At 58.6% G+C, this 111,503-nt stretch carries 110 protein-coding genes and 13 pseudogenes (1 of these 123 running past the window's edge); 77 read left to right on the top strand and 46 right to left on the bottom strand.

The annotated features are described in order from the left end of the window. From FBZ99_RS23125 to FBZ99_RS23060, 14 genes are all read left to right on the top strand, one after another. On the top strand, positions 1 to 196 hold the 3' end of the coding sequence (locus tag FBZ99_RS23125; RefSeq protein WP_145635041.1) for a LacI family DNA-binding transcriptional regulator. Its footprint begins 809 nt before the window's first position; 196 of the gene's 1,005 nt are visible here — the last part of the coding sequence; its start codon lies off the left edge, out of view; it ends in the stop codon at positions 194 to 196. A 59-nt stretch (positions 197 to 255) separates the two neighbouring features. Beyond that, the gene (locus FBZ99_RS23120; protein WP_145323587.1) at positions 256 to 1,608 is read left to right on the top strand and encodes an ABC transporter substrate-binding protein; all 1,353 of its coding nucleotides are present in this window, start codon (positions 256 to 258) and stop codon (positions 1,606 to 1,608) included. A 63-nt stretch (positions 1,609 to 1,671) separates the two neighbouring features. Continuing rightward, on the top strand, positions 1,672 to 2,616 hold the full coding sequence (locus tag FBZ99_RS23115) for a carbohydrate ABC transporter permease (RefSeq protein ID WP_145635039.1): 945 nt from the start codon (positions 1,672 to 1,674) through the stop codon (positions 2,614 to 2,616). Further along, positions 2,606 to 3,454: a carbohydrate ABC transporter permease gene (locus tag FBZ99_RS23110; protein WP_145635038.1), complete on the top strand. Its 849-nt coding sequence runs from the start codon at positions 2,606 to 2,608 to the stop codon at positions 3,452 to 3,454. Before FBZ99_RS23115 ends, FBZ99_RS23110 begins: the two co-directional genes overlap by 11 nt. 27 nt (positions 3,455 to 3,481) lie before the next feature. Further along, complete coding sequence (locus FBZ99_RS23105; RefSeq protein WP_113354642.1) at positions 3,482 to 4,678, top strand: glycoside hydrolase family 172 protein; 1,197 nt, start codon at positions 3,482 to 3,484, stop codon at positions 4,676 to 4,678. 118 nt (positions 4,679 to 4,796) lie between these two features. Beyond that, positions 4,797 to 5,063, top strand: coding sequence for a type II toxin-antitoxin system Phd/YefM family antitoxin (locus FBZ99_RS23100; protein ID WP_113354643.1), 267 nt, complete (start codon positions 4,797 to 4,799; stop codon positions 5,061 to 5,063). Further along, positions 5,060 to 5,329 (top strand): hypothetical protein, encoded by a 270-nt coding sequence (locus FBZ99_RS33595; RefSeq protein WP_246661178.1) that lies wholly within the window; start codon positions 5,060 to 5,062, stop codon positions 5,327 to 5,329. Before FBZ99_RS23100 ends, FBZ99_RS33595 begins: the two co-directional genes overlap by 4 nt. 434 nt (positions 5,330 to 5,763) lie before the next feature. Further along, positions 5,764 to 6,972 (top strand): glycosyltransferase family 4 protein, encoded by a 1,209-nt coding sequence (locus FBZ99_RS23090; RefSeq protein ID WP_145635035.1) that lies wholly within the window; start codon positions 5,764 to 5,766, stop codon positions 6,970 to 6,972. A gap of 15 nt (positions 6,973 to 6,987) precedes the next feature. Beyond that, positions 6,988 to 7,977: an NAD-dependent epimerase/dehydratase family protein gene (locus FBZ99_RS23085; protein WP_145635033.1), complete on the top strand. Its 990-nt coding sequence runs from the start codon at positions 6,988 to 6,990 to the stop codon at positions 7,975 to 7,977. A 207-nt stretch (positions 7,978 to 8,184) separates the two neighbouring features. Next, a complete protein-coding gene (locus FBZ99_RS23080; protein WP_113354646.1) occupies positions 8,185 to 9,138 on the top strand; it encodes an N-acetylglucosamine kinase in 954 nt (317 codons plus the stop codon). After that, positions 9,135 to 10,001: an amino acid ABC transporter permease gene (locus FBZ99_RS23075; protein ID WP_145635031.1), complete on the top strand. Its 867-nt coding sequence runs from the start codon at positions 9,135 to 9,137 to the stop codon at positions 9,999 to 10,001. Before FBZ99_RS23080 ends, FBZ99_RS23075 begins: the two co-directional genes overlap by 4 nt. Further along, positions 9,998 to 10,786, top strand: coding sequence for an amino acid ABC transporter ATP-binding protein (locus tag FBZ99_RS23070; protein ID WP_145635029.1), 789 nt, complete (start codon positions 9,998 to 10,000; stop codon positions 10,784 to 10,786). The genes FBZ99_RS23075 and FBZ99_RS23070 overlap by 4 nt, the downstream gene beginning before the upstream one ends. Before the next feature lie 62 nt (positions 10,787 to 10,848). Beyond that, entirely contained in the window at positions 10,849 to 11,739 is an 891-nt protein-coding gene (locus FBZ99_RS23065; RefSeq protein WP_113390920.1) for an ABC transporter substrate-binding protein, read from the top strand. A 68-nt stretch (positions 11,740 to 11,807) separates the two neighbouring features. Beyond that, the gene (locus FBZ99_RS23060; RefSeq protein WP_145635027.1) at positions 11,808 to 12,815 is read left to right on the top strand and encodes an SIS domain-containing protein; all 1,008 of its coding nucleotides are present in this window, start codon (positions 11,808 to 11,810) and stop codon (positions 12,813 to 12,815) included. 5 nt (positions 12,816 to 12,820) lie between these two features. Here the strand turns inward: FBZ99_RS23060 and FBZ99_RS23055 are convergent, their stop codons facing one another. The 6 genes from FBZ99_RS23055 to FBZ99_RS23030 all read right to left on the bottom strand — a co-directional run bounded on the left by FBZ99_RS23055 (position 12,821) and on the right by FBZ99_RS23030 (position 18,598). Then, positions 12,821 to 13,909, bottom strand: a complete 1,089-nt coding sequence (locus tag FBZ99_RS23055; RefSeq protein WP_145635025.1) for an ROK family protein — start codon at positions 13,907 to 13,909, stop codon at positions 12,821 to 12,823. 246 nt (positions 13,910 to 14,155) lie between these two features. After that, positions 14,156 to 14,923 carry an SDR family NAD(P)-dependent oxidoreductase gene (locus tag FBZ99_RS23050; protein WP_113354650.1) on the bottom strand — a complete coding sequence of 256 codons (768 nt, stop codon included), beginning with the start codon at positions 14,921 to 14,923 and terminating at the stop codon, positions 14,156 to 14,158. A gap of 149 nt (positions 14,924 to 15,072) precedes the next feature. Then, positions 15,073 to 15,834, bottom strand: coding sequence for an ABC transporter ATP-binding protein (locus tag FBZ99_RS23045; protein ID WP_145635021.1), 762 nt, complete (start codon positions 15,832 to 15,834; stop codon positions 15,073 to 15,075). Then, a complete protein-coding gene (locus tag FBZ99_RS23040) occupies positions 15,831 to 16,871 on the bottom strand; it encodes a FecCD family ABC transporter permease (RefSeq protein ID WP_113390891.1) in 1,041 nt (346 codons plus the stop codon). Before FBZ99_RS23040 ends, FBZ99_RS23045 begins: the two co-directional genes overlap by 4 nt. Next, on the bottom strand, positions 16,868 to 17,899 hold the full coding sequence (locus tag FBZ99_RS23035) for an ABC transporter substrate-binding protein (protein WP_442966503.1): 1,032 nt from the start codon (positions 17,897 to 17,899) through the stop codon (positions 16,868 to 16,870). Before FBZ99_RS23035 ends, FBZ99_RS23040 begins: the two co-directional genes overlap by 4 nt. A gap of 165 nt (positions 17,900 to 18,064) precedes the next feature. Beyond that, positions 18,065 to 18,598, bottom strand: coding sequence for a GNAT family N-acetyltransferase (locus FBZ99_RS23030; RefSeq protein WP_113390893.1), 534 nt, complete (start codon positions 18,596 to 18,598; stop codon positions 18,065 to 18,067). A 203-nt stretch (positions 18,599 to 18,801) separates the two neighbouring features. Here FBZ99_RS23030 and FBZ99_RS23025 point away from each other — a divergent pair, with 203 nt between their 5' ends. From FBZ99_RS23025 to FBZ99_RS23015, 3 genes are all read left to right on the top strand, one after another. Continuing rightward, positions 18,802 to 19,275 carry a VOC family protein gene (locus tag FBZ99_RS23025; RefSeq protein WP_145635017.1) on the top strand — a complete coding sequence of 158 codons (474 nt, stop codon included), beginning with the start codon at positions 18,802 to 18,804 and terminating at the stop codon, positions 19,273 to 19,275. Positions 19,276 to 19,797: 522 nt separating this feature from the next. Next, entirely contained in the window at positions 19,798 to 20,919 is a 1,122-nt protein-coding gene (locus tag FBZ99_RS23020; protein ID WP_233788749.1) for an efflux RND transporter periplasmic adaptor subunit, read from the top strand. Positions 20,920 to 20,928: 9 nt separating this feature from the next. Next, positions 20,929 to 24,009: an efflux RND transporter permease subunit gene (locus FBZ99_RS23015; protein ID WP_145635015.1), complete on the top strand. Its 3,081-nt coding sequence runs from the start codon at positions 20,929 to 20,931 to the stop codon at positions 24,007 to 24,009. Between the two features lie 71 nt (positions 24,010 to 24,080). Here the strand turns inward: FBZ99_RS23015 and FBZ99_RS23010 are convergent, their stop codons facing one another. Together FBZ99_RS23010 and FBZ99_RS23005 are read right to left on the bottom strand one after the other, a co-directional pair. Then, entirely contained in the window at positions 24,081 to 24,665 is a 585-nt protein-coding gene (locus FBZ99_RS23010) for a tyrosine phosphatase family protein (RefSeq protein WP_145635013.1), read from the bottom strand. 125 nt (positions 24,666 to 24,790) lie between these two features. Beyond that, positions 24,791 to 25,558 (bottom strand): metallophosphoesterase family protein, encoded by a 768-nt coding sequence (locus tag FBZ99_RS23005; protein WP_145635010.1) that lies wholly within the window; start codon positions 25,556 to 25,558, stop codon positions 24,791 to 24,793. A 129-nt stretch (positions 25,559 to 25,687) separates the two neighbouring features. On the opposite strand from FBZ99_RS23005, the gene FBZ99_RS23000 reads away from it, so the two are divergent. The 14 genes from FBZ99_RS23000 to FBZ99_RS22935 all read left to right on the top strand — a co-directional run bounded on the left by FBZ99_RS23000 (position 25,688) and on the right by FBZ99_RS22935 (position 38,850). After that, complete coding sequence (locus FBZ99_RS23000; RefSeq protein ID WP_145635007.1) at positions 25,688 to 26,389, top strand: ArsR/SmtB family transcription factor; 702 nt, start codon at positions 25,688 to 25,690, stop codon at positions 26,387 to 26,389. A gap of 86 nt (positions 26,390 to 26,475) precedes the next feature. Next, the gene (locus FBZ99_RS22995; protein ID WP_113420118.1) at positions 26,476 to 27,171 is read left to right on the top strand and encodes a GntR family transcriptional regulator; all 696 of its coding nucleotides are present in this window, start codon (positions 26,476 to 26,478) and stop codon (positions 27,169 to 27,171) included. 21 nt (positions 27,172 to 27,192) lie between these two features. After that, positions 27,193 to 28,104: an agmatinase gene (locus FBZ99_RS22990; RefSeq protein ID WP_145635004.1), complete on the top strand. Its 912-nt coding sequence runs from the start codon at positions 27,193 to 27,195 to the stop codon at positions 28,102 to 28,104. A 350-nt stretch (positions 28,105 to 28,454) separates the two neighbouring features. Then, entirely contained in the window at positions 28,455 to 29,057 is a 603-nt protein-coding gene (locus FBZ99_RS22985; protein ID WP_145635001.1) for an amino acid synthesis family protein, read from the top strand. Between the two features lie 25 nt (positions 29,058 to 29,082). Further along, positions 29,083 to 29,919: an alpha/beta fold hydrolase gene (locus tag FBZ99_RS22980; RefSeq protein ID WP_210248389.1), complete on the top strand. Its 837-nt coding sequence runs from the start codon at positions 29,083 to 29,085 to the stop codon at positions 29,917 to 29,919. Then, positions 29,916 to 30,851, top strand: a complete 936-nt coding sequence (locus FBZ99_RS22975) for a flavin reductase family protein (RefSeq protein ID WP_145634998.1) — start codon at positions 29,916 to 29,918, stop codon at positions 30,849 to 30,851. The genes FBZ99_RS22980 and FBZ99_RS22975 overlap by 4 nt, the downstream gene beginning before the upstream one ends. Continuing rightward, positions 30,848 to 31,888, top strand: coding sequence for an LLM class flavin-dependent oxidoreductase (locus FBZ99_RS22970; protein WP_145634995.1), 1,041 nt, complete (start codon positions 30,848 to 30,850; stop codon positions 31,886 to 31,888). The genes FBZ99_RS22975 and FBZ99_RS22970 overlap by 4 nt, the downstream gene beginning before the upstream one ends. A 5-nt stretch (positions 31,889 to 31,893) precedes the next feature. After that, on the top strand, positions 31,894 to 33,357 hold the full coding sequence (locus FBZ99_RS22965) for an aldehyde dehydrogenase (protein WP_145634992.1): 1,464 nt from the start codon (positions 31,894 to 31,896) through the stop codon (positions 33,355 to 33,357). A 5-nt stretch (positions 33,358 to 33,362) separates the two neighbouring features. Then, positions 33,363 to 33,677: an NIPSNAP family protein gene (locus FBZ99_RS22960; protein WP_113396227.1), complete on the top strand. Its 315-nt coding sequence runs from the start codon at positions 33,363 to 33,365 to the stop codon at positions 33,675 to 33,677. A gap of 53 nt (positions 33,678 to 33,730) precedes the next feature. After that, entirely contained in the window at positions 33,731 to 34,741 is a 1,011-nt protein-coding gene (locus FBZ99_RS22955) for an ABC transporter substrate-binding protein (RefSeq protein ID WP_113396226.1), read from the top strand. A gap of 114 nt (positions 34,742 to 34,855) precedes the next feature. Next, complete coding sequence (locus tag FBZ99_RS22950) at positions 34,856 to 35,728, top strand: ABC transporter permease (protein WP_113420113.1); 873 nt, start codon at positions 34,856 to 34,858, stop codon at positions 35,726 to 35,728. A 1-nt stretch (position 35,729) separates the two neighbouring features. Then, complete coding sequence (locus FBZ99_RS22945) at positions 35,730 to 36,530, top strand: ABC transporter permease (protein ID WP_113354667.1); 801 nt, start codon at positions 35,730 to 35,732, stop codon at positions 36,528 to 36,530. Then, the gene (locus tag FBZ99_RS22940) at positions 36,527 to 37,606 is read left to right on the top strand and encodes an ABC transporter ATP-binding protein (RefSeq protein ID WP_113354668.1); all 1,080 of its coding nucleotides are present in this window, start codon (positions 36,527 to 36,529) and stop codon (positions 37,604 to 37,606) included. Before FBZ99_RS22945 ends, FBZ99_RS22940 begins: the two co-directional genes overlap by 4 nt. 230 nt (positions 37,607 to 37,836) lie before the next feature. After that, the gene (locus tag FBZ99_RS22935) at positions 37,837 to 38,850 is read left to right on the top strand and encodes an aldo/keto reductase (protein ID WP_113420111.1); all 1,014 of its coding nucleotides are present in this window, start codon (positions 37,837 to 37,839) and stop codon (positions 38,848 to 38,850) included. Positions 38,851 to 39,048: 198 nt separating this feature from the next. Here the strand turns inward: FBZ99_RS22935 and FBZ99_RS22930 are convergent, their stop codons facing one another. Both FBZ99_RS22930 and FBZ99_RS22925 read right to left on the bottom strand, forming a co-directional pair. Then, entirely contained in the window at positions 39,049 to 40,032 is a 984-nt protein-coding gene (locus FBZ99_RS22930) for an NAD(P)H-quinone oxidoreductase (protein WP_145634988.1), read from the bottom strand. Positions 40,033 to 40,042: 10 nt separating this feature from the next. After that, positions 40,043 to 40,579 carry a hypothetical protein gene (locus tag FBZ99_RS22925; protein WP_145634985.1) on the bottom strand — a complete coding sequence of 179 codons (537 nt, stop codon included), beginning with the start codon at positions 40,577 to 40,579 and terminating at the stop codon, positions 40,043 to 40,045. 125 nt (positions 40,580 to 40,704) lie between these two features. Here FBZ99_RS22925 and FBZ99_RS22920 point away from each other — a divergent pair, with 125 nt between their 5' ends. Continuing rightward, entirely contained in the window at positions 40,705 to 41,622 is a 918-nt protein-coding gene (locus FBZ99_RS22920) for a LysR family transcriptional regulator (RefSeq protein WP_113420109.1), read from the top strand. A gap of 154 nt (positions 41,623 to 41,776) precedes the next feature. Here FBZ99_RS22920 and FBZ99_RS22915 read toward each other — a convergent pair whose 3' ends face one another. Genes FBZ99_RS22915 through FBZ99_RS22905 form a run of 3 tightly spaced genes read right to left on the bottom strand, consistent with a single transcriptional unit; the run spans position 41,777 to position 44,136 of the window. Beyond that, a complete protein-coding gene (locus FBZ99_RS22915; RefSeq protein WP_113420108.1) occupies positions 41,777 to 42,307 on the bottom strand; it encodes a hypothetical protein in 531 nt (176 codons plus the stop codon). Next, positions 42,304 to 43,332, bottom strand: coding sequence for an SAM-dependent methyltransferase (locus FBZ99_RS22910; protein WP_145634982.1), 1,029 nt, complete (start codon positions 43,330 to 43,332; stop codon positions 42,304 to 42,306). Before FBZ99_RS22910 ends, FBZ99_RS22915 begins: the two co-directional genes overlap by 4 nt. A gap of 3 nt (positions 43,333 to 43,335) precedes the next feature. Beyond that, positions 43,336 to 44,136, bottom strand: a complete 801-nt coding sequence (locus FBZ99_RS22905; RefSeq protein ID WP_113396217.1) for a DUF1295 domain-containing protein — start codon at positions 44,134 to 44,136, stop codon at positions 43,336 to 43,338. A 169-nt stretch (positions 44,137 to 44,305) separates the two neighbouring features. Between FBZ99_RS22905 and FBZ99_RS22900 the strand changes: the two genes are divergently transcribed. The 5 genes from FBZ99_RS22900 to FBZ99_RS22880 are packed head-to-tail and all read left to right on the top strand — an operon-like array spanning position 44,306 to position 48,577. Then, positions 44,306 to 45,676, top strand: a complete 1,371-nt coding sequence (locus FBZ99_RS22900) for an NAD(P)/FAD-dependent oxidoreductase (RefSeq protein ID WP_145634979.1) — start codon at positions 44,306 to 44,308, stop codon at positions 45,674 to 45,676. Continuing rightward, a complete protein-coding gene (locus FBZ99_RS22895; RefSeq protein ID WP_145634976.1) occupies positions 45,673 to 46,506 on the top strand; it encodes a DUF1365 domain-containing protein in 834 nt (277 codons plus the stop codon). Before FBZ99_RS22900 ends, FBZ99_RS22895 begins: the two co-directional genes overlap by 4 nt. Beyond that, the gene (locus FBZ99_RS22890; protein ID WP_145634973.1) at positions 46,493 to 47,725 is read left to right on the top strand and encodes an SAM-dependent methyltransferase; all 1,233 of its coding nucleotides are present in this window, start codon (positions 46,493 to 46,495) and stop codon (positions 47,723 to 47,725) included. Before FBZ99_RS22895 ends, FBZ99_RS22890 begins: the two co-directional genes overlap by 14 nt. A 28-nt stretch (positions 47,726 to 47,753) precedes the next feature. Further along, positions 47,754 to 48,125, top strand: coding sequence for a DUF2147 domain-containing protein (locus FBZ99_RS22885; protein ID WP_145634970.1), 372 nt, complete (start codon positions 47,754 to 47,756; stop codon positions 48,123 to 48,125). A 32-nt stretch (positions 48,126 to 48,157) separates the two neighbouring features. After that, entirely contained in the window at positions 48,158 to 48,577 is a 420-nt protein-coding gene (locus FBZ99_RS22880) for a DUF2177 family protein (RefSeq protein WP_186450343.1), read from the top strand. A 39-nt stretch (positions 48,578 to 48,616) separates the two neighbouring features. On the opposite strand, the gene FBZ99_RS22875 is transcribed toward FBZ99_RS22880, so the two are convergent. Beyond that, positions 48,617 to 49,117, bottom strand: a complete 501-nt coding sequence (locus FBZ99_RS22875; RefSeq protein WP_233790129.1) for a TspO/MBR family protein — start codon at positions 49,115 to 49,117, stop codon at positions 48,617 to 48,619. 210 nt (positions 49,118 to 49,327) lie between these two features. On the opposite strand from FBZ99_RS22875, the gene FBZ99_RS22870 reads away from it, so the two are divergent. The 4 genes from FBZ99_RS22870 to FBZ99_RS22855 all read left to right on the top strand — a co-directional run bounded on the left by FBZ99_RS22870 (position 49,328) and on the right by FBZ99_RS22855 (position 52,456). Beyond that, on the top strand, positions 49,328 to 49,906 hold the full coding sequence (locus FBZ99_RS22870; RefSeq protein WP_233790131.1) for a sigma-70 family RNA polymerase sigma factor: 579 nt from the start codon (positions 49,328 to 49,330) through the stop codon (positions 49,904 to 49,906). Further along, positions 49,903 to 50,553 carry a ChrR family anti-sigma-E factor gene (locus FBZ99_RS22865; RefSeq protein WP_145634965.1) on the top strand — a complete coding sequence of 217 codons (651 nt, stop codon included), beginning with the start codon at positions 49,903 to 49,905 and terminating at the stop codon, positions 50,551 to 50,553. The genes FBZ99_RS22870 and FBZ99_RS22865 overlap by 4 nt, the downstream gene beginning before the upstream one ends. Positions 50,554 to 50,891: 338 nt before the next feature. Further along, complete coding sequence (locus FBZ99_RS22860) at positions 50,892 to 52,001, top strand: PAS domain-containing protein (protein WP_371865535.1); 1,110 nt, start codon at positions 50,892 to 50,894, stop codon at positions 51,999 to 52,001. 14 nt (positions 52,002 to 52,015) lie between these two features. Beyond that, entirely contained in the window at positions 52,016 to 52,456 is a 441-nt protein-coding gene (locus FBZ99_RS22855) for a response regulator (protein WP_145634962.1), read from the top strand. Between the two features lie 360 nt (positions 52,457 to 52,816). Here FBZ99_RS22855 and FBZ99_RS33590 read toward each other — a convergent pair whose 3' ends face one another. From FBZ99_RS33590 to FBZ99_RS22830, 7 genes are all read right to left on the bottom strand, one after another. Beyond that, complete coding sequence (locus tag FBZ99_RS33590) at positions 52,817 to 53,032, bottom strand: transposase (RefSeq protein WP_246661177.1); 216 nt, start codon at positions 53,030 to 53,032, stop codon at positions 52,817 to 52,819. A gap of 145 nt (positions 53,033 to 53,177) precedes the next feature. Continuing rightward, positions 53,178 to 53,360, bottom strand: a complete 183-nt coding sequence (locus FBZ99_RS33585) for a hypothetical protein (protein WP_210386789.1) — start codon at positions 53,358 to 53,360, stop codon at positions 53,178 to 53,180. Then, positions 53,312 to 53,530 carry a transposase gene (locus tag FBZ99_RS33580; RefSeq protein ID WP_233788756.1) on the bottom strand — a complete coding sequence of 73 codons (219 nt, stop codon included), beginning with the start codon at positions 53,528 to 53,530 and terminating at the stop codon, positions 53,312 to 53,314. The genes FBZ99_RS33585 and FBZ99_RS33580 overlap by 49 nt, the downstream gene beginning before the upstream one ends. A gap of 372 nt (positions 53,531 to 53,902) precedes the next feature. Continuing rightward, positions 53,903 to 54,361 (bottom strand): MarR family winged helix-turn-helix transcriptional regulator, encoded by a 459-nt coding sequence (locus FBZ99_RS22845; protein ID WP_145634959.1) that lies wholly within the window; start codon positions 54,359 to 54,361, stop codon positions 53,903 to 53,905. 79 nt (positions 54,362 to 54,440) lie between these two features. Then, on the bottom strand, positions 54,441 to 55,157 hold the full coding sequence (locus tag FBZ99_RS22840) for an SDR family oxidoreductase (protein WP_145323509.1): 717 nt from the start codon (positions 55,155 to 55,157) through the stop codon (positions 54,441 to 54,443). A gap of 63 nt (positions 55,158 to 55,220) precedes the next feature. Next, positions 55,221 to 55,595 carry a hypothetical protein gene (locus FBZ99_RS22835; protein WP_113396208.1) on the bottom strand — a complete coding sequence of 125 codons (375 nt, stop codon included), beginning with the start codon at positions 55,593 to 55,595 and terminating at the stop codon, positions 55,221 to 55,223. Between the two features lie 21 nt (positions 55,596 to 55,616). Beyond that, positions 55,617 to 56,501 (bottom strand): NmrA family NAD(P)-binding protein, encoded by an 885-nt coding sequence (locus FBZ99_RS22830; RefSeq protein WP_145634956.1) that lies wholly within the window; start codon positions 56,499 to 56,501, stop codon positions 55,617 to 55,619. A gap of 110 nt (positions 56,502 to 56,611) precedes the next feature. Between FBZ99_RS22830 and FBZ99_RS33575 the strand changes: the two are divergent. Continuing rightward, a pseudogene (locus FBZ99_RS33575) lies at positions 56,612 to 57,137 on the top strand (hypothetical protein); the annotation flags it as partial. Here the strand turns inward: FBZ99_RS33575 and FBZ99_RS22820 are convergent. Both FBZ99_RS22820 and FBZ99_RS22815 read right to left on the bottom strand, forming a co-directional pair. Then, positions 57,121 to 57,294 (bottom strand): annotated as a pseudogene (locus FBZ99_RS22820) (ABC transporter substrate-binding protein); the annotation flags it as partial. The pseudogenes FBZ99_RS33575 and FBZ99_RS22820 overlap by 17 nt on opposite strands. Before the next feature lie 247 nt (positions 57,295 to 57,541). Beyond that, a pseudogene (locus FBZ99_RS22815) lies at positions 57,542 to 58,256 on the bottom strand (methyl-accepting chemotaxis protein); the annotation flags it as partial. 90 nt (positions 58,257 to 58,346) lie between these two features. Here FBZ99_RS22815 and dnaE2 point away from each other — a divergent pair. Together dnaE2 and FBZ99_RS22805 are read left to right on the top strand one after the other, a co-directional pair. Beyond that, positions 58,347 to 58,681, top strand: a pseudogene (gene dnaE2 / locus FBZ99_RS22810) (error-prone DNA polymerase); the annotation flags it as partial. 177 nt (positions 58,682 to 58,858) lie between these two features. Beyond that, entirely contained in the window at positions 58,859 to 59,122 is a 264-nt protein-coding gene (locus tag FBZ99_RS22805; protein ID WP_145634953.1) for a hypothetical protein, read from the top strand. A gap of 298 nt (positions 59,123 to 59,420) precedes the next feature. Here FBZ99_RS22805 and FBZ99_RS22800 read toward each other — a convergent pair whose 3' ends face one another. The 5 genes and pseudogenes from FBZ99_RS22800 to FBZ99_RS22780 all read right to left on the bottom strand — a co-directional run bounded on the left by FBZ99_RS22800 (position 59,421) and on the right by FBZ99_RS22780 (position 65,296). Next, positions 59,421 to 61,415 carry a glycosyltransferase gene (locus FBZ99_RS22800; protein WP_145635262.1) on the bottom strand — a complete coding sequence of 665 codons (1,995 nt, stop codon included), beginning with the start codon at positions 61,413 to 61,415 and terminating at the stop codon, positions 59,421 to 59,423. After that, a pseudogene (locus tag FBZ99_RS22795) lies at positions 61,397 to 62,629 on the bottom strand (HlyD family secretion protein). The gene FBZ99_RS22800 and the pseudogene FBZ99_RS22795 overlap by 19 nt, the downstream one beginning before the upstream one ends. A 542-nt stretch (positions 62,630 to 63,171) precedes the next feature. Next, entirely contained in the window at positions 63,172 to 63,585 is a 414-nt protein-coding gene (locus FBZ99_RS22790) for a type II toxin-antitoxin system VapC family toxin (protein ID WP_173002614.1), read from the bottom strand. Further along, positions 63,585 to 63,827 carry a type II toxin-antitoxin system VapB family antitoxin gene (locus FBZ99_RS22785; protein ID WP_145634950.1) on the bottom strand — a complete coding sequence of 81 codons (243 nt, stop codon included), beginning with the start codon at positions 63,825 to 63,827 and terminating at the stop codon, positions 63,585 to 63,587. Before FBZ99_RS22785 ends, FBZ99_RS22790 begins: the two co-directional genes overlap by 1 nt. 513 nt (positions 63,828 to 64,340) lie before the next feature. Next, positions 64,341 to 65,296, bottom strand: a pseudogene (locus FBZ99_RS22780) (3'-5' exonuclease). A gap of 424 nt (positions 65,297 to 65,720) precedes the next feature. On the opposite strand from FBZ99_RS22780, the gene FBZ99_RS22775 reads away from it, so the two are divergent. Next, the gene (locus FBZ99_RS22775) at positions 65,721 to 66,041 is read left to right on the top strand and encodes an MFS transporter (protein WP_145634947.1); all 321 of its coding nucleotides are present in this window, start codon (positions 65,721 to 65,723) and stop codon (positions 66,039 to 66,041) included. A 157-nt stretch (positions 66,042 to 66,198) separates the two neighbouring features. On the opposite strand, the gene FBZ99_RS22770 is transcribed toward FBZ99_RS22775, so the two are convergent. Next, complete coding sequence (locus FBZ99_RS22770) at positions 66,199 to 66,942, bottom strand: FadR/GntR family transcriptional regulator (RefSeq protein WP_145634945.1); 744 nt, start codon at positions 66,940 to 66,942, stop codon at positions 66,199 to 66,201. 317 nt (positions 66,943 to 67,259) lie between these two features. Here FBZ99_RS22770 and FBZ99_RS22765 point away from each other — a divergent pair, with 317 nt between their 5' ends. The 5 genes from FBZ99_RS22765 (at position 67,260) to FBZ99_RS22745 (ending at position 72,406) form a co-directional block, all read left to right on the top strand. Next, positions 67,260 to 68,366: a sugar ABC transporter substrate-binding protein gene (locus FBZ99_RS22765; protein ID WP_145634941.1), complete on the top strand. Its 1,107-nt coding sequence runs from the start codon at positions 67,260 to 67,262 to the stop codon at positions 68,364 to 68,366. Continuing rightward, positions 68,366 to 69,541 carry an ABC transporter permease gene (locus tag FBZ99_RS22760; protein ID WP_246661176.1) on the top strand — a complete coding sequence of 392 codons (1,176 nt, stop codon included), beginning with the start codon at positions 68,366 to 68,368 and terminating at the stop codon, positions 69,539 to 69,541. Before FBZ99_RS22765 ends, FBZ99_RS22760 begins: the two co-directional genes overlap by 1 nt. A 10-nt stretch (positions 69,542 to 69,551) precedes the next feature. Then, positions 69,552 to 71,093 (top strand): sugar ABC transporter ATP-binding protein, encoded by a 1,542-nt coding sequence (locus tag FBZ99_RS22755; RefSeq protein ID WP_145634938.1) that lies wholly within the window; start codon positions 69,552 to 69,554, stop codon positions 71,091 to 71,093. Continuing rightward, the gene (gene attM, locus FBZ99_RS22750; RefSeq protein ID WP_145634935.1) at positions 71,090 to 71,878 is read left to right on the top strand and encodes an AttM family quorum-quenching N-acyl homoserine lactonase; all 789 of its coding nucleotides are present in this window, start codon (positions 71,090 to 71,092) and stop codon (positions 71,876 to 71,878) included. The genes FBZ99_RS22755 and attM overlap by 4 nt, the downstream gene beginning before the upstream one ends. A gap of 150 nt (positions 71,879 to 72,028) precedes the next feature. Further along, positions 72,029 to 72,406, top strand: coding sequence for a YybH family protein (locus FBZ99_RS22745; RefSeq protein WP_113395196.1), 378 nt, complete (start codon positions 72,029 to 72,031; stop codon positions 72,404 to 72,406). Between the two features lie 295 nt (positions 72,407 to 72,701). Here FBZ99_RS22745 and FBZ99_RS22740 read toward each other — a convergent pair whose 3' ends face one another. Continuing rightward, on the bottom strand, positions 72,702 to 73,508 hold the full coding sequence (locus FBZ99_RS22740) for an AraC family transcriptional regulator (protein ID WP_145634932.1): 807 nt from the start codon (positions 73,506 to 73,508) through the stop codon (positions 72,702 to 72,704). Between the two features lie 98 nt (positions 73,509 to 73,606). Between FBZ99_RS22740 and FBZ99_RS22735 the strand changes: the two genes are divergently transcribed. Continuing rightward, positions 73,607 to 74,518: a DMT family transporter gene (locus FBZ99_RS22735; protein WP_145324648.1), complete on the top strand. Its 912-nt coding sequence runs from the start codon at positions 73,607 to 73,609 to the stop codon at positions 74,516 to 74,518. A 352-nt stretch (positions 74,519 to 74,870) separates the two neighbouring features. On the opposite strand, the gene FBZ99_RS22730 is transcribed toward FBZ99_RS22735, so the two are convergent. Then, complete coding sequence (locus FBZ99_RS22730) at positions 74,871 to 75,731, bottom strand: LysR family transcriptional regulator (RefSeq protein WP_145324650.1); 861 nt, start codon at positions 75,729 to 75,731, stop codon at positions 74,871 to 74,873. Positions 75,732 to 75,869: 138 nt separating this feature from the next. On the opposite strand from FBZ99_RS22730, the gene FBZ99_RS22725 reads away from it, so the two are divergent. The 5 genes from FBZ99_RS22725 (at position 75,870) to FBZ99_RS22705 (ending at position 80,056) form a co-directional block, all read left to right on the top strand. Beyond that, positions 75,870 to 76,622, top strand: coding sequence for an alpha/beta fold hydrolase (locus FBZ99_RS22725; RefSeq protein ID WP_145634929.1), 753 nt, complete (start codon positions 75,870 to 75,872; stop codon positions 76,620 to 76,622). A gap of 182 nt (positions 76,623 to 76,804) precedes the next feature. Further along, positions 76,805 to 77,707, top strand: coding sequence for an NAD(P)-dependent oxidoreductase (locus FBZ99_RS22720; protein WP_145634926.1), 903 nt, complete (start codon positions 76,805 to 76,807; stop codon positions 77,705 to 77,707). Further along, positions 77,704 to 78,528 carry an oxidoreductase gene (locus FBZ99_RS22715; protein WP_145634923.1) on the top strand — a complete coding sequence of 275 codons (825 nt, stop codon included), beginning with the start codon at positions 77,704 to 77,706 and terminating at the stop codon, positions 78,526 to 78,528. Before FBZ99_RS22720 ends, FBZ99_RS22715 begins: the two co-directional genes overlap by 4 nt. A gap of 50 nt (positions 78,529 to 78,578) precedes the next feature. Beyond that, on the top strand, positions 78,579 to 79,427 hold the full coding sequence (locus FBZ99_RS22710) for an alpha/beta fold hydrolase (RefSeq protein ID WP_145324658.1): 849 nt from the start codon (positions 78,579 to 78,581) through the stop codon (positions 79,425 to 79,427). A 98-nt stretch (positions 79,428 to 79,525) separates the two neighbouring features. Continuing rightward, positions 79,526 to 80,056, top strand: a complete 531-nt coding sequence (locus FBZ99_RS22705) for a VOC family protein (RefSeq protein WP_145324660.1) — start codon at positions 79,526 to 79,528, stop codon at positions 80,054 to 80,056. Positions 80,057 to 80,378: 322 nt separating this feature from the next. On the opposite strand, the gene FBZ99_RS22695 is transcribed toward FBZ99_RS22705, so the two are convergent. Beyond that, complete coding sequence (locus FBZ99_RS22695; protein WP_145635258.1) at positions 80,379 to 81,410, bottom strand: LacI family DNA-binding transcriptional regulator; 1,032 nt, start codon at positions 81,408 to 81,410, stop codon at positions 80,379 to 80,381. A gap of 164 nt (positions 81,411 to 81,574) precedes the next feature. Between FBZ99_RS22695 and FBZ99_RS33570 the strand changes: the two are divergent. The 4 genes and pseudogenes from FBZ99_RS33570 to FBZ99_RS22680 form a co-directional block, all read left to right on the top strand. After that, positions 81,575 to 81,817: pseudogene (locus FBZ99_RS33570) on the top strand (dihydrodipicolinate synthase family protein); the annotation flags it as partial. A gap of 9 nt (positions 81,818 to 81,826) precedes the next feature. Continuing rightward, a complete protein-coding gene (locus FBZ99_RS22690) occupies positions 81,827 to 82,321 on the top strand; it encodes a sulfite exporter TauE/SafE family protein (RefSeq protein ID WP_233790204.1) in 495 nt (164 codons plus the stop codon). 542 nt (positions 82,322 to 82,863) lie between these two features. Beyond that, positions 82,864 to 83,118 (top strand): type II toxin-antitoxin system Phd/YefM family antitoxin, encoded by a 255-nt coding sequence (locus tag FBZ99_RS22685; protein ID WP_113352359.1) that lies wholly within the window; start codon positions 82,864 to 82,866, stop codon positions 83,116 to 83,118. Beyond that, positions 83,115 to 83,537 carry a type II toxin-antitoxin system VapC family toxin gene (locus FBZ99_RS22680; protein WP_113352360.1) on the top strand — a complete coding sequence of 141 codons (423 nt, stop codon included), beginning with the start codon at positions 83,115 to 83,117 and terminating at the stop codon, positions 83,535 to 83,537. The genes FBZ99_RS22685 and FBZ99_RS22680 overlap by 4 nt, the downstream gene beginning before the upstream one ends. Before the next feature lie 578 nt (positions 83,538 to 84,115). Here the strand turns inward: FBZ99_RS22680 and FBZ99_RS22675 are convergent. The 4 genes from FBZ99_RS22675 to FBZ99_RS22660 all read right to left on the bottom strand — a co-directional run bounded on the left by FBZ99_RS22675 (position 84,116) and on the right by FBZ99_RS22660 (position 86,840). Next, a complete protein-coding gene (locus tag FBZ99_RS22675; RefSeq protein WP_145634916.1) occupies positions 84,116 to 84,820 on the bottom strand; it encodes a DUF899 family protein in 705 nt (234 codons plus the stop codon). Positions 84,821 to 84,988: 168 nt separating this feature from the next. Further along, on the bottom strand, positions 84,989 to 85,264 hold the full coding sequence (locus FBZ99_RS22670; RefSeq protein WP_331275830.1) for an alpha/beta fold hydrolase: 276 nt from the start codon (positions 85,262 to 85,264) through the stop codon (positions 84,989 to 84,991). Positions 85,265 to 85,533: 269 nt separating this feature from the next. Continuing rightward, positions 85,534 to 86,064: a cupin domain-containing protein gene (locus tag FBZ99_RS22665; protein ID WP_113421001.1), complete on the bottom strand. Its 531-nt coding sequence runs from the start codon at positions 86,062 to 86,064 to the stop codon at positions 85,534 to 85,536. 47 nt (positions 86,065 to 86,111) lie between these two features. Then, entirely contained in the window at positions 86,112 to 86,840 is a 729-nt protein-coding gene (locus FBZ99_RS22660; RefSeq protein WP_145634910.1) for an NAD-dependent epimerase/dehydratase family protein, read from the bottom strand. Between the two features lie 69 nt (positions 86,841 to 86,909). Here FBZ99_RS22660 and pdxR point away from each other — a divergent pair, with 69 nt between their 5' ends. Then, on the top strand, positions 86,910 to 88,355 hold the full coding sequence (gene pdxR, locus FBZ99_RS22655; RefSeq protein WP_145634907.1) for a MocR-like pyridoxine biosynthesis transcription factor PdxR: 1,446 nt from the start codon (positions 86,910 to 86,912) through the stop codon (positions 88,353 to 88,355). 447 nt (positions 88,356 to 88,802) lie between these two features. Further along, the gene (locus FBZ99_RS22650; protein WP_145634904.1) at positions 88,803 to 91,016 is read left to right on the top strand and encodes a PAS domain S-box protein; all 2,214 of its coding nucleotides are present in this window, start codon (positions 88,803 to 88,805) and stop codon (positions 91,014 to 91,016) included. A gap of 510 nt (positions 91,017 to 91,526) precedes the next feature. Here FBZ99_RS22650 and FBZ99_RS22645 read toward each other — a convergent pair. Next, on the bottom strand, positions 91,527 to 92,510 hold the full coding sequence (locus tag FBZ99_RS22645) for a PAS domain S-box protein (protein ID WP_246661175.1): 984 nt from the start codon (positions 92,508 to 92,510) through the stop codon (positions 91,527 to 91,529). Between the two features lie 819 nt (positions 92,511 to 93,329). On the opposite strand from FBZ99_RS22645, the gene FBZ99_RS22640 reads away from it, so the two are divergent. Then, on the top strand, positions 93,330 to 93,686 hold the full coding sequence (locus tag FBZ99_RS22640; RefSeq protein ID WP_145634897.1) for a response regulator: 357 nt from the start codon (positions 93,330 to 93,332) through the stop codon (positions 93,684 to 93,686). A 601-nt stretch (positions 93,687 to 94,287) separates the two neighbouring features. On the opposite strand, the pseudogene FBZ99_RS22635 reads toward FBZ99_RS22640, so the two are convergent. Continuing rightward, a pseudogene (locus tag FBZ99_RS22635) lies at positions 94,288 to 95,261 on the bottom strand (3'-5' exonuclease). A gap of 111 nt (positions 95,262 to 95,372) precedes the next feature. Beyond that, positions 95,373 to 95,588 (bottom strand): hypothetical protein, encoded by a 216-nt coding sequence (locus FBZ99_RS22630; protein WP_113353600.1) that lies wholly within the window; start codon positions 95,586 to 95,588, stop codon positions 95,373 to 95,375. A gap of 452 nt (positions 95,589 to 96,040) precedes the next feature. Between FBZ99_RS22630 and FBZ99_RS33565 the strand changes: the two genes are divergently transcribed. Together FBZ99_RS33565 and FBZ99_RS22620 are read left to right on the top strand one after the other, a co-directional pair. Continuing rightward, positions 96,041 to 96,313, top strand: coding sequence for a hypothetical protein (locus FBZ99_RS33565; RefSeq protein WP_246661174.1), 273 nt, complete (start codon positions 96,041 to 96,043; stop codon positions 96,311 to 96,313). A 348-nt stretch (positions 96,314 to 96,661) separates the two neighbouring features. Beyond that, positions 96,662 to 97,303, top strand: coding sequence for a response regulator (locus FBZ99_RS22620; RefSeq protein WP_145634894.1), 642 nt, complete (start codon positions 96,662 to 96,664; stop codon positions 97,301 to 97,303). Positions 97,304 to 97,900: 597 nt separating this feature from the next. Here FBZ99_RS22620 and FBZ99_RS33925 read toward each other — a convergent pair. The 3 genes from FBZ99_RS33925 to FBZ99_RS22605 form a co-directional block, all read right to left on the bottom strand. Continuing rightward, positions 97,901 to 98,221, bottom strand: coding sequence for a VOC family protein (locus tag FBZ99_RS33925; protein ID WP_145634891.1), 321 nt, complete (start codon positions 98,219 to 98,221; stop codon positions 97,901 to 97,903). 78 nt (positions 98,222 to 98,299) lie between these two features. Continuing rightward, complete coding sequence (gene arr, locus FBZ99_RS22610; protein ID WP_113353603.1) at positions 98,300 to 98,716, bottom strand: NAD(+)--rifampin ADP-ribosyltransferase; 417 nt, start codon at positions 98,714 to 98,716, stop codon at positions 98,300 to 98,302. Positions 98,717 to 98,765: 49 nt separating this feature from the next. Continuing rightward, positions 98,766 to 99,386, bottom strand: a complete 621-nt coding sequence (locus FBZ99_RS22605; protein ID WP_246661173.1) for a CGNR zinc finger domain-containing protein — start codon at positions 99,384 to 99,386, stop codon at positions 98,766 to 98,768. Positions 99,387 to 99,474: 88 nt separating this feature from the next. On the opposite strand from FBZ99_RS22605, the gene FBZ99_RS22600 reads away from it, so the two are divergent. The 5 genes from FBZ99_RS22600 (at position 99,475) to xth (ending at position 102,801) form a co-directional block, all read left to right on the top strand. Continuing rightward, positions 99,475 to 100,419: a DMT family transporter gene (locus tag FBZ99_RS22600; protein WP_145634886.1), complete on the top strand. Its 945-nt coding sequence runs from the start codon at positions 99,475 to 99,477 to the stop codon at positions 100,417 to 100,419. A 28-nt stretch (positions 100,420 to 100,447) separates the two neighbouring features. Then, positions 100,448 to 100,927 (top strand): GNAT family N-acetyltransferase, encoded by a 480-nt coding sequence (locus FBZ99_RS22595; protein WP_145634884.1) that lies wholly within the window; start codon positions 100,448 to 100,450, stop codon positions 100,925 to 100,927. Between the two features lie 294 nt (positions 100,928 to 101,221). Then, positions 101,222 to 101,626, top strand: a complete 405-nt coding sequence (locus FBZ99_RS22590) for a GFA family protein (RefSeq protein WP_113353606.1) — start codon at positions 101,222 to 101,224, stop codon at positions 101,624 to 101,626. A gap of 194 nt (positions 101,627 to 101,820) precedes the next feature. Next, positions 101,821 to 101,997 (top strand): DUF3606 domain-containing protein, encoded by a 177-nt coding sequence (locus FBZ99_RS22585; RefSeq protein ID WP_113353607.1) that lies wholly within the window; start codon positions 101,821 to 101,823, stop codon positions 101,995 to 101,997. Between the two features lie 3 nt (positions 101,998 to 102,000). Then, complete coding sequence (gene xth / locus FBZ99_RS22580) at positions 102,001 to 102,801, top strand: exodeoxyribonuclease III (protein WP_145634881.1); 801 nt, start codon at positions 102,001 to 102,003, stop codon at positions 102,799 to 102,801. A gap of 85 nt (positions 102,802 to 102,886) precedes the next feature. Here the strand turns inward: xth and FBZ99_RS33550 are convergent. Next, positions 102,887 to 103,100, bottom strand: a pseudogene (locus FBZ99_RS33550) (hypothetical protein); the annotation flags it as partial. A gap of 71 nt (positions 103,101 to 103,171) precedes the next feature. On the opposite strand from FBZ99_RS33550, the pseudogene FBZ99_RS22570 reads away from it, so the two are divergent. Both FBZ99_RS22570 and FBZ99_RS22565 read left to right on the top strand, forming a co-directional pair. Further along, positions 103,172 to 103,912: pseudogene (locus FBZ99_RS22570) on the top strand (carbohydrate ABC transporter permease); the annotation flags it as partial. 321 nt (positions 103,913 to 104,233) lie between these two features. Continuing rightward, positions 104,234 to 105,080: pseudogene (locus tag FBZ99_RS22565) on the top strand (ATP-binding cassette domain-containing protein). A 279-nt stretch (positions 105,081 to 105,359) separates the two neighbouring features. Here the strand turns inward: FBZ99_RS22565 and FBZ99_RS22560 are convergent. Continuing rightward, positions 105,360 to 106,109, bottom strand: a complete 750-nt coding sequence (locus tag FBZ99_RS22560; RefSeq protein ID WP_113352262.1) for a FadR/GntR family transcriptional regulator — start codon at positions 106,107 to 106,109, stop codon at positions 105,360 to 105,362. A gap of 357 nt (positions 106,110 to 106,466) precedes the next feature. On the opposite strand from FBZ99_RS22560, the gene FBZ99_RS22555 reads away from it, so the two are divergent. Together FBZ99_RS22555 and FBZ99_RS22550 are read left to right on the top strand one after the other, a co-directional pair. After that, positions 106,467 to 107,618, top strand: coding sequence for a mandelate racemase/muconate lactonizing enzyme family protein (locus FBZ99_RS22555; RefSeq protein ID WP_113390721.1), 1,152 nt, complete (start codon positions 106,467 to 106,469; stop codon positions 107,616 to 107,618). A 24-nt stretch (positions 107,619 to 107,642) separates the two neighbouring features. Further along, positions 107,643 to 108,947: an MFS transporter gene (locus tag FBZ99_RS22550; protein ID WP_145634878.1), complete on the top strand. Its 1,305-nt coding sequence runs from the start codon at positions 107,643 to 107,645 to the stop codon at positions 108,945 to 108,947. Positions 108,948 to 109,247: 300 nt separating this feature from the next. Here FBZ99_RS22550 and FBZ99_RS22545 read toward each other — a convergent pair whose 3' ends face one another. Continuing rightward, entirely contained in the window at positions 109,248 to 109,448 is a 201-nt protein-coding gene (locus FBZ99_RS22545; protein ID WP_145322874.1) for a hypothetical protein, read from the bottom strand. A gap of 441 nt (positions 109,449 to 109,889) precedes the next feature. Between FBZ99_RS22545 and FBZ99_RS33805 the strand changes: the two genes are divergently transcribed. The 3 genes and pseudogenes from FBZ99_RS33805 (at position 109,890) to FBZ99_RS22530 (ending at position 111,239) form a co-directional block, all read left to right on the top strand. Beyond that, the gene (locus FBZ99_RS33805) at positions 109,890 to 110,048 is read left to right on the top strand and encodes a LysR substrate-binding domain-containing protein (RefSeq protein WP_113396164.1); all 159 of its coding nucleotides are present in this window, start codon (positions 109,890 to 109,892) and stop codon (positions 110,046 to 110,048) included. A gap of 73 nt (positions 110,049 to 110,121) precedes the next feature. Beyond that, positions 110,122 to 110,523 (top strand): annotated as a pseudogene (locus FBZ99_RS33540) (IS6 family transposase); the annotation flags it as partial. A 380-nt stretch (positions 110,524 to 110,903) separates the two neighbouring features. Beyond that, positions 110,904 to 111,239, top strand: coding sequence for a hypothetical protein (locus tag FBZ99_RS22530; protein WP_145634875.1), 336 nt, complete (start codon positions 110,904 to 110,906; stop codon positions 111,237 to 111,239). A gap of 80 nt (positions 111,240 to 111,319) precedes the next feature. Here FBZ99_RS22530 and FBZ99_RS33355 read toward each other — a convergent pair. After that, positions 111,320 to 111,503 (bottom strand): annotated as a pseudogene (locus FBZ99_RS33355) (hypothetical protein); the annotation flags it as partial.

Here is a 111,503-nt window from a genome sequence, read left to right as displayed (position 1 = left end):
TATCGGCGTCGCCGTCTTCGGCGACCAGCCGCAGCTCGAATATGTCAGGCCGCGGATCACAAGGGTCGGCAACACGCCGTCGCTGCTTGCCCACCGCGCGACCGAGATGCTGCTGAAGCGGCTTTCGGGAGCTTATGCCGGGCCCGCGCGTTCGGACGTGATCCCCTGCAATCTACACGCCTACGATACCGCATGAATTGAGGCTCCGTCACCCGGGAGGAGAGTGGTGACGGTAACGCAAAATGGGAGGAAGTCATGACTGGTAAGGATAAGTTCATCGCCCCCGCCACCCGTCGCGGCGTGCTCAAGAGCGGCGCGATCCTCGCCGCCGGCGCGGCTGCCGGGTTGAGCGGTTTTCCCTACATTTCGCGCATGGCCGTCCGTGCGCAAGGCGCGCCGTTGAAGTTCTGGCAGTTCTACGCGCCGGGCGGCCCGGTCCAGAGCCAGATCGACTGGTTCGAGAAAGCGGTTGCGGCCTGGAACGACAGCCATCCGCAAAAGGTTGAACTCGAATATGTGCCGAACGCGGAATACATCAATGGACCGAAGCTCGCGACCGCATTCGCCTCTGGCGAGGGGCCGGACATCTTCCTGATCTCGCCGGGCGATTTCCTGCGTTATTACAATGGTGGCGTCCTGCAGGACCTGACGCCCCATATCGATGCCAAGGAGGATTTTCCCGAAAGCGTGATCGCCAACCGCATGGTCGATGGCAAGATCTACGGTATTCCGATGGAAGTCGAGCCGATGGCGATGTACTATTCGGTCAAGGCTTTCGAAGAGGCGAAGCTCAACGAAAACGACGTTCCGAAGACCTGGGACGATCTGCTTGAGCTTGCCAAGAAGCTGACGACGCCGAAGCGTTTCGGCGTGCTCTTCGAGACCCAGCCGGGCTACTATCAGAACTTTACCTGGTATCCCTTCCTCTGGCAGGGAGGCGGCGAATTCCAGGGCAAGGACGGCAAGAGCGCCTTCGATTCTCCCGCCACCGTGCAGGCTCTGAAGTTCTGGCAGGATGCCGTCAACTCGGGGGCGGCTCCGCGCCAGGTGATGGGCAGCGGCGCCAATGACACCGTCGCCAACCTCGCCTCGGGCTATTGCGCCATCCAGAATGTCGGCATCTGGGGCATCTCGCAATTGCAGAGCAACGCCAAGGATTTCAAATATGGCGTCTTCCGCCTGCCGACACCGCCAAACGGCAAATATGTGACCGTCGGCGGCGGCTGGGCCTTCGTCGCCAACGCCAAGAGCAAGAATCCGGATGCGGCGGCACAGTTCTGTGCCTGGGCGCTGGCCTCCAAGGATAAAGGCTCCGTTCAGCGCGTCGCCGATTGGTGCACCAAGGGCAAGTCGGACATGCCACCGCGCGAAAGCGCTCTTGCCGCCGGCGGTGATGCCTTCAAGACCGGCATGATCGGCAAATTCGCCTCCGATGTCTATCCGGGCGCGCGTGCCGAACCGCGCGTGCCGCCGGAGGTCTACAAGATCATTTCCGATGCGATCCAGCAGACGCAGCTCGGCGGCGCCGATCCTCAAGCGACGGCAACCTCGGCCTCGCAGCAGCTCGACGCGTTCCTTGGTTCCTATAGCGGCGCGCCGATCCTTTAAAAAGAAACGTCGGCCGCCGCGGCAATCCGCTCAGGCGGCCGTCTCTCCTTATGGGACGAGATCATGACGACAATTGCAGATGCGACGACAAGCCATGCGAATGGCAGGCGCAAAGGCCTTTCCGCCCGGCATCGCGAGTGGATCGCGGGCTACCTCTTCGTATTGCCCGACGCCCTCGGCCTCTTTCTGTTTCTCGGCGTGCCGATGCTTCTGTCGCTCGCCCTGAGCGTCTATGAAGTCAACGGCTTCGGTGGCTACAATTTCGTCGGCGCCAAGAACTACATCCGCATGTGGCACGACCCCCTGTTTTGGAAGGGAGCGAGGGTGACGGCGCTTTATGCCGTCATGCTCGTGCCCTCGCTTTACGTGACCGGTCTGGGGCTGGCGCTTCTCGTGCAGCAGACCAACCGTTTCAATGCCGTCATGCGGTCGATGTTCTTCGCGCCAAACATGGTGAGCCTCGTGGTCGTCGCCCTTGTCTGGCAATTCATGGTGATCGACAAGATCGGCGTCGTTGGTCAGACCATGGCGAACCTCGGTCTTCCCGCTATTTCATTTCTCGGCGATCCGAATTTCGCATTGATCACCGTCGTGCTTGTCAGCGTCTGGTTCCTGATGGGCTTCTATATGCTGATCTTCCTAGGTGGCCTGCAGGACATACCGAAGGAGTATTACGAGGCGGCGATGATTGATGGCGCCGGTCCGGTCAAGCGTTTCCGATATATCACGCTGCCGCTCTTGAAGCCGACGAGTTTCTTCGTTCTCATGGTGTCGATGGTTGCCGCCGTTGCCGGTGCCCAGGCCTTCGACATCATCTACGTCATGACCAAGGGCGGCCCGGCCAATTCGACGGCGGTGCTGATCGTCTACATCTATCAGCAAGCCTTTTCTTTCGGCGCCTTCGGCTATGCGGCCGCGATGTCCTCGATCTTGGTCATCGCGCTCATGGCCGTGACAGCCATTTTCTTCGCTGCCACGCGCGGAGGACGTTTCGATCATGCCTTCTGATGCCTCCAACGCCTATCTCGCGCGATCGCAGGTAACGCTGGTGCGCTGCCTATGGATGCTGATCGCTGCCATCCTGGCGCTGATGACGCTGTTTCCGCTGCTCTGGATGGTCTCGATCGCCTTCAAGCCGGCAGCCGAATCCTTCTCCTCATCGCTGATACCGGAAGCGCCGACGCTCGACAATTTCATCTATGTGCTGACGGGCGTGCCCTTCATTCGCTACATGCTCAACAGCTTCCTTGTGTCGGCGACGGTGACGATGGTCGCGCTGTTCTTCCACACCATGGCTGGCTATGCGCTCGCGCGCCTGCGCTTTCCAGGCCGTGAGATCATATTCCTGGCAATCTTCTCGACCTTTCTCGTCTCGCTGCCGGTGGTGATCGTACCGCTCTTCATCATCGTCAAGGCGATGGGCATGATCAATTCCTACGCGGGGCTCATCATTCCCGCGATCTTCAACGCCTTCGGCATCTTCCTGCTGCGGCAGTACTATCTTTCATTGCCGCGCGAGATCGAGGAGGCGGCGGTGATCGACGGCGCGGGTTACTGGCGGATCTATTGGAGCGTAATCCTGCCATTGAGCCGGCCGATCATGTCGGCGCTCGCTATCCTGTTCTTCCTCGCCAACTGGAATTCCTTCCTCTGGCCGTTGACGATCACCTCCAATCCGAACCTCTGGATGGTGCAGGTCGGCATCGCCAACTTCAAGAGCCAGTATTCGGCTTCCTGGAACTACATGATGGCGGCCTCCACCATCGTCGCCATCCCCACTCTCGTCCTCTTCGTGATTTTCCAGCGGCAGATCATGGACTCGCTGAAGACCAGCGGCCTGAAATAGCCGTTTTCCTCAAGACAGGAGACATCTATGAGCAATCTCGGCCTTTCACCCTTGCGTGGGCTGGCTAAACTGCGCGAAGCAAGGACGCGCCGCTTTTCGAGCTACGACCGCACCGGCGGCAACGACGACCGCTTCCATATCGAGCCGGGAAAGACGGAGGTGATCGCCGAGCACTCGGGCGCCGGCATCATCACCCATATCTGGGCGACGCTTGCCTGCGAGAGCGAGAATTTCCTGCGCAAGATCGTACTTCGCGCCTACTGGGATGGCGAGACGGCGCCGAGCATCGAGGCACCGATCGGCGATTTCTTCGGCATGGGTCATGGCCGCACGGCGAATTACGCCAGCCTGCCGATGCAGGCGAGTCCCGAAGACGGCAAGGCATTCAACTGCTACTTCCCCATGCCCTTCGGCTCGCACATGAAGCTCACGGTGACGAACGAGGCCGAACACGACCTGCTATTCTACTATTATGTCGATCTCGAGCTTCATCAGACGCTAGAGGAGGACATGGGACGCTTCCACGCGCAATATCGCCAGTCTCAGCCGCAGGGCATGAGCGACGCTGGCCTCACCAACGAGGAGTATCTCTTCGGCGGCGAGAACGCCGACGGCAAGGAAAACTACACGATCCTCGAGGCCGAAGGTCGCGGTCACTATGTCGGCGTTCTCTACAATGTTTATTCGCGCCGCCGCTCCGAGGTGTGGGACTGGTACGGCGAAGGCGATGACATGATCTTCATCGATGGCGAACAGGGGCTCTCGGTGCCGGACACGGTGCGCAAGCCCGATCCGCGCATCGGGCCGAAGGCAGGGCTGATCGAACCGCGAGATGAATCCGCATCCGGTGCCAACGACGCCTGGCCGCCGACACTGCACGGCACCGGCACGGAGGATTATTTCAATACGGCATGGTGCCCGACCCAGGAATACAGCGCGCCTTATCATGGCATCATCGCCGCCGGCGGTCCAAACTGGACCGAGCCGGTGACGCTCTACCGTTGGCATATCGAAGATCCGGCGATCTTTCAAAAGCACATCCGCGTGACCATCGAGCACGGCCATGCCAACCGCCGCTCCGACGATATTTCCTCGGTCGCCTTCTGGTATCAGGCCGAGCCGCACAGGCCGTTCGGCGCATTCCCCGAGGTCGCGGAGCGCGTGCCGACCTTCCGCCGGCCATTCAAGGAAATGGAGATCGCCGTGAAGAAGGCGAGGGGCTGAGAGCGGCAGTATGTCCAAGGCAGCCAACGGACTTCACTGCAATCGCTATTGCGTGCCTTGATTTCGCACGAATGCGCTCCAAGAAGAGGCCATAAGTGACCTCTTTTAGGGATTCGCCATGAAAACGATCAGCTTAAAGGATGCCAAGGCGTCATTTTCCCGTGTCATCGATCAGGCCGCGGCCGGTGAGTTCGTGACGATTACACGTCGCGGGCGCGCCGCGGCCGTCGTCGTCAGTGTGAGGGCGGCTGAGGCGGCAAGAAAGGTGATCCGGAGCGGTCGGCCGAGCCTTGTGCAATATCTGAAGACCTTTCCGGCTGATCTCGATCCTACCGACGATGTTTTCTCAAGAAATCCCGCTCCCTCTCGCGAGGTCGATTTGTGAGCCTTCTTCTCGAGATCAACGCGATCTCCATGTTCGCCCCGTCCATGGCAAGTGCATGGAAATCTTCTGCCGAATGGGTGATTGAACAGGATCGGCGGCACGCGACCTATCTTTCCGCGTTGACTATCCACGAGATCGAAAAGGGCATTCGGTCAATGGAAGCAAAAGGTGCGAAGACAAGGGCAGCGGGGATTCACGCCTGGCTACAAGGGCTAATTGCCGGGTATGGTGATCCCATCCTGCCCGTCGAAGGATGTCGCGCTTGAATCCGGGAGGCTCGAGGCGAAGGCGGTCATCGCCGGGCATGATCCAGGCGCGGCGGATGCCGTCATCGCGGGAACGGCAAGTGTTCATAGGCTCGTCGTGATCACAGCCAATCTCAAACACTTCCCGCCGTTTCACATTCCCGTCCAGTCGCCGGACCAAATCGCGCGCTAATGCTCCGGTTTTGAATAGAGCGTCCTGGCAATTGCAAAAGCAGCAAGTTGGAGCACATGGCTTGGTAAGCATGCGCTACCGGCATTTCCCTCTCATGCATCGAAGAGATCCTGTGGATTCAACCTGAAAGCGGGATGCTCTCGTGCGAATGGATGAATTGAAAAAGCGCTGCGTTAGGGCGCTTTATGTATCGGGCGCGAAACGTAAGAGGACGGTTTCTTTCGCCGCGTCGGGTTAATGCCATAGGCGAGTTGCTGGTCTCATGCGTCTCATACTTGTCAATGATGTTTCGATCGTTCGCGGTGGCGCGACCAAGGTGGCGCTGCAATGTCTCGAGGCAAGCAGGGATGCCGGGCTGACATGCGCCATGCTGGTCGGTGATGATGGTGAGGGCCTCAAGCCGCGCTTTGCCGATATCCGCACGGTCGCGCTGGGCGAGCGCGCCCTTCGGGAAGGCCCGGCGACCGTCGATATCCTCGCGAAGAACTACAATCGGCGGGCCTATGAGGCGATGGAGGGCCTGCTTCGGGAATCGGATGAGGAAACCGTTGTCCATGTACATGGCTGGTCGCAGATCCTCTCGCCCTCGATTTTCTATGCGCTTGCCAGGCATCGGGTCAAAGTCATCGTCACGGCGCATGATTTCTTCCTGACCTGCCCGAATGGCGGCCTTATCAATTTCCGCAGCGGCGAGGTTTGCGACATCAAGCCGCTATCTCTCGCCTGTCTGACGACCAATTGCGACAAGCGCAGTTATCTCCATAAGCTTTGGCGCTTCCGCCGCACCCTGACACAGCAGGGGGTCGGCGAGAGGTTCTGGAGCCAGGTGGGCATCGTCCTGGCGCATGAGAGCATGGAGGCATTTCTACGCACTGGCCCCTTCCGGCATTTCACGACGCTGCGCACGCCGACGCAGCCATTGACGCCGGCGCCCGTCGAGGCGTGGCGCAACCGCCGCACTGTTTTCCTCGGTCGCATGTGCTGGGAAAAAGGGGTTCAGACACTGGCGGACGCGCTCAACAAGACGGGCAGGACGGCAACGCTGATCGGGCGTGGGCCATTGCTAGCCGAGATGCGGCGGCTGTTGCCGCATTGCCATGTGCCTGGCTGGCTAAGCGACGAAGAGGTGAGCGAGATCGCTGGCACAGCGCGCGTTTTCGTCATGCCGTCGCGCATGCCGGAGCCTTACGGCCTGGTCGCCGCCGAAGCATTGATGTCCGGCATCCCGGTCATCGTCAGCAGCAATGCGTTGATCGCGGCGGAGGTCGAGGAGAATGGCGCCGGCCTGGTTTTCGATAGCGGCGATGCGGATTCGCTGGCCGAGAAATTGATGGCGACGGATGACGACCGATTGATGCGGCGGCTGAGCGAAGGGGCATTGGCCCTTGGCCGCCGCATCGCGCCGAACAGGGCGGAATGGGGGCGCCGCATGGTGGATATCTATCTGGGACGGGGCGATTTTTCCGCATAGTGGTTGGGGGAGACGATGGCACGCGCATTGGTGACTGGTGGTTGCGGTTTCGTGGGCCGGCATCTTGTCCGGCGGCTTCTTGCCGAGGGCTTGGATGTCGTCTGCGTCGATTCCCTGGTCGCGGGAACGGGCGCGCTGCATCCGGAACTGTGGCAGCGGCTTCGGCGTTCCCGCTTCACCTTTTGCGAAGAGGATTGCCGGACGTTCTTCGCACGGCCTCCCGAGCATTTCGACTATGTCTTCCATCTGGCCGCGCTCGTCGGCGGTCGCTTGACGCTCGAGACGCGCGCGCTCGACGTCGCCGAGGATCTGGCGGTCGATGCGGAACTGTGGCAATGGGCATCGCGCGCCAAACCCGGTTCGGTCATATTTTTCAGCTCCAGCGCGGCCTATCCGGTGTCGCTACAGACCGTCGCCAATCATCGGCTGCTGTCGGAGGAGATGATCAATTTCGACGCCGCCGTCGGTGTCCCCGATCTCAGCTATGGCTGGGCAAAATTGACCGGCGAATATCTGATGAAACTCTATGTCGAACGCTACGGCCGGCGGGCCATCGCCTACAGGCCGTTCAGCGGCTATGGCGAGGATCAGGATCTTGCCTATCCTTTCCCGGCGATCTGCCGCCGCTTGCTTGCGGAAAAGGGCGCTCCCGAGGTCTTCGTCTGGGGCTCGGGCCGTCAGTGCCGGGATTTTATCCACATCTCGGACTGCATCGACTTCATCTGGCGGACCAGGGAGTTGCTTCCAGACGGGGCAAGCCTCAATCTATCGACCGGCACCGCGACTTCCTTCATCGAACTCGCCGAGACGATCAGTCGGCGGATCGGCTGGCAGCCGGCTGTCAGCGGGCGATCGAATCATCCGGAAGGTGTCTTTTACCGTTGCGGCGACACGGCCCTGCAACGCTCCTACGGACTGACCCCCACGGTCGGTCTGGAGGAGGGGATTGCGCGCATGCTCGCATATCTTCAGGCCGAGCAGGCGTCATACGCAGTCGCCATTTGACCCCATACCCAATCATGGTTGTCACGTCCCGTCGATGAGGTCCGGGGCTGACCGGTTGTGCCCCATCTGAATTCGGCGGCCCACCGCGATCGCTCAGGCCACGCGTCAATTCGACCTCGGGATCATCCACCGATCTGACGAACCGCGAAATAGTGCTTGCGCGTCTCTTATAATTAGGTAAGTTACCTAACAAATGGATCGGGACGCATGATTGCTGGAATTGATATTGGTGGAACCAAAACGCAGCTCATCGCCGAGATGAATGGCGAAACCGTTGGCGAAAGAGTCGTCCACACGGCTGAATGGCGCGCTCGCGTCGATCATGATGCGGATGCGCGGGCCCTCGTTTCGCTGCTTGTGGCGACGACCGGAGCCATCCCAAAGATCACGGTCGTCGGCGCGCATGGCTGCGACAGCGACGAGGATCGGCTTGGGCTGCAAGCAAGGCTCGCCCGGCACTTGCCCGGCGCCGTGCTGGTCCTCAACGACTCCGAGCTGTTGCTGCCGGCGGCGGGCAAGTCGACTGGCATTTCCGTCATCAGCGGCACCGGTTCAATTGCGGTCTCGCGCGATGCCGCGCGCAGGATGATCGCATCCGGCGGGTGGGGGTGGTATCTGGGCGACGAAGGAAGCGCGAGCGGTCTTGTGCGGGAAGCGGCCCGGACTATCCGATTTGCGCTAGACCAGGGCCAACCGCTTGATCTCCTTGGTCGCAGCCTCATCGAGGCCCTTGCGATATCGTCGCCGATAGAGATCGGGCGGGCGTTGGGCGAGATCGGATCGGCAGCCGGCATAGGCCGCTTCGCGCCGCTCGTATTCGAGGCGGCGGATGCCGGTTCGCGATATGCCAACAAGGTCATCACGGAGGCGGGTGCCTCCCTTGCCAAGCTCACCGCGCAATTGCTGGAACGTGGCGCGCCGCGTGGCGATGTCGTTACCGGCGGCGGCGTCATTGCCCGTCAGCCGCGGCTTCTGGCGGCCTTCAAGACCGCCCTCAGTGACCGCTTGCCCGATCTGACGCTGACCCTTCTCGACGAGCCGCCGGTGGCGGGGGCATTGGTGCTCGCCCGCAAGCTCAGTCGTGGTGACCTGCCGGCCACCTTGCCGCCGCCGCATCTCGACGGCGAGCTGAAAACCGCTGATGATTGGAGAGCCGCATGACCTCCCGGAAGATCATTCCCGCACGAAACTGGGGGCAGAGATTGATCGCGGTCGTGCTGATCGCTGTCGTCGTATTGCTGGCGTTCATGGTCGCCACCAGCCGTCACATCGCCTGGTCGGCCATACCGCAATATATCTTCGACGAGACGATCCTGGATGGGGTCAAGCTGACCATCCTGTTCACCGTCTTGTCGATGATCATCAGCATCGTTGCCGGCGCCATCCTTGCCACGATGCGGCTCGCGTCCAATCCGGTGCTGTCCGGTTTCGCGAGCCTCTATATCTGGTTCTTCCGCGGCACGCCGCTGCTGGTTCAGATCATCTTCTGGTTCAACATCCAGCTCTTCATACCGAGTATCGATGTCGGATCGATTCATATCGACACCAACTCGATCGTCACGGCTTTCGTCGCGGCGCTTCTTGCCCTCAGCCTCAATGAGGCGGCCTATATGGCGGAGATCATTCGCGGCGGACTGCTCGCCGTCGATAGCGGCCAGCATGAGGCCGGCAAGGCGCTCGGTTATACGCCCGCCCAATCGATGCTGCGCATCATCTTTCCCCAGGCGCTTCGCGTCATCATCCCTCCGATCGGCAACCAAACGATCTCGATGCTGAAGACGACCTCACTCGTCTCCGTCGTTGCGGCCCAGGACCTGCTGACGCGCGCGCAGAACATCTATGCCAGGAACTTCCTGATCATCGAACTGCTGATCGTTGCCAGCATCTGGTACCTCGTGATGACCACGATCGCCTCCGCCATCCAGCTCGTCATCGAGAGCCGGCTTGGAAAATCCACGAACCAGGCGCCTGGCCTCCTGCAAGGCGCCCTGCGCCTCATGGGCGCGGAAGGGAGAAACGGATGAGTGCTCCTGCAACATCGTCCTCGGCAAGGGCCCTCGTCCAGGCGATCGACGTCCACAAATCCTTCGGTTCGCTCGAAGTGCTGAAGGGCATCAATCTCTCCGTCGACAAGGGCGAGGTCGTCTGCCTGCTCGGTCCCTCGGGAAGCGGGAAATCGACCTTCCTCAGATGCATCAACCACCTGGAGCGAATGACGGCGGGCCGCATTCTCGTCGACGGCCAGTTGATCGGCTATCACGAGCGCGGCGATGCCCTGCACGAGATGAGCGGCAAGGAGCTGGCCGTGCAGCGGCGCGACATCGGCATGGTGTTTCAGCGCTTCAATCTTTTCGCTCACCAGGACGTGCTGACGAACATTTCGCAGCCGCCGATGCTCAATCGCGGCAAGTCGCGCGAGGAGGCTCTGGCCCGGGCGCGGGAGCTCTTGAAGATGGTCGATCTCGAAGGCCGCGGCAGCGCCTATCCCTATCAGCTCTCCGGCGGCCAGCAGCAGCGCGTGGCGATCGCCCGGGCATTGGCGATGAGCCCGAAGCTGATGCTTTTCGACGAGCCGACATCCGCGCTCGATCCCGAACTCGTCGGCGAGGTGCTGAACGTGATGCGCAAGCTCGCGGCGGACGGCATGACGATGATCGTGGTGACGCATGAGCTTTCCTTCGCTCGCGACGTCGCCGACCGTATCGTATTCATGGATCAGGGTGTCGTCGTCGAGGAAGGGTCGGCGCGCGACGTGCTCGACAATCCGCGGCAGGAAAGAACCCAGGCGTTTTTGAGACGGATGCACTGACTGGCAGGCACCGCGACAAGGCCGCACGTCCTTCACGTGCACGAGCAAAAAGGGGAATGACAATGACAGGGAAGACAAAGCTGACAATCACCTTCGCCTTGGCGACCATGCTCGCGAGCTCCACGGCCTGGGGCGCGGGCGTCGACCAGAAACTGCACGCCATGCTGCCCGAAAAGATCCAGTCCTCGGGGGAGATCAAGGTCGGGACGGAACCGCAGACACCGCCCTACGATTTCTACGGCGAGGACAATAAGACGATCATCGGCCTCGAACGCGATCTTCGCGACGAGATGGGCGCGCGTCTCGGCGTTAGGTTTACCGACGTGCCGGCGCAGTTCGCCAGCATCATCCCCGGCATCCAGGCCGGCCGTTTCGATATGGGCATGTCCGCCTTCGGCGATTTTGCCGAGCGCGAGAAGATCGTCGATGTCGTCAACTACATGCTCGAGGGCACCAGCATCATCGTGCTGGAGGGCAATCCGAAGGGCGTGCACAAGCTGAAGGACGCCTGTGGGCTCAATGCCGGCGCGGTCCAAGGCTCGATCCCGCTTCAGCTCCTGGACAAGCAGAAGACGCTTTGCCCGGCCGATAAGCCGCTCAACGTCATGCAGTTTCCCTCGAACGACCAGATCAAGATCGCGCTGCAGAGCGGTCGCGTCGATCTTTCCATGGATACGACGGGCGTCGCGGCCTACAGCCTCCAGCATCAGCCGGCGGGTAACAAGAAACTGGAGCTCGTGACCGGTGCCCAATATGCGGTGGGCTACCAGGCAATGCTCGTCGGCAAGGATGATCCGAAGCTGCGCGATGCGCTGGCGGCCACCATGCAGTCGATGATCGACGACGGCTCCTATGCCAAGATCTTCGAGAAATGGGGCCTTGGCGAGAACAAACTCGACAAGGTCACCATCAACGATGCGGCGCGCTTCGCCGACTACATGAAGCTGGATTGAGATCGGCCAATCCTCAGGCGGCCGCTACTTACGCGGCCGCCATTCCTTGTAACGAAATGGGAATGATCATGACAGACAGAGTGCCTTACCGCGAAGCGATCGCATTGCAGCCCGCTGCCCTCAATACCTGCTTCAATACCGTCTCCAAACGGCTCGAAACGCTCGACCTGGAGCCGGTAAGGCGTGGACCGACGGTCCTCGTCGGGATCGGCGCCAGCCTCTATGCGGCCGTCGTCGCCGCCGCGCAGATGCGCGCTCAGGGCCTACGCGCCTTCGCCCTGCCGGGTACCGATCTCCATGACCCATCCGTCGATGCCGGCGAGGCCTATATCGCTTTTTCCGCCTCCGGCCGCAGCGAAGAGCCGGCGCGCGCGATGGAGCTCCGTCCCAACGCCCATTCCTATGGTATCGCCAAGGCGGACTGCACGCCGATTTCGCGGGTCGTGAAGCATATGATCGCAACCGAGAGCGGCGCGGATAGCGGTCCGAATACGACAAGTTATCTCGGATCGCTTCTGAGCGCGGCCTTGCTCATCGACAAGGCCGGTCGCCCGTCCGGCGCGAATTGGCGGGAGCTTTCAGGTCGCGCCGAGGCCGTATTAACCGAAACGCGCGCCCAGGCCGACAAGGGAGCCAAGTTGCTGGCCGGCAAGACGTCAATCGATTGCGTTGGTGCGGGCACGGCACTCGGCACGGCCGGCTATGCCGCGCTCCTGATCCGCGAGGCCGCGCGCGTCGCCGCCCAGGATTGGGATACGCTGAACTTTCTCCATGGGCCGATGGAGCCGAACGACAGGGATAGCGGCGTGCTGTTGTTCGGCAACGGTCGCGAGGTGAAGCTGGCGCGCGATCTCGCCGGCTTCGGCATTCCCTCCGTCCTCGTCACCGCGCGGACCGATATCGCGGATGCCGACAATCTCGTCGTCATCCATGTGCCGGCCTTCTCCGAAGGCATTGGCGATGCCATTCTGCAGGCAATTCCCGCGCAGTTGCTGATCGCGACGCTCTCGGAGGATGCCGGCCTGCCGGTCTGCGAATTCCGCTACCGTCAGACCGATACCAAACGCGACATGTGAACCTCTCAGATGCTGATGCGACCCACGGTCAGCGCATTCGGATAAAGGAAGGCGGCCTTGCCTTCCTCTCCTAAAAGTCTCGCCATGGCGAAGTCGATGGCGAGGCGCACGGCGCCAAGAACGGTCGCCTGGTTCGATAGCTGGCCATTGACCACTTCCACAGGCCAGCACAATTCCCTCACCACATCCCTCACGCCCGGCAGCAATTGCGGGTTCTGCCCGACGCCACCGCCAAGCACGATCAGTTGCGGATCGAGCACGCTGACGCAGGCGGCGGCCAGGTTTCCGACATCGCGGGCGTGCTGCTCGACAATGGCGCGTGCCGTGCGGGATTGTTCCATGCGGGCAAAAAGCTCGCTGGTGCTTTTCGGCGGCGCACCTTCGTTTTCGGGCCAATCTAGCGCCGCGCGCTCGAGAAGGGCCGTGGATCCCATATAGGTTTCCACTTGCTGCCATTTCGGCCGCTCATGTTGCGACCACGGAAAGGGCAGGTGGCCGATTTCGCCGGCGCCACCCTTGAAGCCCCGGAAAAGCCGGCCGTCCAGCACGATGCCCATGCCGGTCTTCACGCCGATCTGCATGTAGATCGCGAAGGAATACTGTTTTGCCGATCCCTCGTGATATTCGGCAAGGGCAGCGCAGTTGACGTTGTTTTCAAGCAATACGGGCGCGGCGTAGATGGCCTGCAAATGTTCCAGAACGGGTATCAAGGTTTCGCGGCCGGACATTCTCTCCAGCGATGCGGAAATGATGTTCGGCAGGGCGATCGCGATTGCGCGCAACGGCGTCGATCGTGCTTCGAACTGGGAAAGCAATCGTGCGACGACATCTTCTATCAGACGAAACCGTTCATCGGCGGATTTGTCGACAAGCGGCATTTCGACGGTCGCGAGTGTTGTCCCGTCGAGGCCGCGGGCAATGGCGTTGATATGGGTCGTGCCGCAATCGACGCCGACGACGAAGCCCGCCTTTGGCCCTAGACCGTAGGTGACGGAGGTTCGTCCGATCGAGCCGCGATTGATGCCGACCGGCGCGAGCAGGTCGTGCCGTTCAAGTTCGCTAACGGCCGCCGACATGGTGGGTTTCGAAAACATCAGCGCCGCGCTTAATTGCGGTCTGGTCGCGGGGCCGCTGCTCGCGATGGTTCGCAGCACCGCCCGCGCGCTCTCCGTCAGCGGCGGCGCGTCAATTCCGGTCTGTTGCCAAGCTGTACTCAAAGGACACCCGGGGCAGTGAAGTCATTCGTAAAGCTCCCTTACCATCGGTGTCATGAAATTGACAGTCATATCCTATTGAAAAATATCGATCTGCTCGCATGATCGCATGCGGGTGCCTTTCTGTCAGATGGCGGTAAAGCCATTATCGACGAAGAGGTGGATGCCGTTGACGAAGTTGGACTCGTCGGAGGCCAGATAGAGAGCGGCGCGTGCCACATCCTCGGGCTCGCCGATGCGCCCTTGCTGGGCCGCGATCACCGCATCCGAGACATCGACGCCGAGAGCCTGCAGCTCCGCAACCTCGCGCAGCCCGTGCGGCGTGCGGATGAAACCGGGACAGACGGCGTTGCAGCGGATATTGCGATCGCGGAATTCGACGGCGATGGCGCGGGCGAACATATGCACCGCTCCCTTCGTCGTGTCATAGAGCACCTCCATCGGGGTCGCCGCGACGGCGGAGATCGACGAGGTGCAGACGATGGAGCCGCCGCCGGCGGCGATCATGCCCGGCAGCACCGCCTTGGTCACCAGGAACATCGAACGGACGTTGACGCCGTGCAGCCACTCCCATTCCTCGAGCGTCGTTTCGAGGAATGGCTTGATGACGATGGTGCCGGCATGGTTGAACAGTACGGTGACGGCGCCAAAGCGGCCCTCGATGTCCTTGACCGCGGCATTGACGGCCGCTTCATCCGAAACATCGGCAACCCAATGATCGGCGATGCCGCCGGCATCGCGGATTTCGCGCGCGGTCTGTGCCGCCGCATCGCCATTTCTGTCGATGATCGCGACCTTCGCGCCTTCGGCCGCGAAAAGGCGGGAGGCCGCACCGCCCATGCCGGTGGCGCCGCCCGAAATGATGGCGATCTTGCCCTTGAGCCTGTCTGTCATGTGTTCCCCCATCCGCCGCGTGTCCAGGACCGGCGCCTGGCGATCTTCTTGCGATGCCCTTCGAAACGCTCGAGCCCGCCGAGCTTATCGCGAAAGATGCGCTCGGTTCCATGGTGAGGCAAGGGCAATCAGGGGCGTTCCGGATTATCTCATCGCAGATAGTGAATATGCGGCCGGGAGTGGTGAGGAGAGGCTTCGATCCTTGCCTCGACAGCAAAGACGGTTCTCAGCAGATCTTCGGTCAGCACGGATTCCGGGGTGCCGGAGGCGACTATCCTGCCTTGCTGCATGACAATCAATTCATCGCAGAACATGGCGGCATGATTGAGATCGTGAAGAGCGATGATGCTGGTGACCGGCAGGTCGGCGACCAGCCGCATCAGGCTGATCTGATGCTGGATATCGAGGTGGTTGGTCGGCTCGTCGAGGATCAGTTCCTTCGGCGCCTGTGCCAAGGCGCGTGCGATGTGGGCGCGCTGCTTTTCGCCACCCGACAGGCTCTGCCATCGGTCGTTGCGTTTCGCCCTCATGCCGGCGCGTGCGAGAGCATCTTCGACCGCCTCGTCATCTGCCGACGTCCAGCCGGAAAACATCGAGCGATGCGGAAACCGGCCGAGCTTCACGACATCGATGACCTTGAGATTGGCGTTGGTGGTGCTGTGCTGCTCGACGAAGGCGATGCGCCTTGCGATCGAACGGCGGGACATCCGTCGCAGATCCTTCTGTTCGAGCGTGATGCGACCGGAATTCGGCCGTTTCAAGCCGGCAAGCAGACGCAGGAGCGAGGTCTTGCCGGAGCCGTTCGGTCCAAGCAGGCCGAGCATCTTGCCCGCGGGCGCCTCGAAGGAGACCCCGTCGAGTACGGTCTTTGTGCCGATTTTCCAGATGACGTTGTCGGCCTTGATGCTCATGATGCGCGCTGGAACCGGTAGAGAATGATAGAGAAGAAGGGAACGCCCACCAGCGCCGTGACCACTCCGATCGGCAGAACCTGCTGAGGGATGAGGGCGCGCGAGGCGATATCCGCCAGCACCATGAAGATCGCTCCGACAATGGCGCAGGCCGGCAGCAGCCGGATGTGGAGCGGGCCGACGAAGAAGCGGGCCGCATGCGGCACGACGAGACCGACAAAACCGATCGATCCGACCATGCTGACGATCGTTGCCGTCATCATCGCGGTCAGCGCGAAGAGCCAGATCCGCGCCCGCCCGACATTGACGCCGAGAGACGACGCGGCCTCGTCGCCAAAGGCGAACGCATCCAGCACGCGTGCATAGAGCAGGCAAGCCACGAGGCCGAAACCGACAATGGTCGCGACCAGCATGAATTCCGGCCAGCGGACACCACCGAAACTGCCGAGCAGCCAGAACATCACATCCCGTGCCTGCTGCGCGTTTCCCGACGTCGTCACGATATAGGATGTCGCAGCATTGAACAGCTGGGAGGCGGCGACACCGGCAAGGATCGTGCGGTCGGCGCCGCCTCGCGTGCCGTTCGAAAGCAGAGCGACGAAGAAGAAGGCCGCGAACGCGCCGGCGAAGGCACCAGCCGAAAGGGAAACCGCGCCCGCGCCGATATTGAGTATGACGATCGCGACCGCGCCGGTCGAAGCGCCCGCCGAGATGCCGAGCACATAGGGTTCGGCAAGCGGGTTGCGAAGGAGCGACTGCATGATCGCGCCCGAGAGCGCCAGGCCCGCTCCACAGAAAGCGGCCACGAGCGCCCGGCTGAGGCGATAGTCCCAGATCACCGTTTCGTGGATGCGGTTAAGTTCGATCCCCGTCCATCCCAGCCTGTTGGTGATGGCATGGAAGGTCGTCGAAAGCGGGATCGGCAGATCACCGATACCGACGCTGACGCCGATCGTCAGGCTGATCGCCGCGAGAGAGGCAAAAAGCAGCAGGCCGATGATGGCGAGCTGCCTCAGGGTTCGATACACGTCGGTCACTTCAGAAGACCAAGCGCCTTCAGCTGCTGGGCGACCTGCTCGGCGCCATAGATCGTCCGGATGGTCGGATTCATGGCCTGGCCGTCCATGACGACAATCGCCTTGTTCTTGACCGCGGCTAGCTGGCTGACGGCGGGATCGGTGGTCAGGAACTTGATCTTGGCTTCAGGCTTGTCGAGCTCCCAGCGATTGCGGTCGAGGCTGGCGACGACGATGACGTCCGGATTGGCGGCTATGATGCTCTCCCAGCCAAGCGTCGGCCACTCCGCTTCGGTGGTAATGGCATTGCGGCCGCCAAGCAGGTCGGCGATATAACCCGAGGGGCTGTTTTTGCCGCCGACATAGGCATCCGCGGATGGCGACGGGCTGGAGAACCAGAAGACATAGGAGAGCTTCTTGCCATCCTTCGGCGCATTCGCGCGCAGTGCCTCTTCCCGCTTTTTGAAATCCGCGATCAGCGCCTGGCCCTTGTCGCGGACATCGAAAATCTGCGAGAGTTCGTCGATTTCCTGGTAGAGCGTGCTCATGTTCCAGACCTGGCTGCGGGCGGCATTGCCGTATTTATCCTGAGAGGCGCCCTGGGCCGGGCAGATGCTGGGGGAAACATAGGTGGGAATATTGAGCTTTTCGAAGTCCTCGCGCTTTGCCACCTTGCTGCTCGGTCCCATCAGGGTCGGCAGCGCGGCAGTGACGAAGTCAGGATTTTCCGAGAGGATCGATTCAAAGGTCGGGAATTCGACCGTCAGCAGCTTGACCTTGGAATTGGCTTCCGCGAGCTGCGGCAGAACCTTGTTGGGCCAGAAGGCGGTGCCGACCATTTTGTTTTCGAGGCCGAGCAAAAGAAGAATTTCGGCACTGTTCTGTCCAAGCCCGATCGCGCGTTCCGGAGCCTTCTGGAACGTGACCTTGGTGCCGCAATTGTCGATGGTCAGCGGATAGCTGGTGGAGGCAGCGGAAGCTGCCGTTGCGGCAAAGGTGAGCGCCGCGCAAAGAGCTGAAACGGTCAAAACTGATTTCAATATCGTCACGAATATATCCCGGTGGCTATGGTCAGCGCGATCGGACGAAAGCGCCCGCGCGATATAGCCTCGTCGCCCGGTCACAAACAAGAGGAAAAAAGTCATATTATTTTGCGCTGCGAGCATTTGTAAACTTTGCCCGCCATGCATTTCCGACAGAAGACGTATTTTTCATCAGCTCCGGTTGGCTGTGTCATCCTCGCGTCTGGGTCTGGAAAGGAGAAGGCGGTTCATCTCTGGAACGAAGCGAACCATTCTGAAGCCTGCCATCTCCAGGATTTTCCTTGAGGCTGTATTGTCAGGATGGGCAAAGGCGCGGACCTCTCGAATCCGCAGTTCCCGGTCCGCCAGCCGCAACGCCGCCGTGACCAATTCCGATGCATATCCGCATCCCCAGGCATCCCGATGGAAGAAATATCCGATTTCGCAGCCCCAGCCTGGTTCAAACGGATCGTCGTATAGGCCGCCCCAGCCGATGATTTTTGCATCATCCTTTCTGATCACCGTCCAGGGTGCATATCCGTCGCGTCGACGCCGCCATTCATGAACGGCGACCCTGCGACGGCAGGCGGCAGGTGTCGCGTCCACATGAGTGTGCCTCATGGCTTCGCGGTCGCCGAGAAATTCGAACAAGTTGGCGGTATCGGACAGAAGCGAAGGGCGGAGCAGCAGCCGCGGCGTTTCGATCTGCGAGCCGATGTTCCTCATATGATTTCGCCTTTCATATGCGAATGTTTCACGAAGCGAACGGCAGGCCGACATGGCCGAGCCATCAAACCGCCCCGTCGGATGTAGAGGCTACGACAGGAAACCACTCATTGCCCAGCCGAAATGGCATTGAAGAGGGTGGAGAAATGCGATTGGGTGCCTATTTCAATGATCGGGAAATGGAGAGCAGGAGGACCGGAATAATGGCAAAGAATACGATTTGCTTGTGGTACGACAAGGACGCGGAGGCCGCCGCCAAGTTTTATGTCGAGACTTTTCCAGATAGCGCCATGGGCGCCGTGATCCGCGCGCCGGGAAACTATCCGGAGGGCAAGCAGGGCGACGTGCTGGTCGTGGAATTCACGGTCGCCGGTATCTCCTGCGTCGGCCTGAATGGCGGCCCGGTGTTCAAGCACAATGAAGCCTTTTCGTTTCAGATCTACACCGAGGATCAGGCAGAGACGGATCGCTATTGGAACGCCATTGTCGGCAATGGTGGCCAGGAAAGCGAATGCGGCTGGTGCAAGGACAAATGGGGCGTCTCCTGGCAGATCACGCCGCGTATTCTGATGGAGGCGCTTCGCGAGGGCGGCGATCAGGCGAAGCGCGCTTTCGATGCGATGATGACCATGAAGAAGATCGATGTGGCAGCGATCGACGCGGCCCGGCGTGGCTGAGGACTGAAACGGCTTGCCCAGCACCCATCCCATCCCAAGGTTGCCGAGTCATGGTGATCTGGGATGAGGGGCGTGCGCGGGGCTATGATTGCTTTTATTCAAGACTCCATTAAATATGCGCTCAGGCATATGAAATCGGCTGTTGTGGATCGGATAATAACAACTTATCCTTGATCGAATGCAGAGGCAGGCCAATGGCGGTTGACTGGTGAGGTTTACAGAGGATGGCCGCACGGAACGCCGCCAGCTGGAATCATTGCAAGGTCACCGCTGTCTTCAGTGGGCGACCTGCACGACCGCGTAATGAAGGCCTTGGCCAAGGAATTTGGCTGACCGAACCTGCCAGTCCCCACAAAAGTCGCTTCCGATGCAAAGATTGGCCTCGGGCTGTCATGTGCTTGCGACTGCTTCGGTGCCTGCGGGTTTCCGGGAGGATTGCCGTGAAATCCCGTCACGCCGACGCCATCAGAATTCCTCCCGTCCTGTTCCCGAAGAGTAGAGCTGACACTCATGATAAAACGCATGATCATCATGCTGATCATCATAGGCCTGATCCTTGGCGGGATCTTCGGCTTCCAGGCATTCAAGAACCGCATGATCGCGGCCTATCTGGCTAATCTCAAGTCGCCACCGCAGACAGTCTCGACAATCACGGCGGCTATGAGCCCGTGGCAGACGACGCTGCAATCGATCGGCAGCTTCAATGCCGTCGAAGGCGCCAATCTCTCGGCGCAGGTCCAGGGCATTGTCCAGAAGATCGGATTCGAGGATGGTCAGGACGTCAAGAAGGGCGATCTCATCGTGCAGCTGCTTGCCGATCAGCAGATCGCGACGCTGGAACAATACAAGGCGTCGATGACGAATGCGCAGATCGCCTATGAGCGCGATTCCAAGCTGATCAAGGCGAACACCATCGCGCAAAGCCAGGTCGACAGCGATCTGGCGAACTGGAAGGCGGCGCAGGCGCAGGTCGCGTCGCAGCAGGCGCTGATCGATCAATATTCGATCCGCGCTCCCTTCGATGGCCACCTTGGCATCAGGCTGGTCAGCCTCGGCCAGTATCTGCCTGCAGGAACCGCGGTTGTCACCTTGCAGTCGCTCGATCCGATCCAGTTCGATTTTTCGATGCCGCAACAGGCCCTGTCGCAGCTGAAGGTCGGACAGGCGGTGACAGCGACGGTGGATGCCTATGGAAATCAGACGTTCGACGGCAAGATCACGGCGATCAGCCCACTCGTCGATACCCAGAGCCGTAACATCACCATCCGGGCAACCTTCCCCAATCCCGATCGCAAGCTGTTGCCCGGCATGTTCGGCAACATAACTGTGGTGGTCGGGGATCCGAAGGAATACATCTCCCTGCCGCAGACAGCCGTCACCATCAACCCTTACGGCAATGTCGTCTATGTGGTGACCGACAAGGGCAACGGCGCGGATGGCAAGCCGCAGCTCGTCGCCAATCAGAAGTTCGTCAGCACGGGACAGGCCCGGGGCGACCAGATCTCGGTGACCAAAGGGTTGAACGCGGGCGAAGTGGTGGTGACCTCCGGCCAGCTGAAACTGAATAACGGCTCGCCTGTCATCATCAACAACGAGGTGCAGCCGTCGAACGATCCCAACGCGAACCCGGCAAATCCCAACTGAGGTGTGGCGATGAATATCACCGATATCTTCATCAAGCGCCCCGTTCTTGCTCTGGTGGTCAGCGCGTTGATTATCGTGATCGGCTACCAGTCGTTCCGTTCGCTAACCGTGCGGCAATATCCGCAGACCCAGAATGCCGTCGTCACGGTGACGACCACCTATCCCGGTGCGGCGCCCGACGTCATCGCCGGCTTCATCACGACACCGCTCGAAAACGCTATCGCCCAAGCCAACGGCATCGATTACATGACCTCGACGAGCACGAGCGGCACGTCGACGATCACCGTCAACCTTCGGCTTAACTACAGTGCCGATGCGGCGATGACCGAAATCAACGCCAAGGTATCCTCCGTTCTCAATCAATTGCCCACGGGCACGCAGCAGCCGATCATGACGGTCTCCATTGGCCAGTCGATCGACGCCATGTATATCGGCTTCCGAAGCGACGTTCTGGCCAGCAACCAGATCACCGACTATCTGACGCGCGTCGTCCAGCCGAAATTGCAGGCGGTCAACGGCGTTCAGACGGCCGAAATCCTCGGCGCGCGAACATTCGCCTTGAGAGCCTGGCTGCAGCCGGACAAGCTTGCCGCCTATGGCTTGTCGGCCGGCGATGTCTGGACCGCGCTTGGCGCCAACAACTATATCTCCGGCATCGGCACCACCCGCGGCCAGATGACACAGACGGTGCTGACGGCGCAGACCGACCTGCATTCCGTTGATGAATTCAAGGAAATGGTGGTCAAGCAGATCGGCAGCACGATCGTGCGGCTGAAGGATGTCGCGACCGTTGCCCTCGGGTCCCAGAATCCCGACGTCCAGATCGGCTTCGATGGGCAGGACGGCGTGTTCATGGGCATCCAGATCGCCCCGACAGCCAACCTGCTCGACGTGATCGCCGGCGTGCGCGCGGTGTTTCCAGGTATACAGCAGCAATTGCCGCAGGGGCTTGAAGGCTACATCGTCTACGATTCCAGCACTTTCGTTACCACCTCCATCGATGAAGTCGTAAAGAGCCTGGTCGAGGCTCTCGTGATCGTCATTTTCGTGGTCTTCGCCTTTCTCGGTTCACCGCGATCGGTTGCCATTCCCGTCGTCGCCATACCTCTGTCGCTGGTCGGCACTTTCGCGATGATGCTGATCTTCGGCTTCTCGATCAATCTTCTGACGCTGCTTGCCCTGGTTCTGGCGATCGGGCTCGTCGTCGACGATGCCATCATCGTGGTGGAGAATGTCAACCGTCACATCGAAGAGGGATCGACGCCCATGAGGGCGGCGCTGGACGCGGCGCATGAACTCGTCGGGCCGATCCTGGCCATGACGGTGGTGCTGATCGCCGTCTACGTTCCGATCGGTTTCCAGGGCGGCCTGACGGGTGCGCTGTTCACGGAGTTCGCCTTCACGCTTGTCGGCGCCGTTACCGTGTCGATGATCATCGCGCTGACGCTGACGCCAATGATGTGCTCGCGCATCCTGAAGCCGCATTTGACCGACCGCAGTGGCTGGGAAGAGCGTATCTCCGACTTCATCGACCGCCGCTTTTCGGAAATCCACCGGCCCTATGTGCGCATGCTGCACGGCAGCCTGAACACCGTGCCGGTGGCGTTGGTCTTCGCCGTGATCGTGCTTGGCAGCATCTATTTCCTCTATACCAGCGCCAAGACCGAGCTGGCTCCCAACGAGGACCAGGGCTTCCTGGCCGCGCAAGTGACGAACCCTCCCAACGCGACGCTTCAGCAAAAGCTGCTGAATTCCAACCAGGTCACCAAGATCTTCCGCAGCTTCCCCGAAACCGACAAGACCTTGCAGGTCGAGGTGCCGGGCACATCCTTCGAGGGCATGGTGCTGAAGCCCTGGGACCAGCGCACGAGAACGGCGGACCAGCTGCAGCCACTGGTGCAGGCCGATCTGGCGAAGATCGCCGGCGGACAGTCCGTGGTCTTCCAGATACCGCCGCTGCCCGGCGCCAGCGGTCTGCCGGTGCAGTTCGCCATCGGCAGCACCAGCGGCTTCGAGCAACTCAACGAGGTATCCACCGCCTTCCTGCAGGAAGCGCAGAAATCCGGCGAGTTCATCTTCCTGACGAAGGATCTTTACGTCGATAATCCGCAATATTCGATCCAGATCGATCGCAGCAAGGCCTCGGCCCTCGGCCTGTCCATGAACAATGTCGGTTCGGCGCTCGCCTCCATGCTGGGCGGCGGCTATGTCAACTACTTCAGTATCGACAACCGCTCGTATCAGGTCATCCCGCAGGTCGAGCAACGGTCGCGCCAGACCATCGATCAGATCATGAACTATCCGATCGCGAACGTGAACGGTAACAAGATCCCGCTTTCGGCGATCGCGACGGCGAAACTCCAGGCTACGCCGCGCTCGGTCGCGCATTTCCAGCAATTGAATTCGGCCACGATCTCCGGCGTGCCGGCGCCTGGTGTTGCCGTCGGCGATGCGCTGAATACATTGAAGTCGATCGCGGCACGGACGTTGCCGCAGGGCTACTCGGTCGACTATGGCGGGCAGTCGCGGCAATATGTGCAGGAATCGAGCGGCATGGCGACCACATTCGCGCTCGCCCTGATCATCGTGTTCCTGGCGCTTTCGGCGCAGTTCAACAGCTTCCGTGACCCGTTCATCATCCTCGTGTCGGTGCCGATGTCGATCGCGGGCGCGCTTGCCTTCATCAGCCTCGGCATCGGCGGCGCGTCGATGAACATCTATACGCAGGTCGGGTTGGTGACGCTGATGGGTCTGATCAGCAAGCACGGTATTCTGATCGTCGAGGTGGCAAACACGCTGCAGGCCGAGGGAAAGACCAAGCGCGAGGCGATCGAAGGTGCCTGCGGCATCCGCTTGCGGCCGATCCTGATGACGACGGGCGCCATGGTTCTGGGCGTCGTGCCGCTGATCCTGGCGACCGGAGCAGGAGCCGTCGCCCGCTTCAACATGGGCCTGGTGATCGCTGCCGGTCTTGCCATCGGAACGCTGTTCACGCTCTTCGTCGTCCCCGCGGTCTATATGCTGCTCGCCGCCGATCATCACAAGAAGGATGCACCGGAAACAGAACCAGAACCGGCTCCCGCGCATTGAGTGGGGGCTAGTCAAGATGGGTAACGAGGCTATCGTGCCGGCTGTCGGTCTTCAGGCGGGGGAGGCGATCCTTACGCGGGGATCGCCATATTGAGTTCTGCCTGACGTCCGAGATGCGTCATCCAGTCGACGAAATCGGGCCGGCTCTTGATCTGGCGACCGTAATGGCGGGCAAGCGCGGCCGTCAGATCGCCCTTTCGGCCGAGCTGTTCGTCGGCAAATCCGATCATCTGGGAGTTCGGCCAGGCCTGCGGACGGATGGCGACCAGACGAGCAAACAGGCTCTCACCGGGCTCATCAGGGTTTGCTTGCGCCATCAAGGACAGCATGGCGGCGGTCGACCGCGATACGCCCATGTGGCAATGCACCAGCAGATGACTCGAAGCCCCGGGATATTGTCGCGCCTGAAACTCGGAGCCGAATTTCAGGATGGCTTCGACATGCTCCGGCCGGGGCATGACCCGCCCCGGAGCCGTCGCGATGATATCGTGAAAACGAAGCGTCGTGCGATGATGCTCGGCATAGGAGTGGAAGACATCGAGCTCGGGATATTCCGGATCGAGGAGGGAAAGCACATGGGTGACGTTTCGCGCGCATTGATCGGGCAACTCCTCAATGCCACAAACCGTGAGTTCTGGAGAGAGAAGCACGCTCATTGTGATATCCTTCAAACCGGCTGGCGATTCCGCGGCGCTTCGATACGATATAGCGCCATCGCTCTGAAGTGAAAATGCTTTTCCCCCTGTTGCCACGAAGTGGCGCGGCGAGCCGTCCGCGCAGGCTAGGTCCTTGAAAACAAGACGACCTGCGTTTTGATCTCTTCTTCGTCCATCTCCAGGATACGATAGCCGAATGTCCCCGTATCGGCCGTGAGACGTTCGGATTGCTTGACGATCTGATAGGAGACCGCTGGCGAGACATATTGCGTGATGTTTGCCTCCCGGGCTTCGTCGGTCATGTGGTAGTGACCGCAGAACAGGGATATCCGGCGATCCATGCCGATCAGAAGCGATCTGACCTCGTCCCGATCGCGCAGGGCTGCCCCGGTTCGATCTATCGGCGTGTCGAGCGGCAGGATCGGATGATGCAGGAAGATCGCGGCCTGCCTCACACCTTCGAGTTCGCGGGCGAGCCACCCGCGCTGGCCGTCGCCGACGACGTTGTCGGACGTATCGAGGAAAATCCGTTTCAGATGCGGATCTTGCTGCGAGTAGCAAAGTTTCCCAGCCACGGTAGCGCCGCTCATGTCGTGGTACGGCGCGACATCGCCGTAGGTATCGTGATTGCCGAGAATGAGCGACACATCGAAGGCATGGGCGCGCAGATGCTCGAAAAAGCCGCCGACCGAGCACGCGGTGCCGATATCGCCGCCGAAGACGATCTTGGAAATACCCCGGCGGGCGATATCGCTGAGGACCAGGCGCAGATGCTGCTCGTGCTGTCGCGGTGTATTCTCATAGCCCATTTTGTCGCCGGGGATTTCGGTCTTGGTGATCAGCTTCTGGCCGAGATGGGTGTCGGTGAAAAAGGCGAGGATGGTCTTTGTCATGGGTCGGTTCCGCGGCAATTGCTTGAGCGGTCAGTCTAGGACGGCGATCTGCCCCAATGTTTCGACATGGGTCGAAGCATGCGAACTATTTCGATGTTATGATGCAGCCTGATGTGGAGAGGCCTAGACATGACGACCCAGCCGAACATAGCAGCCGTTGCCTTTCTGATTGCCGATCCCGCGCGGGCCGCCATATTGTCGGCGCTCCTCGATGGCCGGGCGCGGCCAGCCGGCGAGCTCGCCCATGCGGCCGGCGTGACGGCACAGACAGCCAGTTCGCATCTCGGTAAATTATTGGCCGGCGAGCTGCTGGCCGTGGAAGCCGCGGGGCGGCATCGATATTACCGTCTCGCCGGTTCCCATGTCGCGCTGGCGCTCGAGACCCTCGCCTCCATCGGCCCGGCGCAATCCGTGCGAAGAAAGCCGTTGACCCGGGATGCGCGGAAGCTTCGGTTCGCGCGTTGCTGCTATGATCATCTGGCCGGCCGCGTTGGGATCGCCCTAACCCATGGATTGGTGGAGCAGGGGTTCCTTGTCGCGGCCGAAAAGAAGCGGTTCGAACTCACGCCTGATGGTGCGAAGTGGTTCGACCGCATGGGCATGAACACGGCCAGCATCAGACCCACGCGCCATGGGCTTGCCCGGCAATGCCTCGATTGGACGGAGAGAGAACATCATCTTGCTGGACCGCTTGGCGTTCATTTGACCAAGTTCCTCTTGGCGAAGGGTTGCATACGGCGGGCGCCTTCGTCCCGGGCCGTTGACGTCACGCCGAAAGGTTGGAAGGTGTTGAAGGAGCATTTCGGCATTGACGAGCAAGCCTTGCTCTGACGGGCGCTCTCCCGCATTGACTTCATTTCGACAATGGATGATTTTGGTACGCCATATTATGGTATCCGAAGATCGAGGGTCTGGAAATGAATGACGATGCGCATGGCGCCGCGATTCGCGTGGAGCGTCCGACGAAGACGTTGCGGGAGCTCGCCCTCGACAAGGTGCGAGAGGCGATCATCAACGGCTATTTCCGACCGGGCGACCGCCTGGTCGAACGCGATCTTTGCGCTCAGCTCGGCGTCAGCCGCACGATCGTGCGAGAGGTGTTGCGCCATCTCGAATCCGAAGGCCTCGTCGCCAACCTTCCGAACAAGGGGCCGATCGTCGCGCAGCTCAATCATGACGAAGCCAAGCAGATCTACGAGATCCGCGCCGCGCTCGAAGGGATGGCGGCACGGCTTTGCGCCGAGCAGAACAACCCCGCGATCGCGGATGCCCTGGACAAGTCGCTCGAGGACATAAGGCATAGCTACCGCGAGAAGGACATGGCCGGCGTGCTCGCCCACACATCGTCCTTCTATCAGACGCTGTTCAGCATGGTCGACCGCCATGTGGCCTGGGGCGTCGTCAACCTTCTGACCGTGCGCATCAATCACCTGCGCTCCATGACGATCAAGACGCAAGATCGCGATGTTCAAGGACCCGCGCAGATGGCGCGTATCGTCGATGCTATCAGGCGCGGCGACGGCGACGGCGCCTATCAGGCGGCGATGGATCATGTCGCCAGCGCAAGCGCCATCGCCCAGGCCGTGCTTTCCGGGCGGCGGCCGATCGATTGATTTCCCAAGAAGGCCATGAAGATGACGGCTTCCTCTTCCTTTCTCGGCTTCCCGGACCGTCTCGATGACGGTCGTCCGCCGCGTGTGGTGATCTTCGGGGCGGGTCATGGCAGTACCTATCCTGGCAGGGACAGCAGCGGTCATGCCTTGTCGGCGAGAGCCATCCGGGACGCCAGCCAGGATGATGCCGGCTTAGTCGATCACTGGGATTTCGATCTCGGTGGCCCGTTGTTTGCTGGTAAGCCCGCTTGCTGCGTCGACGTCGGAAACGTCGAGACTGTCATGCACGACAATGCCGGCAACCGCGATCGGATCGAGGCAAGGACACGCGGCGTGCTTGCATTGCCGGCCATTCCGATCCTGCTTGGCGGCGATTGTTCCGTCACGATCCCGTTCATCGCCGGCTTTGCGGATGAGGGGCCGGTCTGGATCTTGCAGATCGATGCCCATATCGACTGGCGCGACACGCTGCATAGCGAGCGCTACGGCTATTCAAGCCCGATGCGGCGGGTAAGCGAGATGCCGCATGTCGCCGGAATGGTGCAGGTCGGCCTGCGTGGCGTCGGCAGTGCCCGCCCTTCGGATATCGAGACAGCGCAACGCTATGGCAGCCGCTTTGTCACGCCGCGCCAGATCCATGCACAAGGGGTCGAGGCCGCTCTCCGGCACATTCCGAAGGGTACTCGGGTCGTTGTCACCTTGGATTGCGACAGCATCGATCCCGGCATCATGCCGGGCGTGGCGGCTCGCACGCCCGGCGGCCTCACCTATACGCAGATCATCGACCTGATCGCCGGCCTCGGCCGGCGGGCTGACATCGCGGGTTTTGATCTGGTGGAGCTCTATCCTCCCGCCGATATCGACGGCCTTTCGGCCCTGACCGCCGCGCGCATTGTCGTCAATGTGATCGGCGCCATCATCCGCCAGGGCTAACGCCCGCGAAAATCTCGCCATATGAGGAGCCGGCTTGCGCCACGTCGGATGATGCGAGAAGCCGTCACGCCCCATCAAATTGTCGTTTGCCTCCCGGAGCGGGTTGACACTGGCACGCCTTCGGTGTGACGGTATACCATAATAACGAATACGGAAGCGGAACATCGGCGGCTTAAGATCCGCGGCGACAAGCATCGCTTTCGCGGGCACCTTTCTCTGCCCCTCCATAAACTACTGATATAGCTGATTATTTCTGACAACGGCAGGTTTTTTAGTCCGGTCGCTCGAAGCTGCTTGACAGTTCAGTATTATGGCATACCATCATATATAATCCTAGATGAGAGCGAGCCATGAGCCTTCAGATCCGAAAAACCGTCCTGCAGATCGAAACGACGCTTGTTGAAGGGGGTAGGGCAGCGGCCACGCCGTTGAAACTCTTCTCGGCATGCGCGATCGTCAAAAGCCCTTGGGCTGGTCGCGGCTTCGTCGCGGATCTGAAGCCCGAGATTCATGCCGCGGCACCCCTTCTCGGCGAACTGCTCACCAAGATGATTATCGATGCGGTTGGATCGGGCGAGGCCGTCGAGGCTTATGGCAAATCCGCCGTCGTCGGTCTCGATGGCGAGATCGAGCATGCATCCGCGCTGATCCATACTCTTCGCTTCGGCAATCATTATCGCCATGCCGTCGGTGCCAAATCCTATCTCGCCTTCTGCAACACGCGCGGACCAGCCAATGCGCCGATCATGATCCCGCTCATGGACAAGAATGACGAAGGTCGCCGCTCGCATTATCTGACAATCCAGACGTCGATACCGGATGCACCGGCCGCCGACGAAATCGTCATTGCGCTTGGTGCCTCGATCGGTGGTAGGCCGCATCATCGCATCGGCGATCGCTATCAGGATCTTAAGGATCTGGGACAGGACGTCTCCAATCCGGCCGGCGTTTAAGAGATTGGGCGTCTGGATGCCTGCGATGGAAACGATGGATCAGAACAAGGCCGATCTTCTGAATGTGGGAGGCTTGCCTCGCAAGCACACGGCGCGCGGCACAGCCTATCATGAAGTCGGCAAAGGCGAGCCGCTGGTGCTGCTCCATGGTGTCGGCATGCGGCTTGAAGCCTGGGCGCCACAGATCGAGGCTTTTTCCAGAAGCCATCGCGTCATCGCCGTCGATATGCCGGGTCATGGGGAAAGCGTTGGGTTGCCTCCGGGCAGCAAGCTGGAAGCCTTTGTCGCCTGGTTCGGCGGCTTTCTCGATGAGATGGCGTTCAGTGAGGTCAATGTCGCCGGCCATTCGATGGGCGCGCTCGTTGCCGGAGGGGCCGCCGCCACCTTCGGTGAGCGGATCAAGAGGGTCGCCTATCTCAATGGCGTCTATCGGCGCGATCCCGAGGCCAAGGCGGCCGTGCTGGCTCGCGCAGCCGCGATACCGATTTCAGGTGTCGACAAGGAGGGCCCGCTGCAGCGTTGGTTCGGCGATGATGCTCAAAGTGGAGTCGCGCGGGAACTCACGCGGAACTGGTTGAGCCTTGTCGATCCGAAAGCCTATGCCACGGCCTATGCGGCTTTCGCCGGTGGCGATGAGACCTATGCCGATCGCTGGCCCGATGTCGGGGCACCGGCCTTGTTCCTGACGGGATCCGACGATCCGAACTCGACGCCACGGATGGCGGAGGAGATGGCGACGGCGGCACCCAAAGGCTGGGCACGGATCGTCGAAGGGCACCGCCATATGGTGAACCTGACCGCGCCAGTTATCGTCAATGAGCTGCTTGCCGAGTGGCTTTCATGCGGGGAGGACGCAAGATGACGGCACAAGATTTCGATCCACGCGCGCTGCGCGACGCCTTCGGCGCGTTTCCGACGGGCGTGACGGTCGTGACCGCGCGCGATCAGGCTGGTCTGCCGATCGGCTTTACGGCGAATTCCTTCACGTCGGTATCGCTTGAACCGCCGCTTCTTCTTGTTTGCCTCGCCAAGACCTCGCGCAATTTCGCGGCCATGACGAGCGCGAAGCACTTTGCCATCAATGTGCTCTCGGAGACGCAGAAGGCCGTCTCAAACACCTTCGCTCGACCCGTTGAAGACCGGTTCGCCGCCGTTGAGTGGACTTCCGGGGCGTATGGCTGTCCGATCCTCGCCGATGTCGCCGCCTGGTTCGAATGTGCCATGAGCGAAGTGATCGAAGCAGGCGATCACGTTGTCCTGATGGGACGTATCGTCTCGTTCGACAATAGCGGCCGCAATGGGCTGGGCTATGCCCGTGGCGGCTATTTCACCCCGATCCTGGCGAGCAAAGCGGTCTCCGCTGCGGCGGAGGGCAATATCGAGCTGGGTGCCGTTCTCGAGCGCGACGGCAAGATCCTGCTGCTCGGGGACGATGTTCTGGCTCTTCCCAATTGCGAGGGCAGGGAGGGCAGCCCCGCCGATATTCTCGGTCAGTATTTACAGACGCTGACCGGCCTTACCGTGACCGTCGGCTTTCTCTATTCCGTCTATGAAGGCAGGAGCGATGGCAAGCATCACATCGTCTATCGGGCCTTTGCTTCACAAGGTGAGCCGCGCGAGGGCCGGTTCCTCAAGCCGGATGCGCTCAAGACCGCGCATTTCAAGACCAGCTCCACGGCCGATATCGTCTCCCGCTTCGCGCTGGAAAGCCAGATCGGCAATTTCGGGGTCTATTTTGGCGACGAGACCTCCGGCATGGTGCGAGCGGTTTCCGGAAAGGCGGTGCGGGCATGAGATTCTCTCTCTTCGTTCACATGGAGCGCCTCGACGCGAACCAGACGCATAAGAGCCTCTATGAGGAGTTCGTCGCGCTGTGCGAGATCGCCGACAGGGGCGGCATGCACGCGATCTGGACGGGCGAGCATCATGGGATGGATTTCACCATCGCGCCCAATCCCTTTGTGACCATCGCCGATCTGGCGCGGCGCACATTGCGGGTAAGGCTTGGCACCGGAACGGTAATCGCGCCCTTCTGGCATCCGATCAAGCTTGCCGGTGAAGCCGCCATGGCCGACATCATCTGCGACGGCAGGCTCGATATCGGCATTGCCCGCGGCGCCTATTCCTTTGAATATGAGCGATTGTTGCCGGGTCTCGACGCCTGGGGCGCTGGTCAGCGCATGCGCGAGCTGATCCCGGCCGTCAAAGGCATCTGGCAGGGGGATTACGCCCATGAGGGCGAGTTCTTCAAATTCCCGCCGACCACCTCCGCGCCAAAGCCGCTGCAGCAGCCCAATCCGCCGATCTGGGTTGCCGCGCGCGACCCGAATTCGCATGAATTCGCCGTCGCCAATGGCTGTAATGTCCAGGTGACGCCGCTCTGGCAGGGTGACGATGAAGTCGAGGCGCTGATGGGGCGGTTCAATGATGCCTGCGCCAAGAACCCTGACATCGAGCGGCCGAAGATCATGCTCCTGCGTCATACCTATGTCGGCTCGTCCGAGGATGACATCGCGCAGGCCGCCCATGAGCTCAGCGTCTATTACAACTACTTCTTCGCCTGGTTCAAGAACGAGAAGCCGATCCATCAGGGCCTGATCGAGCGCATCCCGGAAGAGGACATTCGCGCCAATCCCATGCTGTCGGATGCGGTCATGCGCAACAACAATGTCGTCGGCGATGCCCAAACCGTGATTGCCCGACTGAAGGCCTATCAGGCGATGGGCTACGACGAATATTCCTTCTGGATCGACACCGGCATGTCGTTCGAGCGCAAGAAGGCATCGCTCGAACGCTTCATCGCCGAGGTCATGCCGGCATTTGCGGAGTGAACGCCATGCAGCGCTTCCAGTATTACATCGACGGCGAATTTCTGGAAGGGGAAGCCCGCTTCCAGAGCATCGATCCCGCGACTGGCGACGTCTGGGCAGAAATGCCGGAAGCGCGGGAGGCTGATGTCGACCGCGCCGTCGATGCCGCCGAAAAGGCGCTTTACGAGGGCCCCTGGGCAAAGATGACGGCGACGCAGCGTGGCAAGCTTCTCTACAGGCTCGCGGATCTCGTCGCGGCCAATGCACGGAAACTTGCCGAACTGGAGACGCTCGACACCGGCAAGATCATCCGCGAGACTTCGGCGCAGGTCGCCTATGTCGCCGACTATTATCGCTACTATGCCGGCATCGCCGACAAGATCGAGGGCTCCTACCTGCCGATCGACAAACCGGACATGGATGTCTGGCTGCGCCGCGAGCCAGTCGGCGTCGTAGCCATGGTCGTGCCTTGGAATAGTCAGCTTTTTCTCTCGGCGGTGAAGATTGGACCGGCGCTCGCTGCCGGCTGCACCATGGTCGTCAAGGCGTCTGAAGATGGTCCGGCGCCGTTACTGGAATTCGCGCGCCTGGTTCATGAAGCCGGCTTTCCGGCCGGCGTCGTCAACATCATCACCGGTTTCGGCCCTTCTTGCGGCGCGGTACTCGGGCGGCACCCCAAGGTCGCGCATATCGCCTTTACCGGCGGACCGGAGACGGCACGCCATGTCATCCGCAATTCGGCCGAGAACCTTGCTTCGACCTCGCTGGAACTGGGCGGCAAATCACCCTTCATCGTCTTTGCCGATGCCGATCTCGAGAGCGCCGCGAATGCGCAAGTCGCCGGCATTTTCGCGGCGACTGGTCAAAGCTGCGTTGCCGGCTCGCGGCTGATCGTCGAGGCCAGCGTCAAGGATGCCTTTCTGTCGATCCTCAAGCGCAAGGCCGAGGCGATCCGCATCGGTTCACCGCTCGACATGGCGACCGAGGTCGGCCCGCTAGCTACGAAGCGCCAGCAGGATCATGTTGCCGCTCTCCTCGAGAAATCCATTGCGAGCGGCGCTCGGCTGATCACCGGTGGCCAAAAGCCAGACGGCGTGGGTTATTACTTCCCGCCGACGATCCTCGATTGCGATGGCATCAACTCGCCGTCATTGGCCGAGGAATTCTTCGGGCCGGTTCTGTCGATTGTCTCGTTCGAGAGCGAGGCAGAAGCCTTGAGGCTTGCAAACGATACCCGCTACGGCCTGGCATCCGGTGTCTTCACCCAGAATCTCACACGCGCCCATCGCCTGATGAAGGGCATCCGCGCCGGCGTCGTCTGGGTCAACACCTATCGCGCGGTATCGCCTATCGCGCCCTTCGGCGGTTTTGGCCTTTCCGGCCATGGCAGGGAAGGCGGGCTTGCGGCGGCGCTCGATTATACGCGCACCAAGACGATCTGGCTGCGCACATCGGACGATCCGATTCCCGATCCCTTCGTCATGAGGTGAGACCGATGTTTTACGAGATCCGCACCTACCGGCTGAAGAACGGCACGACCCCGCAATATCTGAAGGTGGTGGAAGAGGAAGGGATTGCCATCCAAAAGGCCCATCTCGGCGATCTCGTCGGCTACTTCTACTCGGAAATCGGTGTCATCAACGAGATCGTGCACATCTGGGCCTATGCAAGCCTCGACGATCGCGAGGCGCGGCGCGGGCGGCTGGCCGCCGACCCCAAATGGCAGGCCTTCCTGCCGAAGATCCGCGACCTGATCGAACAAGCGGAAAACAAGATCATGAAGCCCGCCGGTTTCTCCCCATTGGGATGAACGGCGGGTGCGTAAGGCATGCCTCTAAAAACCGAAAACAAGGACAAGGGAACATGAAAGCAGGAATTGCACTCGCGGCCTTTGCCGCCATGATGGCCGCATCCATGCCCGCCAAGGCCGACACCATGGTCTTCACGAGCTGGGGAGGAACGACGCAGGATGCGCAGAAGGTCGCCTGGGCCAACCAGTTCACGGCAAAGACCGGTATCGGCGTCATGCAGGACGGCCCAACGGATTACGGCAAGTTGAAAGCAATGGTCGAAGCCGGCCAGGTGAGCTGGGACGTCGTCGACGTCGAGGGTGATTATGCCGCGCAGGCCGGCAAGGCGGGTCTGCTCGAAAAGCTCGACTTTTCCGTCATCGACAAGTCCAAGCTCGATCCGCGCTTCGTCAGCGACTATTCCGTCGGTAGCTTCTATTATTCCTTTGTTATCGGCTGCAACGCCGATGCGGTCAGTGCCTGCCCGAAGACCTGGGCTGATCTCTTCGACACGAAGAAATTCCCCGGCAAGCGCACCTTCTACAAATGGTCCGCGCCCGGCGTCATCGAAGCGGCGCTCTTGGCCGATGGCGTTCCCGCCGACAAGCTCTATCCGCTCGATCTCGATCGCGCCTTCAAGAAGCTCGATACGATCAAATCCGATATTGTCTGGTGGTCGAGCGGCGCGCAATCGCAGCAGCTGCTGGCCTCGGCCGAAGCGCCTTTCGGCAGTCTCTGGAATGGCCGCATGACCGCGCTTGCCAACAGCGGCGTCAAGACGGAGACCTCCTGGAGCCAGAACATCACGGCAGCGGATGCCCTTGTCATCCCCAAGGGTGCGCCGAACCTCGAAACGGCGATGAAATTCATCGCGCTCGCGACCTCGGCACAGTCGCAGGCCGATCTGGCGAAGGCCACCGGATATGCGCCGACAAACCTCGGCTCGGCGAAACTGATGGACCCTGAAATAGCCAAGACCTTGCCGGACCAGCAGACCGCCAGTCAGGTCAATGCCGACATGAATTACTGGGCCGCGAACAGGGATGCGATCGGCAAGAAGTGGTACGCCTGGCAGGCGCAGTAAGCGGCGGAGATGACCAGACCACCGCGGACAAATCTCCGCGGTGGGGCAATGCGAGGTCCAGGCCTGTGCGTAGCGATCGCTGCTCAACAGGGCCCATGGTGGGAAAGGATTGCCATGTCGACATACGTAGACGTCGCGGACGCGGCCGCACCGGCGCGCAAGACGGCAGGGTCGACCGGATTCGCGCAGGTCGCGCCGGCCCTCGCCTTCGTCGCGATCTTTTTCGTCTTTCCGGTCATCGCGTTGCTTCTGCGCAGCGTGATGGAGCCGGCTTTCGGCTTCGGCAATTACGCCGAATTGCTGGGCTCAGAAACCTATCTAAAGATCTTCGCCAACACGTTCATCGTGTCGGGCGTCGTCACCGTCCTATCGCTGCTGATCGGCTTTCCCGTGGCATGGACGCTGGCGATCATGCCGTCGCGCTGGTCCTCGGTCGTCTTTGCGATCCTGCTGCTGTCGATGTGGACGAACCTGCTCGCGCGCACCTATGCCTGGATGGTGCTTTTGCAGCGTACGGGATTGATCAACAAGATGCTGATCGGCATGGGCCTGATCGACAAGCCGCTTGCCCTCGTCAATAACCTGACCGGTGTGACGATCGGCATGACTTATATCATGCTGCCCTTCATCATCTTGCCGCTCTACGGCGTCATCAAGAAAATCGATCCGGCCGTGCTGCAGGCGGCGGCACTGTGCGGTGCCAGCCGTCTGCAGTGCCTCACTCGCATTCTGATACCGCTTGCCGCTCCCGGCATGATGGCAGGAGCCCTGATGGTGTTCGTCATGTCGCTCGGCTACTACGTCACGCCGTCGCTGCTTGGCGGCACCGCGAACATGATGCTCGCCGAACTCATCGCCCAGTTCGTGCAATCGCTCGTCAATTGGGGCATGGGCGGCGCGGCCGCCTTCGTCCTGCTGGTCGTCACCCTGACGCTCTATGCCGTCCAGCTGCGGCTCTTCGGCGTTCAAAGCACGGGGGGACGCTGAGATGTTGCTGAATTTCGATCGTCTCGGCTGGTGGAAATATGTGCTGCTTGCCATCACCGTCCTGACCGCGGCCTTTCTTCTTCTGCCGATCCTGTTCATCGCCGCCTTGTCGTTCGGCTCATCGCAATGGCTGATCTTTCCGCCGCCGGGCTGGACCTGGCGCTGGTACGCGGAACTGCTTTCCGATCCGCAATGGCTGGCTTCCGCCTGGACGAGCTTCAAGATCGCTTCGATCGTCACGGTGCTTTCGGTGCTGCTCGGTCTTGTGACCTCCTTCGGCCTGGTGCGCGGGAAGTTCATGTTTCGCGATGCGCTGAAGGCACTGTTCCTGACGCCGATGATCCTCCCCGTCGTCGTGTTCGCCGTCGCTCTCTACGCCTTCTTCCTGCGAATTGGGCTGGGCGGCACCTTAGTCGGCTTCGTGTTGTCCCATCTGGTCCTGGCGCTACCCTTTTCCATCCTGTCGATCGCTGGGGCGCTCGAAGGCTTTGACAAGTCGATCGAGGATGCCGCCGTGCTTTGCGGCGCATCTCCGCTCGAGGCGAAGATCAGGGTCACGCTGCCCGCCATCAGCCACGGATTGTTCTCGGCTGCCGTCTTCTCGTTCCTGACGTCCTGGGATGAGGTGGTCGTTGCGATCTTCATGGCGAGCCCGACGCTGCAGACGCTGCCCGTCAAAGTCTGGGCGACGCTCCGGCAGGACCTGACGCCGGTCGTCGCTGCTGCCTCCACACTTCTCATTCTTTTGACGGTCATGTTGATGACGCTGGCCGCGATCGTGCGCAAGGTTCTAAGAAAATGAGCGAATCCTTCCTGAAGATCAAAGGCATCCGCAAGGAATACGGTCCCGTCGTCGCGGTCCACGACGTCAATCTCGAGGTCAAGCGCGGCGAGTTCCTGACCTTTCTCGGCCCCTCCGGCTCGGGCAAGAGCACGACGCTTTATATCCTCGCCGGTTTCGAGAACCCCACCAAGGGCGATATCCTGCTGAACGGCGAGACGCTGCTGTCGACGCCATCGCACAAGCGCAATATCGGCATGGTGTTCCAACGCTATACGCTATTTCCGCATTTGTCCGTCGGAGAGAATATCGCCTTTCCGTTGAAGGTGCGCCGCAAGCCCAAAGCAGAGGTCGACAGCCGTGTTAGGGAAATGCTCCGCCTTGTCCGGCTGGAAGGCTTCGAGGATCGCAAGCCCGCGCAAATGTCCGGCGGCCAGCAGCAGCGCGTCGCTCTTGCGAGGGCACTCGCTTATGACCCGCCGGTGCTTTTGATGGACGAGCCGTTGTCGGCTCTCGACAAGAAATTGCGCGAAGAAATCCAGCACGAGATCAAAAGGATCCACGAGCAAACCGAGGTAACGATCCTCTATGTGACCCACGACCAAGAAGAGGCTCTGCGGTTGTCCGATCGCATCGCCGTCTTCTCCAAAGGCATCATCGATCAGATAGGAACCGGCCCGGAACTCTACGCCAATCCACGCACTCGTTTTGTCGCCGAGTTCATCGGCGACAGCGACTTCATTTCCTGTCATCTGCTTTCATCGGACAATGGCCAGGCGACGATCTCACTCGGCGACAAGATCATCTTCGACAGCATTCCGGTTCACGGCCGGCCGGCGTCGGGGAGCAAAGCGGCGTTGATGTTGCGGCCGGAACGCATCCGGCTCGGGCGCGAGGCGGGTGTGAGCAAGGGCCTCAGCGCGACCGTCAACGATATCACTTTCCTCGGCAACAACGTGCATGTGACGACACGGATCGCCGCCGGCGAAACCTTGTCCGTGCGCCTGCCCTTCGGCCACGAAGCCATCTCGGGTCTTAGCCGCGGCGATAACGTGCATCTGGAGTTCGATCCCGACGCCGCGCATGTCTTCTGTTAGCGCTGACCGGAGGCTGGCGTTGTCGAAGCGCGATGAAGACAATGGCAGCGAGGACGGCAGCGCTATTTACGCCAGAGTGCGTTCTATACCATGTAGAGCTTCCCGGATTTGTATTGCGCAGCCGCCAGCCGTTTTTCATCGATGAAAAATACCCTGCAGATTTGGTTGTTTATCGCCCTGGCATCTCTCCCTATGTCTGCCTGCAACGATAGATGATCGTGGAGGACGACATGCTGACCAAACCCGATGGCACGACCACAATGGCGCTCTGGAATGGCCGGGAAATCCCACGCCTGGGCATGGGATGTTGGGCGATCGGCGGACCGTTTTATGCTGGCGATGTGCCGCTCGGCTGGGGTGACGTCGATGATGATGAATCGGTCCGTGCCATCGACCGGGCGGTGGATCTCGGCATTCACTTCTTCGACACCGCCTCGAATTACGGGGCTGGTCATTCCGAAGAGGTGGTCGGCAGGGCGATCGGCAATCGGGACGATATCACCATCGCCACCAAATTCGGCTTCGCGACGGACGAGAAGACCAAGCAAGCCACGGGCGCCTTTTCCGATCCTGCCTTTATCCGGCAGTCCGCTGAGACGTCATTGCGTCGCCTGCGCCGTGATCGTCTGGATCTGCTGCAGTTCCATCTTAACGATTTTCCGCTCGAAGCTTCTGACGAGGTATTTGAGACACTTGAAGCGCTCAAGGCCGAAGGCAAGATCGATGCTTTCGGCTGGAGTACGGATCACCCGGACCGCGCCGCACGTCACGTGCATCGCTCAGGGTTCGTTTCGGTTCAGCATACGATGAACGTCTTCGAGCCTGTCCCGGCGATGATCGATGTCATCGAGCGTAATGGTCTGATTTCCATCAATCGCGGTCCGCTCGCCATGGGGTTGCTCAGCGGCAAGTTCACGCCTGACAAGGCAGTCGGAGAAAAGGATGTGCGTGGTGCGAGCCTCGACTGGATGGTCTACTTCAAGGACGGCAGGATTGCTCCCGAATTCGCCGCGCGCCTGGAGGCGGTCCGCGATCTGCTGACCGAGGGGGGCCGCACGCTCACACAGGGTGCGCTTGCCTGGTTGTGGGCGCGTTCGCCGCGCACCCTGCCAATTCCCGGCTTCCGCACGGTTGCTCAAGTCGAAGAAAACGCCGGAGCCTTGGCCAAGGGACCGCTGCCGGCAGATGTGATGGCGGCGGTCGATCAGGCGCTGGCGGGTCTCCAGTCGTCGCTCCACCAATGACAGGGCATGACGGGTTAGATCTCTTTGCCGTCGTGTCGCGGCTGCAATAACCCGACGGCAGTGCGTCCTCAATTGGAATTTCATTTTGGCCGCAGGCAATCGTAACCGCGAAGATAATCTCGTGGGTTTCGTGGCTGGTGATCTGGTTGGAGGGGTCGTGTGTTCGACTCCCATCAAGAGCTCACCCCTTTCCTTTGTTCATCCTGCCTCAAGAACCACCTTCCCAAACCCACCACCCGCCTCCATGCGGCGATGGGCATCTGCGGCTCTATCAAGTGGAAAGACTTCGCCGACGAGTGGCCGAAGCCGTCCATCACCGAACATCGGAAGCGCGTTGTCCGCAAAACGCCGAACCATGGCGCGCTTTTCCTCGATGGCGCGGGACTTCATAACAGTCCCGATCACCTTCAGGTGCTTGTAGAGCACCGTATCGAGCGGAATGATCGCGTTGTCGTCCCGTCCCAGCAGCCCGACCTGCACCAAACGCCCGCCTTCAGCAAGGCTGCGGATATTGCGTGCCAAATAGCTTCCGCCAACGAAGTCGATGATTAGATCGGCGCCGCAGGATCCAGTCGCATCGATGATCTTCGCCTCGAAATCCTGCCGGCGGTAATCCCACACAGCCTCGGCGCCAAGGGAACGAACCTTATCGATATTGTTTGCGGAGGCAGTTGCGAACACTCTGGCTCCCATCGCCACCGCAAGCTGGACCACAGCGGATCCGATCCCACCGGCGGCGGCATGGACCAGCACGCTTTCTTCTGGCCGTATCTGGCCGAGATGGCACAGAGCTTCGTAGGCGGTAACGAAGCTTTCCATGACCGCCGCCGCTTCTACATAGGACATACCGGCTGGTATGTGGACAGACAGGCCACTGTCTGCTCTGGCGACTTCCGCATAGGCTCCGCCGCCGACGATCGACATGACACGGTCGCCGACGGAAAACTCCGAGACGGCCTCGCCGACAGCGATGACCTCCCCGGCGACCTCGAGGCCGAGGATAGGACTGTCTCCAAAGGCGCGCGAGCCATAATGACCTTCGCGCTGAAGGAGGTCAGCCCGATTGACGCCAGACGCCATGACCTTCACGAGGATGTCGCTCGGCCGGAGCTCAGGATAAGGAACCTCTGCGAGCCGGAGCACATCCGGCCCACCAAAGTCGTCGAAGATGATCACTTTCATTGGTCCATCCTTACCTGGCGAGAGCACGCCGTGCGATGCTTGCGGCAAAGAGCGGCGTCTCGCGTCGATTGTGATCGCCACCGGCCGCTTGCCGGGCGGCGGCTGCGTCCTCGTAAGTGACGCCGTGCTCTTCCAAAAAGGTCATGAAAGCATCCGTCGGATGCGCCGTCACACGATTGGTGTAGCGCGTCCGGTTTTCGTCGATCTTCTCGGCGATCAGTTCCCAGACCACGTTGACCTGCGTGCGGCCGTTCGCCGTGAACACATCCGAGATGGAGTTCATACGGCAATAGGCAGCCTCGGCAGCCTCGGCGACATAGTGCTGGACGACCAGTCCGGAGCCGATCTGTTCGACGTTGATCGACATGCGACGCCCATCATCCGTCCACGTGATACCGGCTGCGATATGATCCGGCGCGCAGCAGCGCAGATATTCGGCTTCCGGCAGCGTGAAGAGCCAATCTGCGATGTCGACCTTTTCGAAGGGGACATCGATGTCGGCCGGATATGCCGACCGCGAGAGAATTGTTTCGAGAACCTTGACCACGTTGTACTTCCTTCTGTTGAGTGACGGGCTAGACAAGCGCCCTGTTGACGAGAAGGAATGTGCTCCGGATGTTCTTTGATGATAACGATCTCAATGCTCGAAACCGTTTTGCGCTGTAGGCAAAGATGAGAGATCCACGTTTTGCCGAACATCTGGCCGTCTACGTCGAGGTTGTCCGCTCCGGGAGCTTTTCAGCTGCGTCCCGTCGGCGTGCGGTAACCCCTTCGGCGATCGTTCGCCAGATCGATGCGCTCGAGCAGGATCTTGGCGTTCGACTGCTGGTTCGTTCCACCCGGGCCCTTTCCATGACCGATGCGGGCCGGCATCTCTATGACCGTGCCCAGCGTCTGCTCGATGACCTGGCCGACACCCATGCCGAAGTTGCCGCGTTCGACGGTTCTGTCGGTGGCACCCTGCGGATTGCCTGTTTCCCGACGTTCGGCAAACGATACGTCATTCCGATCCTGGGTCCGTTGATGTCCGAATATCCAGCTCTCAGGGTGGAACTCGATCTGACGGAGCGCCTCGCGGATCCCGTGGCCGAAAGACTCGATCTGGTCATCCGCATGGGGGAGCTTCAGGACAGCTCGCTAATCGCCACAAAGATCGCGCCTCTGACGCGGGTCTTGGCCGCAAGCCCGGTCTACCTCGAACGCTTGGGGACGCCACAGTCATCAGACGACCTGAAAAGGCACAGACTGCTCGACAAGCTTCACGGCAATGATCTGCTGGGCTGGTCGGATCTCCTGGGCAGCCCGGCCAGCGATAAGGTGTGCGACCGCGTCACCTTCCGCTCGGACGACTTCGAGGCATTGAACAGTGCGGCGATCGCTGGAATGGGGATCGCCCTGCTTCCGGCCTGGGTGTCAGGACCGTCAATCAAGGCAGGCGAACTGATCCGCATTCCGCTGGACGACGAGGCATGGAACGGCAAGCTTCCGGGCATCCACCTCCTGCGCGCGCTCCATGAGCCATCGGCGAAGGTTCGAGTGTTCACGGACAGGCTCAAGGCCTTTATCGGATCGCCGCCCATCTGGTCATGACGCTGTTTGCAAACCCAATCCCGTCAAAGGTTCATAGTTTCAAACGCGCGTCGAACTCGCTTTTTCTGTTGCACTGAAGTTCGCATTCCTTCAAGAGCTTCGAATATTGCGATTGTTGAAGAATTCTATATCGCTACGCCTAAGCCCAGCTCGTTTAGAAAGACGTGCTTTCGGGCGATGTCCCGGCATAACGTATGCCGATAAACGTCATCAGACTGGCGACTGCGAAAACATTGATACTCAACAGGGTAGCGATTTGATTGCTAGTCCACGGAAAGACGGGCTCTTCAAGCCTCCACCAGCATATCGCGAAACAGATGAAGATGAAGCAGGCGACACCCCGCTGCCACCATTTCTCATCGGGTTGGAACGAAACCAGTGTCAGCACCATGCAGGGTGCAAGAAATAGGAGCGTAGCAGACGCTCTTCCGAAAAGGACGGATTCGCATACTGTATCGACCGTGCCGATCAGCGGCAGCGCCAACCGAGCACTGAACGGCGATTTTCTGGCCACCAATGGGATCGCCAAAAATAAGGGAATCGCGGCGAGCGTTATAGCTGACGTCGCTACGCCATCGCCAACCAGCCACCAGACATAAAATGGATAGAAGGGTTTATTGGCTATGATAATCCAGGCAATGGTAACCGTTGCCCCAGTCCTTGGATCCAGCGCCGGCTGCCTCATTCCGCCGGCCTCAGAAGATAGTGGCCTACCCCCCAGACATGACCCTTATCATGGCCGAACAGGCCTGCGGTGGCCAGGAAAAAGAGCCGCCAGCGGCGCTGCCAGAGCGCGCTGTCCCTGCCATAGACTTTAGCGAAGATCGGCTGGATACGATCGATCTCGCGGTCGAAGTTGGCGAGCCAGTCGAGCGCCGTCCGGCGGTAATGCGTCCCGGACCAGCGCCATTCCAGTTCGACTGAAAACAGGTCGGCAAAGCGATGCGGCAGATCATGTGCCGGCATAATACCGCCGGTAAAGAAATGACGGGCAATCCAGTCGGCCGGATCCTGATGGTTGAAGCGATAGGAGCGGTCCTTGTGGGTGAAGACATGGAGGAAAAGCTTGCCCTGCGGATTGAGCCATGCGCGGACACGCTCCAGCAAGGTGCGCCAGTTGGACATATGCTCGAACATCTCGACCGAGATCACACGATCAAAGCGTCCCTCGGTCGTAAAGCCGTTCATATCTGCCGTGATGACGGTAAGATTGCCAAGACCGTGCTTGTGCGCCATGGCGAGAATGTATTCGCGTTGTGAGGCGGAGTTTGAAACCGATGTAATTCGCGAATTGGGAAATTGCTGTGCAAGATAGAGCGACAGTGAACCCCAGCCGCAACCCAGTTCCAGGATACTGTTTCCATCTTTGATTTCGGCATGCTCTACAGTTTCGGCAAGTGCATAGGTCTCGGCTTCCGCCAGCGTTGTATGGGGGTTCGGATAAAGGCAGCAGGAGTATTTTCGTTGAGGCCCGAGGGTCAGGCTGAAGAATTCCGCCGGGACTTCATAATGCTGGCGATTGGCTTGATCGGTATGCGTCGCTATCGGAAAATTGCCCATTGCCTCGACAAACATATTTTCAGCATCTTGCGAAGTCGTCGATAGGCGGTGTTTCGTGCGTGCACAGAGAAAATCTATTCCAGCCAGCGTCATGCTGTCCGTAAGCGGTGTGCGCTCTGCGGCGTTGATCGCAAATGCCATCATATTCATAGACTATTCTCCTTGGGAAACGAATTCGGTTTTGCGGGGGCCCGGAAAGAAGGCGTTCACGCGCTGCCGTAGAGCGCGAAATTTATCGCCGCGCGAGCGCAGCATATGCTCTTCCAACGGGGGAATTCCGGATACATGCACCAACAGCCAATACATCAACGCCGGTGCGAGCAGCGATAGAAAACTCGTAGGCGAGCTTGTGACGGCGAATAGTGGAAGGCAACACCAGAACAGCCACTCGAAAAAATAGTTGGGATGGCGGGAATAACGCCACAACCCCGTCTCGCACACCTCACTCCTGGCTTCCGGCCTCCGACGAAATCGGGCGAGCTGTGCGTCCGAAATTGTCTCGCCGGCGAGAGCCGTGGCGGCAAGTAACACGGCAAGCCAATCCGTTACTGCCGGATAGGCCTTGTCATTCATCGCCGCGAGATAGATTGCGAATACGAGGACGAAAGCCGCAAGCGCCTGAACCTGCAGAAAGATAAAGAGCCGTGAGCCGGCACTGGCGCCCCAGTCCTTCATCAGTTTGGCATAGCGCGGATCTTCTCCGCCGCCTTTGGTGCGAACTCCAATATGCCAGGCGAGCCGCAGCGCCCAGGCTGCCACGATGAGTATCACCATCATCCGGCGCGAGAACGGACCGTCTGCGCAGCAAGCAGTGAAGATGCCGCCCAAGCCCACAGCCGCAGACCAAATGGTGTCGATCCACCCACTCATGCCGGTTGTCCGCTGCACGATCCAGGCGCCGGCCATCGCCAGCGATATGCCGACAACCACGAGAGCTAAAAGAAACCAATCCATCCGTTCGCTCGCATTGATGCGCTCTTGTGTCTCTATGCATTATTTACGGACGGTCGGTTGAACCGGTTTCGTGCTACTCGAAAAAATCTCTCTTTGTGCGAAACCAGCAGCCGCCGCCCTCCGTATCTGTCTTGAAAGCCAAGAGCTTATTGCGGGAGACGAGGGTTTTATGGGTCACTACGATCGAAAAGGCGGCCGCCGCCTGAGCATTGCGGTCATAGGCAGCGGTATTTCGGGACTTTCGGCTGCTTGGCTCCTCTCGAAGCGGCACGATGTGACCGTCTTCGAGGCCAGCGATCGCGTCGGTGGCCACAGTAACACGGTTAACTTCCAAAGCACCTCAGGGCCTGTCTCTGTTGATACCGGCTTCATCGTCTACAACGAGGTTACATATCCCAATCTGACGGCTTTGTTCCGCGCGCTCAGCGTGCCGACGGCTGCCTCCAACATGTCCTTTGCCGTTTCGATCGACGACGGTGCCTATGAATATTCCGGCGGCACCGGGCTTGGTCTCTTCGCGCAGAAATCGAATATCGTCAGCCCGCGTTTCTGGTCGATGATGCGCGATCTGTTGCGCTTCTACCGTAATGCTCCGCGGGACTTGCCCGACATGGACGGCATTTCGCTTGATGAGTATCTCTGCCGCAACGGCTACGGCTGCGCCTTCCGCGACGACCATCTCTACCCGATGGCGGCTGCGACCTGGTCGACCCCGGCTATGGAGATCGGCGCTTATCCAGCGGCAAGTTTTGTCCGCTTCTGTAACAATCATGGCTTGCTCAATCTATGGGGCCGCCCTGTATGGCGCACTGTAAGGGGTGGTAGCCGCGAATATGTTGCCCGCATGACCAACAGCTTTTTCGACCGCATCCGGTTGTCGACGCCAGTAAAGTCGATAAAGCGCGGATCACAGCGCGTAGAGCTTGAGGACGGCACCGGCGGCCATCAACTCTTCGACGATGTGGTGATAGCCACCCATGCTGACCAGGCGCTTCGAATGCTTGTGGACGCAAGCACCGAGGAAAGACGTATTTTGGGTGCCTTCCGCTATTCGCGGAACGAAGCGGTCCTGCACAGCGATGTCTCGCTCATGCCGAAACGGCGCGCTGCCTGGTCCAGTTGGAACTACGTGGCCGATACGCGGGATGGGCCAATTCAGCCTTGCATCACCTATTGGATGAACAGGCTGCAGCCGTTGGATGCGGCACCGCCGACCTTCGTCACGCTTAATCCGCGACGGGCGCCGAAGGAGGAAACGGTCATCTGCCGTGAGACATATCAACATCCCGTTTTCGATCTCCTGACCGATCGCGCACAGAAGGAAATCTGGTCGCTTCAAGGTGTCCGCAATACCTGGTTCTGCGGCGCGCATTTCGGCGCGGGTTTTCACGAGGACGGCATTCAGGCGGGCCTTGCGGTTGCCGAGGATCTTGGCGGCTTGCGGCGACCCTGGCAGGTGCCGCAGGAAAGTTCCCGGATCGTGCGCAAGCCGATTGATCGCTTCGCCGAGCTGTCGTTGGACGTGGAGGTTACCGCATGAGCGCGGACCTTCAATCTGCACTCTTTTCCGGCCTGGTCACGCATGCTCGTGTAAGGCCGAAGCAGCACAAGCTGATCTACAGGATCTATTCTCTGCTGCTCGATCTTGATGAGCTTGACCAGATCGATCGGCGGCTCCGCCTTCTTTCCATAGATCGCTTCAACTTTTTTTCTTTCTATAGCAAGGATAGGGGCGATCGATCAGGGGACGATCTTAAGAAGCAGGTCGAGAGGAGTATGCGTCGCGCTGGGGTTGAGCCGGATGGCGGTCCGGTGCGGTTGCTGACGATGCCGCGACTGTTTGGTTGGGCTTTCAATCCGCTCAGTGTGTTCTTCTGTTACTCGAAGGATGCGTCGCTCAAAGCCATCCTCTGGGAAGTGGACAATACGTTCGGTGAGCGCCATGGGTATATGATCCCGGTGGAGGCGAACGACGGATCGCAAATTATTCAGCGATGCGACAAGGCCTTCTACGTCTCGCCCTTTATGGACATGGATTTGCGGTATGAGTTCCGCGTGTCGCCCCCAACCAACGTTCTTTCCATCCGAATCGAGACTTTCGATCGCGATGGGCCGGTACTCACAGCCAGGCATATCGCCCGTCGCAGCGAGCTTACGGACGGCGCATTGCTAAAGGCATTTTTTGCCATCCCTTTTCTCACACTTCGTGTTGTCGGAGGCATTCATTGGGAAGCGCTCAAGATCTGGCTGAAAGGTATCGGTTTGCGCATACGCCCCCTTCCTCCCGAAAGTCCCGTTTCGTTTTTTAGTCCATCTCCCGCTGACGGGAAAACACGCAATTCCAAGGTTGAAGTTCATGAGCCATTTTGACGAATTCTCCGGCGCTTCGATGCGTGCGTCCCATAGGACTGAGAGGTTTGGTCTTGTCGGCCGCCTTCTTATGAGCTTGTTGCGCGACGTTCGCTACGGCCACGTGAGGATTTCGTTGCCATCAGGGCAGATCGTTGAAAAGTACGGCGCTGAACCAGGGCCGGAGGCTATCATCAACATGCGGCGTTGGCGCCTGTTGCCTCGCCTGATGCTTGCGGGAGATATCGGCTTTGCGGAGAGCTACATCAATGAGGACTGGACGACTCCCGATTTGACCGCAGTCATCCGCTTCGCGGCCAAAAACATCGAAGCATTAGCGCCGGCTATCGAAGGCAGCACCACAATGCGGTTCTTCAATAGGGCAAAACATCTTCTCAATGCCAATACGAAGCATGGCAGCCGTCGCAATATCGAGGCACATTACGACCTCGGCAACGATTTCTACAGCCAATGGCTCGACCCCACGATGCTGTATTCCTCGGGAATTTTTGACGATTCAACATTCACTCTCGAAGCCGCCCAGCAAAAAAAACTTGAGCAAGTTCTCAAAAATCTTGCGCTCGATCCTAGCCAGAGTGTGTTGGAAATCGGCTGCGGCTGGGGTGCTCTTTCCGTATTCATGGCGGCCCGTGCCAACGCCAAGGTGACCGGTATCACTTTGTCACCCTCACAGCTTACCTGGGCGAGGCAGGCGGCCGCGAATGCCGGCGTGACAGAGCTGGTGGACCTGCGCCTGGAAGATTACCGTGATCTTAAAGGTCAGTTCGATCGGATCGCTTCGATCGAAATGTTCGAGGCAGTCGGCGAAGCCTATTGGCTGGAATACTTCGCAACGTTGAAACGTTGTTTGAGACCAGGTGGCAAGGCTGTGCTGCAGGTGATCTCAATTGATGAAAAGCGTTTTGATGCCTATCGGCGCGGCTCGGATTTCATCCAGAAGTATGTTTTTCCCGGTGGCTTTCTGCCCTCCGATCCCGCATTGGAGGAAGCTGTTGCAAAGGCGGGCTTCAGACTCGCGGCAAGAGAGCATTTTGGCCAATCCTACGCACGGACGCTTCTTGAGTGGCGCACCCGTTTTCATGCGCGCTGGCCTGCCATTGCGGCCCTAGGCTTTGACGAGCGATTCCGGCGCCTTTGGCACTACTACCTTTGTTATTGCGAAGCCGGCTTTGAGGAGGGGAGCATCGACGTCGGACTTTATACACTTGAGCACGCATGAAGGTCGGCGGTTAAAAGGAGATCCAGGCATGAGAGCGATGATTGGAGCGATTGTTTACCTGGCCGCAGCGTCCGCAACTAATGCGCAAGCGGCCGGAATCGAGGGCCTATGGGCTCGGGCAGATGGCAACGCCAAAGTGAGAGTTGCCCCCTGCGGATCGGACATCTGTGCAACAAATACCTGGATCAAGCCGGGAACGCCAAGTGAAAGGGCTGGTGACAAGCTGGTGATGACGATCAAGCCCAATGAAGATGGCTTCTATTCCGGCGAGGCTTTCGATCCCCAACGTGATTTGAGCTACCGGATTACAGTGAAAGTGGATGGCGATCGCATGTCCACGAGGGGTTGTGTTATTGCCGGCCTGATTTGCCGGGGCGTCGATTGGACACGCATCCGCTGATCGACCGAAGGAAGGCCGCTATGGAGAATGTGGTGAAAACTTATGTCGTCGCCTATGTTGTCACATTGGTCGTGTTCGTCGCTATCGATTTTATCTGGTTGAACAGCATGACAGATCGTCTTTACCGGCCTGTAATGGCAGACATGCTTGCAGCTGACTTCCGGCTCGCGCCTGCCATCGCCTTCTATCTGATTTATGCGTTTGGACTTACGGTTCTCGCTGTTCGCCCGGGGCTGATCGGGGAGTCGATCCAGACTGCTATAGTGTGCGGGGCGATGTTCGGCCTTACGGCTTATGCTACCTATGATTTGACCAATCAGGCGACACTCAGGAACTGGTCGACTGTTCTGACCTTGGCCGATCTATGTTGGGGTACGATCGTCTCAGGCATTGCCGCCGGTTGTGGGCAAGCGGTAACGGCGCGCCTCCTCGGATCTCTTACACATGGCTGAGGATCAGGTATGCGTTGTTGTTGGCGACAGCTTGCACATTCAGCGATTTAGCTGCCAAATTTCGAAATTGAGCGCTATCGCGAAGGCAACCCAAACAGCGAGAGGCGCAAGGCTGTAAGCAGCGATCCGGTCGAGGAGGCGAAACTTGAGGATTGTGAGGAGGATTAAAATCCATTGCGGAACGATGTTGATAAGCCCAAGTAGCGGGCTATGAAGCGCAAAGAACGCCCATGACCATGCGGCATTGAGCGCCAGTTGCAGATAAAAGCAAATGAGCGCCGCCGACTTTTGCGGTTGATCACCTGGAAGTATCCATATGCGCCAGACCGCAAAGGACATAAGTGCATAGAGGCTTGCCCAGACCGGCCCAAAGATCCAATTCGGTGGATTGAATGCGGCCTTGGCAAGGCCGGCATACCAACCCTCAATGTTCGGCAAGGTCGCCCACTGTCCGAGAACAAGGGTTAAGATGACCGGGGTCACCGCGAGGCCGGCCTTCAGCAAAGGCTTTTGTTGGTTCACTGTTTTTCGCGGCATCATGATCTCTCTTCTCGCCCGCTTCCTGCACGGCGTTTCCCAAACCGAAGCCTTTGTTCCTGCTCTTCAAATCTGATACGTGGATTTTTCTGGATCGGATCATGGGATCCATGCGGCATTGCCCATCGTAGAAAGCGCATGTATGTTTCAGCACCGCCTATCGATAGCCGTGGCAAACAGAACAGCATCATCTCCTTCGAAAGGAGACGAGCGGTGACGACTTTGCACGAGCACGATCCATTGTCGCGAGAAGCGGTCAATCAACTTGTTCTGGCGATAGCAATCCGTCAGGATCGTCAGGCCTTTGCCGAGCTCTTCAATTTCGCGGCGCCCAAGATCAAGGCGTTCATGATGCGCTCGGGCTCGACGGCTGAAACTGCCGAAGAAATCGCCCAGGAGGCGATGCTTGTGGTCTGGCGCAAGGCGACTTATTTCGATCCGGCGCGTGCCAATGCGATGACATGGATTTTCACGATCGCCCGCAACTTGCGGATTGATTTTCAGCGGAAATCAAAATCGTCAAATCAGTCGTATGGTGACGAAACTGAGGTCATGCAGGCCGCTGAACCCACGCCTGAGGAGATTTTGTTTATCAGGGCGGACGAGGAAAAGGTTCGCGCCGCGCTTCAAGCGCTGAGTTCCGAACAGGAAGAGATCATCAGATTGTCCTTTTTCCGTGATCGTCCTCACTCTGAAATTGCAAGGGAATTGGATTTGCCGCTTGGCACTGTGAAGTCTCGTATCAGGCGTGCACTTGGAAAACTTAGGGACATGCTGGAAGAAACATTATGACGAATAAGCATCATCCCAGCGATCAGACTCTCCTGCGTTTTGCTGCAGGCACGTTGCCGGCCGGTCCTTCACTCGTCGTTGCCGCTCATTTGAGTGGCTGCCCCTTCTGTCAGAGGCGTGTAGTTACGTTCGAGGCCGTTGGCGGGGAGATGCTGATCCGGACGGAACCACAGGCGCTTTCTCCTGGAGCTCTCGAACAAACGCTTGCGCGTTTGGATCAAGACGGGAATCCCAGCCATATCGCGCCGCGTCGATCACGGGCTTCCGTCGATGGCATCATTCTTCCGAGCCCATTGGCTGGTTGCGAAGTTGGTCCCTGGCGCCCCGTAGGGCCGGGAGTCAGGCTTAGCCGTATTCGCGTGCCTCACGCACCAGAAGCAAACGTGATCCTGCTGAAGGTAAAAGCGAATAAGCACATGCCGGCGCACGGGCATACGGATCTCGAGGTGACGCAGGTTTTGAAAGGATCGTTTTCGGATGGCAATAATCGTTACGAGCCGGGTGACTTCGTCGAGGGTGATGATGAGACGGATCATAGCCCGGTGATCGGCAGCGACGGTGAGTGCATATCCCTGGCAGCTATCGAAGGACATGTCCGCTTTAAGGGATTTTTCGGCAGATTGCTCGCGCCTTTTGCCGGCATCTGATTGCGTTTGACCGACTGCTAAGGGGAGAGGCCTCAAATCGTTTGTTCGGAACAATAATTCGTTCTAGTCATTTCGGTTGTGGAGTTCAACGGAGAGTAGACCCGGTAGTATTCGGGTGGAGACGGAATAATTCTGATTGAAACGTCAATATCGGGGCGCCTCAAAAAAAGGCAAATCCTGGATGTACACTTGATTGAGAGAGAAGCTAAGGATTAATCTTAGCGTTAGTCACATATCGGGGTGACGTATCAGAGGATTTGTTCGCGCAATCGGAAGGGCAATACTGTTAAAATTAATCGGCTATCCCCAATTTCGCTCCTCTAGACAAGGGATCGAGTATTATGGACCGAGATCAGGATCAGCAAGAGGCAAGGCAAGCTGGTGAACGGCTTGTAGCGGCTCATTCGAGCGAAGACCCTTTCGCCGCGGCATTCAAGGCAACGCGTATGCCGATGATTATTACTGACCCCAATCAACCTGACAATCCGATCATCTTTTGCAACGGAGCCTTCGAACGGTTAACGGGATATTCGAACGACGAGTTGATCGGGCGCAATTGTCGAATTTTGCAAGGTCCAGGGACGAGTCGGGAGACTGTCGCTGCCGTCCGCGATGCACTTGCCGGCGGGCGCGGTGTCTCCGTCGACATTTTGAACTATAAGAAGGATGGCAGCGCGTTCTGGAATGCATTGTTCATCAGCCCCGTTTGGGACCGCCAAGGTCGGATTATTTATTTCTTCGCTTCGCAACTCGACTTCACGAACATCAAAAGCAGGGAAGCGGATCTGGCATCAGCCCGTCATCAAGCCGAAGAAGAGGTCAGAGATCGCACCAACGATTTGCGCGCCGCACTTGCGGCAAAGACCGTGTTGATTCACGAAGTCGATCACCGTGTCAGAAACAATCTTCTGACCATGGCTTCGATCGTCAAGATGCAATTGAGGTTGACGGGGGACCATGGCCAGCAAAATGCCCTGATGTCCGTGCTCAACCGAATCGAAGCAATAAGCATTGTCCAGCGTAAGCTTTTTACAACCAACGACGTCACTCGCTTTGATTTGGGTGATTTCGTGTATGAGCTCGTTTTGGACCTGCTCGGAGCTATCAAGCGTGATGATATACGACTGACACTCGATATTTCGACGGCTTATGTTCCGGCGGCAAAGGCGTCGCCGCTTGCACTTATCGTGAACGAGCTGGTCGGCGACGCCCTCCGCCGTGGGATCAGGGACAGCGGAGGCGACATTCATGTTGTCGTCAAGCGCTTCAACGACCGCCTCCTTATCAGGGTGGAGGACATATCAGAACCCGTGTCTCCCGATGAGGTGAGCTCAGAATTGGGCCGGCTGATTCTTGACAGATCGGCGCTGCAAGTTGGTGCCATGATAGATCGAAAGCGCGAGGGGCGGCACACAACCGTGGACCTCACTTTACGGGTTGAAAGCTAGAAGGAAATACTGCTTTGAAAGTCATGATCGTTGAAGACGAAATGTTGCTTGCGATGGAGCTCCAATGGGAGATCGAGGCTGCCGGTCATACGGTTGTCGGACAGGCGGCAAGTGGCGCTCAAGCACTGGAACTTTTGGAAACGTCTCCACCGGAATTTGCATTTGTGGACATCCAGTTGCAGGACGGTCCGAGGGGAATCGATTTTGGGCGAGCGCTGGCTGAAAGGAGTATCCCGTACGTCTTCGTCAGCGGCAATATCAAGAAGCTGCCGCCGGACTTCGCGGGCGCGATTGGCGCTATCGAGAAGCCTTACACGATGAACGGAATTTCGAACGCTCTCGAATATCTGTCCGCCGTCATTACTGGTGATGAGGACAGATCGCCGCCAGCAAGCCTTGTGCTTGCTCAAGACACTCTCCAGACCAATCCCAGCAAGAGTGTGCAGCGAATTTAAGTCCTGGATTCTCAAATGGCGGTAGAGAGTCCGCAAACGGTTCGGCTGCCCGTCCTTGACCGGTAGTCAGGCTGGATTCTTTCGACAACTGGCTCTGATTATGAAATCGGCCCGAACCGATAGCTCCGAGAAATTTGCTTGAGAGACCTGTGCGCGGGTATGCTTTCCAGTTGAATTTGCTGCATTGTCTTGGAATAGAAAGCCTGCCAGGCGCATCGGCACGCCCGACTTGGACCGGCGACCGTTGGCAGGGCGTGACGTTTGTCACCTACCCAACTGCTGCAACGATCTTCAAACTGCGTTTCATATGTAGGCGATGGCGGTCAGGCGGATTTGAACACCTGCCTTCGCCAGGCCTCGCTAGCGCATTCGGCGCAGACCATAGCTTCGCTTCCAGGTGCCGAAGATCTTCTCTATGCGGCCACGAATGCGGTGGATCGGTTGGTTCCAGGCCTCAAGGCGTGACCGTATTTCGGCTTCGTCGCGCCCCCACATACCGGTGGCGACAACGCGCGGGATACTGCCTTTGGCGATGACCGCTTTGCCGAAATGGTTACCGCGATGCGCTATCGGCATAAACGTCGCCGGGGTTCTCCGGCAGCGCATCAGGACCAGCCTTACCGTCGTTGATGTCAGCGCAAATGCAAGGCAATTGTCGTGTGGCTGGCGTGACGGCGATCTCCTCGACAAGAGCCATATCGGCGTCGGCACCGACGAGGGCCTAGAAGCCATGAACTGCTCGGCGACCCTTATGCTTGACCCAGTGGCCCTCGTCATCAAAGCGCAAATGTAGGGCATTTGTCGCGGCCTCGCTGATAGACGCGATGATCGTCGCATCGACAAGTGTACCGGTTTTCACCTCGATCGCCTTGGCCTTGAGCTGGCGCGTGACCTCATCGAACAAGGTCTTGTCCAGGCATAGGCGATAAGGGCCTTTCGAAACCGGACGAACGCTGTCCGCTCCGGCGTCGGCTCGGATCGGGAAAAACCGCAGAACCGTCGGAAAGAGGCTCGATCATCCAGTGCCTCGGCAAGCTTCACGTCCGAACGATCATACCAGATCGACAAAAGCATCGCCTTGAACAGAGCCGATGGCTGGCAGGCGGGCTCTCCCTTGCCGGCGCACGAGACAACGCTGAGCGCTTCATCGACCGGGTCCCAATCGATCAGCCGGACGAGATCGTGGAGGGAAGATATTGCACATCGATCAACGGCAAATCCGAATGCTTCCTGTCCTATTCGGCGACGACTCATTACCAAATCTCTATCTCTCGACAGAGGCATTGAATCATCAGCAATCACAGACGTCTACAAATACCCATGCACAGGTCTCTTAGAAACAAATAATCAACGTTTCGACGGGTGCGATTCTCATCAAGAGCAAACGAAATTCATCCCGCTGGGCATGGTAGGCGCGGCTACAATAGCACCGCGCAGCCTGAGTCATCAAAGATCCGGATGCTCTAATCCGTCTTCCACGGCGAGGGCATCGAGTTCCTTCCTGAGTGTGGCGACGCGGGTCGTGCCGTTGAGCTTCGCGAACTCTTGCTGTGCTGCCTTCCAAAGAGGCGATGCCTTGTGGTGCAAAGCATGACCTTCACGCGTTAACTCAATAACCCGATAGCGGCCGTCGGTGGGCGATGGATTCATTGTCACGAAGCCGTCCCTCTCCAGCGTTCCGACCATCTTGCCCATCGCCGTGCGTTCGACGTCGAGCCGCTCGGCCAGCATGTTGACCGTCGCGCTCTCTGCCTCTGCGAGCGCGGCGAGGATGAGAAACTGCGTAATACGCAGGCCGGCCGGCTCCAGGTGAGCGTCGTACAGTCGTGTGATCTGTCGGCTCGCTCTCCGCATGGCATTGCAGTTGCACTGGTCTATTCCCAAAGGTTGGTTTGTCGACAACATTGTCTTTCCTTTCAACTCCACTAGAGCGGCGTCTTCAGCAAGTTGCCGAAGACGCCAAGCATTCGCCAAGCTTGGTGGCTTAGAATAATCCGGCCGGGGGCGTGATGTAGCCGGGCACATCGTCTGCAAGCGTGCTCTTTAGCAGAATCGTGCCCTCGTCCGCCATGATCTCGCTTTTGCCTTTAGCAAGCGCGTCGTAGGTCTGGATCGCGACATCGGCGGGACTGGTCTTCGGCACGTCGATGCCGTTCGTCAGATCGGTATCGAGGAAACCGACATGGAGTCCAAGTACCTGGATGCCGCGATCAGCGAGGTGGAACCGCACCTGGTTGGTATAGCTCCAGGCCGCCGCCTTGGACGCGGCATACGGCGTCAGGTAGGGTCGCGGCAGCCAGACGATGTCCGAAAGGACGTTGATGATCGCCGCTTTTGGCTGCTTTGACAGAACGGGTTCGAACGCCTGCGTGACCCGCGCCAGACCGTAGTAGTTGGTGTCGAATAGGGACTTCGACTGCGTCTCGAAGTCCATAGCGAGGGGATTATCGATCAGGGCCGCAATACCCGCGTTGTTGATCAGTATCGTCGTGTCCGCGGCCGTTTCGGCCGCGGCGGCGATCGTCACGGGATCGGTGACGTCGATGCGGATTGGTTCAACGCCTGGTTCGTCGAAGCCGCCGGTATTGCGCATGCCGGCGTATACCTTCTTCGCTCCGCGGCGGACCGCCTCGCGGGCGAAGGCGAGGCCCAGGCCACGATTGGCACCAGTGATGAAGATCGTTGAGTTTCTGATTTCCATGACACTTCTCCTTGATTTGCAGATCTAAGGCTCGCCTCCAGCACGTAGATCGAGGGTTACGGTTTAAAGAAAAAGTTCATCCGGCAACTGCCCGGACAGCGCCGTACGAAGGTGGTTGGCGAGCGCCACGACGGCATCGACGGGACCCATTCGGACGCTGACGCGCGAGACGGTCCCGTCAGGATTGCGATCGACGACGGCGACCGCATTGAGACCTTCACCGCTCGCCAACTTCGCTTCGTATTCGAGAAGCGTCCGCGAGCCGACGGCGCCGAGAAAGGTCGGCTTCTGCTCGACATAGAACTTGCCCACGGCGTCCACGACCTCGCGGATCCTTTCACGGCCCACCACCGGACCGCGCAGGACGGAGCTGATCAGCTCCGCGTCCTCGGTCAGGTCGTCAAGGAAAGGATGTCGTACTTCATGTGTATTCGACATTGTCGTTCTCCCTCGTTCACCTCAATGGAAGGCGCCGCGATATTTGGCGATGAATTCCGGAACCGATAGCGCAGGTGTTCCGGTTACGCGCTCGACGACGTCGTTGGTGCCGGCGAATATGCCTTCGCGGTAGTTTTGCGCGACTTCGACGAGGTGCTGGATCAGGAAGGGCGGAAACTTGTACAGGTTCTGCATCTTATCTTTGAAAGCCTCGATCGAGGTCGGCGCGTATTCAATCTTCGTGCCGAGGACATCGCTCATCGCGGCGGCGATCTCGGCGTGGTTCATCTCCACCGGTCCGTGAAGCGTGTAGGTCTTGCCGTCGTGACCTTCGGGGTTTGCCAGAAGATGAGCGATCACGCGGCCCTGGTCGTCGGAGCTGATCGGCGCGTGGCGGCCGTTCTCGAACGGGAACTCGATCTTCTTCGAGGCCCAGATCTCCTTGGCGAAGTGCGGATAGACGAGCCAGTCGGCGAAGAACGTCGGCCTCAGATGGGTCGTCGCTACCCCCGACCAGTCGAATACGCGCTCCGAGACCCAGTGATCCTGCGCGGCATGGCTAGTCGACTCTCGGCGGGCCGAAATCTGCGACATATTGACGATCGCGGTGACGCCCGCTTCCTTGGCCGCCTGCGCGAAGTATGCGGCGGCGCTCAGGATTCCCGGTGCGATGGGATGCAGGAAGTAGGCCGAATTTACGCCTTCCATCGCCGAACGAATGTGGTCGATGTCCGTGAAGTCGCCAACGGCGATTTCGACGCCTCGGCCGCGCAGAGCTTCCGCGCGTTCGTCATCCGAGCGGACGTAGGCGCGAACCTTTCTCCCCATCTTCAGTAACTCGTCGACCGCCGCGCCGCCTGTGCGTCCGGTTGCGCCACTGACTAGAATGTTTGCTGCTTCGCTCATCATCATCTCTCCAAATAATAAGAGCATATGCTCTCGATGCAGGACGAAATAAGAGCATATACTCCTATTGTCAAGCTTTCTTTTGAACGACTAGGAGTGGGTTCGGCGCGTACAGTCATGCCGCGCCGACGCTGCGGCAGCATCCGGTCGCCTTCCTTCGCAAGGACCTCTCGGAGCTCAACATCATCCCTGTGCCGACGCGATGACTGCACGGGACGACCGTTGGGTTCAAACGGCGGGCCTGGTGCTTGTGCGGCAAAGGCAGGGTCGGCCAAGGGCGTCTTGCCCATTACCATCGAGTACGAGATAGGCTCGACCAATGTCGTGGTATGGCTGACTCTGTTTGAGAAGAGCCGGCGTGTCGTGCTGGGGTCTTCGATAAGGGAGATCAACGGCCGTATTCAGCGGGAAGGGGAAGTCGTGCATCTCGTCGCCCAGCAGCTCCTCGAGCTGACAGGCGATCTGTACGGCCTTACTGATCGTGACGAGACCTTCAGGCTGCCGAATGGTCGTGGCGACCAGTCAGTGGGGGAAGCTGCGCCGCATTGTGCATGGCCAGATCGGTCAAAAAAGGTCCGAATCAACTTCCAAATGCGGCGGTGGCTTCAATGCAGACTTATCACAGGGACGCCTTAACCTTTTCCGCCACGTCAGGCGAAACCCATTTCATCCAGAGGTCCGGATGGGTCTGGAGGAAGTACTTGGCGCCCTCCTCGTTGGTGCCCTGGTTTGCGTCCATCCAGGCAAGGATCTTGCCGACAGTCTTGTTGTCCCACTTGCGGGTTTTCAGATAACCGCCGCATCATAGCCAGAGATCGCGGACATGATGGACGGTGCCATTCCATATTCGTCTTGCCAAGCAAGCGCGATGCGAACGAGCTCATCTCGAAATGTCATGCCTGACGCCTCACATTCGCCTGCCGCGGTAAGCCTCACCTGATAATCTGCTGTCTCGCCGCAGTCGATGATCGCCCCCGATCCTGCTTCGAATGATCAGCAAATCGTCGCTACGAGTCCAAAAACTGACGTCAGTCCCAGAATTAGAACTCTTCCCAGGAGGGTCGCTGCCGCTGCCGCTGTAGCGGGACGTCCGAATGCGCCGGCGATCTTGGAGCGCAGCGCCCGCGCAGGCGAGGCGGTGGGGTTGGAACGTTCGGTGGCTGCGACCGGTCTTGCAGGCGAGCGCCCTTTCTGCAGATTGAACTGTCCGAGCAGCTCGTTCAGCGCCGTCACCTCCTTGGCAAGGCTGTAGCTTGCCGCGGTGGACTCCTCGACCATGGCGGCGTTTTGCTGCGTTCCCTGGTCGATGCTGTTGACGGCCGTATTGATCTCCTGCAAGCCGGTCGCCTGCTCGCGGGCAGCCTCGACGATCGCCCGTACATTGCGCTCGATTTCCTCGACTTCCTTGACGATCTGCTGCAGCGATTGCCCCGTTCTGGTGACGAGATCGACGCCGCTGCCGACCTGCTGGCCGGATGTGGAAATGAGCGCCTTGATCTCCTTTGCCGCCGTGGCGGAGCGCTGGGCGAGTTCGCGGACTTCCTGCGCGACGACGGCAAAGCCCTTGCCGGCGTCACCCGCCCGCGCCGCCTCGACGCCGGCATTGAGCGCCAGCAGGTTCGTCTGGAACGCTATATCATCAATGACGCCGATGATGTTGGAAATCTCGCCCGAGGATTTCGAGATGGCCTCCATTGCTGAAATCGCGTCCTGCATGACTTCGCCGGATTTTTCGGCGCCGATGCGCGCGCGTGCTGCGGTGCGGATTTTCAACGCCTGTGCTTGTTCACGGCCGCTGCGCTGATGACGGAGGAGCGCAACGACGTTGAACATTGGCGATAGGACGGACCCGCCAATGTCGTCGTCTGGCCAAACCTCTTCGAGCGACGCCGTCGTATCGTGCTCGGATCCTCGATGATGGCGATTAACGGACGCATCCAACGGGAAGGGGAGGTGGTGCATCTGGTGGCCCAGCAGCTGTTCGATCTGACATCCGATCTCTCTGGCCTTGCCGATCGCGATGAGGCCTTCAGGCTGCCGACTGGTCGCGTCGACGAGTTCGCGCATGGACGCCTGGCAGCCCGGATTCGCGGGAGAGGGCTGTCATGAAGGTGCGGGAGATTTATGAGCCGGATCGGCTTATTGATACGTTGAAGATGAGGGCACGGAATTTTCAGTAGATGCGAACACAGTCGATCTGCACTGGACAACTAACGAGCCCGTAAACCCATCAGGCAAGCGGCACATACAGGGAAAGCGTTCAGGCTTAAATTCGTAGGCTGACGCAAGGTTCCGCGTGATGGAACCTCTTTGCCGACCATGTGGTTTGGTGTGCCCAAACAAAATTGGAGGATGCGATGAAAAGAATGGTCGTCGTTGGGTTTTTGGCGGGCATACTTGCGGCCTGTCAAGCCAGCCAGGAGGGACTGAAGCCTATTCCCGGAAGTATCACCTATGGCGGGCAGCCGAGCCAACGGTTACAAAAGTCACCGGTCGGCAGCATCGTCCCCCACATATTCACGGATCAGTGGGGCGAACGGGTACGCGAGACCTACATCTTGCAGCCTGATCGCAGCCTGAAGCTCGTGGATCGGGTATATCTCGACAGTCCTTTCGATTGAAACGGTCACCAGGAGATGAAGGGATGCTGCCCAAGGCGAGCGCCTGCCTTAGCGAACAGACGGAATGGATCGATGGTTCGACTCCTCTCAAGCACTGATAGCATGTGGGAAACTTACTCCTCGCATGCTGATTCACCATTTTGCAGACGGCAGGGTCTCAATTCTCGAAGCGGCCGTCACGCGCGTCCCGAAGATCATCATTGTCGAGAATGCAGAGTGCGAGATCATCCCCACTAAATTGCGAAATCGCTGAGAACACGCAGGTGGCTTCCGTGACGGCAACTCGCGCAGGAGCTCCCTAGTATGTGCGCGTCCGGCCGAAGGAGCGCAGAAGGAGATTGACTGATACCGCGACCTTGTCGATGTCGCGAATATCCTGCGAATAGTCTCCCGTATAGAGCTTCACGATCATCTGGTCTCGGATGGGGCCTTCGAGGTCGAAATGGAGGTGGAGATAATAAGCCTGCGGATCGCCTCGCCGATTGACGCTCCTGCCTCGTTGGGTAACCTGCTTCAGTTCGGCTTCAAAGGGTGCAAAACCCTGCAGGTGCAGCGATACAAGTTTTGATCCGAAGCGCGAATCGACCGGCACGGCGACAACGGCCTTATCAAGCGCCAAACTGACCAGTCGGCCGGGGATATGATCCACTGATGCCGGCTCATCCAATTTGAACGCATGAAACAATCGCTGTGGCTTCTCAAAGCAAATGAGGGATGCGATGACTAAAACGACAATATTGATGCCTGCCCAGAAAGCGGCGATCGGCGAAAACTGCGCCTCGATCTGTGTAGTCTCGGGAACAATATCGATGAGCAATCCAAGGCCTGTGATCGTTATCAAAGCCGCGATCCAGGCAAAGGTATATTTGTCGAATTGATTTGCCTGGTTGCCGCTGCCTTTTGGTGTCACCCTGAACTGTTTGCCGAACGGCCTTATTAGGCTCGACACGACGGTTGGTAGCATTCGAAAGGTCGCGAATGTCCCAACAGCACTTGAGATGACGGGCAAATAGCGCGTCGGCGTTATCCAGAGCATCAGAAGGAAATAGGATGCAAGCAGCGGGACCTGATAGGAGACGTAGTCGGCGATATCGGTGAAATAAAGTGGCAGGAGCCCGAACCAGAGATAGACGATCGGGATGATCAAGATCATCAGCCGCACCAGATACTGGACTATCCATGAAGCGGGCAGAAACATGATCCGCTGGAAGAGGGTCAAGCCCGGACCGCGCAACGGGCCATTATGCAAATAAAGCGTCTGAATGCCGCCCTGGCACCAGCGTTCGCGCTGAACGAAATAGCCGGTCAGATTTTCCGCGGCGAGCCCCATCGACAGCCGCTCGTTCAGGTAGCGCGTCTTGTAGCCTTTGTTGAGCATCGAGAGTGTGGTCAGCAAATCCTCTGTGATGGATTCCGTCGGGAAGCCACCAATCTCCTCGATCGCCTTGCGCCGAGCGATCGAACACGAGCCACAGCAGAAGCTGACATCCCATCCGTCGCGGCTGGGCGCGATCTCGTCAAAAAACAGCCGCTGCTCGTCCGGCCATATGTTCTCAAGCCCCAGATTCGTCTGGACGGGATCGGCATTGAAGAAGTGCTGCGGCGTCTGGACGATACCGATGCTTTCGTCGGAAAAGAAGGGCAGTGTGCGGCGAAGAAAGTTCCTATAGGGCACGAAGTCGGCATCGAAGACGGCAACGAATTCGCCCGAGCTGACTTGCAGACCATTATTCATATTGCCCGCTTTGGCGTGAGAATTGTCGCGGCGGGTGACATGAACAGCGTTTTTCTGTTCGCAAAAAGTCTTGAGCCAGTCGCGGCGCTGGTCGTCGAGGACATAAACCTTGAGCTTTTCTGCAGGGTAATCGAGTGAGAGTGCGCCGACAATTGTTCGCTCCAGGACGTCGAGCGGCTCATTGTAGGTGGGTATGAAGACATCCACCGTCGGCAGTTCGCGTTGGTCACGCGAAAAAAAGATCTTACCAAGCTTGTCTGCCTCGCGGCTCCGGTCGACGTAGCGGCTCATCAGGATGAGGAACAGCACAACGTCGGTAAATGCCAGGAGTTCGATGATAAAGACGAGCCAGACCCAATAGAAATTCGCCCCATCATAGGGGTATGGAAGGACGGTCTGCGTGAACCGCCAAATCATGTAGCGTAGTGCGACGGCGGCGACGAACCCGCAGGTGGCTGTCCTCGTCCAGCTATGATGACGCGACCAATTGAATGGGCCCAGCAGAAAGAAGGCTGTTACGAAAAAGGTTGGGGCGAGGGCTAGAAGATACTGAACCACAAGTTCTTGACCCATTTCAAAACGCCAAATCCGTGCCTTGGAAAGCGGACTTGGACCGAACGTCCCACTTGGCAGAAATTTTCGAAGTCACCATTCATTAAGGAGGGTTCGAGACGAACCCTGATGCGGGCATTGCGCTGTGATGTAAGGGGCAGACTAGCCGCAAATGAATCGGTTTCCGTGGCCGCCGAGCTGCCCTTTACAGAAACGACCGAACCTTTGAAAACATCGCTGCGCCCGAGCAGCCGAACCTGCGCGCCGAGCCCAGGATAGATCTCGTCATAGTCAACTTCGGGGACGAGGATGTCGACGAACAGCTCCCGACAATCGAGAAGTCGCATCAGTTCATTGTTGAGCACGACGTTGGAACCACTGACGATGCTTCTGCTCCAAACAACTCCATCGAATGGCGCGGTCACGGTTGCCGATTCGAGGCTGCTGACGCGAATGCCTTCTTCCGTCAGTTGCTTTTCGACTTCGGCGGCGCGAGTTTCATTCTCCGCGATCCGCGAATTCAGGTCGCTGATGTGGACGATCACCTAATCCTGGCGCTGGCGGGAATATGGCACGTCATTCTGTCCATCTCCGAATACGAAAATACCCTGTCGAACGGCGTTCAATCGCTGTTGCAATTGATCGACAGTCAGGTTGCTCACTTCGACCTCGCCTCCGGTCGCCGCGCCGGCAGCGCGTGCTGCGTCCACCATCCGCTGGGTGAGTATGCCCTTGGATTCCAATTCCTTCCGGCGATCGAGGTCGACCTGCGCGGCGAGATCCTGTGCCTGCGAAACCTCGACCCTCTTACGCAGGATCTCAACTTCGCGTTCAAGATTGGAAATCGTTGCCTGCTTGAAGATTTCGAGCCGATTTCCCCGCTGATCGCGAAGTTGCGTGAGATCGTCGCGTTCTTTTTTCAAAGCTGCCACGCGATCGAGAGCGGTGTTTCGCTCGGCCTCAAGCGAAGCCAGAACGGCACGGTTCACGCGCGGATTGCTGATTTCCACGAGAGTTTCGCCGGCTTTCACTGGAATGCCAACCTTTGCCGGCTCGCCCGAAATCACACCATCAATGGGCGCGTTGAGGAAAGCCAGGCGGGCATTTACGGTGCCATCTCGGCTTGTATAACCCGTGATTGCGGGTAAGGAGACGACGATAGCAAGCGCCAGCAGCAGAACGCCGACGGTGACGCGGGTAATGCGATGATTCCAAATCATGTCAGCTTGTCGGACCAGCGGGGTTAGCGGTGATCGATCCGCCGACCTTGGCCGACAGAAATGCAACTAAATCTTGTGTAATTTAGCCTGACGGAATTTAATGGGCAAGTGGTCGCGATTTGCTTGTGTTAATGAATCAGAACATATTGTCCCATTAGCGGTCGGCTCAGGTTCAAGCCTCGCCCCGCACCTGCCGGCGAATATCGTTGGCGAGTGGGTGCAGGTCCACGCCTAGAAGCTGCCAGCCGCCTTCGCCTTGATCGGTCATTCCACCAAAGCCAATGTCCGGTATTGAGGAATTTCAAACAGTTGGCTTTTGCAACGACAGGGTCGGCGGTTCGCTTTCTACTTCAAGAGCAAGTATGTGTTTTCCTTTGGCTGGTTCAATACTCCATAGAGGCGGCTCGACATGAGGGATCCCCAGGCTCTTACCCGCTTGCTGTGAACGGACGAATTAGATAGCTCTGTGGCTCCCGGACGCTTCCGCTGGGCATTGATCGACCCGTCGCTGACTTGTCGAACTGGTGATCGATTGAACGCGCTCAGCTTGCTCCGAAAAGTGCGCTCTTGAGATTCGTCTCCATGAAATCGCGTCCTTTGAACAGGATCGGCATGTTGTGGGTGTCCGCACAAGCGTAAGATAGGCAGTCGGCGAAATTGAGTTGGGCGGGATGGCCTTTACCCTTGCCGTAGGCGGCGAAAGCTTCGACAGCGCGCCGCGCGATCGTATCGGTGATTGGGATCACGGTGATTTTGGCTGCGTGAAGAAAAGCGTCGAACATCTCCTGGGCATCCAGGACCTCCAGGCCAAGAATACGCGCCAGGTTGATGGTCGCTTCAAGCCGGACGTGCGCGCCGGTTTGCCGATCCGTGGCGCTGTCGATCGCGGCCAGATAGGTATCGGCATCCGCCTCTCCGGCAAGGATGGCGACGATTGCTGAGGTCTCTATGAACATTATTGAGCCCAGAGCGCGTCGCGTTCCTCTCTGGTCAAGGGCGCGGCGGGCGGAAACTTTGCCTTGGCAAGTCCGCGTGCGCGGATTTCCGCGACGTGCTGCTTTAGGGGAACAGCTTCATCGGCCCGCTCAATCTCGTGCTGTAAGGCAAGCTTGATAGCGGCGGTCAGGTTTGAGGCGCCGCGTTTGCGCATAACAGCTTCCGCCAAGGTGCGAACTTCCCGATCACGGATGCTGAGCATATGGCGTCCCTTTATGTCATGACAACGATTGTATATACGTATGGACGAAATTTGTCCATACAAGAGTGAGTCCCACCATTTGACTCTCGTCTATATGTGTTTAACCCAGTAACAACCAAGGAGACCCGGTCGACAGCTCAGCTGTGCGCGACAGGTGGCGACGCGTACTGGATTGCGGGGCTGTCAAATTTGCAACACTTGCTGGGACCTTTAGTTTTCGGGTTTCTAATGGATGGACAGCCACCAAATTGATGATGTTGTGGGCTCGTAAGCTCCGTTTTGGTGGTAGGTGATGCGATTTACGGACTTTCGGCGTTTCAGGATGCTCCGATCGCGTGCCTTGCGCGGTAGCAGTGGCGCTTCTGAGCTTTACGAACCTTGGGTCTATGACGCCTTTGATCGGTTTGAGCGTGAGATGGAAGCGTTCTGCCGGCGCTTGCTGTTTTCAGTTGTAATTTGAAAGTCGGGCCCGGCAAGGTCGGGAATACCCGATGTAGTAGCGAGGGGCCGAATCTATCTGCGCCCCCTGAACCGGTCGAATGCCGTCAGACGCTGAACCGGGGGGTCAGCATCCTCCCAGCGGTAGATCTCGATTCGTAGGAACTGAAGCTCGTCTTCCATGGTCTCTTCTGCGATCTCGATCCACCAGGATTTCGGCCGGCCGTCGCTGCCATCGGACCAGCGGTAGCCTCGTTCCTTCAGCCGATCCTTCAGATCGAAGGGTGAGTTTTCCGCGAAGATGCGCACGCGCGAGCGCTGGCTTGCCTGATAAAGCTCGGCAAAGGGTGTTTGATTATTATCGCCCTGAGGAAGTGCCAGGACTTCCAGCAGCGCAAAGCAGTCATCGACGGCCCGGTGCCCGACATGAAAATACCCACTCTGGTTGATGAGGTAGCCGAGCTTGGTTCCCTCATAGCCCCTGAGACTCCAATCGATCTCGGTATTGGAACAAGCCCAGGCCTTACGGACAAAGATCGGGGAGAAGGCTTCGCAGAACGGTCGATCGAAGCCGGCATTATGGGCAATGACGAGATCGGCGGGCTCGATGAGCGCACGCACGGCGGGCATGTCGATCATCTGGCCATGAACCATGGCGTCCGTGATGCCGGTCAGCCGGATCACGTCGGCCGGGATCGGGATGCTCGGTTGCTGCAGTCCGCCGTAAATGCCGGTGACATCTCCGATCTCGCCGTCCTCGTTGAAGGTGAAGCCGATTAGGCCGATTTCAATGATCTCGTCCTTCCTCGCGTCGAGACTGTCTCGGTGTCGAGGATAACGCCCCTCAGCGGATAGCCCGGCCTTAGGGCAGGGGCGATCGCGCGTGGCTCGAGTTTTTTCAGGATCTGATAGCGTCCGGTTGCTTCCAGCATCCGCACCATCTCGGCTTCATCATAGGAACCTGGCTGGCCTCTCGCTTCGCTCCATCCTCGCCTAGGTACGAACGGCGCGACATCGACATCGCCGGACAGCTCGTCGCCGCCATCGCGCTCGCGTGCTTCACGGGCGCACTTACTCACGCCGGAGATCTTGGATGGAGCAATCTGTGGGTCGGCGGAGCTCTGCTTGCGGGTATCCTTCTCTTTATCGTCTTTCTGTGCATCGAAAGGGTGACGAAACATCCCATGACGCCGCTGACCTTATTTCGAAGCCGGGCCTTCTCCACGGCGATATGGGTCGGCGCTGTTGTCAACTTCGCCTTCTACGGATTGGTCTTCGTCTTCAGCCTGTTCTTTCAAATCGTGCAAGGCAGGTCTGCCTTCGAGACGGGACTTGCCTTCGCGCCGATGACGGCCATCATTATGGTGGTCAACATCGTGGCCGGTCGATTGATCGGAGCTAGAGGCTCCCGTCTGATCATGCTTGCAGGCCTTCGCAAGCAGAGGATACGCCGCAATGCTGTCGATCCACGCGGCTACACCGTTTTCGACAATCATCCCTGTCTTTCTCATCGCCGGAGGGGGCATTCCTCTGATCGTTCCCTCGGTCATGACGACGGCGATCTCGGAATCCGAGACCGGACGCGCCGGTATCGGAGCGGGCGTCCTCAATTCCGCCCGTCAGATCGGCGGTGCTATCGGTGTTGCGCTCTTCGGCTCAATTATCGGGGCGGTCGGCTCGACCGCCTTCGTCGAGGGCATGCATATTTCGGTCGGGCTGGCCGTCGCAACCTTTCTCGCTTCGGCTGCGGCCGTATTTGTGTTCATACGATCATGAGCAGCGACATCTCGGAGGATTTCCGGGATGAAAAGCCTTTACTGCGCGAGTCTCAGCAATACTGCCAGAGAGCCGGCTGCTAGCAAAGGCGGTGATAGTCACCATACCATTGTAGCCGCCGCTTCGGGCAGCTGCAATGTCGGCCGATTCCTTGCCTTTAGCGGGTGCTTTCTCTTGATGGATGTTCCGTATCTACCCCTTTGAGGAGCAAGGTCAGCCGGGTGGCGGCGCCGCGCAGGTGGTTCTCTGCGGCAAGCCGCGCGCCCTGCGCATCGGCATTGGCAATTGCATTGTAGATGGCGATGTGTTCGCCTTGCACCTGCTCGAGCAAGGCGTTGCGCAGGGTGCTGGCACGGGCTTTGCGGATGAAATTTCGGACATGGGTTTCGAGGAAGTCCGACATCTCCCGAAAGTACGGATTGCCGCATGCATCGACGATCTCCCGGTGAAACGCCAGATCCTCCTCAATGCCGGCTGCACCGTTGTCGAATGCCATCTGGATGGCGTTCAGCCGACGCTCGATCTCTCGAAGCTGCTTTTCGGTACGCCGCTCTGCTGCCAGCGCCGTTGCAGCGGATTCAACCGCCATCAGCAACTCGATAACATTCTGGACATCCAGCGAATCCGTCAGATCGACGCCTGCCAACCGGAACGCAACCTCCTTCGTCTCGATGACAAAGGCTCCGAGCCCTTGACGCGTTGCGACCAGACCATCGCGCTTGAGCGTGCCGATCGCCTCACGCACAATGGGCCGGCTCACGCCGTATTTCTCCGAAAGAACACGCTCCGTCGGAAGCTTGTCGCCCTTTGCGTAAGTTCCGGACGTAATGTCGGCACGGATACGGCCGGCTACCGAATCCACAAGCGAAGGGCCGCGTGTTACCCTGTGATCTAGTACCATGCGCACCTCCGAGCGTTTTCCCCGACTCTGCCATCCGGAGTGGTTTTAACAGGCTTTGCCTCCTGCCACTGCCCTACTGCATCTTTTTCCGCAAGAATAGCAGAAAGTACTTGTCAGGCAACCAGGTTATATGGTTCTCTATCCATCAGAGGAGGGTGGCTGAGCAGCCGCCGCGACGGTTATCCGGTCGAGCGAAGCAGGGAAGGAGCGTCATTCAGGCAAGACGCTTCCGGCAACGCGCGCCCTGCCGGGACTCAGTTTGTCCAGGGAGAACGCGTTGGGCTTCTCGCGTGAGCTAAGCAAAAAGGGAGGAATGCATGAGCTTTTTTTTTGACGACGTGAAACGGCTGCGCGGGCTGGCGCAGGAAGCCACCGAATATGCGGAATTCAGCCGTCGTACCCTTCTGAAGGGAGCCGTCGGCGTAATTGGGAGCGCCACGCTCGCCGGTACCGCCACGCTGGCAAGTGCCGACGAAATCACGCCGCCGGTACCTGGCAAGAAGGTGCGCATCGGCGTGCCGCTGACTTATGGACCGTTCAACCAGCCCTGGCGTCGCGGCTGCTGGCAAATCGTCAAGGCAGTGCTCGATGCCGGTGGCGAGGTCGTCACAGTTCGTGGCGAGCCGACCAAGGCAAGCGAGCAGGCCGCTTCCCGTGCATTGCTGGATCGCGGCATCGACGCTCTCGTCATGGGTATTTACTCCCAAGAATCCGAGACGGCCTACATCGCCGACGAGGCACATAAGCGCGGCATCAAGACCGTCGGCTTTACGATCCCGGTGAAGGATTCCCCCGCCGTCATGGACGACGTGTGGGGCACCGCCACCACGCTCGGATATTTCGTGCAGAACTACTGCAAGCGTCAGGGCACCTTCGCCCAGACCGCCGAGCAGCGTGGCTACTTCACGCCGTTCGACATGGAAGTCGATATGCTCGAGCTGATGTGCCGCTACGAGCCGCGCATGAAGGTTCTTCCCTTCATCGACGGGGGACAGGGCACGACGGACGAAATTTCCGTTGGTCGCAAAAATATGCTTTCCCTGCTGCAGGCCAATCCCCAGCCGGGCTCCTTGGCGGGTTTCATATCGTGGTGGTGGCCATTCACTCTTGGTGCCGGCCAGGCGCTAAAGCAGATGAATCGCGATGACGTTCCTCTGTTCAACCACTACCTCTCGACTCAGTTCCTCGAAGCCTGGGCCGCCAAGCAGGTCCCAGTCGTCTTCAGTTGCGATTCTCCGTTCCCCGAAATCGGTCGCAAGACCGGTGAACTGGCCGTTAAGCTGGCGCGTGGCGAGGATGTGCCAAATATCGTCTACCGCATTCCGGTCATTTCCAAGACACCTGATCAGGCGACTGAGGCCCTTGCCGAACTCAAAAGCTGGGATGAACAAGCGATCGCGCTGCTCAAGCAGTTTGGTGGCTAATGGCTGATGTAGCACGTGGCAAGCAACATTTCGAGTTCGCCACATCGGCACCCGGATGCACCAAACACAAGGCGGCCAATTCGGCACTTGGCCAAATGAGCCTTCCAATGATCAAGAACGACTGGAATAGAACAGTGACGAAAGCTGAGCTGGATGATACCGCCAATACGACGAAGCGCGAAAAAATCGTTCGGAAAACACAGGTTGCGGGGCGAAAGGAATCGTTGGCAATGCGGTTCCTCCGACGGTGGGGCACGATCGTCGTGCTGCTTGCAGCCGGAGCAGGTTTTTCGCTGGCGTCGCCTTACTTCGCGACATTTTCAAACCTGAATAATATTCTTTTTTCAATGATTGTTAGCGCGCTCGTGTCACTGGGACTGACATGGGTCGTTGTGGCAGGAAGTTTTGACCTTTCGATTGGATTGACCGTCACAACGTCATCGATCGTTGTCGCTTTTCTAATCCCGGTCCTTGGGCCTTGGGTGGCGATTGGCGTTGCGCTTCTCGCGGCCTGCTTGATAGGGGCGGTCAATGGTCTTCTCGTGACCTATGGGAGACTGTCAGGTATCGTCGTGACGCTTGGTGTCATGTTTGTGCTGTCGGGCATCAACATATTCATCACCGGTGGCTATCAGGTGCCTGTCGGCTATGACGAATCAGCTTTCCTCTATCTTGGGCAGGGCAAGCTTGGAATGGTTGGCGTCCCTGTCCTCATTCTGCTTGCCGTCTTCCTTGTCGCTTTGATCGCCGGGTCACGTACACGTATCGGCCACTACATTGCAGCGGTCGGCGATAATCCCGTGGCAGCGTTCTATTCCGGCATCAATGTGTATCGGTGGGTCATCCTTGCTTTTATTCTCTCCGCTCTCATGGCCGGGATTGCCGGGGTCCTCGTGACGTCGATTTCTTCATCTGCACAGCCCGTGGGTGGGGAGGGATACCTGCTGGAGGCGTTTGCTGCCGTCTTCCTCGGTGCAACGGTCTTGGGTAAAGGAAAGCCGCACTTGCTCGGGACGCTCATCGGGGTCTTCTTCCTCTACATGGTGGACTCCGGCATGAACATGGTCGGGTTCCCGTTTGCCGCCCGCCACATCTTCCAAGGTTCGGTTCTCATCATCGCGGTCGGTGCCAACGCGCTTCTCAATCGCGAAGAAGTCCATCTGAAGTTTATCTGAGGGCAAGATCATGACCGGGACGGCGCTCGTCGAACTGAAAAATATCGAGAAGGAATTTGCCGGTACCAAAGCCCTCAAAGGCGTGAGCCTCGACTTTCTCGCTGGGGAAGTACACGGGTTGCTTGGCGAAAACGGCGCAGGTAAATCGACGCTGATTAAGATTCTCACCGGCGTCTATTCGCCAACCGCCGGTGAAATTCTGCTCGACGGCGTTCCTGTGCGGGTTTCCAGTCCACCGGAAGCACATCGCCTAGGTCTTGGCGCCGTCTATCAGGATGCCGAGCTTGTGCTCAGCTTCACCGTTGGGCAGAATATTCTTCTCGGCAACGAGCCGGGCCGGATTGGCATCAGCGGGCGAGAAATCCATGATGAGGCAGCGCGGATTCTCACTTTGATGGGCATCGATCTTGATGTGCGCCGTCTTGCCGGGACGCTGTCAGCAGCGGAGATGCAACTCGTCACACTCGCGACCCTCTTTCATCGGCGCTACAAGCTCATCGTGCTGGACGAGCCGACGGCGCGCCTCTCTGCCGCAGAATCGGAAGTTCTCTTCCGCATCATCGAACGCTTCAAGATGGAGGGTGTTGCCATTGTCTATATTTCTCATCGCCTCAAGGAGGTGCAGGAGATTTGTGACCGCGCCACCATCTTGCGGGGCGGAGCCGTCTCCGGCACACTGAACCGAGGGGAGGTGACGGAAGACCGTGTCACCGAGCTGATGGTGAATCGCAACCGCGCCGAACTTTCCATCTACAATTATGGCCGCCAAGTTCGCCCTGAGATCCTACTGAAGGTTAAAGATCTAGCGACCACCAAGCTGTCGCCGCTGTCCTTTACGGTCCAGGCGGGTGAGGTTCTTGGCATTACCGGGCCGGTGGGCGGCGGCATGGAAGATGTCGCACGCGCACTTGGGGGCGTTATCCGCCATACAGGCAAAGCCAGCCTGCGTGGACAGGCTATCAACGTCAAAACGCCGATGGCTGCACGTCGCTCAGGTGTGGCCCTCGTTCCAGAAGACCGGCGCAAGCAAGCTCTCTTTCCATCGCTTTCGGCGGCTGAAAACATCTGCCTTCCAGTCATGAGCAGACTAGAGCGGTTTTTGGCCATCAGTCCACGCGTGATGAAAACATATACCGATAGCGTCATGGAGCAGCTCGCTGTGCGCCCGCGTGATTCCGCCATCCAAGTTCGCTTCTTTTCCGGAGGAAACCAGCAGAAGCTGGTCATCGGCAAATGGATGAGTGCTGGCGCATCGCTTTACATTATCGTTGAACCGACGAACGGCGTCGACGTGGGGGCGATCAAGGAAATCTACGAAATCATTCTTCAACTTGCACAGGATGGAGCTGCGGTATTGCTGGTCTCATCTTCGTTGCGAGAGACGTTGACTCTGGCTGACCGCGTGATGGTGATCCACGACGGCAATTGCGTTGCGGAGGCACCGAAGACCAGCTGGACCTACGATGAGTTACTGGCGGTAACGTTGAGTGGCAAATTGAAAGCGCCCGCTAAGCGACTGCATTTTTCCATCAGAGGAGGAGAGACGACATGAGCACTGATGTAAGGCTCTATATGTTCCAGACAGGACAAATCCGGCAAAAGGAAGTCGATATCAAGCTCGGTTATAGTCAGCAGCCGTTCTTCACGCCGATACCGTGGTATCTGATCGTTCATCCCAAGGGCAATATCGTCATCGATGGCGGCACGGCCGTCGAGGCGGCAGTCGATCCGGAAGGTTGGTGGGGCGATACGACCAAGAAGTACTATCCGATCATGGATCAGTCGGAAGGCTGCGTGAACCAGCTTGCTATGATTGGCATGAAGCCTGATGACATCAAGTTCGTGCTTCACTCTCACCTTCATCTCGATCACTCGGGCGCCTGTGGCAACTTCCCCAAGGCTCGCCATCTGGTGCAGCGCCGCGAGATCGACTGGGCTTTCTCCGCCGACTGGTTCATGCAGGGCGGCTACATCAAGAAGGACCTGACCAAGGACGGCATCACTTGGGACGTTATGGAAGACGAGGACCAGTACGACGTCTTCGGCGACGGCAGCGTGCAAACATTCCTGTCGCCCGGTCATACGCCCGGCCACCAGTCCATCATGGTCCGCTTACCTAACAGTGGTCCAATCTTGTTGGCGATTGACGCGGCCTACACGATGGATCACTGGAACGAGAAATGCCTGCCCGGCGCTCTGACCTCGGCGCGTGAAGCCGCCGCGTCCGTGCGCAGGCTGCGCCGCATCGTTGAGAAGGAAAACGCGGTCGTCGTCCCCGGCCACGACATGGAAACATGGCAGACCTTCAAGAAGGCGCCCGTGGAATACTACGACTGATCTGCACAAGAAGATACCGTCGGCGGAGATCCCCCGACGGTAGGCGTGGCCGCCGTGCACTGGCGTATTGCCACGCCACCCTCATACTCGACCTGAAAATAACCCACGATGGCCGTCGCAAGGCTTCCGTCTCGGAGCTCCTGTTTTCAAATGCATGATATGATCCTCAATGAGATACAGCAGCGGTGGAACGACGCCGCGGCGATCTGGGATAGCAAGGCGCTTGCTCGGATCTACACGAGCGACGCCGTTTTTTTCGGCCTGCTCCCGAGGCTCTATGTCGGCCGCGCGGAGGTCGAGGAGTATTTCGGCAGCTACGAAGGTAGCCTCCGGGGTGTTACGCTGTCCCTAGTGGATCAGAATATCCGTTCTCTGGGTAAGGGCGTGTTCATAGCGCAGGGTTTCGGCAACATCGTGAATCACCATCTGGACGGTACAATCTTGCGCAACAGGGTGCGCTCATCTTTCGTCGTGGTGGAGACGGAAGACGAATGGCTAATAGCGCTTCATCATTTTTCAAATCTTTAGACTCAAGCGACATGTGGCCAAAGCGTTTTGATCCGTCAAGTCGTAGGCACTCCGGATCGGAAATGTCCAAGATGGCATTTGCGGGGGGCCGGCGTCCTCATGTATGTCTGCGCCCCCCGCAACTTGATGGAAACGGCGGAAGCATTGCCACGAGCGCTTTAAGAGCGAGCGCCACAGTTGGTGTTTTTGAAAACTGCAGAAGATTCTGGCACGACGGTGTCAGATGATGCTGCCTGCCATACTAGCTCATTGAAATGGAACAAAGTAGTTGAAGGGACCGCAGGTTCAGACCCTTTCAAGAGCCAAGTGCATTGCGGCGATCAGCGCTGATCTTCCTGTATAGCGTAGGTCGCAAATTCATTGGGCTCGTTCCGGTCTGTCGCCGGAACATAGTGATGAACGCGGAAGAACTGTTATATCCTAGGATCTTTGCGACAGATTGCACTGATCTGCCGTCTTCGATCAGCGACAGCGAAGCAATCAGCTTCCGCCTTTGTCGCCATTCGTTGAACGATATGCCGAGATGTCCGCTGAATCGGCGTGATAGGGTTTTTTCCGTGGTTTGAAGAGATCGTGCCCATTCTGATAGGGAGCGGCGGTCGCTCGGATCCGCCTGCAGCGCGTCGATCAGCGGCTGCAGCAGATCGTCGCCCGAGACGGGCAGGAAGCTCTCGCGCCTTGGCGCGTTCAGCAACTGATCGATCAGGACGAATGCAAGCCGCCGATCCGCATCCGTCTCCGGCACCGTTATCCCACGTATGGCAAAATCAGCAAGGATCGCCTTGATGAGTGGGCTGAGCTCGAGCGTGCAGGCTGTTTCGGGCATGCCGACGCAGAGATCGCGGTCGATATAAATCGAGACGAATTTAACGTTTTCACGGTTATGGCAGGCGTGTAACGCGTTAGCGGGTATCCATGTTGCGTAATGAGGCGGACAGAGAAAACGCCTTCCCTCAACCCGCGCTTCCATTACGCCGCTGACAGCATAACCGACCTTGCACCAGGGTTGCCTTTTCTCCTCAAAGACGGCACCGGCCCCATAGCTTTCCGTGCGGAATGACAGAGGCGCCGGATCTTTGCCGACAGGAATGACAGTCTTCATCCTTCGTCCTATCGTCGTAACTCAATGTCCTTTTATCGCTATATATCGCAAGAAAGACTTTTGCTAGGCAGGAGCCGATACGAACAAGGAGGCTCGAAATGCCTATCAAATATCTGCTCTTCTCGTTGCTGGCAGTCCTCATCTGGGTGGGAAATACCATCGTCAGCAAGCTGGCCGCAGGCACCATTGCGCCCGGCACTATTGCGTTCGAGCGCTGGTTCATCGCATTCGTCATCTTGACGCCGCTGGTCGGACGGGATGCCTGGCGCCAGCGTCGGACAATCGCGTCCCACTTGCCCAAGCTCATCCTGCTCGGCCTGCTGGGCATGGCTGCATGCCAGGGCCTCGGATATTACGCCGCCGGATTCACCACGGCCACCAACATGGCGATCATGCTCTCGCTCGTGCCGCTGCTGACGTTGATCCTCGGCGCAGTTTTCTTCCATGAGAGGCCCTCCAGCCTTGCGGTGATCGGTGGCGTTGTTTCCTTGTCCGGCATCTTTGTCGTTCTCAGCCACGGCGATCCATCGAGGCTTCTGTCGGAGGGAGTGGGGCGCGGCGATGCGATGATGCTGGTCGCGGTTCTGGCTTATGCCGCTTACGGCATTCTTCTGAGACGCTGGGCCATTCCGCTTGCCACCTGGACGTCGATTTATGTGCAGATCGGTGCCGCGGTCGTGCTGCTCGTCCCAAGCTATCTGCTGTCGGCCCCATCCGGTTTGAACCTGTCAAATACGGCCATGGTGCTTTACGCGGCAATCCCCGGTTCAATCCTTGCGCCATTCGTTTGGATGTCGGCGGTAAAGCATCTCGGCGCGGCCCGCACGGCGATCTTCATGAACCTGATCCCGATACTTACCGCCATCGTTGCGGCCATCTTTCTCGGCGAGACCTTGTATGTCTACCATCTTATTGGTGGCGGCATGACGGTGGCGGGTATCATCCTCGTGCAGCGGAAATCTGTCCGCGAACGGTCAGACCAGAGGACAGTGGCGACGAGAGCTCAATAAGTAGCAGGCCGAAGACCGTGGCTATAAGACGCCGGGCTGCCCGCTCCACCTCCACTATGGTGGTCCCTTGCCTCGTGGTTTCATTTGGCGGGCTCCTGCCGCCGTAGACGATACCTCCAGCCAGCAAAGATATTCCGCGGCTTGCTTGTACACGGACAGAACGACACGACGATACCGCAATGGCTTCGACACCCACTGCAGCCTAGCTCGGCGGCACGCGTTTCAAAGTCGAACTCGAGGTCGAACCGGGCGTCGGTTGCACCATTTCGTAGACAGGCGCGGCTAACTCAATCGCAAGCGGCGACCGATCGGCCTATTTTCGAGCAGTCTTGAATCATCTCCGGGCTGCTCATCATGCGGTCGCGCTCACGAGATGGTTCGATACCGTCGAGATGAACGCACGAAGACGCTGAAGACGTCGTAGGTCCCGGTGATATCCCATCCAGATGTCTCGCGCCGGCGGCGGCATCGGCAGTTCCAGTCTGCGGATACCCGCGATTTGATCGCCGACCACGCGGGGCAGGACGGCGATCCCGACGCCTTGCCGACACATGCGGCCCTGGACGTTACGGTTGTTCGATCGCAGGACCGGTCTCGCGTTGGGGAAGCTCTCGGTGAGCCAAGCGATATCGGGAAACTGCCCTGTCGACGTATCGTGGGTGATCAGCCGGAAGCCAGCCCCATCGCCATATTTAGGATCAGGTGATTCCTCGGCGATGTAGACGCCGTATTCAAGCCTGAAGAGGCGCCGCTGAACGACATCGGCGGTGTTGAACGGGACGATACGAAAAGCGACGTCGGCCTCGCGCTGGGCGAGGTTGAACAGGCGCGTGCCGGTCAGGATCTCGACATCGACATTGGGATAGGCGTTCGAGAAATCCGCCAGTATGGGAGGCAGCACGTAGGCCCCGAACCAGTCGGCTGATGAAACGCGCAGACTGCCTTTGAGATTCTGCTCCTGCCCCGCAAGCCGGCGTTCCATGGCCAGCGCGCCTTCTTCCATCTGCTCCGCCAGCGCGATGATCCCGTGGCCCTCTTCGGTCAGGACAAGACCGTCCGCGGTCCGCTGGAAGAGCGTGTGGCCGATCGCCTGCTCAAGTGCGCGCAGGCGCCTGCCGACGGTCGGATGGCTTGTCTGAAGAGAACGCGCCGCGCCGCCGAGCGTGCCGGATCGCGCAACCGCAAGAAAGATTTTGACGTCACTCCATTCCATCGCGGCACCCTTACAAAACTGAACGTCGAGAATACATTTTTGTCACTTAAAGAACAAATCTAAGCACCTAGATTCCCACCATCGGCCCATCGGCCCATCTCTCGTGTATCACCTCATGTCCTTCGGAAGGAACGGCAAATGTCCCTCAAGTCTCTCTATCTCGGTGCTGCGGCTCTTGCAGTGGTGTTCGGCGCGCCGTCCGCTTTCGCGCAACCGGCCCAAAATGTGATTTTGGTCCATGGCGCGTTGGTCGATGGCAGCGGCTGGAGGGGCGTTTATGAGCGCCTGGTGGCCAAAGGCTTGAAAGTCACGGTCGTCCAGGAACCGAATACTTCGCTGGCGGACGATGTTCAGGCGGTTCACCGCGCTATCGAGCAGCAAAATGGGCCGATCGTCCTCGTTGGCCACAGCTATGGTGGTCAAATCATCACCGAAGCCAGCGTCGACCCAAAGGTTTCGGCACTTGTCTATGTCGCGGCCATCGTCCCGGATGTTGGCGAGAGCGTAGGCGATCTGTTTGAGAAGTGGCCGAGTCCGACCGCGGACGCGTTCAAGTCGACGTCAGACGGTTTCCTGCTGTTCGATCCAGCGAAGTTCCGGCTGGGATTCGCCGCTGACCTCTCCAAGGCCGAGACGGATTTCATGGCTAACTCGCAGGTGCCGGTATCAGCGAAGATCCTCGGAACCAAGACGCAACACGCGGCCTGGAAGACCAAGCCGAGCTACGGCATCGTGGCCGGGCTGGACATGGCTGTCGCCGTCGAGGCGGAGCGATCCCTGTACAAGCGGGCAAGTGCGAAGGTCACCGAGGTGCCCGGTGCCAGCCATGCGGTTTATATCTCGCACCCGCGCGAAGTCGCCGACGTCATCGCCGAAGCGGCGAGCAAATGATGCCGATGCCTTGATGTTCAGGCTCAGGGCTGCGGATGTTTCGTGACCCATGCGCCGAAGCCACTCCTGTGGTTTCGGCATCGCGATCGGCCAACTCATTGGCGCAGGTCTCGGTCTGACGATCGCCCGGCGGCTGGGTCCGACCCTGCGCCAGCTCTCATCCGAACAACAGGAGATAGAACATGCAGATCGGATTTATCGGTCTCGGCAGTATGGGCTCGGCAATGGCCCTGAACCTAGTGAAGGCAGGCCATGACGTTTGGGCCTGGAACCGTAGCAAGGTCGCCCGGGATAGTGTCCCCGGGGTGACGCTTGTCGAATTCGCGGCGGATGCATTCCAGGCTGATGCAGTCTTTACGATGCTATCAGACGACGCTGCCATTCGAGAGGTGATCCTCGATGCCGGCCTGCTCGCAAGCGCGCAACCAGGGCTGACCACCCATGTTGTCACATCAACGATCTCGGTCGCTTTCGCGCGAGAACTGGAGCTGCTGCACGAAGAGGCGGGCCTTGGCTATGTGTCCGCACCGGTTCTCGGACGACCGAACGTAGCGGCGAGTGGCCAGCTTAACATCCTGGCGGCCGGGAAGGCCGATGCAATTGCCGCGATCGAGCCGCTGCTCGCTCCCCTCGGCAAAAAGGTCTGGAAGTTGGGGGAGAACCCCGCTCGGGCGAATGCGGCGAAGCTCGCCTGCAACATGATGATCGCCATGGCTATCGAGGCGATGGCGGAGGGTGTCGTGCTGACCGAGAGCGTCGGCCTCGACAGCGCGGATTTCTTTGAACTCATCCTGGGCACCCTGTTCTCGGGCCGCGCCTATGAGAGCTACAGCACGCAGATCACGGAACGGTCCTTCGAGCCCGGCTTTAAGGCCAAGCTCGCACTCAAGGACATCCGCCTGGCAACTGAGGCCAGCAACGAGATCGGACGCACGCTCCCGATGCTCGAAGCTATCCGCGAGGGGCTCGACAAAGCCGTTTTGGCGGGCCTCGGCGAAAAGGATTGGTCGATCATGGCCGATATGACGGTTCGTGGCGTCGATAGCTTGGCGTTACCTGAAACCAACGCGGAGACAAACCAATGAAGACTTGGCTCATCACAGGCTGTTCAAGCGGCTTTGGCCAGCGGCTCGCGCTTGCTGCGGCACAGCGCGGCGATCGGGTCATCGCGACGGCCCGCAATGTCAAAACGATTGGAGAAATGGCTGAGCCTTTCGCCGGCCGCATGATCACCTTGCCGCTTGACGTGACGGATGCGGCGGCAGCCAAGGCAGCGGTCGCGAACGCGGTCGAGACATTCGGCGGTTTTGACGTGCTCGTGAACAATGCCGGCTACGGTCTGTTCGGCGCGATCGAGGAAGGTACGCCCGAAGAATATCGGCCGATGTTCGAGGTGAACGTGTTCGGGCTGATCGAAACCACCAGAGCCGCTCTGCCTGTCCTGCGACGTTCGGGCGGAACGATCGTCAACATGTCGTCCGGCGCAGGCATCGCCGGCAGCGGCGGTGGCGGATATTACAATGCCGCCAAGTTCGCCGTGGAAGGGATTTCCGAAGCGCTCGCTGACGAGCTGAAGCCGTTCGGCATCCGCGTGCTGATCGTCGAGCCTGGTCCGTTTCGCACCGATTTCCTTGGTCGTTCGATCACCATAGCGGCCAAGGAGATGCTGGAATACGCCGCGAGCTCGCGCAAGCACTATCGCGAAACCAACAACGGCAATCAGGCGGGCGATCCCGACAAGGCGATCGCGGTGATCCTGCAGGCAGTCGATGCTGACAACGCTCCGCTTCATCTGCCGCTCGGCCCGATCGCGCATTCGATCGCTGAGCGCAAGCTGGCTTCCTTCCGCCGCGATATCGACGCCTGGCGCGACATCACGATCGCGACCGATTTCGACCAGCCCTGAGCGCTGGCCGCAAGCTCTGTTTGAATGTCAACCTCGATTGGAAAGGGATCATGATCGCAACTTTGAAGGGGTTTACCCAGCAGCTGGTGCCAGTGAATAGCATCAAGATCAACGCCGTCACGGGAGGCTCCGGTTCACCGATCCTTCTGCTTCACGGCTGGCCGGAAACGTGGTGGGAATGGCATCACGTGATGCCGCTGCTGGCCGAGCATTTCAGCGTCGTGGCCATGGATCTGCGCGGCGCGGGTTTTTCCGACTGCCCGCTTGACGGCTATGACAAGGCGACGATGGCGCGGGACGCGCACGAGGTCATGGTTGCACTTGGGCATGAACGCTACGCCGTGTGCGGCCATGACATTGGCGGAATGGTGGCGTTGCGGCTGGCCGCAATCTATCGAGAGGCTGTTACCCACCTGGCCGTCCTCGACGTTCCCCTTCCCGGCTGGACACAATGGGAGGCGATGACAGCGAGGATCTGGCACTTTAGCTTCCATATGAACCGGGATCTACCCGAGCGCCTGATTCATGGCCGTGAATATGACTATGTTTCGGCCTTCATGGCGGAGCGGTTCTACGATCACAGTGCCTTCAATCCGGAGGACGTCGAGATCTACGCCAAGGCGATGGCTCTCCCGGGCCGCACGCGAGCTAGCATGGAGTGGTATCGCACCCTCACCGCTGACCATGCGGCCGCGCTGGAGTACAAAAAGCAGCCGCTCGAGATACCGGTACTGGGTCTCGGGGGCGAGCAGCGCTTCGGTGCGCATATGGTCTCGATGCTCAAGGAGTTCGCCAGCAATGTGACGGGCGGCTCGATTGAGCGGTGCAGCCACTATGTCGCGGACGAGCGGCCGCATGAAGTGGCGGCCGCTCTGATCGATTTTCTCAAGGCCAATTGAAAACTGCGGTCGCCCCGCCGTGAGGCGGGGGATGGCGCCATTGCGGGCGAGTTGCGCCCGATCGCGTTCGATCGAATAAATGAGAAAGGAAGACTATCATGACTGCACCTAAAGTTCGCGGCGTCAATCACATCGGCATCACGGTGCCTGACATCGAAGCAGCAAAATCGTTCCTGGTGGAAGCATTTGGCGGTCAAGTAATCTATCAGTCCTTTGGACCGCAGGACCCACCGCGGCAAGGACCCGAATTCGAGCGGGCCACTGGCGCTCTCCCTGGAACGGTTGTGCGTGCGCAGGCGATGGTCAAGATCGGAACCGGACCGGACATTGAACTCTTCGAAATGCATGGCCCCGAACAAGCCCAGCCGGTTCGGGCGAGCGACTTCGGCATTACGCACTTTGGTGTCTACACCGACGATATCGACGCATCGGTCGAGCGCTTCGAAAAGGCCGGTGGCACGTCTCTTACCGCGCCACGCGCTATTCCCTACGCAACCGAAAAAGGTCCTGGAAACAAGGTCTGCTATTGCCGCATGCCATGGGGCACGACCGTGGAATTCATCACCACGCCCGACCGCATGGGCTATCACGACCAAACGAATCTGCGCAGGTGGCAGGACGAGGAATGAGCGTAAGCTTTGAAATGCATGGGCGCGCCGAAAGCTTTTAAGAAAAAGGATGCAGGAGATCTATCACGGCGAAATGTCCAAGCACATGGACGTGTTCCGGACTGTTAAAAACGAGCTGTTTCCGAAGGGAACCTATGCGTGGACTCGGACGGGTGTCTCCGAGCTCGCCCACCCGGGACTTCTGGCTGAGGTGAAATGTGTTGCCGTCGAGCGATAACGGAACCTATATGTCGCGAACCATCCCTTTACATTGAAGCAGAGAAGTTACAACCGCTTAGAGAATCCGAGGCAGCGGACTCTGGTTTCAACTCTCTTCAAGAGCTTACAGTGTAACAGATCGCGTCGACTTCCTGGGTATGAGCGTCGGAGCCGATACCCGAATACGGTCATCTGGCGATATTGCGTCGCTTCCCAATAAATCGAGCGCATTCGCAGCAATCTGCTCGAAGGGCACCCGCAGGGTGGTCAGTGGCGTAGAGAGATGGCTGACAATCGGAATGTCGTTGTAGCCGACCAGTGAGACGTCGCCTGGCACTGACAGACCCATGCGCATGAGCCCTGATAGTGCGCCGATGGCTGTATTGTCGTTAACCGCAAACATCGCCGTCGGGGCTTGCGGCAGGTGCATGATTTTCTCGGCCGCTTCCGCGCCGGATTCGATTCCGAAAGTGGATGGAACAATGAGGGATGGATCGATCTCCAGCTCCATTTCCATCATGGCCTGGCAATAGCCTTCCACGCGGGTCCGCGCGCTGGAGGCATAGGAGGGACCCGCAATGACTCCGATCCTGCGATGACCAAGATCAAGCAGGTGTCGCGTGGCGAGATATCCACCAAGCCGGTCATCGCCGATCGATGAAAGACTATGACCATCGGTTCTAAGCGCCAGAACCGTCGGCACACCTCTTGCCGCCAATATGTCGGGAAAGTCATCGTCGTCGCGCGCTGTCGACAAGATGAGCCCATCGACGCCGCGCTTCAGAAGCGACTCCGCAGCAAGGCGATCGGCTTTCGGCTTCTCGTCCGTAGTCGCGACGATGGCAAACCGCCCGGTCCTGCTGCAGGCTTTTGCAAGGGATTCGTAGAGCATCGCCATCACTGTGTCCGTCAGCCTGGGTACGATAATCCCCACCGTCATGGTATTGCCGCGACGAAGACTGGCCGCAGAAACATCTCTGACGTAACCGAGTTCCTCGGCGATCTTTCTGACGCGTCTGGCTGTTTCGCTGTCCGAGCGCGGCAGGCGTTCATCTAAAATTCTCGACACCGTCGACTTCGAAACACCGGCTGCGGCCGCGACGTCGAGAATCGTTATGCGCGTCTGACGAGCGCTATCTTCCACCGTTGAATTCATTTGGAATTTCCGTGCCGGCGAGTCCTGATCTGCTTCTGGATCCCCATGATGCCTGAAAAATCCTGTTGACTCCAGCGAAATCAGAAACGATAGTGGGAACGTTCCCATTAACGATCCTGTCGCTGATTGTGAATCGGATAGCGACGGCAAGGAGGAGACTACCCATGCACCCAATGGACCTCAGAGGCTTGAGCCCAGCACCGGTGACCGCATTCACCCGCGACGGCGAAGTCGACTATGCCGCGAACACGCGGATCGCAAAGTGGCTTGCGTCGATGGACGGTGTGAAGAGCCTCGTCATCCTTGGCCACGCCGGCGAAGGCACGTTCCTGACCGAAGAGGAGCGCCTCAAGCTGATCCGCATCTATGTCGAAGCCGTGAATGGCGAGATTCCGATCATAGCCGGCAGCTCGACGATGGAGATATTCGGTCAGCTGTTGCGATTTTCGGGCGGGCAGGAGGTACTGCGGCTGATCGCCGCCGCCGCACTTGTCTGGTCGGGGCTTTCGATCGTCGGCATCCTGCCAAAGATCCGCCGACTAGACGGTGGGATCATGGGTATGATCGGCCAAATGCCAGCGGCCATCTCGGGGTCCTTCAACGCATCGGCACCACTCGTTGCCGGAATCTGCTGGGGGTTGGCGCCCTGTGCGATGGTCTATAATGCGCTGATGACGGCGATGCTGACCGGCTCGATGGCCGGCGGCGCCTTGTTCATGACCGGCTTCGGGCTTGCAACTATTCCCGCCGTTGCAGCTGTCGCCGCCGGCGCGGTGATGCTGACTGGGTCACGAACTGCGCGCTGGCTAGGTCCGGCCCTGCGGCGCGGGGCAGGGCTGACACTCGCAGCCATTGGTGTTCTGAGCGCGACATTCCCGGCCGCCTCGCTTGCGAGCCTTTGTCTCGGCTGAGGTATGTGCTGGTGGCACCGTAAATTCAACCGGTAGACGAGCTATCACTCGCCTATGAGCGAAGCGTGCAACAAAAATTCACCGGCGTTTGGCATCTTCTTTGAAATTGCCGGTCTGTATAAGCGATATTTCCTAAGGCAGCGGCCGCTTTACAAGCAAGACAATAAATTAGAATGCAGGTGACGCCTCTTTCCGGCAGCGCAGATGGAGAAAGAGCCTAGGGCAGATAGCGGTCGCCCGCGCAGTTGTCCGGACGAACGCTCTCAAGCCAAACAATATCATGTTCGCCTATCCTCTACTTAGAGGCGTTGCCGTTGTTCGTCCCCCCAGGTCGCTTCTTATTTCATGTCCACTCCTGCAAACTCTCATCCCTGAAACTGATAGAAAGGCTAAAGCGTTACACACGTGGCGTAGCCGATCCGTGCCACATCAGGAACTTACCCTTCTGGGCCAAATCTCTTCAAGACTTCAGCCGACGGTACTATTGCTTAAAAATCAGTGACGCTCTATATGTAGGTACTTACCTACGTGGAGGTTCGCCTATGAGCATGACGAGTTTGTCCAGCAGAGAAGTCAATCATGACGTCAGCAAAGCTAAAAAAGCTGCTCAGAACGGTCCTGTGATAATCACAGATCGCGGCAAGCCATCGCACGTCCTAATGACCTACAGTGAATTCGAACGTTTGTCAGGGAAACGCAGGAACCTCGTTGACGCGCTCGCTATGCCCGGCCTTTCGACTATTGAGGTGGATACGCCTAGAGCCAAAATCGCGGCACGCGAGGTCGATCTGTCTTGAAGTACTTGCTCGATACGAACGTCGTTTCCGAACTGCGCAAGGTTGGGGATGGCAAAGGAGATGCAAATGTCACGCAATGGGTTGCCTCGCAGGATGCCAGTGAACTCTTTATCTCCGCTATCACGGTGCTGGAGATCGAACGCGGTATCTTGAGCGTTCAGCGCCGCGATGCGTCACAAGGCGCCCGATTGCGAGAATGGATGGATAGCCGCGTTCGCCCGGAATTTGTGGATCGCATTCTGCCCATAGATGATGCCGTCGCCACGCGCTGTGCTCATCTTCATATTCCCGACCGCCGCAACGAGGCTGATGCCTTGATCGCTTCAACGGCGCTAGTCCATGGCTTGACTGTCGTCACGCGGAATATCAAAGATTTCGATGGAACTGGTGTGATCATCGTTGATCCGTGGCAGGGCTGAACTTCCAGGTACAACCGAGGAAGATATAGCTCAGGTGCAGCAACGGGTGCACCGAGAACCTTATCACGTGCTTGGCTTTTGGTTGAAGCAGATCGACGGTTCGATTCTATTCAAGAGCGAGACAATGTTTTTCGCGATCGTTGCCTGTCGACTCAACGCATGGCTTCAGACTCCACCGCGACGACTGGCGTACCAACGCTGTGCGATAGGGGCCATGCACCATGTCCAGATTTCTCGCGCGCGCTCTAAGTCGTCCGGCGCGGGCAACGGCGAACGCTCCAGAGCGATGCTCGAGCACGACACCTGGCGCGTGGTCCCGTAGCTCCTCTGGCAGATGCCCTCAAGCGTCGTAAGGTAACGATGATCACCTGCCTGCGCATCAACGCCGCGCTAATCCAGGCGGTCGGTCCACAGCTCGGGTACACGAGATCGGGTCGGATCTCCACATCCGGCCTCACGGAGCCCCGCATGCTGGATCGACATCCATCTTACCGCGGTTCAAAGGAGGAGGTGGTGCCGCTGTCGTTCCATCTGACTTCTGACTCGTAGCATGAGACCAACGACTAAAATGATCGTGCTCAGTAATTGAGCTTTGGGTACCAGTCTGTGCCGCGGCCGGCTGGCGTCATGTCCAGAATGTTCCAGAGTGGTGCGATATCGACCGCCCCCCTTGGATCCTGGCCAGGATCCGCCGCTTCGGTCGGCATCTCGCCATTGTAGAAGACGCGGATATCTTTCCCATCCTTCTGGTAGACGGTGAATCCTGGATTTTCAGATCCGTTGTCATTCAGCAGGCCTAGGTCACGGGCGTAGTCGTCGCCGACGGTCTGGACGAAGTCCAGGTCGCGCCAGCCGCGTTCGATGGCAAAGGCGCGTTGTCGTGCCACGGGGCTGCGACCGATGATTTTGAAGGCAACCCGTTGCTTGATGTCGGCGCCGTTGCCGTTCGCTCCGCCAAGAAAGTTCGTGCACATGGGGCAGGGCCGTTCGCGCTGTGGGCCGAACATCCAGAAGTACGTCACTAGTGTATCGTGGTGACCGAACATGTCCGCGAGACCGACCTCGTCGCCGTTCTCATCCTTGAAGCGATAGTTCTTCTCAACGACGGGACCTGGAGGCAGGCGCCGGCGCTGCTCCGCAAGCCTCGTGAGATGTCGCCGGATTTCGATTTCCTCCGCCAGCAGGGCGGTCCTTGCCTCGGCGTATTCCGGAGTTTCGTTCGTGAACTTGCTCACACGTTTTGCGGCCAGTTCCTTTGCGGGTCTCAATTCGCTCATGTCCATGTGCCTGCTCCTTGGATCTATTCCGACCGTCTCGCGAAACGACCTCCATTCGGCCATCCCATGCTTGTCGTCGGAAATCGGCGGGCGCGCATGATGGTTTTCCACGCCTCACTTGAAATAGACGTACGAGGCGATCCGTTCTCGACAAGAGCTCGAATTTTTTCGGTTTCAGTTGCGGTCGCCTTGCTCAGAGGTGGCAATCAGAATCAGCGCGATAACACGCTCGGACGCCTGGCGCACAATTTCAAGGGCCACGTGGCCTCCCATCGAGAAGCCGACCAGCACCATTTCCGCCATCGCCACAGCAATAGCACGACTCGCCATTTCAGCGGTTGACGAGTCCTGCGATAGGTCGGCATGGATGATTGGGCCATATGCCGCCAGCTCGGGTTCAACGTCACGCCAGAGGTCGGCGTCGAGCATGAATCCTGGAATTAGGACCATCCCCATCTTCACGCTTCCTTCTGAGATCTGGCAAAGGTCGCCGGTCGTGGCTCATGCGGAGATCAATCACGTGCGAGCGCCTTCGACAACCAAAGAGAGCTGACGCTGCCGATTGCCGGCAATGCTATATGGTAGCCCAACGCGGTGCTTCTTCTAACCTAGCATACGCGGCGTTGATGCCACGTGAGGGTCCAGGTGGCATATTACCTTGATTCATTGATGAAGCGAGGCTCGGACAAATGTAATCCAAACGACGTCAAAGGAGATCGTCAATCGGGTATTACCAGCGGCCCGCAGTCACTATCGGCGACAAAGGTCGCCAGCAACTCAGCGGGCTCGGTCTTGCTGACGTTCTCTGCAAAAAGATGCGCAGTTCCGGGTGGCTCGAACCAGGTTTCGCCCGCGCGATAGGTCCCGGCCGGGCCACCTTCAAGCTGAGAGCGCAAGGTCCCCTTCAGCACGAAGGCCGAGACCGAGCCAGGATGCCGATGACGTGGCGTATAGGCGTTGGGTGGATAATCGACGACCGCGACGGTCAGTGACTTACCCGGCACGTTCGGCAATGGCTCGCAGGAAATTGGCCTCACTGTGGTCTGGGGTCGTCCGGCGGCCGCCGGATCGGAGGTTTCGGACATATGATGCTGAGCAGGGCCTGGATCGGCCTCGCCGCTCCGGTAAGCGGTAATGCCCAGGAATAAAGCAAGCACGGCGACGGTTCCCAAGGTCATCGAAATAGATGACGAGATCGCGCTGTTCTCCGCGACCGAGCCGAAGATTGAATAAACGTTTGGTTTCAGCATGGAGTATCTCATCGGCGACAGGGATTTCAATGATAGCTCAGGGGGCTTCAGATCCGGAACTCCGGCGTCCATCCGAGTTCGCGGATAGCCTTCGCAGAGGTAACCATTGGGCTCGCTTCGGCAATATTGTAGATGCCCTGCGTTCCCGCCTTGACTGCAAGCATTGCCGCGCGGGCCGCCGCGTCCACATGGACGGCGAGCGTGGCATCGGGGAAGTCCGCGCCGGTCGCGGGGCCGTAGAGGCGCCCATAGCGCAGAACGATACCGGTTACCCTTTCAGGCTCTCCCAGGACAGCGGCCTCCAGCGCCGCAACACCCGAGACGCTAATGCTGCGAGGCTCGGGCGCTGCGAGATCCAGCGGTGCCGACTCGTCATGGGGTTCGTTCCCAGCAGCATAGGCCCAGGCGATGCTTTGCGCGATAATGCGCTTGGCGCCCGCAGCCATCGCGGCCCGCATAAGATTGGCGGTCCCCTCGCGGCGGATGCGCGCATTGCGGGCGGCGAATTCGGATGCTCGTGACGGGTCTACGGCCGGGGGGAGATCGGTCAACTGGTGGATGATCACATCCGGATTTGCCTCTATCACCGCCCGCTTTAGCGCATCGCGATCGAAGACGTCGACCACCACTGCATGGACGCCGGCCGCATCAAGGTCGCGCGCTTTGTCGGACGAGCGTGTCGTCCCGAAAACGTCATATCCTGCATCCAACAATTGCGGCACGAGCCGCCTGCCGATAGCACCTGTGGCACCCGCCAGAAAAATCGTCTTGGGCACGATATTCTCCTTGCCTCTCCGTTGTATAGCTACACTATGGCCGCTATCATCCAGTAAAAAGGACCAAGATTGGGCAAAAAAACTGTACCATCCACGGATGTTCGGTCCCTCTCCATAACGGTTGATCGGCAATCTGGAAAAACGCTCACTGACCAGCTGACGCAGTCGATCGAGGCCGCCATTCTGGATGGGCGGTTGTCGGGAGGGGCGCGGCTGCCATCGTGGCGCGATCTGGCAAGCCAGCTCGGCGTTGCGCGCGGGACGGTCAAGGCCGCATATGAAAGGCTTATCGACCGCCAACTTCTGATCAGTCACGGTCCCGCGGGAACGCGGGTCAGCGCGCACCTGCCCCCGCGCACCGCGGGCGAGCGTCGCATGTCGCTCCGCGATCCCTTCCACGCGCTCGGAATGATCACACCCGGTATGCCGCCGCGCCTGTTTCAGCTCGGCGTGCCTTCACAGGATGCGTTCCCTGCGACGGTCTGGTCTCGACTGTTGGTACGGGCCGGCCGAAAGGCAGCGCTCCTGCCGCTCAGTTACCCGGACCCACGCGGCGAGCTGGCCCTGCGTCGCGAGATCGCAGCTTATCTTGCCGTGGCCCGTTCTGTCGTCTGTCATGAGGAGCAGGTCTTCATCACCACAGGTTTCACCGCCGCGCTCGGCCTGATTGCCGATACGCTCGCAGCACGGCCATGCAAGGCGTGGGTTGAAGATCCGGGTTACCCTTTGGCAAAGGCCGGACTTGCGCTGAAAGGCATAGAGGTTGTGCCCGTCCCGGTTGACTGCGACGGGCTCGACGTGGCGTTCGGCATGGCGATCGCCCCCGACGCATCGCTCGCGGTCGTAACGCCGGGACAGCAAGCCCCACTGGGAATGACAATGTCGCTCACCCGTCGGCGGGCTCTTCTGGACTGGGCGGCATCGGCAGACGCTTTCATCATCGAAGACGACTATTTGGGTGAATTGCAGCTGAAGGGACGCGCTGCACCGGCACTCGCCTCGCTGGACGCCGAAGAGCGTGTCATCCATGTGGGGACGTTCAGCAAGACGATCAGCCCGGCGCTGCGACTGGCTTTCTTCGTGGCGCCTCCCCGCCTGCTGGACGAGCTTTTCCGCCGGGCGATGTTTCTTTCTCCTGCTCCCGCAACGATGGCCCAGATTGCCGTTGCCTCCTTCCTCTCCGAGGGCCATTTCCTTCGGCATTTGCGCAAGATGCGGCGACTCTATTCGGAACGGAGCGAAGTTTTGAGCGGCATCGCGGGCACCGCGCTGATGGACCGGAAGAGGGGCGGATTGGCGCTTATTCTTGGTCTTCCGGATGGTGCGGATGATGCCGCCATCGCTCGCCGCGCCCGCGACCTTGGGCTGGGGCCATCACCCCTGTCGAGCTGGTATGCGGATGCGAGCCGCTCCCGGCCTGGGCTGCTGCTGGGGGTAACGAACGTGACGCCGTGGTCGGCCGCTACCGCTTGGCAGGCACTGCAGGCCATCATCGGTGAATTTACGCAAGCTTGACGTCCGGTAGCTCACGAAGAAAGGCTGTTCGTGCTAAGCACGGAAGCTGGATTGCGCGGCTCGGCTTCTTGTATGTTGCGCAGCACATAGAGACGAGGCGTCTCTTCCCTTTGTTGGAGAACTACACCCGAACGACCTGGAACTCGCCTATACAGTCTTTATTGGGTATGTTCCGTCCCTCAACGCCATAACCGAAGGGCCAAACCCGGACGCAGGTCTGGAGCACGGCGACTGGAAATCGCACACCCGCTTCATTGTTTGCCTCTCCGGCTATCGCAATTTTGATAATATCGGATGGAGAAGGAGCGCTGGTGCGCGAACGATATGGCGCCGCCGATCTACCACCAAGGAACTGGACGGAAGGAACTAAAGTGGGCTCTCGACGTTAACGCGCGAACGATTTTGTGGGGAGACTGAAACCCGTTGCCATCGGGTGGGAGGAGCTCGATGAACAATTCCGGAGCGCCCAGCGGTCCAGAAGCGATTTCTGCGCCTGAATGGCGACAAATCGTCCATAGCGCGGTCGATACGGCGATCATTACGACCGACCTCCAAGGCAAGGTGACGAGCTGGAACGAAGGCGCGCACCGCATCCTGGGCTGGACGGAAGCTGAAATGCTGGGCCAGACGCTGGAGCGTTTGTTTACTGACCAGGATCGCCAGCGAGACATATTGGCAAACGAGATGCGCGACGCGCTGGCATACGGCCGTGGCGGCGGCCAAGAAGGATGGCGTATATGCAAGGATGGGAGCCGCATTTGGGCGTCTGGCGCGATGACCCCTATCAGGGCCACCGATGGGGTGCAGAGCGGATACGTGAAGATCCTGCGCGATCGGACCTCCCAGCGCAAGGCTGAAGAGGGCGCGGCCGAAGAGCGTCGCGCGCTCGAATTGCTGAACCGCGCGGGATCTGCCCTGGCGGCTGAGACGGACCTCCATAAGGTGGTGCAGATCGTCACCGATGCCGGTGTTGCCATCTCCGGCGCTGAATTCGGCGCGTTCTTCTACAATGTGCTGAACGAGCGCGGTGAGAGCTATATGCTCTATACGCTTTCCGGGGCTCCCATCGAAGCCTTTTCGAAATTCCCGATGCCGCGCAACACGCAAGTGTTCGCGCCGACGTTCAACGGGGAAGGCATCGTACGCTCGGACGACATCACGAAGGATCCGCGATATGGCCGAAGCGCGCCTCGACGCGGGATGCCCGAGGGTCATTTGCCCGTGCGCAGTTATCTGGCCGTGCCAGTGATTTCGCGCACCGGGGAAGTGCTCGGGGGCCTGTTCTTTGGCCACGCCACGCCAGCTGTCTTCAACGAACGCTCCGAGCGGGGCCTGGAAGGATTGGCGGCGGAGGCCGCGGTAGCGATCGACAACGCTAACCTTTCACAGGCCACCCAACGTGAGATTGAGGAGCGGAAGCGCGCGGAAGGAGCCCTTCGCGATCTGAATGCAAGCCTCGAGCAACAAATCGCGGAACGAACAGCGCAGCTTAGAGAAAATGAGAGCGCGCTACGCCAATCGCAGAAGATGGAGGCCGTTGGGCAGCTGACGGGCGGCATCGCTCATGATTTCAACAATCTGTTGCAGGTCATTATCGGCAATCTTGACATCTTGCAGCGGAACTTGCCGGAGGATTCCGGGCGGCTTAAGCGAGCTGCGGGCCACGCAATGATCGGCGCTCGTCGCGCCGCTGCCCTTACCCAGCGGCTCTTGGCCTTTTCTCGACGCCAGCCACTCGATCCAAAACCACTGAATGCCAACGCCCTTGTGACGAGCCTTTCGGAGATGATCCATCGAACGCTTGGGGAAACCATGGCCGTGGAAACTGTTCTGGCCGCTGGGTTATGGCAGGTGGAGGCGGACAATAACGAGCTTGAGGCCGCAATTCTCAACCTCGCGGTGAATGCGCGCGACGCCATGCCGGATGGTGGCCGTTTGACCATCGAAACCTCGAACGCCCACATTGATGAGGCCTACGCCGCCTCCTACGCCGAGGTTTCAGCAGGGCAGTATGTTTGTATAGCGGTGTCGGATACCGGCACGGGCATGGACGAAGTCACGATCGCAAAGGCCTTCGAGCCATTCTTTACGACCAAGCCGGTCGGTCGGGGGACTGGTCTTGGACTGAGCCAAGTCTATGGCTTCGTCAAACAGTCCGGCGGGCACGTGAAGATCTATTCGGAGCTCGGCCACGGCACGACGGTAAAGATCTATCTACCGCGATTCACATCGGCCAATACGTCGGACGAGCCCCAGACTGATCTGCCGGTCCCTGAAGGGCAAAATGACGAGACCCTCCTCGTCGTCGAGGACGACGATGATGTGCGAGCCTATTCGGTCGAGCTTCTTCGTGAACTCGGGTATCGGGTGATCGAAGCGCATGACGGGCCTTCCGCGCTACGCCTCCTTGAGCGACAGGCGAGAGTCGATCTGCTCTTCACCGATGTGGTCCTTCCAGGGGGCCTGACCGGAGCGCAGGTCGCGGCCCAGGCGCAAGAGATTAAACCGGGTCTGAAGGTCTTGTTTACAACCGGCTACGCGCGTAATGCGATCATTCATCATGGCCGTCTCGACAAGGGTGTAAGACTGATTACAAAACCATTCGGTTCGGCGGAACTGGCTGCGAAGGTACGTGATGCGCTGGATGAGGAGTTTGAGTGATGGTCCCTTCACAGGAGCCGCTTGTATTGCGAATGCCCGACGGGGAGCGGGGTATGCTGACGCCTGGCATCGATACCATTCTTGAACGGCTTTCCATGCGCTCAGCACGGGCATCGCGGAGCTTGGCGAGGCGCAAGACCAGTTTCCGGTCGCCATTTAGGTGACTGACGTCGAAGGGGTCGTAACCTACTTCAACCCGGCCTGCATTGAATTTACCGGCCGCAGGCCTGAAGTCGAGAAGGATCGATGGGAGTCACTTGGTGCCATTATACGAACGTGGGCGAGTTGCTGCCCCATCACGAATATTCCATGGGTGGTGCCCATCAATACGCGGTGGCCGGTTCGAGGCGTGGGAGACCCTTAACCGCATGCCAATGAGTACGAGATCAAGGCTGCCCAAATCCGCGGATCGACGTACGGTATCAATCGCTCCCCTCAGAAATTCTCCGCTTCCTATTCGTTCCGACTAGGATCGTGACACCTATCGGCGCCCAACGTCGAAGGAACTCCTCAGCCTGAAAATGCCGCCCTTGGAATGCTGATGGAAACGACCAGCCCTGTCGGTCTCCAGTCGCGCTCGATGGTGGCGCCAAGCGCACCGGCCAGAGCTGTTTCGAGCCGACTGCCAAAGCCTGAGGTTTCGGAAGTTGATGGTTCCGGCCCTCCCGTTTCCCGCCAAATGAGCTCAATCCTATCCGCTTTATCCAGCAAGTTTACATCGAGATATCCGCTTGCGACCGAAAGAGATCCATATTTCGCGGCGTTGGTGGCAAGCTCATGCAGCAGCAGAGCGATGTGCGTCATCGCCTTGCCCGTGACCGAGGGATCGCTGCCCGATATGGTGATCCTTTCCCTTGCCCCGTAAGGTTCGAGGATGGTCCCGAACAATGTGTGCAGTGAGATCGCCTGGATGTCGTCGATCTCACCTTTCCAATCGGCCATGGTGAGCTGGTGCGCACGCGCGAGCGAGGAGAGCCTCGCCTGGATCGTCGCCAGCAAGTCCTCATGGGTCGTGGTGGAGCGTCCGCTGATGGAGACGATCGCTGTCGCGAGCGCAAAGAGATTCTTCACGCGGTGACGCATCTCTCCCATCAAAAGCTCTTGCTCCGCCTGCGTCCGGCGCCTTTCCGTAATATCCCTCGCGATCTTCGATGCGCCCACGATCATGCCTTGCGCGTTGCGGATGGGTGAAATCGTGAGCGAGATGTCGATGAACGATCCATCCTTGCGCCGTCGCACTGTCTCGAAGTGCTCGACGCGCATGCCACGCTGGATCTCGGCGAGGATCGCTGGCTCCTCATCGAGCCGATCCTCGGGGATGAGAATGGTGATGGATTTGCCGATCACTTCCTCCGCCTCATAGCCGAAGAGCCGGGTCGCGGCTGGGTTCCAGCTCTGGATAATGCCCCTTAGATTCTTGCTGATGATCGCATCATCCGAGCCATCGATAATAGCGGCCAGCCAGTCACGCGGATCGGGTCCGTCCGCTGTCACTTGGTGTATCAGCTTGGCTGGCGGAAAGGGATTTGATGGAAGCCGCACGCTCGCCCGCCACGCGTGGGGTGGCGCGGACGGTCCGTCATCCAATGGGGGGTCTTCCGCGGAACTTGCCATGCAACACTCCTGAACCACTCTCATCACCGCCAAAACAGAGGCAAACGCAAGAAATCATGCACGTTTGCCTTTTTGATAGCATCTCTTCGCCGGCGGACTCGTCAAAACGCCAGCTGTTTCCCAAGCGAGAATCGCCGGTTTTTGAAGTATCTCCCTACTAACATAGGGCACCGTTCACATCTTTGAATGCCGTTAGGTTCCGGTCATCGCTCAGACGATAGACAAAGATCTTTAATTCTTGAAGAGATCCGACGGAAGATGGCCTCAGTCGATGGTCGGTGACCTCCCGCCGAGGGCTGACGGCTGGCTGTCTCGTTCGTGGCGCATCTGAAAGACCGGATAGATGAAGGCTCGAGGGTCTACTGGTGCGAACACGGATCGAGCTTACCATTGGCCTGTTCCCATCGCCGCCCGTCGACCTCACATGTTCGTTGCGAGACGATGGAGGATACAATGTGATCCAGTCGGGGGTTTCTCCGCTAGATTTCGTGAATATGGTGGACATCGCGGTGGCACACCGGCTGTCGCTCATAAACTCGTTACCAAACGTCGCCCATCGATGTTATTCGATACCAAAGGCGAGGACATTCAATCGTTCGAAGGTCCAGCGCGACGAACCGGAGTTCACGATGATCCCCGCAAGGGGGGAACCTGATCGCCATTCCGAGGTTAGACGCGATCGAGAAAACGCGGGGCCCAATGCGTCAACTTGTTCTGATTGTCGAGGACGAGCCGCTGCTCAGGATGCTGGCGGTGGATCTGGTTGAGGAAGCTGGCCTCGAAGCGTTGGAAGCCACCAACGCGGAGGAGGCTATTACTCTGCTCGAGCGCACGCCCGATACTCGGATCCTTATGACCGACATCGATATGCCTGGAAGCATGAACGGCCTCGAGCTCGCTTGGACAGTGAGCCGTCGCTGGCCATCGATTTCCACAGTGTTGGTCTCGGGCAAACAGCCCCTGGCGGCGAGAGAGATGCCTGAAGGTAGTGTCTTTTTCGCGAAACCCTACGAGCCTCGAAAGATGGTTGACCTGCTCTCGAAGATGGCGAATTGACCGCGGCCGCTTAGCTTTCAGCAACGCGCGAATTGCTGCGGCCTTCCCGCCTTCCAATATGCGTCGGAAATCAATCGGAGACCAAAGCTCTGTTCGTCTGACCTCAAGTTGTTCTCAGGGCCCAGTTCTTCTTCCATCACCATATGCAGGCTTCGAAGATCACAGTGCACGCAGGACGCCTTGTGCGATGCATCCAATGCGCAGCTGGCGAAATGGCCGATCAATTGCAACGCCATGATGGCCAAGTGCCAACGCGTGCTGATGAAGGCTGTCAAATTCGCAACACTTGCTGGGACCTTTAGTTTTCGGGTTTCTAATGGATGGACAGCCACCAAATTGATGATGTTATGGGCTCGTAAGCTCCGTTTTGGTGGTAGGTGATGCGATTTACGGACTTTCGGCGTTTCAGGATGCTCCGATCGCGTGCCTTGCGCGGTAGCAGTGGCGCTTCTGAGCTTTACGAACCTTGGGTCTATGACGCCTTTGATCGGTTTGAGCGTGAGATGGAAGCGTTCTGCCGGCGCTTGCTGTTTTCAGTTGTAATTTGAAAGTCGGGCCCGGCAAGGTCGGGAATACCCGATGTAGTAGCGAGGGGCCGAATCTATCTGCGCCCCCTGAACCGGTCGAATGCCGTCAGACGCTGAACCGGGGGGTCAGCATCCTCCCAGCGGTAGATCTCGATTCGTAGGAACTGAAGCTCGTCTTCCATGGTCTCTTCTGCGATCTCGATCCACCAGGATTTCGGCCGGCCGTCGCTGCCATCGGACCAGCGGTAGCCTCGTTCCTTCAGCCGATCCTTCAGATCGAAGGGTGAGTTTTCCGCGAAGATGCGCACGCGCGAGCGCTGGCTTGCCTGATAAAGCTCGGCAAAGGGTGTTTGATTATTATCGCCCTGAGGAAGTGCCAGGACTTCCAGCAGCGCAAAGCAGTCATCGACGGCCCGGTGCCCGACATGAAAATACCCACTCTGGTTGATGAGGTAGCCGAGCTTGGTTCCCTCATAGCCCCTGAGACTCCAATCGATCTCGGTATTGGAACAAGCCCAGGCCTTACGGACAAAGATCGGGGAGAAGGCTTCGCAGAACGGTCGATCGAAGCCGGCATTATGGGCAATGACGAGATCGGCGGGCTCGATGAGCGCACGCACGGCGGGCATGTCGATCATCTGGCCATGAACCATGGCGTCCGTGATGCCGGTCAGCCGGATCACGTCGGCCGGGATCGGGATGCTCGGTTGCTGCAGTCCGCCGTAAATGCCGGTGACATCTCCGATCTCGCCGTCCTCGTTGAAGGTGAAGCCGATTAGGCCGATTTCAATGATCTCGTCCTTCCTCGCGTCGAGACTGTCTCGGTGTCGAGGATAACGCCCCTCAGCGGATAGCCCGGCCTTAAGGCAGGGGCGATCGCGCGTGGCTCGAGTTTTTTCAGGATCTGATAGCGTCCGGTTGCTTCCAGCATCCGCACCATCTCGGCTTCATCGGGCGATGATCCGATCTGCCGAACGCGCAGGCCGGGTGCCGACGCTTTGCGAACGGCTTGCGCATTCTCCGAAAACATGTCCAGCTGAGACGTCATGGGCCATCTAACGAAAACGGTCGCACAAATCTAAAGCGTCAAATGCCTCAAGAGAAGCGCCCAGCGCTGCCGGATCGTGCATACCCACTGCTAATCGACGTCACGACGACCCTAATGGGTTCGCCGTGTTGCGGTGTGGACCGCGCCGCCGATGACGGTGTCCATATAATCATCCGCGAGTTCCAGCAGGGATTCTGCTATGCACTCGGGCTCCCACCCGTCTTCGAGGAGCTCATCGACTGCTCTGGCGATGTTTTGCCGGAGCTGCTCACGACACTGCCGCTTCGACTGATCCGCGAAGCCGATCACCCATCCTTTTCCTGGCATGCAGCTCCTCCTTCGTGGCGACGGGCGCATTCACCCTCTCGGAGGAGATATAGCAAAAGCCTCCGCCAGCAACCGGGAAAGTCGAATTTCGGAGAAGAATGCTGTCGTGATCACTTTGCGGACGAGCCAATCCGCAAAAATCAAGGATGCGGGTGCGAATGATTGATCTGTCACTGCCATGGATGATGGACTAGGCTGGTCCCCGTTGGGAGATGCAGGGTCTTTCGACACTGCATCTCAAAACCATGGAGCATATGGTTGTGACGAATTTTATTGAGAAATGGTCCGCCAGGAAGGCGGACAAACCCAAGGGAGGTGCACGGAACGTCGTCGAGACGTTTCGTCTCCGGGTCGCCGAGCAGAAGAACTATTTGGAAGAGTATGAGCGTGATCCTGCCGGCTTCAGGAAATGGCGGTCCACATAGTTTCAGCGAGTCCCAGGCGGTTTTGGCGTGAGCGTTGGCCGCGACGCGCTCAGCACCGGCAACGGGTTGAGCTACGTTGTCGTCGAAACCGTAGGACAAGTCGCCGAGTTTCTCGATGATCTCGCCCAGCATGCTGAGCATGATCTCGATTTCCAGAAAGCGCTTGAGGAAAATCGCGCCCGCCGCGCCGCGGTTTTGAACGCCGCAAAGGCGCAGTCCAAGACGGTCAAGTCCGCTCCCGCCAAGGTCCCACGGGCGAAGGTCGGTCCAAAGGCAGGCAAGACCAAAGCGGACGAATAAGCCCGACGCTCGTACGTAGCCAAAGCAATGCTCAGCCCGCCTCGCGCGGGCTTTGTCTTTGTGACACTTCATGGGCGACGAGCGCATCTGTTTTCAAGCTTGAGCGCCTCTGCGAACATTGAAAACGGCGTCGTCTTGTACGCTTCGTAAGCCCGGCCCTATTTGCCTGATTCCACCGATCTTTTTTCGCCACGCGTCGAATGGACAACGAGAGGGAGCAGAATTGGATGATGATTTCCAGACTAAGGACATGTCCGCGCCGGCGCGACGCGAGGCCAAGATGTGCCAGCCAAGATTGGTTTGCTATATTGGGCACGATAAAATGTCGTATGACGACACAAAGTTCAGATGACTCTTATTTTAGCGTTGATTCATGAAGTGAGACATGAAACTGTACTTGGGCGTGAATGCCTCAGATATAAGGATTTGTCACGTGACATTTTAGGCTCGCAAGATCTCAAGATCGTCCGGGACGTATTTGAGCGGGTGAGCTCCGAACCGTGGTTCACCGCGCACGCCGAGAAGCGCGACGAATTCGCTCGATATGTCGTGCGGATGTACCGCAAAGGTGTGGTCATTCCCGACAAACTGGAAGCACTTTGCCTGACCGCGGCTAAGGAGCGCTTCTCGAACAAGGCTGTCGGCGGGTGCCGTTTCCTTATCGTTGAAGACGAGGAAATCATTGCGGTGGACGCCGCCGATACCCTGGCTCGAATGGGGGCGGAAATTGTCGGCCCGGTTAGCACCGTTAAGGATGCATTCGAGGCCATCGAAGGCGCCGGGGCCAGTCTCGATGCGGCGCTTCTTGACATCAATCTGCGTGGACAGACAATTTTCCCCGTGGCGGCTTTTCTGAAAATGAAGCACATACCGTTTGCGTTTGTTACGGGTTACGATGATCGGTCCGTACCAGCATTTTTCCGTTCGACGCCGATTTTCACCAAGCCTGCCAACTGGGAAGTAATAGCGTCGCGTCTTGCGCAAAGTTAGTTTGGCGTCCCAAGCTCGATCGCGGAGCGCTACTCCGGGACGCTACATCCGCTATGGAGCGATTTCAACTTGAGCCGTTGGGCGTTGGGCATATCCTTGGAGAATTCGGTGTATGCCCATAACATTGCAATTTTCTGTAATTGGTTGGGCTTGACGATTCCGTATCGAAATAATCCGACCAAACCGACGGCGAAACCTTCCCGGCTATATTCGGTGTCATCAAACCAGCTTTGTGTCGTTACAATTCGTATATTCCTTTTAGCATTGTGAGTTCGCTTTGCGACAACTTTCCCTGCGTAAGACGCTTCAGCCGTTCCATCATTGTTCCCGCTGCGCGTTCGATTCCCAAACTTGTGCACGTGCTGCATAACGATAGCAGGTCGGTCTCGAGCCCTGCCATTTTGACCATGCCCAGTGCAACCGCATTTTTTATGATTGCATAAGAGGAACCTGCAGAAGAGGCGAAGGTTCCTTGCGTGATAGTCTGATAGCGCATTGCGCGTAGGCAAAGGGGTGTCCGGGGTAGCAGCGATCGAAGCCGCGGCAAAAGCCGGAGTTCGGGGCAAGGTTCGGAAAGCGCCAACCGGCCAGACATGCTTATCTGAAAGAGCTTGCTGACGGCAAAGTTGTCCCCGGCGTCGTCGATTTATTCCAGATGGAAGTCAAAGAACTCGGAACGGGGTTCAAGGTGTCAATCAGCACGGAGCCGAACAAGAGAGCTGTTCGAGGACGATCTCCATCAGTTCCGTACTCCAGCCTTTTCATCCCCAGGACCTCCACATACCATGCGGCGGACGCTTCTACGTTGGTGACGTTGATGACGAGATGATCGAGGGCGGATATTTCCCTGGGCCTTGCTTCTGGTTCTTCTTTTTCGGCGCTCCTGAGACCTGTGCTGTTCGCGGCTCCAATGATCATGTCGAGGCCGGACATCCCCGCAAGCATGGAAATGGAAGGGATCGACCGGCCGCTGAAATACCGTCGATCCCACAGCGGTCAATCGATAATGACGTTAGCACCTTCGGCCGTTAAGCGCGCCAACCCGTCTTTCATCTGACGGATCTGTTCCGCCGTATGACCCTGCCAGTTCACGACCTCTCCGATCACCCGCAACGGGTCCCTCGATCGATAGGAGAGAGTTGGGTTTCCCGGAAATTTCTTGTCGGTCACGTTCGGATCATCGAACCAGGCGCCGGTCGGCTCGACGACATAGATGCGTCCTGGTTTTTCACCCGCAGCCAATTCAGCACCCCAAATCGCCGCATCCATTGTGCCTGTGAAGTATACCCATGATAACTGCGTGTCGGCGGCGAAATTGGACGGGTATCCCGCGGCGATCATGTCCCCGGGCCGCAGATCGGCGCGGGTACCGTGAAAAAACGATTGTGAAAAGGTGGTTGCAGCTACCGACATGGCTCTATCTCCTTTTGCGCGTGAACCTTGCTGCCCGTGGCCGCGTCATTTACTCGGCTCGCACGGCCCGGAACTTCCGCACCCTGGCATGTGATCCACACGTCCGGTCAGAGCACCAGCGCCGATGACCATTACGTGAGTGGTCGAGGAAAAGCCAACCGCAGTTCGGACCTTCGCATGCCCGGATCGGGCGGCGATTCCGTCGCGATGTCAGCAAATCCGCGGCCAGCCAGCCGACGCGAGTTGAAATTGCGTCCAGATGGTCCGCGGGCGATTGCCGCCATTCGATCGCCTCACCGACGTTGACCAATCTGCGCTGCGCCTGCGCGCGCCTTGCGATCTGGTCGAGCAGCTCAAGGTCTTTCATGCGAACCGGCTCGTCGCCAACTTCGGTCAAAAAAATTCGATGGAGGGTCTCTCGCAGCTCCCTGGCACGGAATAACTCCCTCTCCGCTTCAGAAGGCGACTTTGTCGCCAGCGAAAGCAGGATGCGTTGCTCTTCGTCATCAATGACCTCGAGGCGCCCAGCCCAGGAAACCAGGTCGCTGTAGCTGTTCAAGAACTCCGGACCCCATCGCTCGCCACGGCTATCGACCGTGTTGACGAAGTCGAGTGCGGGGTGGCCGCCGAGCAGGCTGATCTCGCCAATGTTTTTCTGTCTCGTCATCATAGGGAATATCGGATCGCGGAACGATTTGGGCAAGAGCTAGTTGTAGCGGTCTATGGCATATTTATCCGTTACATGAATTGGAAACCCCATGGCCTATCGTTTGAACAGGAATCAGCTCCGCTTTCTGATGCTATGCGTCATCTGGGGCAGCACGTGGATCGCGAGCAAGGCCGGCATCGAAGCCGTTCCACCGTTGCTTTTTGCGGCAACGCGCTTCACCGCGGCAGGGTTGTTGCTGCTTGTTTATGGCTGGATCAAGGGCGAGGCTGCAGGCTTGAAGATCGAAGATGGCATACGCTTCATCGCCGTCAGCATATTGATGATCACTCTGTGCTACGGGCCGCTGTTCTGGGGCATGCAGTATATCGACACCGGCACGGCCGCGGTTCTAGAGATGTCGCTGACACCCATCGCTCTTTTGTGTTTCGCCTTGTTGTTACGGGAGGAAAGGCTCGACGTCAGGCGGATCTTGGCAATCACGCTCGGCGTATCAGGATTGGTGGTTCTGTTCTGGCCGTCGGCGGCAGGCGGAAGCGGATCGAAATCGGAAGCATTCGATGGTGCGAGCCTATGGGGCGGGCTGGCGGTCTCGTCGGCGGCGTTTACCTATGGCTACGGCTCGGTGCTGGCGCGACCGTTGCTGCGATCCTATCCAGCGGTTTTCGTTGCGGGTATCACGACGCTGGTCGGTGGCATCGCGCTGATGGTCGCTGCACTGATATTCGAGCCGGGTGCTGTGGCCGCTGTTTCAGGAAACTGGGGCACGAGCGCCTGGACGGCTTGGTTCTTCCTTGTGATCTTTGGTTCGCTGGTCGGGTATACGACGTACATGCGGCTGTTGCGGGATATCGGCGCCTCCCGTGCGGGCAGCTATGCCTTCGTATCTCCCGTGATTGCCGCTGTGCTCGGCGCGCTGTTCTTTTCTGAACAGGTTACCGTTTCCGACGTCATTGGCATCATCGTCATGCTGACCGGCGCCTATCTCGCCATGGTCGAGGCGCCGACCGCCAGACGTGCGCCGGTCGAAAGCTGACGTTGGGGCACAACAGAAAGGCCGAACAATGGAATACCTAAAGGCGACGCCAGAGCATGATGATATCCTTATCACGCATTACCTGGCAATCTGGAACAGTTACGGCACTCCGCCGGATCACATCTGTTTCGATGCCCGGTTGAAGGTCCATCGTTTGATCGAAGAGGGTAGGCAGAGCCGCGAGCTTGCTACATTCATCGCGTTGGACGGCGCGACCGCTGCTGGGTCCGTCTCGTGCCAAGTTCATCTCTCCCCCTATCCGGACGTCCTTCGGCAAGATGTGCACAAGCGCGGCTATATATGGAGCGTCTTCGTAGAGCCTGCGTACCGCCGCCAGGGTATTTCGCGCCTGCTGACACAGCTTGCCGTTGAATATCTCAGGTCGGCCGGCTGTACTGCTGTCGTGCTGCATGCTTCGGAAGCCGGCAAGCCGGTTTATGCGTCTCTTGGTTTCAAGCCTGCGACGGAAATGCGTCTCACATTCGGCGAAACAAGTTCCGAAGCTTGATGTAATTGCCAGCAAGATTGATCAGCGCCGAAGCGATCAGCCCAGTCATTTATACAAGAACATCTGAACTGGGGATTAAGACAGGTCACCAGCATGTTTTGACCGTACCTTTCCGATGCGGCAAACAGTGAGTTGAGCGAAATGCTTAGCCGTCCGACCGTGCGAAATTAGTGGTTCGACACAGGTTCAGGAATGGAGACGCTGCTGTTGGGGCACAAGAGTGGCAGAAGTGGATGTCGACTTGTGAGGGGCAGCCTCTATGTCCGAAATAGTGAAAATGGAGGGAGAGCTGACATGCATATCGATGGCGCATGCCAATGCGAAAAAATCACTTATGAAGCCGAGGTCGACCCGCAAGACGTGTCGATCTGCCATTGCACCGACTGCCAGAGATTGACGGGAACCGCTTACCGAGTGACGGTCAGCACACAACGCGATCACTTCCAGATTACGTCCGGCGCGCCCAGGCTTTACGTCAAGACCGCCGACAATGGTCGCCGCCGGCAGCAATTCTTCTGTGCTGATTGTGGATCGCCCATCTATACGACCGGAGAGGATGAAGATGCCGAGCGAGTTGGGATCAGACTGGGAACGGTGAACCAGCGCCAGGAGCTGAAGCCCCGCTCGCAGCTCTGGTGCTCGTCCGCGTTGGGATGGGCTCAGGATCTGACAGGACTTCCGGGTCGAGCGGGGGATTGAGCGTCTCTGTCAATATGAACCGAGCGCTTCTCACCTTGCCTTAGAGAGAAAAGCAACGAGGTTGGTGCGTCAACGGGTGCCCAGCGGCTTCCTGACGCTGCGCTCATTTGAGGGATCTCCCGCACCATACGAGTATGGAACTTCTTGAATCGGCGTCCGTTTTCCGGTGGCCGAAACCATAAGGAGTACGAACAATGGCAACCACGTCGCGAGGCAGAGCACAGGATCGAGCCAAGGTCGCAGCCGGGCAGGATCATGAAGTCCGTTACGAGGCGAAGAAGGAAGGCGTGTCAAAGGACACGGTGAAGAAGGCCGTGAAGAGCGCCGGGAATTCCCGCAAGAAGGTCGAGGCGGAAATCGGCCGAGACTAGGCCGTGAAGCTCGCGACCTACAATGTCAACGGCGTCAACGGCCGGCTCGAGGTTCTTCTCCGATGGCTTGAAGAGGCCGAGCCGGACGTCGTCTGTCTGCAGGAGTTGAAGGCGCCGCAGGAGAAGTTTCCGATCAAAGCCATCGAGGCCGCCGGCTATGGTGCCGTTTGGCAGGGACAGAAGTCATGGAACGGCGTCGCGATCCTTGCCAAGGGCCAGGAACCTCACCTCACCAGAAAAGGTCTGCCCGGCGATCCGGAAGACGAGCACAGCCGCTACATCGAGGCCATCGTTGACGGGATCATCATCGGCGGGCTCTATCTCCCGAACGGCAATCCGTATCCTGGGCCGAAATTCGACTACAAGCTCCGCTGGTTCAAGAGACTGGAGGACTATGCGGCCGAGCTGCTCGAACTGGAAGTTCCGGTCGTGCTCGCCGGCGACTATAACGTGATGCCGACGGAGATCGACGTCTACAAGCCGGAACGCTGGACGGACGACGCATTGTTTCGCGTGGAAGTCCGGGAGGCCTACAAGAACCTTGTCGACCAAGGTTGGACGGATGCTCTGCGCCACCTGCATCCGGGCGAACACATCTACACCTTCTGGGATTATTTTCGTAACGCCTATGCCCGCGACGCCGGGCTACGGATCGATCATTTCCTGCTGAGTCCTGAGGCGGCGGCAAGATTGGCGAAGGCGGAGGTCGACAAGCATGTCCGCGGCTGGGAGCACACGAGCGACCACGCCCCCGTCTGGATCGAACTGAAGGATGAAGCGCTGAGGAAGCGGAAGGCGAAGTGAACGAAGCGCAAGTTAAGGACCGGCGGGTCACAGCGGAATGTCTTGCTCCACCCGGCTCGCCAGACTTCGAAACGATCGATGATCCTTAGGGCTTACGCGCCAGAATGATCAGCGCATCGTTCGGAAGGTGGTCGAGTGAGTTGCTTTGATTCGCCCCATGACGCTCGCATCCAGATGTCAGTTTCTTCCTTCGTCTGCAGCAGGACAGGCATGGCCTTGTCATAAATTTGGCTTAACGAGTCACTGGGATCCGTGGTCGTTCGCAGCGATAGCCAATGAAAATCAAAGGCGTAGATATCATGTATGCGACAGAGAAAGTCGGGTCGTCGGTTCCGATCCCTTGAAGAGCTGGTGCTATCGGACGTCAGTGGCTATCAAGCCAAACGCACAGCTGACCGACTATAATAACTATAGCCCCTTTTGGGTCGTGGGGCCGACGCTCGATCACATCAAGTACCTATTCTTTGAAACCTCCTATCCGGGCTGGCTTTGGAACACGATATTGGTGGCGGTGGGATCGACGGCGCTGTCGTTGCTGGCATCGATTTTTGGCGCCTACGCGATCGAACGTGTGCGTTTTACCGGCTCTCGTTCGATCGGGTTGCTGATTTTTCTAGCCTACCTCGTTCCGCCTTCGATCCTGTTCATTCCGCTGGCGTTCATCGTCTTCAAGCTTGGAATTTACGATTCCAGACTTGCGCTCATCTTCACCTATCCCACCTTCCTCATTCCCTTCTGCACATGGCTGCTGATGGGCTACTTCAGGTCGATACCCTTCGAGCTGGAAGAAAGCGCGCTGGTCGATGGCGCCAGCCGCTGGCAGATCCTTGTCAAAATTATCCTTCCGCTGGCGGTGCCTGGGCTGATTTCGGCTGGCATCTTCGCGTTTACGCTTTCCTGGAACGAATTCATCTACGCGCTTACCTTCATTCAATCGTCGGAAAACAAAACAATTCCGGTTGGTGTACTGACGGAATTGGTTCGCGGCGATGTCTTTGAGTGGGGTTCGCTCATGGCCGGCGCTTTATTTGGTTCATTGCCGGTCGTTATCCTCTACTCTTTCTTCGTCGATTACTACGTCTCGTCGATGACCGGTGCTGTGAAAGAATGATGGACGCTCCGACAGCGGATCGGTGGTACGCGGTCCGCTGCCTGCGCTTTTCGGCATTTAGTAGATTACCGATCAAGGGGTGATGTCACGTTGTCGAACGATCACTGAGCATCCGGGACGAGGCTGAGTTCAGGTGATGGCGCCAGTAACGCTTTCCAATGCGCCATTGCGCGGATGGCGATGGATGTGAGTGGCGAGAGCGGAGCGTCTGTGACGTGGAGTGACGAAGAGATTTGGGAGGACCGCGCTGCCGACAGGTGCGCCCGGCGATGGTGACCAAAGGGCACGGTGCGGCCGAGGGCAGTATCGCTTGTCTGGTCCATGGTGGAGGCGTGCAATGAGAAGCGCGAGAAAGCGCTGGAAGTCGATCAGCTGAGTCGTGTCTTCGACGTTTCCACTGCCTGGCTCAACCGGATGATCGATCGCAAGCCAAAGTGCTATCTACACGTCGTGCAGGATGTCGCTCTCGTCATCGGAGAGGCAAATCCTGGCGCTTGGGGGTGAATCCGACTGCGGCAAGTTCATCGTGGCGCGACTTGTCATCGGGCTCCATGGCCCCAGTGAAGGCGTCATCGTGTTCGGGCCGTCCTCAGACGGCCGCCCGATGGAGGCGCAGATGATCTTAGGATCCGCATGCCAGTCTCAATCCGCGCTGGCGGGTCGGCGACATCATTGCCGAGCCAATCCGCGAGTTTGGCTTGCGTGAAGGACATGACGCGATCGATGAGCGCGTAGCGGAACTGCTGCGCACCGCCGGTCTTTTGCCCGATGATGCCAAGCGCTTTTGCACAAGTTTTCCGGTGGGCAGCGACAGCCATATCGATCGCTCGCGCGCTGGCAAGCGAGCCGGAATTTCTCGTTTGCGACGAACCAATATCGGCGCTCGACGTTTCTGTTCAGGCGCAGGTCCTCAATCTTATGCATGAACTGCAAGACGAGCTTGGGCTCACCTATCTCTTCATAAGCCACAATCTTGCCGTCGTCCGTCCCATGGCTGACCGGATCGTCGTCATGTATCTTAGCCACCAAGCCCCCTTGAGCCCCCGGAAGGATGTGCCTTTCATCCCCCTGTCCGAAAGCGACTGAGATCTGTTAGTCGGTCACCCCTGACGTACGCCTGCGTCGGGGCGGCGGCGCGATTGCCTGTCATCTGGCGTCAAAAGACTAGATAACGATTGTAGAGTTCTACGACGCGCGAAGGAATGCACGGTTCGCAATGGAAATTACTCGCTTCGCCGAATGCAAGAAGCAGATGGAATATTGCCGACAAGCAGAAGACCTTTTGTGCACTTGGAGATAAGATTGCACACAAGCGCGGATTCTCGACGCAGATCGGCTAAGCGACGGGACGGACCCGCATATCGTCACGAGTGCTCGAACTTTATAAATCCCATCTATAACGTATTCTAAGCGGGTGGGAGCATCCGAAGATCTTATCACCTGGCAGTCAGATCGGATTGGGCTGGTCTCCCGCGGGTGGCTCTGGTGCAGTAATCGACCGATGATCGAGACGGTCCGCGCCCTCGGCGCCGCGAGCTATCATCGCCATGGCGATATGACGGGCCTCGTCCGCGAAGCCTCCCATGATGGCATTGGCGAGCGCCAGATGAATGATCGGGTTCGGATCATAAACGAGATCGCGATCGTGCAAACTCAGATCCGCCGTGAACAGGGTACGAAGCATGATCTCCAGCGATCTGCCTATGCCGAGTAACAAACTATTGTGGCTTGCTCGCAGGACCGCGAGGTGAAAGGCGATGTCTTGCTCAATTGCCGCGACCGTCGGAAGATCTTGCATGGCCATTGCAAGCGCTTGAATGTGTTGCTTCTCTTCGGCCGTCGCATTTCGAGCAGCCATGGATGCGGCGCCGGGCTCGATAAGTTCCCGCAATTGCGCGACCTCACGTCGAAACATGGCGTGCGATTTGCGATCTTTAAGTTTCCAACGGATGATGTCGGCATCCAGCCCGTTCCATTCTTCCTTCATGGCGACGCGGGACCCGTAGCGGCGCGCGGTCCTGATCAATCCTTTGCCTGCCAAGACTTTGACGGCTTCCCGCAAGGCGTTTCTTCCGACACCGAAGCGAGAGGCGAGTTCAGATTCCAGCGGCAACTGCTCTCCAGGTTGCCAATCACCTTCCACGATGGATCTGCCGAACCTTTCGACGGTGTCCATAATCACGCCCTTCGGAAGCATGGTCTTCTCCTGCTTGCAAACATTCTAGATCCTATCTATAACGCATTTAACGCTTGGGGAGGGCAAGCAATCATCGGCAAATGTCGCAGATGTTGGTTTGATAGATCAAGTCAGGTCTAACCCGCAATCCAGGGAGGAGCCGATCCTGCGCGAACATTTATAGGAAATCTGTCGCAGCGATGCTGGGCCGGATAACAAACCTCACATCAGAGGCTGGATCCAGAGCACCAGCGCATTTGGCGTCCTTTGACTGCTTCGCTTGCGTTGAAGGGCGACGTTGTCGGCGCGGCCTACCTTCCTGGGCGTCACGGTTTGACGAAACTCACATTAGTTCATTCTCCCAACGGACGAATATCCATGAAAATCGAAAGAATAGAGTGCTTCACACCACGGGTTGGTCATCGCAATCAGCTGCTGGTCAAGGTGACGACTTCAGATGGAATTCATGGTTGGGGCGAGTCCGGTTTAACGGGCAGGGAACATGCCGTCATCGGGGCGATCCGTCATTACGAACAGTTCCTGATCGGCCGCGATGTTCGGCGGGCCGGGGCTCTGTGGCAGGAAATGTACCGCAGCCAATATTTCGAAGGTGGTCGTGTACTGACGGCGGCAATTGGCGCGCTGGACATCGCCTTCCACGATATTCGCGCAAAGGCGCTCGGCGTGCCCGTTTACGACCTTCTCGGGGGCAAGCATCGCGAGCGCGTCCCAGCGTTTGCGACCGCGCCGGCCAATCCCGGTCCCGAGATGATCGAGCAGGCGATAATCCTGAAGGATGCGGGCTGGAACTCCATCCGCTTCGTTCCGTGGGGCCAACACTCCTTTGATCTTTTCGAGCCGCGAGAGTCGATCGCGCGCACCGCTCCCTGGATGATTAAGGCGAGAGAGGAGGTGGGCGCGGAAGTCGTTCTGGGGATCGACTACCATCACCGGCTCAGCGTCGCCGAAGCCGCCTCGTTCTGCCAGAAGATGCCTTCCGGAACCCTCGATTACATCGAAGAGCCGATCCGTGACGAGACGCCGGAGGCCTATGAGGCGCTTCGAAAAATGACCGATGTACCCTTCGCGATCGGCGAGGAGTTTTCCTCGAAGTGGCAATTCTTGCCCTATATCGAGCGCGATATTCATCAGTTCAATCGGTTGGATATTTGCAATGTGGGCGGTTTTACCGAAGCCATGAAGGTCGCCGGCTGGAGCGAGGCGCATTACGTCGACCTGATGCCACACAATCCGCTGGGACCTGTCTGCACGGCGGCGACCGTGCATTTGGCAGCGGCGGTGCCCAACTTCGCTTGGCTGGAGTGTCGGGCGTCACCGGTCGAACAGCTTGGTTTTGATTCGCGTGAACTCTTTCCGTCACAGGCCGAGTTGAATGGCAGCTCCTATGACGTACCGCAGTTTCCGGGTCTGGGGATCGAGGTGAACGAAGACGCGCTGAACAAGCTCGACTTTCAATATTTCGAGCCGCCCCACCTGCGCCGTGGCGATGGAAGTTTCACCAATTGGTGATTGGAGGACCGGGAGGAATAGACTATGGCAATTTCAACATACTATGCGTCGGCGAGCCGGACGCGATATGTCATTACCGCACTCTTATTTATAACCGGTGTGATCAATTACCTCGATCGCACCAATCTGTCGATCACGGCACCGTCTTTGTCGGCGGAACTGAAAATCGACCCGGTGACCATGGGATGGTTGTTTTCGGCATTTGGATGGACCTACACGGCCATGCAGATCCCTGGCGGGTGGCTCGCTGATCGTGTCCATCCGCGAATCGTCTATCCCCTGACAATCCTCGTTTGGTCGGTGGCAACTTTCAGTCTCGGTTTCGTCGCCGGGATCGTCAGCCTCTTTATCCTTCGACTTGCCGTAGGCGTTTTCGAGGCGCCGAGCTATATCGTCAACAACAGGATCGTCACAACCTGGTTTCCCGAGCGAGAACGGGCCACCACAATCGGCATCTATATCTCCGCGCAATATGTGGGTCTCGGCTTTCTTACGCCGATTCTCGTCTGGATTGAAGCCGCCTACGGCTGGCGTTCAGTGTTTGTCCTGACGGGTATCCTCGGTTTGATCGCTGCCATTTTGTGGGCGACGATCTATCGCGATCCAAGCAAGTTCAAAGGGACAAACGACGCGGAACTCGATCTTATCCGGGAAGGCGGTGGCGTTCCCGAGCTGAGTTCACGCTTGGTGAGGGAACAGGCAGGCCGCAAATCCTTTACCTGGTCCGATCTTGTGGTCGTGCTCAGCAAGAAGAAGCTGTGGGGACTCTATATCGGTCAGTTCAGCTACTTGGCTTCTGCTAACTTTTTCCTTACCTGGTTCCCGACGTATCTGGTTCAATACCGACATCTCGATTTCATCAAAGCCGGATTCTATGCCTCCGTGCCGTTTCTCGCCGGTTTTGGGGGCGTGCTCGTCTCCGGCTTCATCTCGGACGCGCTTCTTCGTGCCGGCTATAGTCTGAGCGCCTCACGCAAAATCCCGGTCCTTACGGGTATCGCTCTCTCCGTCCTGATCGTGGGTGCGCAATTCGTTGAGAGCCCTGGACTCATCATCATGCTTTTGGCCATCGCATTCTTCGGAACGGGAATGGCCTCGATTACCTGGTCCTACGTATCAGCATTGGCGCCGGAACGATTGATTGGCTTGACAGGTGGCGTCTTCAACCTGTTCGGAGGCCTCTCGAGCATCGTGATACCAATCGCAATTGGTTATCTCGTCAATGGTGGGAGCTTCGCGCCTGGGCTCGCTCTATGCTCCGGCCTGGCGGTAGTGGCGGCTTGCTGTTACATTTTTCTCGTCGGGCGAATGGAGCGGGTAGAAGAGTAGATATTCGTCGCAAGGCCATCCATCTGGCAACTGTTGACAGAATTCGATTTGGGGAGCCGCTTGGCTTTAAACTAATCCAACTGACAGCACACGTGTATTCAATTCCTCGACCATCTGGCTCACGAGAAGTCTCGTGGCGCCACTTGCGCCGTTTTCACTGCATTCCGCCCCTCGGCGCGAGGCGAGATTGGTGCGCTCGATCTGCCTCCTTAGGCCGCCACCCGCCCAATTTGTCCGCGTGTTCCTGTGTAAAATTCGCAAACCATGTCGGTTGGACGCCAAACGTCTGATGCGTGGCCATCAGCACCTTAGCGACGGGTGCCTCAGCCGCTCCTCGGTTTGTTCGTCGAGCGCGTCGACGAAGTCTTCGGGCAGCCCCCTGTCAAGCAAATCCCGACGTCGCTCTTCAGGGGTAATGCTGACATATTTTACCGGCTTCCCGATTGACGCGGAAATGCGCGCTGCAATTTCGTCCATCTTCAGGGCTTCAGGACCGGTCATGTCGAGACTTTCCCCCTCGTGACCACCGTCTCGAAGCAGACGGTATGCGATCTTGGCAATATCCTCGGCGTCTATTGGCGAAAGCGATATGTTCCCGAAGGGAAGGCGGAGCGTACGTGAGCGGACCGGAGTGTGATCCATGCTTCGAAAGAACGTCCTGCATGTCGATCAATGGGATCGGATGCAGACGCCTTTGTGGTACGAAGAGGATATGTCCGCCCCGCAACTTGAGCGTGAGCAGTAAGATGAACAGATCTACGGCCAACGTGAGCTCGACGGCGGCCTCCCTTTGGGCGGGTGGCAGGAAAGCGGCGATAGGTCGAGACCTGCACTTATTGTTAAGCCGGCGCCTCCGTGGATTGCCCGCCATAAGTTCTCTTTTCAGCGATCGAGGCTTCAGGCGTGGCCGGATTGGGATTAATACAGGTTCCCCGCTAACGCATGACGCATCAGATCGCCGCCGGGCAGTTGGTTCCAATACTGGAAGCGTTCCGACCCCCGCCGATGCCTGTTTCCGTGCTCTACCCGCAGAACCGTCACCTATCGTCGCGGATCAGGGTCTTCATTGACTGGCTCACCGAGGTGTTTCATGATCCCTAGGGCGGAGAAAGAGCGGTGATGTCCTGGGCATGAGATGTGGGAGGCTTAACGGTTGATGGATGACCGGGCGCGGATGAGCTCGCCGACGATTAGTCACAAGAACCGTTGCTTTCCACCACAGATCATTGCTCGTGCAGTCTGGCTCTATTTCCGGTTCCTCTTAAGTCGGCGGTTGGTCGAGGACATGTTTCCGAGCGTGGCATCGTCGTGTCTTATGAAACGATCCGGCGATGGGGCTGCAAACTCGGTGTGGCTCACGCAAAGCCGTTGGGCAGAAGGAAACCTTCGCGAAATAATATCTGGTATTTGGACGAGGTGCTGATATCCATCGGTCGGAAGCTTTGGCCACGGCGAGCCGTCGATCGGGATGAAATCGTCCAGGTCGTCGCGGCACGACAATGGCCAAACGGTTGCTTGTCAGACTGGCGAACAAGCAAGGCCTGTCGACGAAAACGCCCTTGTCACCGACAAGCTCAGTGCTTGCGACGGTCACTGTCGACACCACGGCCATCACGCGTGACAATGCAAAGTAGATGATGGGCAAATTGGACCCTAGAGGCCAATCCGGCTGGACGTAGGATTGAGCGGATTACATGGCGACCGCCATCGGGCCACTGTCAGCGCGTATACCTCAACGCAGTCGTCGGTCTGGATGGTCGCCCGTTTATCTGATCAAGAGCATAAGCTATTGCCGCACCTCGTGCTGGAGCTTTTGAGCATGGCTATCTCGATGGTCAAAAGGCACGTCAGTGCGTTGATTTCCGTCAGCGAACGGTCCGCCGAAACGGCAGGTTCATCTCTCGCCGACGATTGCGCGCGCGGGTCGCGGCATGGGCCGCCGCTCAGAACTTTGTGTTGAAAGAATCCGAAGGCGGCTCTGGTGAGGATGCTTCAACAAGTCTTTTTGGTCTGAAGTACGCGATCTCGTCGGCTCATCAGGACAAAGATGGCGCTCGTATAGTGGTTAAAGGACAGGACGGTCGCGTGAACAACGCGATGCTGACGTCGTTTGCCCTGCTTCTGCACGAGTTCGCTACGAACGCGATAAAATATGGTTCACTTTCGGTAAACCGGGGGCGCGTCGAAATTGAGGTTACATACAACGATAGTGTCGTGCTGACGTGGACAGAGGTCGTTGGACCACCGGCGCGGGTTTCCCGAAGGCTCGGCGGGCTTCGGATCGGAGCTTGAACGCATGACAATCGCGTCATTGAAGGGATCGATCCACCGAGAATGGCGTTCCGATGGGCTGCGCATCATCGTCGAAATTCCTAATCGCCCTTCGCACGGTTAGCTTGAATGTTGACTGGCCGGAACTCGGCGACGACGACCCGGCTCGATTGAGCTAGGGGCCTCGTCATGCGGATTCCGACGTGAAGCCGGCCGCCAATCCGACCAAAGACCGGCCACCATTCCGATTTGAAGCCGGCCACCATTCCAATCAAAATCCGGCCA

This window comes from Rhizobium sp. ERR 1071, from assembly GCF_007828675.1.
In the GTDB taxonomy this organism is placed as follows: Bacteria; Pseudomonadota; Alphaproteobacteria; order Rhizobiales; family Rhizobiaceae; genus Rhizobium; species Rhizobium dioscoreae.
The sequence above is the reverse complement of the archived record's forward strand: the minus strand, read 5'-3'. Positions and strand labels throughout refer to the sequence as shown.

Bases quoted from the DNA above. Each gene is read 5' to 3' on its own strand.
- FBZ99_RS23120 (WP_145323587.1), top strand. From the start codon at position 256: ATGACTGGTAAGGATAAGTTCATCGCCCCCGCCACCCGTCGCGGCGTG.
- FBZ99_RS23115 (WP_145635039.1), top strand. From the start codon at position 1,672: ATGACGACAATTGCAGATGCGACGACAAGCCATGCGAATGGCAGGCGC.
- FBZ99_RS23110 (WP_145635038.1), top strand. From the start codon at position 2,606: ATGCCTTCTGATGCCTCCAACGCCTATCTCGCGCGATCGCAGGTAACG.
- FBZ99_RS23105 (WP_113354642.1), top strand. From the start codon at position 3,482: ATGAGCAATCTCGGCCTTTCACCCTTGCGTGGGCTGGCTAAACTGCGC.
- FBZ99_RS23100 (WP_113354643.1), top strand. From the start codon at position 4,797: ATGAAAACGATCAGCTTAAAGGATGCCAAGGCGTCATTTTCCCGTGTC.
- FBZ99_RS23090 (WP_145635035.1), top strand. From the start codon at position 5,764: ATGCGTCTCATACTTGTCAATGATGTTTCGATCGTTCGCGGTGGCGCG.
- FBZ99_RS23085 (WP_145635033.1), top strand. From the start codon at position 6,988: ATGGCACGCGCATTGGTGACTGGTGGTTGCGGTTTCGTGGGCCGGCAT.
- FBZ99_RS23080 (WP_113354646.1), top strand. From the start codon at position 8,185: ATGATTGCTGGAATTGATATTGGTGGAACCAAAACGCAGCTCATCGCC.
- FBZ99_RS23075 (WP_145635031.1), top strand. From the start codon at position 9,135: ATGACCTCCCGGAAGATCATTCCCGCACGAAACTGGGGGCAGAGATTG.
- FBZ99_RS23070 (WP_145635029.1), top strand. From the start codon at position 9,998: ATGAGTGCTCCTGCAACATCGTCCTCGGCAAGGGCCCTCGTCCAGGCG.
- FBZ99_RS23065 (WP_113390920.1), top strand. From the start codon at position 10,849: ATGACAGGGAAGACAAAGCTGACAATCACCTTCGCCTTGGCGACCATG.
- FBZ99_RS23060 (WP_145635027.1), top strand. From the start codon at position 11,808: ATGACAGACAGAGTGCCTTACCGCGAAGCGATCGCATTGCAGCCCGCT.
- FBZ99_RS23055 (WP_145635025.1), bottom strand. From the start codon at position 13,909: ATGTTTTCGAAACCCACCATGTCGGCGGCCGTTAGCGAACTTGAACGG.
- FBZ99_RS23050 (WP_113354650.1), bottom strand. From the start codon at position 14,923: ATGACAGACAGGCTCAAGGGCAAGATCGCCATCATTTCGGGCGGCGCC.
- FBZ99_RS23045 (WP_145635021.1), bottom strand. From the start codon at position 15,834: ATGAGCATCAAGGCCGACAACGTCATCTGGAAAATCGGCACAAAGACC.
- FBZ99_RS23030 (WP_113390893.1), bottom strand. From the start codon at position 18,598: ATGAGGAACATCGGCTCGCAGATCGAAACGCCGCGGCTGCTGCTCCGC.
- FBZ99_RS23025 (WP_145635017.1), top strand. From the start codon at position 18,802: ATGGCAAAGAATACGATTTGCTTGTGGTACGACAAGGACGCGGAGGCC.
- FBZ99_RS23020 (WP_233788749.1), top strand. From the start codon at position 19,798: ATGATCATCATGCTGATCATCATAGGCCTGATCCTTGGCGGGATCTTC.
- FBZ99_RS23015 (WP_145635015.1), top strand. From the start codon at position 20,929: ATGAATATCACCGATATCTTCATCAAGCGCCCCGTTCTTGCTCTGGTG.
- FBZ99_RS23010 (WP_145635013.1), bottom strand. From the start codon at position 24,665: ATGAGCGTGCTTCTCTCTCCAGAACTCACGGTTTGTGGCATTGAGGAG.
- FBZ99_RS23005 (WP_145635010.1), bottom strand. From the start codon at position 25,558: ATGACAAAGACCATCCTCGCCTTTTTCACCGACACCCATCTCGGCCAG.
- FBZ99_RS23000 (WP_145635007.1), top strand. From the start codon at position 25,688: ATGACGACCCAGCCGAACATAGCAGCCGTTGCCTTTCTGATTGCCGAT.
- FBZ99_RS22995 (WP_113420118.1), top strand. From the start codon at position 26,476: ATGAATGACGATGCGCATGGCGCCGCGATTCGCGTGGAGCGTCCGACG.
- FBZ99_RS22990 (WP_145635004.1), top strand. From the start codon at position 27,193: ATGACGGCTTCCTCTTCCTTTCTCGGCTTCCCGGACCGTCTCGATGAC.
- FBZ99_RS22985 (WP_145635001.1), top strand. From the start codon at position 28,455: ATGAGCCTTCAGATCCGAAAAACCGTCCTGCAGATCGAAACGACGCTT.
- FBZ99_RS22980 (WP_210248389.1), top strand. From the start codon at position 29,083: ATGGAAACGATGGATCAGAACAAGGCCGATCTTCTGAATGTGGGAGGC.
- FBZ99_RS22975 (WP_145634998.1), top strand. From the start codon at position 29,916: ATGACGGCACAAGATTTCGATCCACGCGCGCTGCGCGACGCCTTCGGC.
- FBZ99_RS22970 (WP_145634995.1), top strand. From the start codon at position 30,848: ATGAGATTCTCTCTCTTCGTTCACATGGAGCGCCTCGACGCGAACCAG.
- FBZ99_RS22965 (WP_145634992.1), top strand. From the start codon at position 31,894: ATGCAGCGCTTCCAGTATTACATCGACGGCGAATTTCTGGAAGGGGAA.
- FBZ99_RS22960 (WP_113396227.1), top strand. From the start codon at position 33,363: ATGTTTTACGAGATCCGCACCTACCGGCTGAAGAACGGCACGACCCCG.
- FBZ99_RS22955 (WP_113396226.1), top strand. From the start codon at position 33,731: ATGAAAGCAGGAATTGCACTCGCGGCCTTTGCCGCCATGATGGCCGCA.
- FBZ99_RS22950 (WP_113420113.1), top strand. From the start codon at position 34,856: ATGTCGACATACGTAGACGTCGCGGACGCGGCCGCACCGGCGCGCAAG.
- FBZ99_RS22945 (WP_113354667.1), top strand. From the start codon at position 35,730: ATGTTGCTGAATTTCGATCGTCTCGGCTGGTGGAAATATGTGCTGCTT.
- FBZ99_RS22940 (WP_113354668.1), top strand. From the start codon at position 36,527: ATGAGCGAATCCTTCCTGAAGATCAAAGGCATCCGCAAGGAATACGGT.
- FBZ99_RS22935 (WP_113420111.1), top strand. From the start codon at position 37,837: ATGCTGACCAAACCCGATGGCACGACCACAATGGCGCTCTGGAATGGC.
- FBZ99_RS22930 (WP_145634988.1), bottom strand. From the start codon at position 40,032: ATGAAAGTGATCATCTTCGACGACTTTGGTGGGCCGGATGTGCTCCGG.
- FBZ99_RS22920 (WP_113420109.1), top strand. From the start codon at position 40,705: ATGAGAGATCCACGTTTTGCCGAACATCTGGCCGTCTACGTCGAGGTT.
- FBZ99_RS22915 (WP_113420108.1), bottom strand. From the start codon at position 42,307: ATGAGGCAGCCGGCGCTGGATCCAAGGACTGGGGCAACGGTTACCATT.
- FBZ99_RS22910 (WP_145634982.1), bottom strand. From the start codon at position 43,332: ATGAATATGATGGCATTTGCGATCAACGCCGCAGAGCGCACACCGCTT.
- FBZ99_RS22905 (WP_113396217.1), bottom strand. From the start codon at position 44,136: ATGGATTGGTTTCTTTTAGCTCTCGTGGTTGTCGGCATATCGCTGGCG.
- FBZ99_RS22900 (WP_145634979.1), top strand. From the start codon at position 44,306: ATGGGTCACTACGATCGAAAAGGCGGCCGCCGCCTGAGCATTGCGGTC.
- FBZ99_RS22895 (WP_145634976.1), top strand. From the start codon at position 45,673: ATGAGCGCGGACCTTCAATCTGCACTCTTTTCCGGCCTGGTCACGCAT.
- FBZ99_RS22890 (WP_145634973.1), top strand. From the start codon at position 46,493: ATGAGCCATTTTGACGAATTCTCCGGCGCTTCGATGCGTGCGTCCCAT.
- FBZ99_RS22885 (WP_145634970.1), top strand. From the start codon at position 47,754: ATGAGAGCGATGATTGGAGCGATTGTTTACCTGGCCGCAGCGTCCGCA.
- FBZ99_RS22875 (WP_233790129.1), bottom strand. From the start codon at position 49,117: ATGATGCCGCGAAAAACAGTGAACCAACAAAAGCCTTTGCTGAAGGCC.
- FBZ99_RS22865 (WP_145634965.1), top strand. From the start codon at position 49,903: ATGACGAATAAGCATCATCCCAGCGATCAGACTCTCCTGCGTTTTGCT.
- FBZ99_RS33590 (WP_246661177.1), bottom strand. From the start codon at position 53,032: ATGCCGATAGCGCATCGCGGTAACCATTTCGGCAAAGCGGTCATCGCC.
- FBZ99_RS33580 (WP_233788756.1), bottom strand. From the start codon at position 53,530: ATGCTTTTGTCGATCTGGTATGATCGTTCGGACGTGAAGCTTGCCGAG.
- FBZ99_RS22845 (WP_145634959.1), bottom strand. From the start codon at position 54,361: ATGTTGTCGACAAACCAACCTTTGGGAATAGACCAGTGCAACTGCAAT.
- FBZ99_RS22840 (WP_145323509.1), bottom strand. From the start codon at position 55,157: ATGGAAATCAGAAACTCAACGATCTTCATCACTGGTGCCAATCGTGGC.
- FBZ99_RS22835 (WP_113396208.1), bottom strand. From the start codon at position 55,595: ATGTCGAATACACATGAAGTACGACATCCTTTCCTTGACGACCTGACC.
- FBZ99_RS22830 (WP_145634956.1), bottom strand. From the start codon at position 56,501: ATGAGCGAAGCAGCAAACATTCTAGTCAGTGGCGCAACCGGACGCACA.
- FBZ99_RS22805 (WP_145634953.1), top strand. From the start codon at position 58,859: ATGAAAAGAATGGTCGTCGTTGGGTTTTTGGCGGGCATACTTGCGGCC.
- FBZ99_RS22790 (WP_173002614.1), bottom strand. From the start codon at position 63,585: ATGTTCATAGAGACCTCAGCAATCGTCGCCATCCTTGCCGGAGAGGCG.
- FBZ99_RS22785 (WP_145634950.1), bottom strand. From the start codon at position 63,827: ATGCTCAGCATCCGTGATCGGGAAGTTCGCACCTTGGCGGAAGCTGTT.
- FBZ99_RS22775 (WP_145634947.1), top strand. From the start codon at position 65,721: ATGCTGTCGATCCACGCGGCTACACCGTTTTCGACAATCATCCCTGTC.
- FBZ99_RS22770 (WP_145634945.1), bottom strand. From the start codon at position 66,942: ATGGTACTAGATCACAGGGTAACACGCGGCCCTTCGCTTGTGGATTCG.
- FBZ99_RS22765 (WP_145634941.1), top strand. From the start codon at position 67,260: ATGAGCTTTTTTTTTGACGACGTGAAACGGCTGCGCGGGCTGGCGCAG.
- FBZ99_RS22760 (WP_246661176.1), top strand. From the start codon at position 68,366: ATGGCTGATGTAGCACGTGGCAAGCAACATTTCGAGTTCGCCACATCG.
- FBZ99_RS22755 (WP_145634938.1), top strand. From the start codon at position 69,552: ATGACCGGGACGGCGCTCGTCGAACTGAAAAATATCGAGAAGGAATTT.
- attM (WP_145634935.1), top strand. From the start codon at position 71,090: ATGAGCACTGATGTAAGGCTCTATATGTTCCAGACAGGACAAATCCGG.
- FBZ99_RS22745 (WP_113395196.1), top strand. From the start codon at position 72,029: ATGCATGATATGATCCTCAATGAGATACAGCAGCGGTGGAACGACGCC.
- FBZ99_RS22740 (WP_145634932.1), bottom strand. From the start codon at position 73,508: ATGAAGACTGTCATTCCTGTCGGCAAAGATCCGGCGCCTCTGTCATTC.
- FBZ99_RS22735 (WP_145324648.1), top strand. From the start codon at position 73,607: ATGCCTATCAAATATCTGCTCTTCTCGTTGCTGGCAGTCCTCATCTGG.
- FBZ99_RS22730 (WP_145324650.1), bottom strand. From the start codon at position 75,731: ATGGAATGGAGTGACGTCAAAATCTTTCTTGCGGTTGCGCGATCCGGC.
- FBZ99_RS22725 (WP_145634929.1), top strand. From the start codon at position 75,870: ATGTCCCTCAAGTCTCTCTATCTCGGTGCTGCGGCTCTTGCAGTGGTG.
- FBZ99_RS22720 (WP_145634926.1), top strand. From the start codon at position 76,805: ATGCAGATCGGATTTATCGGTCTCGGCAGTATGGGCTCGGCAATGGCC.
- FBZ99_RS22715 (WP_145634923.1), top strand. From the start codon at position 77,704: ATGAAGACTTGGCTCATCACAGGCTGTTCAAGCGGCTTTGGCCAGCGG.
- FBZ99_RS22710 (WP_145324658.1), top strand. From the start codon at position 78,579: ATGATCGCAACTTTGAAGGGGTTTACCCAGCAGCTGGTGCCAGTGAAT.
- FBZ99_RS22705 (WP_145324660.1), top strand. From the start codon at position 79,526: ATGACTGCACCTAAAGTTCGCGGCGTCAATCACATCGGCATCACGGTG.
- FBZ99_RS22695 (WP_145635258.1), bottom strand. From the start codon at position 81,410: ATGAATTCAACGGTGGAAGATAGCGCTCGTCAGACGCGCATAACGATT.
- FBZ99_RS22690 (WP_233790204.1), top strand. From the start codon at position 81,827: ATGGAGATATTCGGTCAGCTGTTGCGATTTTCGGGCGGGCAGGAGGTA.
- FBZ99_RS22685 (WP_113352359.1), top strand. From the start codon at position 82,864: ATGAGCATGACGAGTTTGTCCAGCAGAGAAGTCAATCATGACGTCAGC.
- FBZ99_RS22675 (WP_145634916.1), bottom strand. From the start codon at position 84,820: ATGGACATGAGCGAATTGAGACCCGCAAAGGAACTGGCCGCAAAACGT.
- FBZ99_RS22670 (WP_331275830.1), bottom strand. From the start codon at position 85,264: ATGGTCCTAATTCCAGGATTCATGCTCGACGCCGACCTCTGGCGTGAC.
- FBZ99_RS22665 (WP_113421001.1), bottom strand. From the start codon at position 86,064: ATGCTGAAACCAAACGTTTATTCAATCTTCGGCTCGGTCGCGGAGAAC.
- FBZ99_RS22650 (WP_145634904.1), top strand. From the start codon at position 88,803: ATGAACAATTCCGGAGCGCCCAGCGGTCCAGAAGCGATTTCTGCGCCT.
- FBZ99_RS22640 (WP_145634897.1), top strand. From the start codon at position 93,330: ATGCGTCAACTTGTTCTGATTGTCGAGGACGAGCCGCTGCTCAGGATG.
- FBZ99_RS22630 (WP_113353600.1), bottom strand. From the start codon at position 95,588: ATGCCAGGAAAAGGATGGGTGATCGGCTTCGCGGATCAGTCGAAGCGG.
- FBZ99_RS22620 (WP_145634894.1), top strand. From the start codon at position 96,662: ATGACTCTTATTTTAGCGTTGATTCATGAAGTGAGACATGAAACTGTA.
- FBZ99_RS33925 (WP_145634891.1), bottom strand. From the start codon at position 98,221: ATGATCATTGGAGCCGCGAACAGCACAGGTCTCAGGAGCGCCGAAAAA.
- arr (WP_113353603.1), bottom strand. From the start codon at position 98,716: ATGTCGGTAGCTGCAACCACCTTTTCACAATCGTTTTTTCACGGTACC.
- FBZ99_RS22605 (WP_246661173.1), bottom strand. From the start codon at position 99,386: ATGATGACGAGACAGAAAAACATTGGCGAGATCAGCCTGCTCGGCGGC.
- FBZ99_RS22600 (WP_145634886.1), top strand. From the start codon at position 99,475: ATGGCCTATCGTTTGAACAGGAATCAGCTCCGCTTTCTGATGCTATGC.
- FBZ99_RS22595 (WP_145634884.1), top strand. From the start codon at position 100,448: ATGGAATACCTAAAGGCGACGCCAGAGCATGATGATATCCTTATCACG.
- FBZ99_RS22590 (WP_113353606.1), top strand. From the start codon at position 101,222: ATGCATATCGATGGCGCATGCCAATGCGAAAAAATCACTTATGAAGCC.
- FBZ99_RS22585 (WP_113353607.1), top strand. From the start codon at position 101,821: ATGGCAACCACGTCGCGAGGCAGAGCACAGGATCGAGCCAAGGTCGCA.
- FBZ99_RS22560 (WP_113352262.1), bottom strand. From the start codon at position 106,109: ATGCTTCCGAAGGGCGTGATTATGGACACCGTCGAAAGGTTCGGCAGA.
- FBZ99_RS22555 (WP_113390721.1), top strand. From the start codon at position 106,467: ATGAAAATCGAAAGAATAGAGTGCTTCACACCACGGGTTGGTCATCGC.
- FBZ99_RS22550 (WP_145634878.1), top strand. From the start codon at position 107,643: ATGGCAATTTCAACATACTATGCGTCGGCGAGCCGGACGCGATATGTC.
- FBZ99_RS22545 (WP_145322874.1), bottom strand. From the start codon at position 109,448: ATGACCGGTCCTGAAGCCCTGAAGATGGACGAAATTGCAGCGCGCATT.
- FBZ99_RS33805 (WP_113396164.1), top strand. From the start codon at position 109,890: ATGACGCATCAGATCGCCGCCGGGCAGTTGGTTCCAATACTGGAAGCG.